At 41.1% G+C, this 115,227-nt stretch carries 79 protein-coding genes and 1 tRNA gene; 34 read left to right on the top strand and 46 right to left on the bottom strand.

From position 1 onward, the window contains the following. Positions 1-2 precede the first annotated feature (2 nt). The 3 genes from LV85_RS12430 (at position 3) to LV85_RS22475 (ending at position 835) form a co-directional block, all read left to right on the top strand. Positions 3-76, top strand: a tRNA-Ile gene (locus LV85_RS12430). Positions 77-118: 42 nt separating this feature from the next. Beyond that, entirely contained in the window at positions 119-421 is a 303-nt protein-coding gene (locus LV85_RS22470; protein WP_111319879.1) for a GIY-YIG nuclease family protein, read from the top strand. Positions 422-532: 111 nt separating this feature from the next. Beyond that, positions 533-835, top strand: coding sequence for a GIY-YIG nuclease family protein (locus tag LV85_RS22475; RefSeq protein ID WP_111319881.1), 303 nt, complete (start codon positions 533-535; stop codon positions 833-835). A gap of 184 nt (positions 836-1,019) precedes the next feature. Here the strand turns inward: LV85_RS22475 and LV85_RS12445 are convergent, their stop codons facing one another. From LV85_RS12445 to LV85_RS12465, 5 genes are all read right to left on the bottom strand, one after another. Next, positions 1,020-2,483 (bottom strand): nucleoside hydrolase-like domain-containing protein, encoded by a 1,464-nt coding sequence (locus LV85_RS12445; protein WP_245942285.1) that lies wholly within the window; start codon positions 2,481-2,483, stop codon positions 1,020-1,022. A 186-nt stretch (positions 2,484-2,669) separates the two neighbouring features. Then, a complete protein-coding gene (locus LV85_RS12450) occupies positions 2,670-4,058 on the bottom strand; it encodes a pectate lyase (protein ID WP_111319883.1) in 1,389 nt (462 codons plus the stop codon). 111 nt (positions 4,059-4,169) lie between these two features. Then, entirely contained in the window at positions 4,170-6,203 is a 2,034-nt protein-coding gene (locus tag LV85_RS12455; RefSeq protein WP_111320024.1) for an aceric acid hydrolase, read from the bottom strand. Between the two features lie 90 nt (positions 6,204-6,293). Next, on the bottom strand, positions 6,294-7,682 hold the full coding sequence (locus tag LV85_RS12460; protein WP_111319885.1) for a pectate lyase family protein: 1,389 nt from the start codon (positions 7,680-7,682) through the stop codon (positions 6,294-6,296). A gap of 45 nt (positions 7,683-7,727) precedes the next feature. Continuing rightward, a complete protein-coding gene (locus tag LV85_RS12465; RefSeq protein WP_111319887.1) occupies positions 7,728-9,023 on the bottom strand; it encodes a nucleoside hydrolase-like domain-containing protein in 1,296 nt (431 codons plus the stop codon). 323 nt (positions 9,024-9,346) lie between these two features. On the opposite strand from LV85_RS12465, the gene LV85_RS12470 reads away from it, so the two are divergent. From LV85_RS12470 to LV85_RS12560, 18 genes are all read left to right on the top strand, one after another. Further along, complete coding sequence (locus LV85_RS12470; RefSeq protein WP_111319889.1) at positions 9,347-12,364, top strand: SusC/RagA family TonB-linked outer membrane protein; 3,018 nt, start codon at positions 9,347-9,349, stop codon at positions 12,362-12,364. A gap of 21 nt (positions 12,365-12,385) precedes the next feature. Next, complete coding sequence (locus LV85_RS12475) at positions 12,386-14,023, top strand: RagB/SusD family nutrient uptake outer membrane protein (RefSeq protein ID WP_111319891.1); 1,638 nt, start codon at positions 12,386-12,388, stop codon at positions 14,021-14,023. 229 nt (positions 14,024-14,252) lie between these two features. Further along, positions 14,253-15,029 (top strand): DeoR/GlpR family DNA-binding transcription regulator, encoded by a 777-nt coding sequence (locus LV85_RS12480; RefSeq protein WP_111319893.1) that lies wholly within the window; start codon positions 14,253-14,255, stop codon positions 15,027-15,029. Between the two features lie 28 nt (positions 15,030-15,057). Further along, on the top strand, positions 15,058-16,473 hold the full coding sequence (locus LV85_RS12485; protein ID WP_111319895.1) for an L-fucose/L-arabinose isomerase family protein: 1,416 nt from the start codon (positions 15,058-15,060) through the stop codon (positions 16,471-16,473). 47 nt (positions 16,474-16,520) lie between these two features. Further along, on the top strand, positions 16,521-17,345 hold the full coding sequence (locus tag LV85_RS12490; protein WP_111319897.1) for a transketolase: 825 nt from the start codon (positions 16,521-16,523) through the stop codon (positions 17,343-17,345). A 6-nt stretch (positions 17,346-17,351) separates the two neighbouring features. Beyond that, positions 17,352-18,320 (top strand): transketolase family protein, encoded by a 969-nt coding sequence (locus tag LV85_RS12495; protein ID WP_111319899.1) that lies wholly within the window; start codon positions 17,352-17,354, stop codon positions 18,318-18,320. Positions 18,321-18,336: 16 nt separating this feature from the next. Further along, entirely contained in the window at positions 18,337-19,296 is a 960-nt protein-coding gene (locus LV85_RS12500) for a D-ribose ABC transporter substrate-binding protein (RefSeq protein ID WP_245942286.1), read from the top strand. After that, positions 19,265-19,912 (top strand): DUF2291 domain-containing protein, encoded by a 648-nt coding sequence (locus LV85_RS12505; protein WP_158531180.1) that lies wholly within the window; start codon positions 19,265-19,267, stop codon positions 19,910-19,912. The genes LV85_RS12500 and LV85_RS12505 overlap by 32 nt, the downstream gene beginning before the upstream one ends. A 1-nt stretch (position 19,913) precedes the next feature. Further along, positions 19,914-21,434 (top strand): sugar ABC transporter ATP-binding protein, encoded by a 1,521-nt coding sequence (locus LV85_RS12510; protein WP_111319903.1) that lies wholly within the window; start codon positions 19,914-19,916, stop codon positions 21,432-21,434. Next, the gene (locus tag LV85_RS12515; protein ID WP_111319905.1) at positions 21,431-22,405 is read left to right on the top strand and encodes an ABC transporter permease; all 975 of its coding nucleotides are present in this window, start codon (positions 21,431-21,433) and stop codon (positions 22,403-22,405) included. The genes LV85_RS12510 and LV85_RS12515 overlap by 4 nt, the downstream gene beginning before the upstream one ends. Before the next feature lie 51 nt (positions 22,406-22,456). Beyond that, positions 22,457-23,950 (top strand): FGGY family carbohydrate kinase, encoded by a 1,494-nt coding sequence (locus LV85_RS12520; RefSeq protein WP_111319907.1) that lies wholly within the window; start codon positions 22,457-22,459, stop codon positions 23,948-23,950. Positions 23,951-23,961: 11 nt separating this feature from the next. Further along, on the top strand, positions 23,962-25,389 hold the full coding sequence (locus tag LV85_RS12525; RefSeq protein WP_111319909.1) for a DUF1593 domain-containing protein: 1,428 nt from the start codon (positions 23,962-23,964) through the stop codon (positions 25,387-25,389). A gap of 41 nt (positions 25,390-25,430) precedes the next feature. Then, positions 25,431-26,876, top strand: coding sequence for a nucleoside hydrolase-like domain-containing protein (locus LV85_RS12530; protein WP_111319911.1), 1,446 nt, complete (start codon positions 25,431-25,433; stop codon positions 26,874-26,876). A gap of 95 nt (positions 26,877-26,971) precedes the next feature. After that, positions 26,972-28,450: an apiosidase-like domain-containing protein gene (locus LV85_RS12535; protein ID WP_111319913.1), complete on the top strand. Its 1,479-nt coding sequence runs from the start codon at positions 26,972-26,974 to the stop codon at positions 28,448-28,450. A 30-nt stretch (positions 28,451-28,480) separates the two neighbouring features. Beyond that, the gene (locus LV85_RS12540) at positions 28,481-29,911 is read left to right on the top strand and encodes a DUF1593 domain-containing protein (protein ID WP_111319915.1); all 1,431 of its coding nucleotides are present in this window, start codon (positions 28,481-28,483) and stop codon (positions 29,909-29,911) included. 115 nt (positions 29,912-30,026) lie between these two features. Next, a complete protein-coding gene (locus LV85_RS22245) occupies positions 30,027-32,285 on the top strand; it encodes a DUF1593 domain-containing protein (RefSeq protein WP_211318406.1) in 2,259 nt (752 codons plus the stop codon). A gap of 90 nt (positions 32,286-32,375) precedes the next feature. Further along, positions 32,376-33,935: a hypothetical protein gene (locus LV85_RS12555; protein ID WP_146260471.1), complete on the top strand. Its 1,560-nt coding sequence runs from the start codon at positions 32,376-32,378 to the stop codon at positions 33,933-33,935. A gap of 583 nt (positions 33,936-34,518) precedes the next feature. Further along, complete coding sequence (locus tag LV85_RS12560) at positions 34,519-37,257, top strand: outer membrane beta-barrel protein (protein ID WP_111319919.1); 2,739 nt, start codon at positions 34,519-34,521, stop codon at positions 37,255-37,257. Between the two features lie 57 nt (positions 37,258-37,314). Here LV85_RS12560 and LV85_RS12565 read toward each other — a convergent pair whose 3' ends face one another. Both LV85_RS12565 and LV85_RS12570 read right to left on the bottom strand, forming a co-directional pair. Further along, complete coding sequence (locus tag LV85_RS12565; RefSeq protein WP_111319921.1) at positions 37,315-38,001, bottom strand: response regulator transcription factor; 687 nt, start codon at positions 37,999-38,001, stop codon at positions 37,315-37,317. Further along, positions 38,001-39,338 (bottom strand): sensor histidine kinase, encoded by a 1,338-nt coding sequence (locus LV85_RS12570; RefSeq protein WP_111319923.1) that lies wholly within the window; start codon positions 39,336-39,338, stop codon positions 38,001-38,003. Before LV85_RS12570 ends, LV85_RS12565 begins: the two co-directional genes overlap by 1 nt. A gap of 224 nt (positions 39,339-39,562) precedes the next feature. Here LV85_RS12570 and LV85_RS12575 point away from each other — a divergent pair, with 224 nt between their 5' ends. Further along, the gene (locus LV85_RS12575; RefSeq protein WP_111319925.1) at positions 39,563-40,396 is read left to right on the top strand and encodes a helix-turn-helix domain-containing protein; all 834 of its coding nucleotides are present in this window, start codon (positions 39,563-39,565) and stop codon (positions 40,394-40,396) included. A 135-nt stretch (positions 40,397-40,531) separates the two neighbouring features. Here LV85_RS12575 and LV85_RS12580 read toward each other — a convergent pair whose 3' ends face one another. The 8 genes from LV85_RS12580 to LV85_RS12615 form a co-directional block, all read right to left on the bottom strand. Then, the gene (locus LV85_RS12580; protein ID WP_111319927.1) at positions 40,532-42,061 is read right to left on the bottom strand and encodes a SulP family inorganic anion transporter; all 1,530 of its coding nucleotides are present in this window, start codon (positions 42,059-42,061) and stop codon (positions 40,532-40,534) included. A gap of 321 nt (positions 42,062-42,382) precedes the next feature. Continuing rightward, entirely contained in the window at positions 42,383-46,420 is a 4,038-nt protein-coding gene (locus LV85_RS12585) for a hybrid sensor histidine kinase/response regulator transcription factor (protein ID WP_170125618.1), read from the bottom strand. A 90-nt stretch (positions 46,421-46,510) separates the two neighbouring features. Continuing rightward, complete coding sequence (locus tag LV85_RS12590) at positions 46,511-48,175, bottom strand: hypothetical protein (protein WP_111319929.1); 1,665 nt, start codon at positions 48,173-48,175, stop codon at positions 46,511-46,513. 95 nt (positions 48,176-48,270) lie between these two features. Continuing rightward, on the bottom strand, positions 48,271-50,613 hold the full coding sequence (locus LV85_RS12595) for a GH92 family glycosyl hydrolase (RefSeq protein ID WP_111319931.1): 2,343 nt from the start codon (positions 50,611-50,613) through the stop codon (positions 48,271-48,273). A 163-nt stretch (positions 50,614-50,776) separates the two neighbouring features. Beyond that, the gene (locus LV85_RS12600; RefSeq protein WP_111319933.1) at positions 50,777-52,618 is read right to left on the bottom strand and encodes a RagB/SusD family nutrient uptake outer membrane protein; all 1,842 of its coding nucleotides are present in this window, start codon (positions 52,616-52,618) and stop codon (positions 50,777-50,779) included. Positions 52,619-52,650: 32 nt separating this feature from the next. Beyond that, positions 52,651-55,638, bottom strand: a complete 2,988-nt coding sequence (locus tag LV85_RS12605) for a SusC/RagA family TonB-linked outer membrane protein (RefSeq protein WP_111319935.1) — start codon at positions 55,636-55,638, stop codon at positions 52,651-52,653. A gap of 610 nt (positions 55,639-56,248) precedes the next feature. Continuing rightward, the gene (locus tag LV85_RS12610) at positions 56,249-57,643 is read right to left on the bottom strand and encodes a 3-keto-disaccharide hydrolase (RefSeq protein WP_111319937.1); all 1,395 of its coding nucleotides are present in this window, start codon (positions 57,641-57,643) and stop codon (positions 56,249-56,251) included. Between the two features lie 183 nt (positions 57,644-57,826). Next, positions 57,827-58,837 carry a LacI family DNA-binding transcriptional regulator gene (locus LV85_RS12615; RefSeq protein WP_111320030.1) on the bottom strand — a complete coding sequence of 337 codons (1,011 nt, stop codon included), beginning with the start codon at positions 58,835-58,837 and terminating at the stop codon, positions 57,827-57,829. A 154-nt stretch (positions 58,838-58,991) separates the two neighbouring features. Between LV85_RS12615 and LV85_RS12620 the strand changes: the two genes are divergently transcribed. Genes LV85_RS12620 through LV85_RS12630 form a run of 3 tightly spaced genes read left to right on the top strand, consistent with a single transcriptional unit; the run spans position 58,992 to position 62,768 of the window. After that, on the top strand, positions 58,992-60,434 hold the full coding sequence (locus LV85_RS12620; protein ID WP_111319940.1) for a mannitol dehydrogenase family protein: 1,443 nt from the start codon (positions 58,992-58,994) through the stop codon (positions 60,432-60,434). Positions 60,435-60,458: 24 nt separating this feature from the next. After that, a complete protein-coding gene (locus tag LV85_RS12625; RefSeq protein ID WP_111319942.1) occupies positions 60,459-61,781 on the top strand; it encodes an MFS transporter in 1,323 nt (440 codons plus the stop codon). Between the two features lie 57 nt (positions 61,782-61,838). Further along, positions 61,839-62,768 (top strand): carbohydrate kinase family protein, encoded by a 930-nt coding sequence (locus tag LV85_RS12630; RefSeq protein ID WP_111319944.1) that lies wholly within the window; start codon positions 61,839-61,841, stop codon positions 62,766-62,768. A 576-nt stretch (positions 62,769-63,344) separates the two neighbouring features. Here the strand turns inward: LV85_RS12630 and LV85_RS12635 are convergent. The 11 genes from LV85_RS12635 to LV85_RS12685 form a co-directional block, all read right to left on the bottom strand. Next, positions 63,345-64,928: a sialate O-acetylesterase gene (locus LV85_RS12635; RefSeq protein WP_245942287.1), complete on the bottom strand. Its 1,584-nt coding sequence runs from the start codon at positions 64,926-64,928 to the stop codon at positions 63,345-63,347. Between the two features lie 86 nt (positions 64,929-65,014). After that, positions 65,015-66,694 (bottom strand): sulfatase, encoded by a 1,680-nt coding sequence (locus LV85_RS12640; RefSeq protein WP_245942288.1) that lies wholly within the window; start codon positions 66,692-66,694, stop codon positions 65,015-65,017. Between the two features lie 34 nt (positions 66,695-66,728). Beyond that, complete coding sequence (locus LV85_RS12645) at positions 66,729-68,354, bottom strand: sulfatase family protein (protein ID WP_211318407.1); 1,626 nt, start codon at positions 68,352-68,354, stop codon at positions 66,729-66,731. Positions 68,355-68,590: 236 nt separating this feature from the next. After that, positions 68,591-70,378, bottom strand: coding sequence for an arylsulfatase (locus LV85_RS12650; RefSeq protein WP_111319948.1), 1,788 nt, complete (start codon positions 70,376-70,378; stop codon positions 68,591-68,593). A 350-nt stretch (positions 70,379-70,728) separates the two neighbouring features. After that, on the bottom strand, positions 70,729-71,463 hold the full coding sequence (locus tag LV85_RS12655) for a hypothetical protein (protein ID WP_111319950.1): 735 nt from the start codon (positions 71,461-71,463) through the stop codon (positions 70,729-70,731). A 180-nt stretch (positions 71,464-71,643) separates the two neighbouring features. Then, positions 71,644-72,633: a nucleoside hydrolase gene (locus LV85_RS12660; protein WP_111319952.1), complete on the bottom strand. Its 990-nt coding sequence runs from the start codon at positions 72,631-72,633 to the stop codon at positions 71,644-71,646. 179 nt (positions 72,634-72,812) lie between these two features. Beyond that, on the bottom strand, positions 72,813-73,610 hold the full coding sequence (locus LV85_RS12665; protein ID WP_111319954.1) for an alpha/beta hydrolase: 798 nt from the start codon (positions 73,608-73,610) through the stop codon (positions 72,813-72,815). An 11-nt stretch (positions 73,611-73,621) separates the two neighbouring features. Continuing rightward, positions 73,622-74,740, bottom strand: coding sequence for a Zn-dependent alcohol dehydrogenase (locus LV85_RS12670; protein WP_111319956.1), 1,119 nt, complete (start codon positions 74,738-74,740; stop codon positions 73,622-73,624). A gap of 145 nt (positions 74,741-74,885) precedes the next feature. Next, positions 74,886-76,133, bottom strand: coding sequence for an NAD(P)/FAD-dependent oxidoreductase (locus LV85_RS12675; RefSeq protein WP_245942289.1), 1,248 nt, complete (start codon positions 76,131-76,133; stop codon positions 74,886-74,888). Positions 76,134-76,138: 5 nt separating this feature from the next. Then, positions 76,139-76,447, bottom strand: a complete 309-nt coding sequence (locus LV85_RS12680; protein WP_111319960.1) for a 2Fe-2S iron-sulfur cluster-binding protein — start codon at positions 76,445-76,447, stop codon at positions 76,139-76,141. A gap of 4 nt (positions 76,448-76,451) precedes the next feature. After that, positions 76,452-77,615 (bottom strand): cytochrome P450, encoded by a 1,164-nt coding sequence (locus tag LV85_RS12685; protein ID WP_111319962.1) that lies wholly within the window; start codon positions 77,613-77,615, stop codon positions 76,452-76,454. 172 nt (positions 77,616-77,787) lie between these two features. Here LV85_RS12685 and LV85_RS12690 point away from each other — a divergent pair, with 172 nt between their 5' ends. After that, complete coding sequence (locus LV85_RS12690) at positions 77,788-78,627, top strand: AraC family transcriptional regulator (RefSeq protein ID WP_111319964.1); 840 nt, start codon at positions 77,788-77,790, stop codon at positions 78,625-78,627. A gap of 22 nt (positions 78,628-78,649) precedes the next feature. Here the strand turns inward: LV85_RS12690 and LV85_RS12695 are convergent, their stop codons facing one another. Genes LV85_RS12695 through LV85_RS12710 form a run of 4 tightly spaced genes read right to left on the bottom strand, consistent with a single transcriptional unit; the run spans position 78,650 to position 85,858 of the window. Beyond that, positions 78,650-79,990, bottom strand: coding sequence for a c-type cytochrome domain-containing protein (locus LV85_RS12695; protein WP_158531181.1), 1,341 nt, complete (start codon positions 79,988-79,990; stop codon positions 78,650-78,652). Position 79,991: 1 nt separating this feature from the next. Then, entirely contained in the window at positions 79,992-81,104 is a 1,113-nt protein-coding gene (locus LV85_RS12700; RefSeq protein ID WP_211318408.1) for an NHL repeat-containing protein, read from the bottom strand. A 4-nt stretch (positions 81,105-81,108) separates the two neighbouring features. Beyond that, on the bottom strand, positions 81,109-82,590 hold the full coding sequence (locus LV85_RS12705; protein WP_111319968.1) for a DUF1501 domain-containing protein: 1,482 nt from the start codon (positions 82,588-82,590) through the stop codon (positions 81,109-81,111). A 4-nt stretch (positions 82,591-82,594) separates the two neighbouring features. Continuing rightward, positions 82,595-85,858, bottom strand: a complete 3,264-nt coding sequence (locus LV85_RS12710; protein WP_245942291.1) for a DUF1553 domain-containing protein — start codon at positions 85,856-85,858, stop codon at positions 82,595-82,597. Positions 85,859-86,012: 154 nt separating this feature from the next. Between LV85_RS12710 and LV85_RS12715 the strand changes: the two genes are divergently transcribed. Next, positions 86,013-87,644, top strand: coding sequence for a transcriptional regulator (locus LV85_RS12715; RefSeq protein ID WP_111319972.1), 1,632 nt, complete (start codon positions 86,013-86,015; stop codon positions 87,642-87,644). 51 nt (positions 87,645-87,695) lie between these two features. On the opposite strand, the gene LV85_RS12720 is transcribed toward LV85_RS12715, so the two are convergent. The 8 genes from LV85_RS12720 to LV85_RS12755 form a co-directional block, all read right to left on the bottom strand. Continuing rightward, positions 87,696-88,676, bottom strand: a complete 981-nt coding sequence (locus LV85_RS12720; protein WP_211318409.1) for a family 16 glycosylhydrolase — start codon at positions 88,674-88,676, stop codon at positions 87,696-87,698. 145 nt (positions 88,677-88,821) lie between these two features. Further along, positions 88,822-89,835, bottom strand: coding sequence for an L-rhamnose/proton symporter RhaT (locus LV85_RS12725; protein WP_111319976.1), 1,014 nt, complete (start codon positions 89,833-89,835; stop codon positions 88,822-88,824). A 36-nt stretch (positions 89,836-89,871) separates the two neighbouring features. Beyond that, a complete protein-coding gene (locus LV85_RS12730; protein ID WP_111319978.1) occupies positions 89,872-90,915 on the bottom strand; it encodes an aldose epimerase family protein in 1,044 nt (347 codons plus the stop codon). A 9-nt stretch (positions 90,916-90,924) separates the two neighbouring features. After that, the gene (locus LV85_RS12735; protein ID WP_111319980.1) at positions 90,925-92,019 is read right to left on the bottom strand and encodes a mandelate racemase/muconate lactonizing enzyme family protein; all 1,095 of its coding nucleotides are present in this window, start codon (positions 92,017-92,019) and stop codon (positions 90,925-90,927) included. Then, the gene (aldA, locus tag LV85_RS12740; RefSeq protein ID WP_111319982.1) at positions 92,016-93,473 is read right to left on the bottom strand and encodes an aldehyde dehydrogenase; all 1,458 of its coding nucleotides are present in this window, start codon (positions 93,471-93,473) and stop codon (positions 92,016-92,018) included. Before aldA ends, LV85_RS12735 begins: the two co-directional genes overlap by 4 nt. Positions 93,474-93,500: 27 nt before the next feature. After that, complete coding sequence (locus tag LV85_RS12745) at positions 93,501-94,271, bottom strand: SDR family NAD(P)-dependent oxidoreductase (protein WP_111319984.1); 771 nt, start codon at positions 94,269-94,271, stop codon at positions 93,501-93,503. Between the two features lie 25 nt (positions 94,272-94,296). After that, entirely contained in the window at positions 94,297-95,313 is a 1,017-nt protein-coding gene (locus LV85_RS12750; RefSeq protein ID WP_111319986.1) for a zinc-dependent alcohol dehydrogenase, read from the bottom strand. Positions 95,314-95,337: 24 nt separating this feature from the next. After that, positions 95,338-96,549, bottom strand: a complete 1,212-nt coding sequence (locus LV85_RS12755) for a glycoside hydrolase family 117 protein (protein ID WP_111319988.1) — start codon at positions 96,547-96,549, stop codon at positions 95,338-95,340. A 400-nt stretch (positions 96,550-96,949) separates the two neighbouring features. Between LV85_RS12755 and LV85_RS12760 the strand changes: the two genes are divergently transcribed. The 5 genes from LV85_RS12760 to LV85_RS12780 all read left to right on the top strand — a co-directional run bounded on the left by LV85_RS12760 (position 96,950) and on the right by LV85_RS12780 (position 106,566). Further along, complete coding sequence (locus LV85_RS12760; protein WP_111319990.1) at positions 96,950-98,620, top strand: hypothetical protein; 1,671 nt, start codon at positions 96,950-96,952, stop codon at positions 98,618-98,620. A 361-nt stretch (positions 98,621-98,981) separates the two neighbouring features. Beyond that, entirely contained in the window at positions 98,982-102,104 is a 3,123-nt protein-coding gene (locus LV85_RS12765; protein ID WP_111319992.1) for a SusC/RagA family TonB-linked outer membrane protein, read from the top strand. A gap of 18 nt (positions 102,105-102,122) precedes the next feature. Next, entirely contained in the window at positions 102,123-103,841 is a 1,719-nt protein-coding gene (locus LV85_RS12770; RefSeq protein ID WP_111319994.1) for a RagB/SusD family nutrient uptake outer membrane protein, read from the top strand. Between the two features lie 11 nt (positions 103,842-103,852). Next, positions 103,853-105,427, top strand: coding sequence for a hypothetical protein (locus LV85_RS12775; RefSeq protein WP_111319996.1), 1,575 nt, complete (start codon positions 103,853-103,855; stop codon positions 105,425-105,427). Positions 105,428-105,858: 431 nt separating this feature from the next. After that, on the top strand, positions 105,859-106,566 hold the full coding sequence (locus LV85_RS12780) for a TVP38/TMEM64 family protein (protein ID WP_111319998.1): 708 nt from the start codon (positions 105,859-105,861) through the stop codon (positions 106,564-106,566). A 45-nt stretch (positions 106,567-106,611) separates the two neighbouring features. Here the strand turns inward: LV85_RS12780 and LV85_RS12785 are convergent, their stop codons facing one another. The 3 genes from LV85_RS12785 to LV85_RS12795 all read right to left on the bottom strand — a co-directional run bounded on the left by LV85_RS12785 (position 106,612) and on the right by LV85_RS12795 (position 108,045). Continuing rightward, entirely contained in the window at positions 106,612-106,887 is a 276-nt protein-coding gene (locus LV85_RS12785) for a hypothetical protein (protein ID WP_146260473.1), read from the bottom strand. Between the two features lie 98 nt (positions 106,888-106,985). Next, positions 106,986-107,345 carry a hypothetical protein gene (locus LV85_RS12790; RefSeq protein WP_111320002.1) on the bottom strand — a complete coding sequence of 120 codons (360 nt, stop codon included), beginning with the start codon at positions 107,343-107,345 and terminating at the stop codon, positions 106,986-106,988. Positions 107,346-107,529: 184 nt separating this feature from the next. After that, on the bottom strand, positions 107,530-108,045 hold the full coding sequence (locus tag LV85_RS12795; protein WP_111320038.1) for a DUF421 domain-containing protein: 516 nt from the start codon (positions 108,043-108,045) through the stop codon (positions 107,530-107,532). Positions 108,046-108,056: 11 nt separating this feature from the next. Between LV85_RS12795 and LV85_RS12800 the strand changes: the two genes are divergently transcribed. After that, complete coding sequence (locus LV85_RS12800; RefSeq protein WP_394336122.1) at positions 108,057-108,131, top strand: hypothetical protein; 75 nt, start codon at positions 108,057-108,059, stop codon at positions 108,129-108,131. 54 nt (positions 108,132-108,185) lie between these two features. Here the strand turns inward: LV85_RS12800 and LV85_RS12805 are convergent, their stop codons facing one another. The 5 genes from LV85_RS12805 to LV85_RS12825 all read right to left on the bottom strand — a co-directional run bounded on the left by LV85_RS12805 (position 108,186) and on the right by LV85_RS12825 (position 111,930). Then, positions 108,186-108,395, bottom strand: coding sequence for a hypothetical protein (locus LV85_RS12805; RefSeq protein WP_211318410.1), 210 nt, complete (start codon positions 108,393-108,395; stop codon positions 108,186-108,188). A gap of 85 nt (positions 108,396-108,480) precedes the next feature. Continuing rightward, complete coding sequence (locus tag LV85_RS12810; protein ID WP_111320004.1) at positions 108,481-109,971, bottom strand: arylsulfatase; 1,491 nt, start codon at positions 109,969-109,971, stop codon at positions 108,481-108,483. Between the two features lie 69 nt (positions 109,972-110,040). Then, positions 110,041-110,463, bottom strand: coding sequence for a DUF3995 domain-containing protein (locus tag LV85_RS12815; RefSeq protein WP_245942293.1), 423 nt, complete (start codon positions 110,461-110,463; stop codon positions 110,041-110,043). 88 nt (positions 110,464-110,551) lie between these two features. Further along, positions 110,552-111,397 (bottom strand): hypothetical protein, encoded by an 846-nt coding sequence (locus tag LV85_RS12820; protein ID WP_111320006.1) that lies wholly within the window; start codon positions 111,395-111,397, stop codon positions 110,552-110,554. A 314-nt stretch (positions 111,398-111,711) separates the two neighbouring features. After that, positions 111,712-111,930: a hypothetical protein gene (locus LV85_RS12825; protein WP_111320008.1), complete on the bottom strand. Its 219-nt coding sequence runs from the start codon at positions 111,928-111,930 to the stop codon at positions 111,712-111,714. Between the two features lie 730 nt (positions 111,931-112,660). On the opposite strand from LV85_RS12825, the gene LV85_RS12835 reads away from it, so the two are divergent. Continuing rightward, positions 112,661-114,964, top strand: coding sequence for a glycoside hydrolase family 95 protein (locus LV85_RS12835; RefSeq protein ID WP_245942295.1), 2,304 nt, complete (start codon positions 112,661-112,663; stop codon positions 114,962-114,964). Positions 114,965-115,227: the final 263 nt, after the last annotated feature.

Genomic DNA, 115,227 nt, shown 5'->3' on the forward strand with positions numbered 1-115,227 from the left:
TCGGGCCTATAGCTCATTTGGTTAGAGCAACTGACTCATAATCAGTAGGTGCTTGGTTCGATTCCAAGTGGGCCCACAAGCCATTCGTTAATTCGGATGGCTTTTTTTATTTCTAAGGGTGGAAAAATTTTTCGTCTATATCCTACATTCCAATTCTCTGAATCGGTTTTATACTGGACTGACTTCTTTATCGGTCCTAGAAAGATTAGAAAACCATATCGCCAAAAAGTACAGTAAATTCAACTTCACTCAAAAAGCGAATGATTGGATTCTTTTCCATTCAATTGAGTGTGAATCTTTATCTCAAGCAAGAATGATAGAACTTCATATCAAAAAAATGAAATCAAAAATCTACATCCAGAATTTGAAGATATATCCAGAGATTTCTACCAAACTACTAATAAAGTATAATGTCAACTGACTCCTCCGAATACTTTCGGAGCAGTAGGTCCCTGCACCGATAGCTATCGGCAGATTCCAAGTGGGCCCACAAGCCATTCGTTAATTCGGATGGCTTTTTTTATTTTTAAGGGTGGAAAAATTTTTCGTCTATATCCTACATTCCAATTCTCTGAATCGGTTTTATACTGGACTGACTTCTTTATCGGTCCTAGAAAGATTAGAAAACAATATCGCCAAAAAGTACAGTATATTCAACTTCACTCAAAAAGCGAATGATTGGATACTTTTCCATTCAATTGAGTGTGAATCTTTATCTCAAGCAAGAATGATAGAACTACATATCAAAAAAATGAAATCAAAAATCTACATCCAGAATTTGAAGATATACCCAGAGATTTCTACCAAACTAAAAATAAAGTATAAAGTCAACTGACTCCTCCGAATACTTTCGGAGCAGTGGATCCCTGCACCGATAGCTATCGGCAGATCCCAGGTGGGCCCACCAGCCATTCGTTAATTCGGATGGCTTTTTTTATTTTCAAGGGTGGAAAAATTTTTCGTCTATATCCTGCATTTCAATGGATTAACCTGAATATTCAGGCAGTAGCTTTTCAGCTTTATTCTACCTCTATAATAATACGTTTATATCTGGTAAGACGCGGAGTCCCATTGTCCGTGACAGCTAGGATAATATGCATAGTTCCTGTCCCTGGACGCATAACACGGCTAGTTTTAACTTTGAGCCAAGCTTTCTGGTGATCAAAACCACTGATATCGTGTTTTACACCTGAGTCTGAACTTGACATCCCTCGAGTGCCTGGCTCTTCGTAGCAAAACCACTCATAGGAAAGTAAATCCCCATCTGGGTCAGTGGTACCGACAGCACTAAGATCTACTCGTTCTCCTGGCTTGGCCTTGATAAAAGCCGGATGATCAAGCTTCACTACCGGTGGATGATTGGCCTGATCATACGTCTTAATGGTCCAATCCATTCTTGCTGCAAAATCATTTTGGTAAGCCTCGCGCCATCGCCAAATTGTAGCATGATTTGTAGTGTGCCACTCTCCGTCATTTCCCAATACTTCATCTTGTACATTGGTCCAGATAGGACGGGTTTCAGGTTCAAAGAACCACTTCTCAGTTTTCGGGGTGTAAAGTTCATAGCGACCTCCCCATCCGCCCCAATTGGGATGATCAGGATTATTCAAACCATTATTTATAAGATACAGGAAAGAAGGGGTATCACCTTCCATCATGTATTCCCAATGAGGATATACCTTTCCCAAAGGACCTTTGCGACGTATATTTTTTTCAAGCCATTCATTGGTCACCAATTGAAAGTCTGCTCCATCAAAACGGCCATGAAATTTATCTCCGCCAATAGCTATCCAAGTGGCATGGTGATAAGCACCACCTCCATTAGTACCTGGTGTAACGATATAAAAAAGCTCAGGAAACTCTTTACGTATCCATGGCCCACTATCATCCTGATCAGAGATGGCATAAACTCGGAGTTTAGAAACAAATTTGGCTACCTCATCCTCTGAGCGTGTAGATCGCACTTTATAGAGTGCTTGAGCCAATACACTTGGCCCACCCCAAACAGTCACCCAAACAGGTCGTGGATCCTCTCGGTCTACCACCTTTATCAGCTGTTCAGACCCAGGTGAATCTTTCCCTTGACCAACGCCTTCCATGCCTCCAACAGGAATCCCTTGTGAAATGCAAGCCTTTAAAGAATTAGCTGTGGGAAATCCTGGCTCGTGAAGCTCCAAATTATCCCTTACTTCACCATAGGCGTCTACAATCTGATGAATACGCTCAGGATTGACCTTGTCCTTCACTTCAGAAGCAACGAGACCTTCAATATCAAGTTGATTGGAATAGGTCATCAACCTAACCATTGACATCTGATCATCTGGATCTCCACCGATATCTGTTAGAACAAATAACCTTGGCTTTTCCTGAGCTGAAACTGGGTTTAATCCACTTCCAAGTAAAAAAAATACTGGAATAAGTTTTAAACTAATGCTCTTAAGAAGTAATGTCAACATTCGATTGACTCCCCATCTATCTCTCATAGTTGTATAGTTATTATATGTATATCCGCTTTTCTATCAGTAAAGAGGGAAAAGCAATCTAGAATATGTTCAAATTTATAATTTGACATTTCGGTCTTGTGTCTTCGGTCTTCCGACCAGATAAGCAAAGAATCTAAGGCAACTGGCTTTATTGCGGATAATCACAATTTATTAATAATCAATCCTTTATAAAATAGAGTTTAGATACTTTTCCAACATAGTATAACCGTCTTCCCCTATCTTATTCCCATCACTAGCCTTATTGGGATCAAGGCCATTTTGTTTTTCCCAATCATCTGGCATGCCATCATGGTCAGTATCCACCGGAGCAGGTCCCGTTTTCAACTCTGGCCAGCCCCCTACATCCTCCTGTGTGTCAATGATTCCGGTATTTTTGGATTTATCTGCGACTTTATGGTCCTTTTTGTAAGTCGCGCCTTCAAAAGTAGCGTAGCCATTTCTAACTTCTTCTATAATTCGAAGGTCTACTACGTCGCGTTTTGGAAAAATAGCTCCTGCATTTTCTAGGACAGAATCGAAGGCTTCCTCAGCAGGCTGTTCATTGATAGGCATAGATGGCCAAGGCTCATCCAGCTTTAAACCCTCAAGATACGCGCTACCATCTTGAGGTTGCACACCACCCAGCCAGTTATTCTCTGAGATCCAAACATTCCCTTCTAAAGTGTTGTCTGAGATGTACCATTTCCCATAGTCCTCGGCTTTATTACGTGACCAAGGCGAGGCAAGTCGATGGGAAATCTGACCAGGTTCTGTAGCAGGCCCTGCTTTATAATAGTTTCCCACCATGTTGATGTTGGTGAAATTGAATTTCTCATTTCCAACTTGGTTCACTTCAGCACCATAGGTAGACTCATATCCCCAATTGTACACCACATTATTTCGATAATCAATGTTCCCTCCTCCAGATGCAAAGCGTGGATTTCGGTTGGAATGGTTGGCGATTAAATTATGATGGTATGTGCTGTAATTAGAACCCCAAATCCCTCCAAATCCATGGTTGCCTTTTTGATGATTGGAGTTATAGAGACTCTCAGAAATCACAGACCATTGAACCGTTACATTTTTTCCATGGTAAATGGACATCGTTTCATCAATGCTCCAGCTCGCTGATATATGATCTAATATAAGATTGGTGGTATATCTGCTGGAAATAGCATCGGTTTCCCCTCCCGATTCATTCCCAAGTCGAACCCTGATGTATCTAATAATAACTTCATCTGCATCGATCATCAGAGGATAATCCCTTAGGGTAATTCCATCTCCAGGAGCCGTTTGACCAGCTATCGTGATAAAAGGGTTTTTGATTCTCAAATCCTTTTCTAATTTGATAGTACCAGATACCCTGAAAACAACAGTTCTTGGACCTTCTGCTTCTACAGCCGCACGAAGGCTTCCTTCTCCAGAGTCATTTAGATTGACTACTTCGTAAACTGTACCTCCACGTCCTCCGACAGTGTATTTCCCATATCCTTCAGCGGTTGGAAATGCTAATTGTTGGGCAAAACTGCTCAATGCAATTAATGCCAATGCGATACTTAAAATAGTTCTTTTCATAATTTAATAAGTTAAAAGTTTCTTCATTTCAACGGTAAAATTGAGCAGCAAATCCGCGCATAGAGAATGAATTCACCCTATTACCCCAAAGAATTGTATCTCTAGATTATTTTACTTTATCAGAGGAATCCAGACAGACATTTCAGACTCCCCTCTATTCCCCCAAGAAAAATAGGGTACCAGTCTGATCTCAAACTCTTTAAGTTCAGTCTCGGAGTTAATAGGCCGGTAAAGCTCAGCCTCCCAGCTTTTTTCAGTCTCAAGCAGAGCTTTACCATCCAAAAATGCGATTTGGGCTCCATCGATGTCTTCCTTCACAGGAGTGAATAGTATATCTGAAGGGATTTTCACATCAAAAATCCTAGCGCCTTTAATATCAGGCGATTCGATACAATAAACTATAGGACCTCTCATAACAGCTACCTGATTCCTTGTCTCCTCTACCAATGGATTTGCTTCCATCAATCGCACAGGCATAGGAAGGTATAGTTCGATCACATCCCCTTTTTTCCAGTTTCTGCTTAGGCTCGCGTATGTTCCTGAAACGGCGTTGATTTCTATTTTTTCACCATTTACCTTAATTTCAGCATTTTCTGACCAAGCAGGGATTCGCATATCAATAGCAAATGGATTACCTGAAGATTTTTTAATTTCTAACTTAATCGAACCATCCCAGGGATAATCAGTCTCCTGATTCACTTCCAAATCAGTACCATCCAGCAATTTTGTCTTTAAACTATTGCTACCATACATATTCACTATAAGTCCCTTTTTGGACAATGCATAAGCATAATTCTGGGATTCTGCCACCGTCCTCACCACATTAGGAGGACAACAGTTTGACTTGGAAATATAGGGTTCCCTCTCCTTTGACCAGCGGAATTCAAAAGGCAAGTCATCGTCCACTCGAAGAGGATTGGTATAGTTAAAATTCGTACCACCTAGATCAGTTCCTGATAAGACGCTGTTGAACAAACTGAGCTCTAAGACATCTGCAAATCGACTGTCTCCAGTCACCAACAGCATCCTGTGGTTCCAAAGGACATTTCCAATATTGGCACAGGTTTCATTGTAAGCTGCAATATTCGGGAGCTGATAGGCTTGTCCATAGGCTTGATGCACCTGCTGAATGATCGGCTGATTGTAGGTGGTACCATTTGGCGAAACTCCATCGTATAAAGCTCCCGTTGCACCGGTGATATATAGCTTTTTACTCACCACATCTTGCCAGATACTTTCCAAAGCCATCATCAATGAATCCTCACCAGTCTCAGCATACAAATCCGCAACTCCTGCATATAAATAATTAGCACGTACCGCATGACCTACCGCATCGCGTTGTTGCCTGAATGGAATTCGGTCCTGATTATGGTCTGTACCATCAGCAATCATTCCTCGAATATCAATCATCTTCTCTGCCAGATCTAGGTAGCGCTGGTCTCGTGTGGTTCGATACATTTCAACCACTCCCATATAGTGAGAGGGACAGATGGCATTTTGAGCTTGCTCGGCAGAAGCATTTTCATGATATTCTACAAGAAAATCTGTCGCTTTTATCGCTATATCCAGAAAGTTAGTCTGACCAGTAGTCCGGTAATGCAAACTGGCAGCTGTCATCAGATGCCCCATATTGTAGGTCTCGAAATTCATCCTATCCTCAAACTCTACAGCATCTTCAGGATTGGTTCTTTGCTTAATCAACGTCGAGGTATGGAGATAGCCATCGCTTCGCTGAGCAGCAGCTATTACCGGAATAATACGCTCCAATTCCTCATAATACTTGGAATCACCCGTGGTGGCATAAACTGACACGAGCGCTTCCAGAGTTTTATAAAAATCCCCATCATGAAAAGGGGCTCCGCGGTATCTTCCTTCTTTGAGTCCAGCAGCTATTTCAAAATTGAGAAAGGCATGGCTCAAGGTGTCATTTTCATAGACATGAAGCATATTCATAGCCATGGTATCCCGGCTGACTTCCGCCCATCTCCCCCAAAATCCTCCCGTCCAGTGAACGGCATCCATATCTACTGAAACCTGCTGGGCAAAAGGGCTTTTTGAGGTATTCACCATACTTTTTTCCTGTGCATATACCTGCACGGAATTCATCAGCAGGAGGCAGCTGATAATTCCTAAATAGCTTTTCATTGGTAGTTTTTGGGTCATTGTTTCCTTGAGATTCAGATTCCTTGTGTTAGAAAGTCTGGTTATTTATATTAATCCAGATGATCTAAAGATTTACCTAATGGAATTCAGATAAATTTCCAACATGGTGTATCCTCCCTTGATCAAGTTTCGATCTGTAGCGTCAGCAGGATTCAATCCATTTGATTTTTCCCACTCGTCAGGCATACCATCGTGGTCAGCGTCTTTAGGGGCAGGTAAACTCTTCAATTCTGGCCAGCCACCCACATCGTTTTGAGAGTCTATAATTCCTGATTTTTTTGAGGTATCAGTCAATGTGATCCGCTTTCTATAAGTTCCGCCTTCATAGGTTGTAAACCCTCCTTTTGTCTCATTGACAATCCGGGTATCCACCGCATCCCGCTTAGGCAAGGTAGCCCCAGCATTTGCAAGTACTAAGTCGAATGCTTCTTCAGCGGACTGCTGATTGATAGGCATTGATTTCCAAGGTTTTTCAAGTCTGACATATTGAATATTTGATTTACCACCTTGAGGCTGCACCCCACCATCCCAATTGTCAGCCGTGACGCGATCACTCCCAATCATCACATTATCAGCAATATACCATTTACCAAAATCACTGACATCCTTACGCATGGATGGATTTGCCAACCTGTGTGAATTATCACCCGCCTGTGTCGCAGGCCCAGGCTTATAGTAGTTGGCGACCATATTGATGGTCGAAAAGGTAAATCGAGGATCCGTACCTTGTTTGTTTTCTCCACCATAGGTGCTGTTATACCCCCAGTTATAAACCACATTATTTCTATAATCAGTATATCCAGAACCTGAAGCCATTCTAGGATTTCGACTTCCATGATGCGCTAGCAAGTTATGGTGATAGCTCCCAAAGTTCGAGCCCCATATACCGCCGAAGCCATGCGCTCCTTTTACATGATTAGAGTCGTGCATGCTTTCGGAAATAATACTCCACTGTACCGTAATACTATCATTATGATAAATTGACATGGTTTCATCAACACTCCAGCTGGCCGAAATATGATCGAAAATAAGGTGCTTATTATATCTGCTGGAAACCGCATCAGTGTCATCACCTGATTCATTTCCCAGTCTAACTCTCAAATACCTTACAATCACATGATCTGCTTCGATTACCAGTGGATTTTTTTTGATGCAAATACCATCTCCGGGAGCTGTTTGACCAGCTATGGTGATATATGGATTCTTGATCCGTAGAGCACTTTCGAGTTCTATAGTTCCTGATACCCGAAATACAACAGTTCGAGGTTCCGATGCTTCCACAGCAGCTCGCAAGCTTCCCTCTCCACTATCATTTAGATTGGTAACTTCATACACTGCTCCTCCACGACCGCCTTTTGAGAACTTCCCATATCCTTCAGCTGTGGGGAATGCTAATTGTTGAGAAAATGCCGAAGTGATAGCAATAATGCTTATCACTACGACTAAATTGATTCTTTTCATAAAGAGGGGCTTATTGTTATTTCTTTGAATTTGAGTTAGGCACAATTACTTTTCAAGCCATTTCCATCTATCTGCCCAATCCAATAAAAACTCTTTCCTATGTTTTGAGATGGTTTTAGCTCCCTGTTGATCCTTTATAAAGAGAGCCGGATCTACCTTGTCACTATACCAATTACTTCCTAGCTGATAATCATCGGGCGAAGCCTTTCCTGGCCAAGGATCCGTACTTACATAACCGCCTTGCAAGCCATCTAATTCAGCAATTGCACTTCGGGTTTTGTAGGTTCCTTTTTCTGGTTTTTTGGAGCTATACTTTACACCATACATACCTTCCCCTAAGTAATAGCCTGGCCAGATTTGATTTTGTACTTCCAGTTCAAATACAATCGAATCTTCTGAAACACTCAATTCTGGGCCAGTAAATCTCCATTCGATAGTGCCATAAGCAGCTACTGTATCCTCCAAAGTACTTCCGTCTATAAAAATATTTCGTGAGCTGTGATCGATTTTCTCAAAACTACCTCCCCAACTTTCACCCATGGGATCATTTGGATCGCCGCTCATCAGGTAGGCTAGTGAGGGAGTATCCCCCATTTTAATCCTACCATCATAATACTTGATGAAATCCTTGCCCATAGCACCTCTGCCTTGGATGTAGTTGTCATAATAAGCATCACCTTTCACGTCTTTTGGAGAATCTTCATCCATAAACCAACCTCTATAAGTTGCATTTGCCTCAATCATCCACAAATCCGGATGATGCTCAGCGATATAAGAATAGGCATTGATGCTCCATTTTTTATTGGGCCCTCCTATCCAATAGACTCGAATATTGTCTTTAATCTCCGGCGCATCGTGGAGTGCCTGAGCGACATCCTCGATGCCTCCCCAGACAAGGACCCAAAGTGGTTGATCACTATCTTTTTTCGCGCATTGAATAATCCATTCTGATCCTTCTGTAGCTGTGGTAAATCCTTTGAAAGGTGCCGCATCTTTCTCGCCTTGCTTGGTAATATCCCGAAGTGATTTTGGGGAAGGCAGTTCTGGAGCTTGTTTTAGTAGTTGCTTATAATCCTTTTCGTATAGGTCAATAATATCCAAAAAGTCCTGTTTACTCCCATCACCGAAAGGAGAAGAAACTAATCCTTCGATTTCGAATTGGTCAGAGTACATCAATAAATGTATCATTGACTGAAAGTCATCTGGATCTGTCCCTCCTATATCTGAGCTAATCAGTACCCGAGGCTTAATTGCCTTGTTATCAGCTGCACCGCAGCTTAGAAAGGAACCAATTACTAGGTATCCTATCAAACTCAATCCAAAAACCCAAGTACTTTTCATATTGTATAACCTTCTTTTTAAGAACCTCATCAATATATCACAAACATTTATCAATCAATGATATATCGTCCACATTCAGATTCAACTCTAGACTTGCAGCCCATCAAATGTATCAAAAAGAAAGTAAACGAAAAATAAAAAACAAATAATCGTAAATATTTTAGGCTAAATAGTTTGTTTATTTGTGCAAATTCATACTTTTATCCTACAAACCACTTGTTAATCCTTACTTTTAGCTTCTTTTGATTTCTTTTTATTAGGAAAAAGTAAACTATAAGTTCTACAAGTGTATTGAATCAACTTATTAACAAAACCCAGCTAACATGAAGAAAATTTCACACACTAAAACAAAGCCTCCGCGGGAACAAGCCAAATTATGGAGGTTTCTCTGGCTCTCCACCTTTTGTTTTGCCCTTATCAATTTCGAGATTTTGGCACAGAACACTCAGGTAATTGGAATTGTAAATGCCACAGATTATGACGGAGCCCTTCCTGGGGCGACTATTTTGGTCAAAGGGACTAACACCGGGACTATTACCAATATAGATGGTAAATATTCCATCTTTGTCCCAAGTGGAGCCATTTTAGTATTCAGCTCTATAGGTTACATCACACAAGAAATAGAAGTAGGAAACCAGACAACCATCAATGTCATGCTAGAACCTGACGTGACTAACATGGAAGAAGTGGTAGTGATCGGTTATGGTACGGTGAAGAAAAGAGATCTAACAGGTGCGGTCACCTCTCTTAAAAATGAAGATATCGTACAAGTCCCTGCCCAAAACCCACTGGAGTCTATTCAAGGTAAGGTAGCAGGGGTGGACATCACCAGAGGTAGCGGTTCATCTTCATCAGGTATTAATATCCGAATCAGAGGAAATAGATCTATTGGGGCGAGCAACAACCCATTATTTATAGTAGACGGAGTGCAGACTGGAAATATTGACAATATCAATCCAAATGATATTGAATCCATGGAATTTTTAAAGGACGCTTCTTCAACAGCAATCTATGGATGGCAAGGCGCAAATGGAATAGTTATTATTTCTACCAAAAAGGGTGCAGTAGGCAAGCCAAAAGTAACATTCAATTCTTACTATGGAATTTCCGAAGTCTCTAGATATCCATCAGTAATGAATGGAGATGAATATGTGGCTATCAAAAGAGAAGCAAATAGAACTACCGGAAAATGGAATTCTGTTTCCGACGACCCCCTAATTTTTAACACCCAAGAACTGGATGCCATTGCAAATGGTGATTGGATCGATTACCAGGATCTTCTATTCAGAAATGGTACTCAACAAAATTATAATATTGGTGTAAATGCAGGCAGCGACAAAACCAAAGTTTACACTTCAGTGGATTACTTTGGTGAAACTGGTATTTTAAAATTTGACGATGTTAAGCGCTATACCTTAAGGGCAAATGTTGATCATACATTCAATAGTTGGATCAAAGCAGGACTGCAATCTCAAATTGCTAATAGAGATGAAAGCTATCGCAGAGATCCGCTAAATATGGCGAATAAAATCATCCCTTTAGGAACAGTTTATGATGAAAATGGAGACTTTATAGTGTATCCCCTAGGCGGATCTTCAATAAGCCCATTAGCTGATGAGCAACCAGATATTTTTTCTAATACAGGCAAAATCACCAATGTGATAGCCAATGTCTATTTAGACCTGAAGCCTTTCAATGGATTTAGTTTCCGATCTAATTTCGGGACAAACATCAGTAACTCTAGAGTTGGCCTTTTTGAAGCATCTAATTCTATCAGTAGAAACGGAGGAACCAGCAGAGCGCAATACACCGCTTCGAACGGCCGCTTTTTCAATTGGGACAATGTGATCAATTATCAAAAAGAGATAAAAGATCACTCTTTTACTATAACAGCTTTGAGTAGTTATGTTCAAAATGAAGGAGACGATGTACTAGCTCAAGGCGAAAATCAATTACTCCCAGGTCAATTGTTTTATGGCCTTGGGAATGCCCCGGATAATATTGCTATCAACAGTGGGTATGCCAAATGGAACGTCTTGTCCTTTGCTGCAAGATTAAATTACAGCTTCAAAGGAAAATACCTTATCACCTTGACTGACAGAGCTGATGGAGCATCAAGATTGTCTGCAGGCAACAAATGGGCGTTTTTCCCTTCTGCAGCTTTTGCTTGGAGAGTAGTAGATGAAGGATTCATGCAAAACCTAGAAAGCATCAGTGAATTAAAGCTTCGTGCAAGCTATGGTGTGGCAGGAAATTCGGGCATACAACCATATGGAACACAGAGCTCATTGACTAGAATGCCAATGGCCTTTGGTGAGTCAAGTTTCCAAGGATTCACCTTTTCACCTCTATTAGGCAATCCAGATGCAGGATGGGAGCTATCTGCTACCACCAATTTCGGGATTGACTTAGGGCTTTGGAAAAACAGACTTAGCGCTACCATAGACATTTATAACACCCAAACTTCAGATTTACTTCTTCCTCGTGGTTTACCCCCTACCACAGGAGTGCAGCAAGTGTTTCAAAACATCGGTAAAACAAGAAACCATGGAATTGAATTAGGGATAAACACGGTGAATATAGAAAAAGCCGATTTCACTTGGGAGAGCACGCTGACTTTTACCAGAAATAGAGAAGAAATCGTATCTCTGGTAACCGATGGAGTGGATGACATAGGAAATGGATGGTTTGTAGGACAGCCTATTTCAGTATTTTATGACTATGAAAAACTTGGTATTTGGCAGACATCTGAAGCAGATGAAGCCCAATCCTACGGTCAAGTACCCGGAGACATTAAAGTAAAAGATCAAAATGGGGACAATAAAATAGATGCTGTTAATGATAGAATCGTCCTTGCTGGAAATAATAGACCTGATTGGTTTGGTGGTTTAAATAATAAGCTAACCTATAAAGCATTCGATTTCAGTGTGTATTTCTTTGCAAGATGGGGACAAACTATCAACCCAAATTTTCTCAGCAGGTATGACAGACAATCCAATCTAAGCAATAGCTCAAAGGCCATTGATTACTGGACCCCAGAAAATCCAACAAATGAATACCCTAGACCAAATGCAGGAGTATCAGGTTCATCAACACTCTATTGGAGTACAATAGGCTATGTAGATGGATCTTACATTAGGCTCAGAAACATTTCCTTAGGTTATACTTTGCCTGTAAAGGATAACTCATTCCTAAGCAATATGAGGATCTACTTCACCGGCACCAATTTGCTAACCTGGACTAAGAGTTCCAAACTAGATGAGTATGATCCCGAAAGAGGTGGCGGAGAAAGCTTCCCTATGTTAAAAAACTATGTTTTCGGAATTAACCTTGGTTTTTAACCCATTCAAAAGCTCTTAACAATGAAAAATACATCACTAATTACACTACTCATTTTATCGATGGCTATGCTCAGCACTTCTTGTGATGACATGCTCGATGAGTACAACCCAAGTGGATTAACTGCTGAGGCAGTTTACACTACACCTGAAGGCTTCGAATCACTAGTAAATGCCGCTTACTCTTATCAGAGATGGTGGTATGGCAAAGAGGAAGCTTATAATATGACAGAAATGGGAACAGATATTTGGATGAGTGCGGCTGGCGATGTTTGGCCGGATTTGACCACCTATACCAACCTGCAAGGCACCAATGCTCCAATTACAACACTTTGGACTCAACTTTATGCTGCAATCAACCTTACGAATGCAGGCATCAATAGAATCTCGGATGCTGGATTGACTCCAGCCTTACGAGTTCAAAGAGAAGCAGAACTCAGGTTCTTAAGAGCATTTTATTACTATCACATTGTAGAAACTTGGGGTGGAGTGCACTTCACCTTGGAAGAATCTCAAGGTATCATTACCACGGCCAACAAAACACCTGTGGACACATTTTACGCTCAAATTCTTGAAGACTTGGATTTTGCAGTGGCTAATCTCTCTCCTACTACTCCAGACTACGGAAGAGTTACCAAACCTGCAGCTATGTCTTTCTTAGCACGCATCTACTTAACACGCAAAATGTATAGCGAAGCAAGTGCTATGGCCGAATCAGTGATCAATGGCGGGTTTGGGTTTGAACTGGTGTCTAATTACGCAGACCTGTGGGACATGGGTAATAACCATAATAGCGAAATTGTCTATGCTGTTAATTACGCAGAAAACTTAACGCTAAATGATCTACGGAACACCTCTACCAATCCACTGGGTCATGGTCGAGGCAGTAACAACGGCCACTTGCACTTCTTGATGAAGTATGACAATCTACCAGGACTGACAAGAGCAATTGAGTATGGAAGACCATTTAATAGATATATGCCAACTCGCTCATTATTAGATTTGTATAGTGAATCAGATGCTAGATATGAAGGGTCATTTATGGAAGTATGGTATGCCAATTCCACTAACCTTCCTGATGGAATGAATATGGGAGACACGGCAGTAGTAGCCACTAGAAGTACTTTCTCAGGTAGCCAAGGTCATATTTACCAGGTATATAATAGAAATGATATATACAATGAAAATGGAACTGTGCGGGACAACCTTCGCTATCCTACTCTAACAAAACACATGGATAATACTAGATCTAGTGCAAATGAAGCACAAAGCTCAAGAGATGCCTATGTAATCCGCTTTGCGGAATTGTATTTAATTGCTGCAGAAGCTCAGATGTATCAAGGTAACCTTCAAGCAGCCGCTGATCATATCAATGTAATTAGAGAAAGAGCTGCTAAACCAGGTCAAGAAGACGCCATGAAAATCACTTCGGATCAAGTTACGCTTGATTTCATCTTAGATGAGCGTGCAAGAGAATTTGCAGGTGAGCAATTGAGATGGTTTGACCTGAAAAGAACAAACAAACTAGTAGATAGAGTGCCTGCCTTGAACCCAGATGTGAAATCTGTAGACCAACATCATATGATTCGTCCTATTCCGCAATCACAATTGGATGCTGTCACAAACCGGTCCGAGTTCACTCAAAATCCAGGATATCAATAATTATTGGCCTATAGGGTTAGAAGGGAGGGCTGTGTTAAATTTTACAGAATACCCTCCCCTCTTTTAATTCAAAAATTTCAACTACCCCAACTCAATAAATCCAGAATAATTGGCTCAATCAATTTAGAATAATTATAGGTTAGTAGGGATTTAGCGAAAGCAAACAAAAACAAAAGCATAAGTATTCGAAATAAGTTACTTTTGTTTTTAATCAAGAAACAAAAAATCTATGCTCCCCAAACAAAGAAAAGAAAAAATACTTGAGCTATTAAAAGAAGATGGTTCAGCTAAGGTGAATGATTTGGCACGCATCTTCAAAGTAACAGAAGTCACGATTCGACAAGACTTAGAAAAACTGGAAAAAAATGGTTTAGTAATAAGGGAACATGGCGGAGTACATTTAAAAGATGTCGAAGATAAGGTCCGAAACTTCTCATTGGTACACCAAGAGAACCTCAAAGAAAAAGAAATCATTGCAGAAAAATGCCTTGAATTCATCCAACCCGGTGACACCATCATTCTAGATTCTGGATCTACCACTACAGAGATCGCCAAAAAGATTGTAAACATCAAAGGGCTCACAGTTATCACCAACGCTCTGAATATTGCACTTATGCTAGGCGCTAATCCCAATATTGACATCATCATGACAGGGGGAGAATTCAAAGCACCTACGCTTTCATTGACAGGACAGAAGGCTGCGGATTTCTTCAAAGGTCTAAACGTCCAAAAACTCTTTCTTGCAACAGCCGGGATTTCTTTAAAATCAGGACTTACCTATCCTAGTCTTAGTGATCTGGTTGTGAAAAAAGCAATGATTGATGCAGCAGACACCACCTACTTGGTAGCAGACTCTTCCAAAATAGGCAAAAGTGCCTTTGCTAGCTTGGGTGCTCTGTCTTTGATAGATTATATCATCACAGATGAGGGGGTAGAAAACAAACATAAGGAAGTCTTTAAGGAACACGATATCCAATTGATCATCGCAGAAGACACAACTAAATAAAACGCAGAAAACAGCTATAGCACAAGGAATGAAAAAGCAAAACATAACTTTAGGGATAATCATCGGAAACAGAGATTTTTTTCCGGACAAACTGGTATCAGAAGCACGGATAGAAGTTCTTAAAATGCTGGGTGAACAGGGAATTAGAGCCATTATTCTGGATGAGACAGCCACTAAATTGGGTGGAGTAGAAACCTATACCGATGCAAGAAAATGTGCAGACCTATTCAAGAAACATAAAGATGATATAGCTGGAGTTTTGGTCGTCCTTCCAAATTTCGGAGATGAAAGAGGCATAGCTGACACGCTCCACCTAGCCGACCTGAAAGTACCTGTACTGATACAAGGCTACCCTGATGAACTCAATAAGCTTAATGTAGCAAATCGCCGAGATTCTTGGTGTGGCAAGATTTCCGTTTGTAACAACCTCTATCAATACGGCATCAAATACTCAATCACTACCAAACACGTAGTCCACCCTACAGACCCTTCGTTTTTGGCAGATCTAAAGCAATTTTTGGGTGTATGCCGTGTAGTGAAAGGAATGAAAAATGTGCGTATCGGTGCAATTGGAGCAAGACCAACTGCCTTTAATACCGTACGATACAGCGAAAAAATCCTGCAAAAAAATGGCATCTCTGTAGTTACCTGCGACCTGTCTGAGATCCTAGGATATGCAAATAAATTGGACAAATCTGATCAGCGCGTAAAGGACCATTTGGAGAAAATCCACAACTACGCGTCCACAGGAAAAACTCCTAGCGAGTCTCTGATCCAAATGGCCAAGCTTGATGTAGTATTGAATGATTTCATGACCGAAAATCAACTTGATGCAAATGCCATTCAGTGTTGGACTTCTTTGCAGCAAAATTTTGGATGTAATGTCTGCACCAGCTCCAGCATGTTCAGCGAGGGAATGATCCCTAGCGCCTGCGAAGTGGATGTCACAGGAACGCTCAGTATGTATGCCATGCAATTGGCTTCAGGCTCCCCGAGTGCATTAGTGGATTGGAACAATAACTACGCTGATGATGATGAAAAATGTGTGCTTTTCCACTGTGGAAACTGGGCAAAATCATTTCTGCCAGACATTGAAATCAGCAATGCTCCCATCCTAGGAACAACTGTGGGAGTAGAAAACACCTACGGAGCTTTGGATGGACGTACTCCTGCTTCCCCATTGACTTTCGGTAGAATCAGCACGGACGATACCCGAGGAATCATGAAAGCCTATGTCGGAGATGGTCAATTGACGGATGATGAATTGAAAACATTCGGAAACCGAGCAGTAGCCAAAATCCCTAATCTTCAAGGTTTGATGAAACACATCTGCAAAAATGGCTTTGAGCATCATGTAGTTATGAATGCATCACATACATCCGAAGCACTTAAGGAAGCATTTGAAAATTACATGGGATGGGAAGTTTACCATCACGAAGGATAAAACACATTAGATCAACTAACCTAATTGTTGAAAAAAATCACTTAAAGATGACAGATAAAGAATTGAAACTGAAGTCTGTATTTCTGAGAAAAAACCTTCTCAAATACATTTATAAAGCAAAGGCGGGACATACGGGAGGAAGCCTTTCATGTGTGGACATTCTCAATGTACTCTATAACAGAGTGCTTAATGTAGATCCAAGCAATTTCAAAAACCCTAACCGTGATCGCTATATCCAAAGTAAAGGACATTGTGTAGAAGCCCTTTTTGTGACCTTGTCGGATCGCGGTTTTTTTCCAGAATCTGATCTGGAAACTCTATGTCAATACCAATCCCACTACATCGGGCATCCCACCAAAAAGGTGAATGGTGTAGAGCAAAATACCGGTGCACTGGGACATGGTCTTCCTATCTGCGTGGGAGAAGCTATTGCAGCGAAACTGGATAAAAAAGAGCATAGAATATTTACGCTTCTAGGAGATGGGGAATTGCCTGAAGGCTCAAACTGGGAAGCATTTCTATCCGCTTCTCATTACAAGCTGGATAATTTATATGCCATTCTGGACAACAACAAGCAGCAAATTACTGGGTCCAATCAAGAAGTAATGAACACAGATTCCCTACGGGATAAATTGGAAGCTTTTGGCTGGTCGGTCCGGGAAGTAGATGGACATAATCTCGCCGATCTGGATGAGGCTTTGAATAATGGGCCTTTCGAAGCTGGTAAGCCCAATTTTATAATTGCCCATACCATTAAAGGTAAAGGAATCAGCTACATGGAACGTGTACTAAAATGGCACCATGGTGTACCAAGCCCAGAGCAGTACGACTTGGCATTATCAGAATTAGACGCGACTGAAGCATTAATCTAGCAAATCATGGAATTAGATAAAATCGTAGAGAAAGACCTGAAAATGGGAAGCGCAAATCAGGAGATTTTCGCTAAAACTTTGGAATCATTGGCTGCCACAGATAAATCGATCATCGTGGTGACAAGTGACTCTCGAGGTTCAGGAAAACTTGTACCCTTCGGTCAAAAATTCCCGGAGCAGATTGTAGAAGTTGGGATAGCAGAACAAAATCTCGTTGGAGTAGCCGCGGGCTTAGCATCTGCAGGAAAGAAATCATTTGCCATTTCTCCGGCTTGCTTTCTTACTGCACGGGCTTTGGAACAGATCAAAAACGACGTAGCCTATTCCGACAACCCAGTCAAACTGGTAGGAATCAGTGCTGGAGTAAGTTACGGGGCACTTGGAACTACTCACCATAGTCTTCATGACTTTGCCGTGCTTCGAGCGATCAATAATATGATCATTGTCGCACCGGCAGACAATTTCGAAACTGAACAAGCTGTGCTATTGGCAGCGAAGCTAGAGCAACCGATTTATCTCCGATTTGGTAAAAAACCCATGCCTTTTCTATCTGAAGAAAACCAAGAGTTTGAATTTGGAAAAGGAAGAATAATAAGGAAAGGAAATAATCTCACCATCATCGCAAACGGTGAGACGGTCTATCCTGCTTGGCAGGCTGCAAAAGCTTTAGAAGAAAAGCATGGAGTCTCTGCCAAAGTAATAAGTATGCATACGATCAAACCACTTGACACAGCACTATTGGATGAATTGGCTGCTGAAGGCAAACCGATTATCACGGTGGAAGAGCAGATGGTAAACGGAGGTTTGGGCGAAGCCTGCGCTTCCTACCTTTTCCAAAAAGGAGCCAGAAACCGATTCCATATCATCGGAATACCAGATGAATACACCGTAACAGGTTCACAGGGAGAAATCTTCAATCACTACGGCATATCCCGAGATGGTATTTTGGCGCAGGCCGAAACACTTCTGAAATAACAACAACCCACCCAAAATGACCTATTTCAAACCCATAAAAATTCTATGCCTGCTCCTCTTCACCGCTATATTATTCAGCTGCCAAAAGCAGAAGTCTGAAAAGCAGGGTCAGCCTAAAAAAGTGGCCGTAATCGTATCCTCACTCAATAACCCATGGTTTGTAGTGCTGGCAGAGACTGCTGCCAACCATGCCATAGAGCTAGGATTTGAGGCTACTATTTTTGATTCCCAAAATAATACCGCACTGGAGACAGATCACTTTGAAAATGCCATCTCTTCAGGCTACGACGCTATACTTTTCAATCCCACAGATGCGGATGGCTCGATCGCAAATGTGAGGATAGCCAAAAAGGCTGAAATCCCTGTATTCTGCATGGATCGTGAGATCAACGCTACGGACGCAGCAACCAGTCAAATCCTCTCAGACAGCTATGCGGGATGCGTAGCTATAGGCAAATACTTCGTGGAGAAGCTGAATAAAAGTGGAAAGTATGTAGAAATCTTAGGCTTGGTCGGAGACAATAATACCTGGAGTCGCTCCAAAGGGTTTCACTCTGTAGTCGATAACTATCCTGAGCTGCAGATGGTCGCTCAGCAAAATGCTGACTTTGACAGAAACAAAGCCATGGAAGTAATGGAATCTATTTTACAGGTACATCCAGATATCAAGGGAGTCTTTTGTGGCAATGACGGCATGGCCATGGGAGCTTACCAGGCTTTGGTGGCTGCAGGAAAAGCAGAGCAAGTCATGGTTTTTGGCTTTGACGGAGCAAGCGATGTGATCACCTCCATCGAGCAGAAAAAAATCCTAGCTACCGGAATGCAATTCCCAAAGCTAATCGCTAGAACAGCCGCCAACTACGCATTGGAGTACTTCAATGGCAAACGGGATTTCGCACAAAAAGTCCCTGTGACTGTAGAAATGGTCAATCAAGAAAATGTACATGATTACGAAGCCTACGGAAGTGATGAATAATAAAGCTATAAAATATGGCATTGGAGTAGTTGCATTAGCTCTTGTGGGTTACAATTCAATCTATATCCAGCCCCTAGACCAAAAACTGGCAGAAAATCAGCAAACGGTTTTCAATGCGAAGGCCTATGTGGATGGCATCTGGAATCAGGATCTCGCAAAGGCTTACCAAGATTGCACTGATATTTTGCAACTAATAGACAGTTTCAATCAGGACGTTAACAGCACATTTGAGAAAAATAGTCATGCCTTAGGTATTGGCAATATTGGCTATTTCCGCGTGAAAGGAGAAGGCATAGTCATCGCTGTAAATGAAAACAATGTGCTGCTTCAAGTAGGCAGTTCTAGAATAGAAATTGAAACGGAATTCATTTTTGGAAATGCCCTCCGTGATGCTTCAGGATTGGTCAAAATCAACGATTACGAAGACACTGCGGATTTCAACAGCATCTCTGAGGCAATGAATGACAGGATTCGCCAAGAAGTAATACCAAGCTTTAGATCCAAAGTGAAAGAGGGAGATTCAGTGAAGTTTGAAGGAGCTATAGAACTCAACAAAGTTCATTTGAATCTAGATCAACTTGAGGTTATTCCATTTACTCTCCAAATCTCCTCATAGCATGACGGCACTACTGGAAGTAAAAGAAATAACCAAAAAGTTCTCTGGAGTTACTGCCCTCAGTAATGTCAATCTCCGTCTAGAAGGAGGAAAAGTAACCGCATTAATCGGTGAAAACGGCGCAGGAAAATCTACCCTCTTGAAAATCATGTCAGGTATTTACACTGATTTTGAGGGACAAATCCTCTTTAAAGGTCAAGAAATTAAATTCTCCAAACCTAAGGACGCACAGGAAATGGGAATTGGAATTATTCACCAAGAGTTAAATCTGATTCCTTACCTGACAGTAGCTCAAAACATTTTTTTGGGAAGAGAATTAGTCAATGCATTTGGCTTTTTGGATCGGGAGAAAATGATCAACAAGACCAAAGCTTTATTAAGCAGACTCAAACTGGAAGTAGAACCTACAGCCTTGGTAGGCACTTTGAAAGTTGGCCAACAGCAAATCGTAGAAATCGCCAAAGCCCTGCTCACAGAATCTGAGGTAGTTTTTATGGATGAGCCTACTTCAGCCATCGGGGAAAGCGAAGTGGAAGTCCTCTTCGAAATCATCAATAAACTAAAAGCAGAGGGTAAAGCCATTGTCTATATCTCGCACAAACTGGATGAGCTTTTTGCCTTAGCAGATGATTTTGTAGTGCTACGGGATGGGAAAGTGGTCGGTCAAGGTGGAGTATCAGAAATATCCCGTGCGCAACTCATCAATATGATGGCAGGGCGTGAAGTGAAAGTGGTCAAAAAACCCACCAAAAACTGTACAGAAGAGAAAGTCTTAGAAGTCAAAAACCTTGGTTTACTCAATCCTGAAAATCCCCAACGTCCTTTACTAAAAGATATTAGTTTCGATTTATGCAAAGGTGAAGTCCTGGGAGTATATGGATTGATGGGAGCAGGAAGAACAGAGCTTTGCGAAAGTCTCTTTGGGCTGAACCACCGCAAATTGACAGGCTCTATCCTACTCAATGGCCAGAAAACAGGCTTCAAAAGTCCCATTGAAGCAATAGATGCGGGTATGGCTCTGGTACCTGAAGACCGCAAAAAAGATGGAATTGTAGCAGGAATGTCGGTTTCAAAAAACCTAAGCCTTACCGTGATCGAGAAGGTCAGCAAATTCGGCTTTCTGAGCGATGTGTTACATACCAAACTCTATGACAAACATGTCGCTTCCCTGAAAATCAAAGTTCACAACGAGGATCAAGCAATCAAAAATCTGAGTGGCGGAAATCAGCAAAAAGTAATACTAGGAAAGTGGATAGAGCGAAATCCCACCGTGCTCATGCTGGACGAACCTACGCGTGGAATAGATATAAATGCCAAAAATGAAATCTATGAGCTTATCGCTCGACTAAGCGCCTCTGGTATTTCCATTCTGGTTATTTCTTCTGAAATCCCCGAAATACTGGCTATTTCAGACAGAATATTAGTCATGTCTGAAGGCGAAATCACCGCCGAGTTTTCGAGTGAAGAAGCCACCGAAACTAACATAATGAATGCCTGCATCCCTGAAAACATGAATCAATGATCTCTTTGAAGAAAAACTTTAACATAGCCCAGTTTCAGTCCCTTATCGCATTATTCGTCTTATGCTTGGCTTTGGCATTGCTGACAGACAATTTCATGACTACGGACAATTTTTGGAATGTCATGCGCCAAATCTCTGTGAACGTATGCATCTCAGTGGGAATGACTCTGGTTGTTTTAACTGCCGGGATTGACCTTTCTGTAGGTTCTATCTTGGCATTTTGCGGAGCAGTGACGGCAGGTTTATTGAAAAATGGACTCAGCATACCCTCATTAAACCTGTTTATTGGATTCACTGTATTAGGCGCAATAGTAGCCGGATTTTTAATCGGCGGAGGCTTAGGATTTGTTAATGGATATGCCGTCACCAAATTCAAAGTTCCTCCTTTTGTCGCTACGCTGGCCATGCTTACCATGGCCCGGGGATTCACCATGCTCTGGACAAAAGGCCATCCCATCACAGGCCTGGGAGATAGTTTCGGTTTCTTAGGCACGGGATGGTTCTTAGGAATACCTATGCCAGTATGGATCTCAGGTCTAGTGGTAATCACAGCAGTTATTCTTACGAGCAAAACCCGATTTGGAAGATACATCTACGCCATAGGAGGAAATGAAAATGCTTCCCGCCTCTCTGGAATCCCGATTAACAAAGTTAAAATCTGGGTGTATTCCATTGCTGGATTGCTTGCAGCCGTTGGTGGGGTGCTGGTAACAGCTCGACTGGATTCCGCCCAGCCAAATGCCGGAATAAGTTATGAATTGGATGCAATTGCCGCAGTGGTGATCGGTGGTACTTCACTTTCCGGGGGTAGAGGAACAATCTGGGGAACAGTCCTCGGCGCAATCATTATAGGAGTGCTGAACAATGGTTTGATTCTCATGAATGTCTCTCCTTTTTGGCAGCAGGTAATCAAAGGGATGGTGATCCTACTAGCTGTCATTATCGACAAATCGAATCAAAAGAGTGAGTAATCTTCCATATAGGCCAGATTATGAAACGATTTAACAACAGAAATTAGAAACATGTCTTTCATATTAGCAATAGATCAAGGAACCAGCAGTACCAAAACCATCATCTTCGATGAGCAGGGGAATGCTGTGCACAAGGAGACAGAACTACTCAAAACCCACTACTTAGAAGGAAACCGTGTGGAGCAAGATCCTGAGGAGATTTACCAAAACATATTAACCTCTGTTGGTAAATGTCTGGGCGGCTTTGTGTCCAAAAAAGGAGATTTGAGCAAAATTAAAGCCTGTGGTATTTCCAATCAGCGGGAGACTTTTGTGCTGTGGGACAAAACAGGAAAACCACTCTATAATGCCATTGTATGGCAGTGCAAGCGTTCTGTAGCTATCTGTGAAAGATTGGAAAAAGAAGGTTTGGGACCAAAAATCAACGAGAAAACCGGATTGATCATTGACCCTTATTTTTCGGGAACCAAAGTAATCTGGCTCTATGAAAATGAGACGAAAATCAAAGAAGCAATCGATCAGGGAGAAGCATATTTTGGAACGATTGACACTTGGTTGCTTTACAAGTTGACCAAAGGTCAATCTTACCTGACTGATTATACAAATGCATCCAGAACATTATTTTTCAATCTGAAAGAGCTTTGTTGGGATCAGGAGCTATTGTCAGATTTCGGTTTATCCAAACTGAATTTACCAGAATTAAAGCCCTCCTCTGTTCATTTTGGTACCACCAATTTGGAAGGCCTATTGGATCATCAAATCAGCATTTCGGCGATGATTGGGGACTCCCATGCGGCGGCATTTGGGGAAGGTTGTTTTGAACCAGGCAGTGCCAAAGCCACGCTGGGAACGGGTAGTTCAATTCTGATGAATATTGGAAAGAACCCGAAAACTTCTCAGAATGGAATGGTCACTACTATTTGTTGGAGCACAGAAAATCGAGTGGATTATGCGCTGGAGGGAATAATAGTCTCTGCCGGTGCCACGATAGAATGGATCAAAAATCAACTGGGTCTCTTTGAAAACGCATCAGATCTGGAGCAAATATGCCTTTCACTTTCCGACAATGGAGGCGTCTATATTGTGCCGGCCTTCTCGGGATTGGGAGCACCTCATTGGGACATGAATCGCAAAGCAACCATTGAAGGATTGTCTTTCGAATCATCGAAAAACCATGTAATCCGCGCAGCTGTGGAATCTGTTCCTTACCAGATCAAAGATGTGATCGTCGCCATGGAAGCCGATTCCGGGACGCCACTTACAGAGCTAAAAATAGATGGAGGGATCACTTCAAACAAGTTTGTGGTACAGTTCCTAGCTGACATTCTTGAGCGCAAAGTAACCAACATAGCGATTGCCGATGTATCTGCTTTGGGTGCCGCCTATTTGGCAGGCCTGAACTCCAAAGTCTATAAAAGTATAGATCAACTCAAATCTTTTAACCAAAACTCCATCAGCACTTTACCTGGAGAAAACTCTGTGAAAGTAGCTGGATATTATGAGGGTTGGAAAAAAGTAATTGGCAATAAAAAGACCCAAACCTAACCTGACCCTTCATGACAAATCTACCCAAAACACCTTTTCTACTTATTGCCTTACTCCTACTTGGTTTTTCTGAGGGAATGGCTCAAAAAAAGAAATCCGAGAAAACTCGAATTTTGGTCACCAGTGATGGAGAAATAGATGATCAATGTTCTATAGTGCGTTTCCTGCTTTATGTAAACGAATGGGATGTAGAAGGAATAATCACCTCGAGTTCCCAATATCACTGGCAAGGGCACAAATGGCCTGGTGATGATTGGATTGATCCTTATTTGGATGCCTACGCCAAAGATTATCCAAATCTGGTCAAGCATGATCCGGATTTTCCGAGCCCAGAATTTTTACGCGAAAGAACGCTCTTAGGCAACGTGAAAACCGAAGGTGAAATGACTGAAGTCACACCCGGTTCAGAGCTTATAGTAAAGGTTTTGTTGGATGAAACAGATGATCGTCCTATTTGGATTCAAGCTTGGGGCGGGACAAATACAATAGCCAGAGCTTTGAAAACCATCGAAGAAAGCTATCCTGACAAAATGGAATATGTTGCCAATAAGATGCGTCTGTATTTGATCTGGGAGCAGGATGTGACTTATCAGGAATACATTCGTCCGAATTGGGGGAAATATAATATTCCGACCATCATCGCGGATCAGTTTGAGGCGATTGCCTATCGATGGGCTCAGGTGCAACCTCCAGAAATGCTACCCTATTTTGAAGGTCCATGGATGAAAGCCAATATTCTTGAAAATCACGGTGCTTTAGCTGCACTTTATCCCGCTATGGAAAACGGTGATTTCCGCTCTGAAGGGGATTCCCCAGCTTTTTTACATACCATTCCTACAGGCTTGAGAAGTTTGGAATCACCAATGTATGGAGGTTGGGGAGGGAGATTTGTAAAGGTCCGTGACAATACCTGGTTGGATTCAGTGCCTGTCTCTGGCTATGAGTATCCAGAAGGCAGATGGTACGGAAGCAATGGTTGGGGAAGAACAAGTTTACGTGAAGGTTCCAAGTCTACTGCGGAACAGCGCAGCACTTATTTCAAACCTATGTGGCGCTGGTCTGATGCGATGCAGAATGACTTTGCCGCTCGGGCAGACTGGAGCGTAAAGTCCTACACTGACGCAAATCATCCTCCATTCGTCCACACCAAAAGCAAGCTGAATCAGAGTGCCAAACCTGGTGACACTATCAAACTAAGTGTAGCTGGCAGCAAAGATCCAGACGGAGATAAACTCAGCTACCATTGGTATGTTCATACTGAGCCCAGCACTCTCGCAAATGCTGGCGAACAGGTAAAATTGACAGGCGCTGATCAAGCACAATCTTCTTTTAAAGTACCTCAAGGAACTGGAACCATTCATTTAATCTGTGCAGTGACTGATAACGGTAGTCCAGCACTGACGCGATATACCCGTGTGATAGTAACAGTGAAACCTTAAAAGTCAAATTGAAATCAACTTCAATGTGAAACAAAACAGCCATGAACCTACTTAACCATTTCCCTAAATCCATACTAATAGCTATTCTAATTAGCAGTTTAGGTTCTGATCTCATTGCTCAGGAAAAGACAGTAAAACCACGAGTCATCGTAACGAGTGATGGGGAAATAGATGATGAATGCTCTTTGGTTCGGTTTCTTCTATATGCCAATGAATGGGATATTGAGGGAATCATAACTTCAAGTTCCCAGTACCACTGGCATGGCCACAGATGGGCTGGAGATGACTGGGCTGTCCCCTACTTGGATGCTTACGCCAAGGTGCAGCCCAATTTACTCAAGCATGACAAAGATTATCCCACAGCAGAATTTCTCAGATCTAGAACCTTTCTAGGCAATGTAGAGACAGAAGGTGAAATGGAAAAAATCACAGACGGCTCTCAGCATATTGTAAAAGTATTGTTGGATGAATCTGACGCAAGACCAATCTGGATACAGGCTTGGGGTGGGACAAATACTATTGCTCGAGCATTGAAAACTATAGAGGAAGATCATCCCGAAAAAATGGATGCCGTAGCTAGTAAAATCCGATTCTATTTCATCTGGGAACAAGACGATACTTTTCAGAAATACATTCGTCCAGTCTGGGGGAAATACAATATCCCAACAATCATCTCAGATCAGTTTATTGCCATTTTCTATCATTGGAAAAAGTATTTGCCAGAAGCTGAGCAGAAATACCTTGCTGCAGATTGGATGAATGAAAATATCCTGGAAGCACATGGCCCACTTTTGTCAATGTACCCTGCCCATGAAGAAGGTGACAAGGGATTTGACAAGGGAGATTTTAGATCTGAAGGAGATTCTCCAGCTTTTTTACACGCGATACCTACAGGCTTGCGCAGCATGGAATCTCCAGACTATGGAGGCTGGGGAGGTAGATATGTGAAAGTCCGAGAAAATACTTGGCTAGACCCGGTGTTGGACTCCTCTTATACTTATCCTGAAGGCAGATGGTATGGAAACTCAGCTTGGGGAAGAGAACGACTCAAAGAAGAAATTCCCAACGATCAAGAACTCACAGACTATCTCGAACCACTCTGGCGCTGGACTGCTGCTATGCAAAATGATTTTGCAGCACGTGCAGACTGGACTATCAAGTCCTATGATGAAGCCAATCATGAGCCGATCGTTAAACTGGCTCACGAGGAAGACCTGCTACTAAAACCAGGATCAAATGTAAAACTTAGCGCAGCGGGATCATACGACCCAGACGGAGATAACCTTAGCTACAGCTGGTGGCAGTATCAAGATCCAGGAACTTACACAGGAGAGGTTTCTATAAATCAGTCAAAAGAGCAAAACGCAAACTTAACAGTACCAAAAGATGCCAAACCTGGGCAAACAATACATGTGATCTGTGAAGTCACGGACAATGGAAGCCCAGCTTTGACTAGGTATAGACGAGTGATTATTACAATAAAATGATATAGGAGGCTAACAGAGCAAAGTGATTCAAAATTAAAGCAAGTCCGACGCAGAATTAATTACCTTTTTAACTAATACCTCTAATCTAAATAACCATGAAAAAACAGATAATTTTTACGCTAGTCCTACTTCTATCTTCGGTAAATATTTTTGCCCAAGCACCATGGGATAGCCATGGCAAACTCCAGGTTGCTTCAAACGGGCACTACATAGAACACAAAGACGGCACACCATTTCTTTGGATAGGCGATACGGGGTGGGGTTTGTTTCAGCAACTTACCCGAGAAGAAGTAGATCAATACTTGGACAATCGGCAGGAGACGGGCTTCAATGTCATCCAATCTGTGGCGTTCTGGTATCCTCACGGAGGTGGGTTAAAAAATGGCCCCCATAATGCTGCAAATGCTTACGGTCATCGTCCATTCACCGGTGGAGAAGACAACCCCAACACTGCGAAACCGCTAGTTGAGTCTGGGGGATCTCCTGACGCACCAAACGATTATTGGGATCATGTAGACTATATCATCGAGGGGATCAAAAAAAGAAATATGTATGTAGCCCTCCTCCCAAACTGGGGACGAGCCTATATCACAGATCAATTTAGTGGTGCTCATCAAGAGTTTACAGCGCAGGAGGCTAAAGAATACGGTGTTTTTTTAGGAAAAAGATATAAGACAGAACCTCACATACTGTGGGTTCTGGGTGGAGATGCGAAAGGAAAATATTTTGCAGTTTCAGATACGATCTCAGAAAAAAATGTGGACAGACGTTCCATTTTCCGGGCAATGGCAGAAGGGATAGCCAATGGGGTCACTGGCAAAACAGTTCAATGGAACAAAGCTGATCAAGCATGGAAGGACGTTTTTTTCACTTATCACCCTGATGGGGATCCTAGTGACAACTCATCCACTTGGTTTCATGAAGATGCTTGGATCACAGCCAATGGGGTGGAAGTATGGACACAGGTCAATGAAGTATATCCAACTATGGCAAGAGAATACAATCTGGACAATCCTAAGAAGCCAAGTCTATTCCTGGAGGGTTCCTACGAATTTGGAGCTTACGGTCAAGAGTGCGGATATATTACTCCTCTACGTTTGCGTCGACAAGTATACCATACATTTTTTGCTGGAGGAGCTGGTCACACTTATGGAGCAGGCCCTATTTGGGCAATGCGCGGTACTCAAGGGAACTACAATTGTGGCTTTACCTGGGAACAAGCTTTGAATTTCCCTGGAGCAGTTCAGTTTGCGCAGCTGGCAAAAAACTTACTTATCGAAAATAATTGGTCTGAATGGATTCCTGACCAAAGCATCCTCCAAGGAACTGAAAGTGACAACGAAAGCCTAAAAGCAGCGGTCAGACTCTCTTCCGGTAAGAAAATTCTGGTCTATTTCTCTGACAATTCAGAGGCAACAGTCAAAAACATCCTGGATAAAGACGCCGAAGCAAATTGGTTTGATCCGATGGAAGGGCGTGAAAGTACGGCTGAATCATTCCAAACTGGTGAATCTCGAATAATCACGCCACCAACAGGTTGGGAGGACGCAATCCTCATTCTAACATCAAACTAAGCCTCATCAAAGCATCAAACCCATCAAATAATGAAGAAGTATTTTAGATATTGGACGATTTTAGTCGGAATCCTACTCCACGGACAAGTCGATCTATTTGCCCAAAGCAGCACAGAAAAAGAACGAATCATCGTCCTGACAGATATCGAAAATGAACCAGACGATGCGATGTCCTTGGTCCGCTTTCTCACCTACTCCAATCAATGGGATGTAGAAGGACTTGTGGCCACTACTTCCATTCATCAACGGGATACTATAGCAACCTGGAGAATATTTGAAATCCTGGATGCATACGGCAAAGTGCGAGACAACTTAGAAAAACATGAGCAAGGCTACCCTACCGCTGAATACCTCAAAACAATCGTGAAAGAAGGGATTCCAAAGTATGGTATGGAAGCTGTAGGCGAAGGAATGGACTCGGAAGGTTCAGAGCTGATCATTAGTACAGTAGATAAAGAGGATGAGCGGCCTGTTTGGGTTCTTGTATGGGGCGGGCCAAATTGTCTTGCCCAAGCACTATGGAAAATCAAAGAAACCAGAAGTTCTGAAGACCTAGCAAAATTCGTATCGAAACTGCGGGTCTACACGATATCCGACCAAGACAATAGTGGCCATTGGCTTAGAAAGACCTTCCCAAACCTGTTTTATATAGCCAGCCCTGGGGTACACGAATTGGGAGGATACCATTTTGCAACTTGGTCTGGCATCAGCGGAGATAAGTTCCACGGAAGATTTGCCGGAGGAAATTTTGAAATTGTCGACAACCCTTGGCTTGACGAGCATATTCGAAATAAAGGACCATTAGGAAAAGAATATCCTCATATGGAATTCCTCATGGAGGGAGATTCTCCAAGTTTTATGCACTTGATCCATACCGGCATGGAAAATCCTGAGCGACCAGACTACGGAAACTGGGGAGGTCGCTATGAATTTTACCTACCAAAAACAGAGAGTTGGTTTTCGGAACCGGAAACACGTGCACTTTGGACAGATACCATGGACGAAGTATATGGTGCAGATGGGAATTGGCATACGACGAATAAAGCAACAATTTGGCGCTGGAGAGAGGCTTACCAAAATGATTTCGAAGCTAGAATGGACTGGACAATCAAGGAATACAAGGATGCAAATCATCCACCAGTAGTCAAACTCAAAACTCCAGAATTCATATTGGCAAAAGTTGGAGATAGAATCGAGCTAAGTGCCGATGAGAGCAGCGATCCTGATGGTGACGGTTTAAACTACCACTGGTTTTTCTATGGAGAACCTGGAGAGTACACGCTAGCGAGCGGGCGAACTGCTACTCCCTTAAAAATTGAAAATGCAGATACGGCAAATGCGTTCTTCATAGTTCCTAAGCCTGGAAAATTTGGAGAAATGCACCTTATTCTGGCAGTGACTGACCAAGGGTCCCCTGCCCTAACACGATACAAAAGGATAATTGTAAAAGTACAGCCTTAGTTGAGTATCAGATAAAATTAAACCTATTGAGATTGATCAGCAGTGAGACTTGTACAGGACAAGTACACCATTGTCGACTTGAAGTCAATAAACAGTTAACCCAAACCTATTTTACATGAAGCCTAACCAATTGATTTACTGTGTAACGACAGTTGCACTACTTTTTTGCTCTCCCTATACAACTAGGGCGGATCAACAGAAAAATGAAAGTAATTCATACAAACCTAGAATAATCAATACCACCGACCTTGGAGCTGATCCAGATGACGAGCAATCTTTAGTTCGTCAGCTGGTCGCTTCAAATGAATTTGACATTGAAGGGCTAATTGTAGCGACAGGATGCTGGAAGAAAACCCAGGACAATACAGCTATGTTAGATGTGATTTTGGATGCCTACGAAGAAGCTTATCCAAACCTGTCTGTTCATGCTGCTGAGTTCCCTACACCTGAATACCTTAAATCCATCGCTGTAATGGGACAAGATGGCTATGGTATGAGCGACGTGGGTACAGGAAAGGACAGCCCAGGATCTGAACTCATCATAGCAGCAGCAGACAAGGATGATCCTAGACCTCTTTGGGTAATGGGATGGGGCGGAATGAATAACATTGCTCAAGCTATCTGGAAGGTTCGAGAAACACGTAGCCCAGCAGAATTGAAGAAGTTTTTGTCAAAGCTAAGATTGTATGATGTCTTAGGACAAGACGATGCTGGTGCTTGGATTGCCAAAAACTTCCCGGATGTATTCTATATTCGAGCAACTGGAGTCTATGGATGGCAGCCTTCTAAGGAACATTTTGCTGAAAATATCCAAAGCCATGGCCCACTAGGCAGCGTCTATCCAGATACTAAATGGGCAACAGAAGGAGACACGCCTGCATTTATGCATGTCTATCCCAATGGGCTCAATGACCCAGAGCAGATTGATCAAGGTGGCTGGGGAGGTCGTTTCAGTTTCACCAAAAAAGCTGGGATTCGAAGTATGTCAGAAGTTCCTAAAATTCAGGAAGACGGAGAAACACAATATGACCCTTACTTGATGTATGGAAATACAGATGAAAAAGCCGAAGCCATCAAAAAATGGAACAAAGGATATAACAATGATTTTGCGGCACGGATGGACTGGAGTATTAGCAGCAAATATGAAGATGCTAACCACCATCCCACAGCCATACTCAATGGAGATAAATCTCGAAAGGTGCTGAGGATGTCCGCTTCTTCAGGAGAAAAAATCACATTGAGTGCTGAAGGCTCGAGTGATCCTGACGGAGATGCTTTGACCTATAATTGGTCTTATTATGACGAACCAAGTTCTTATAATGGTACTGTAGAAATTCACACTAGCACTTCATCCCAAGCGACCGTCCAGATACCTAAGGATGCTGCGGGAAAAACAATTCATGTGATCCTGGAGGTCTATGACGACGGGGAGCCTAATTTATATGTCTACAGAAGGATGATAATCGAGGTAACAGGTTCGGCTACTGCTGAAATCCTAGAACCGCTTGCAGGTAGTCCTTATACTCCTTTTCCAGAGTCGGTGGTGGTGACTAAAGTTCGCCATTTCGACAACATGTGTTGGAAAATCGCCGCAGCAGGTGGCACTTGGTATTTTGAAAATGGTGAGACCGATGGTAAAACAGGTTTTAGTAGTGCTTTTGACCAGGCAGGAAACGACTGGATAGGCAATGATGCCGATCGAGGATACAACAAGTCCTCCAATATAGGTGGTAAACATGAATACCGGGGCTGGCCAAATTTCGGCGAGGGAAACTTTAATCATCCACAGCGTAAAAGCAACTCCAACTCTTGGTGGGTGGATAAAAATGGAAAGCAAATAGCTTTTGAAGACAGCCTTTCTGGTGATCACCTGATTATGAGAAGCTCCAATCCTTCCTATGAACTGGAGTACCATTTTTTTCCATCTCATGCAACAATCAAGATCATCAGAGCTGATGACAAGTATGCATTTCTGTTTGAAGGACCAGTTGGGGGAGAACAAGAAACGTCGGTCGACAAAGACTATTACGTATTAAAAGATGGCATACACCGAGAGATCAAATCAGGTGGTCTAGGTTACTTAGAGCCTGAATTTGGAAATAAATTCCCCTCTCCATTTTTCTACCTAGCAGACAGCGATCCAAAGGACAAGCAAGTATTCTATGCCGGTGTTCGTGACGTAGGACCAATTACGGCAGGTGATGAAGGATGGAGACAGGGAGAAAATATGGTGATTTTCAGTTTTGGAAGAGATGAGGACAAGCGTGCATACACCGGCACTGAGGCTATATGTGTATTTGGGTTTGCTGAAAAAACGGAACACAAGGAAATCAGCAGTTTTATCGAGTCAAAAATTAAATCTCCTTTCAAATAGGTATCATAAATCCGCTCTGGAAATTGATTAAAAATGTACTCTTACAAATAGTATCCAGCCTAATAAACTAGTACCATTAACAACAAACCTATGAAATCAACCCAGACTATGAAGGCTAACTTCTTTGTTATCCTTCTCACATCATTGATTTTGATTGCCCCCGTCAGAAATGCGCAGGCAGAAAAACTAAAGCAAGAAGAATTGATACTGACTGACTGGTTGAGGAATTATATTCCTTCTCAATACCCAGGAGTCGAAATAATTGACAACAAAGATTGGTATCAGGCAGTGATTCCTGCCATTGATGTAACTATCAGTTGGGCATTTTTACCGCAGGAGCAGTTGAAACTGAAAGGTGTTACTGGCCACTACGAAGGAAAGGCGCTTTACATTTCCGAACCTAAGAATGACGATTGGACTACTGTCCCAACTATGGAATTAACTGAAGGAGCGGGTTACTTTATCCCAGGCTATACAGAAGCTACCATGGGAGACCTCGAAGTAGCCAAACTATCTGTTCTTCAATTTAGAGGTACAGGTGCCAGAAGATTTGTTGAAAGGATGCAGAAAGATTGGTTGTTTGAAAATACTCCAGAATACGAATCATCAATGACTAGATGGTTAAAAGACTACACACAATCAGAATTTCCTCAAAATAATTTCCTGCAGCACCACGGTTGGTATCATGTAGAAATACCAGAGTATGACATCAAATTAAGTTGGGGACAAATGCTCCAGGATCACATGGATCTGGGTGTTAGTGAGGGCCTTAATGAGAACCAGACCATATTTATAGCCAAAGAGGATAAAACTGATTGGGTAAAGAATACTTCCATTCAATATTATAAGGGCGTTGGTTACTATGTTCCTAATTACAAGTCTGCGAGCATGGGCAAATTTGATGTAGGACGACTGGCAGTTATCCATTTTAACGGAGGTAACACGCGTCCTTTTGTAGAGAAAATGCAAGAAGTCTACGTAAAAACGCCTGACAAATCAGAGTTGAACTTCGCTCTTTGGCTAGTGGACTATGTGAAGGCAAAACACCCAAACAATCCTATCACCTATCATGGAGCTTGGTATCAAAGCGTATTTCCTAATGATGAACTGACGGTAACCTGGGGCTCTATGTCCAATTCTCAAATGGAGTTGAAAGAACTTCACGGACTTTTTAAAGGCAAATCTATATTCATAGAACAACCTAAAAGCCAAGGCTGGGAGTCCATTCCCAATGTTAACTTTATTAGCGGAGTGGGATATAGTATACCCAGCTATGATGAAGCCACGATGGGACACTTTGAGGTGGGCCTAGTAGCGGTGATTCAATACAGTGGTGGAAAATCTGATGATTTCACTAAAAAGATGGCAGAGGCTTGGCGGGCAAAAAAGGTCGCAGATATACCAAATCTACCATTCAGACAGTGGCTCTATGAATATATCCCTACTCAATATGCCAATGCTAAAATGATTGATCACAAGTACTGGTTGCAAGGCCATATAGGTGGAGGTCTCGTGGCTAGCTGGGCACTTTTTGATCAAGAAAATGTAACACTCAAGTACGTTGAAGATCACAATTTGACAGAAGGGAAAACCATTTTCATAGAGAAAAGAGGTGAAAATGAATGGGTGAAAAACCCAAAGGTAATCTAATACGACAATGCAGGCTACTTAATCTCAGGATATAATTCGGCTACGATGAGCAGCTGGAATGTACAAGATTGCAATATAATCCAGTTTGATGGTGAGCCTGGAGAATTCACTGCACATATGGCCAGAGCTTGGGGAAAGATTAAGTAATCCTATTCAAAACAACAGGTTTTGCATAGGGTGATAAGCTGTTTGCGGCAACTATGAAATTTACAAATAGAAGAGATACTATTATCCCCAATGATTCCAGTATCCAATATTTCTTTGCTCACCCGCCGAAAGACCTAAGGCAGGTGACCGAAGTGGCCTAAAATCTAGAGTTTAGCATATTTAAAAATGCTTTATCAACCTAACACCATTTATAATTAACATTTTCACTAGTATTTACAGAAGTTTGAGCTAGTCACATCTTTTGAAGCTTAAGTCTTAAATGGTGATCATATCAATTGATTGCTAGACTTTTAACTCAAAAAACTCTGAATTAACATATGCTTAACTCATTTAACCCTTTCGTAAGGGTATTTAACTTTTAGCTTTCCCAACTGTAGTTAAAAAAGTAAGTCATTTGGATATATAAACTGTCCCTATGAAACCGCTACGTTATTTACTTTTCCAGTTCGCATTTCTTTTAGCCATAATATCAAATGCGCAATCAATAAAAGGGAAAATTCTAGATAAGAATGAGAACTTTTACTTGCAAGGAGTATCTATTGTAATTTTAAACAATTCTGATTCTTCAATGGTACAGGGCACAATCACTGATCTAAATGGGAGTTTCGAAATTAAGAATCTAAAAACTGGAGATTACAGGATGGAAGCCATATATATTGGCTATCAGACAGTTACAAAATCAATTTCATTACAAAACAGCGATTTAGATCTAGGTAATATTGAAATAGCTGAAGCACTGACAGATCTGAATGAGGTAACGGTTTCTGCCAGAAGATCACTGGGATCTCAAAAAGGAGATACCACCCAATTTAATGCAAATGCATTCAAGACATTAAAAGATGCAAGTTCTCAGCGACTCCTTGAAAAAATACCAGGGATTAACATGATGGATGGTGTACTACAGGCTCAGGGTGAAACCATCGTCCAAATATATGTAGATGGAAAGCCATTTTTTGGAACAGACGTAAAAGCTGCCTTACAGAATCTCCCTGCAGAAGCTGTGGAAAGCATACAGATATACGATAAGCTAAGTGATAAAGCATCCTTTAGTGGCTTTGACGATGGGGAGCGAGAGAAAACTATTAACATCATCACAAACCCAGCTTTTAGAACAGGGCAGTTTGGTAAAATCACCACGGGATATGGCAGCAATGATAGATACTTAGCTGGCATGAGCTTGAATGCCTTCCAAAATGATCAGAGATTAACTATCACTGGCCTAAGTAATAATGTAAATGCTGTTGACTATTCTGGGGAAGTCAATAGCATGGGAGATACAAAACCGCAGAATGGAATCATCAAGTATAACTCTATAGGCCTAAACTATAGTGATATGATCTTTGACAAATTGCAGTTAAATACCAGCTATCAATACCTGGACCGAACAAACAAAGAATACGCTACTTTGGTCAGAGATTATCTTCTGGATAATGGAGGAGACCAGCGTTATGCGGAAGAAAGTTCAAATGTCCGACGCAATAGAGAGCATGCATTTGATTTGAGGTTAAACTACAATATCAATAGCAACAATCAATTCCTGGTAGTTTCCAAGGTTTCTGCTGAAACAGACGTAGAAGGATCTAGCTTTAAAGGAATGACCGAGCAGCAAGGAGAATTAGTAAATCAATCCACCAATACCAATTCTGCAATTAGTAATAATCTTGATTTTACAAACTCTATTTATTACAACAAAAGATTTAATAAAGCAGGCAGAACCGCCACTATAGGTATTAAATCAGGAACTCATATCGATGAAGAAAAAGGATTACGAGAAGCTGAAAACATTTATTATAATCCCGAGGAGCAAGTAGAAAACCTGAATCAAAGTAGGCTAAAAAGCAGAAAAGGTCTTTCTTGGGAAGCTGATTTTTCATACACCGAGCCTTTAGGAAACCAAGGAAGGTTAAAATTTGAATATGAAATCGGCAATAGAATTGAAGATTCTGATCAGAGACTTTCCAATCTAGATTTGGATGAAAACTCAGGAGATTTTATTGCTGCATTAGATACTGCCCTAAGCAATGTATTTAACAGTACTTATTTGGCTCAGGAATCAGAGCTAGGATATCAGTATTCTGACGATAAATTCAAACTTCAAGCTGAAATAGGTTATGAAACAGCCACCTTGAAAAACAGTCAGCACTTTCCTAGAGAAGACTATTTGGAACGAACCTTTCAAAACTTCCGACCTACCTTAAGAATAGATTATAAATTCAAACCTAGCCAAATTTTAGAAATTGATTATGACACCAGGACTGATGCTCCTTCAGTATCTGAACTGCAGAATGTAATTAACAATTCTAACCCACTTCAATTAAGGAGCGGCAATCCTAACCTAGTACAATCCTACTCAAATCGATTTAGAATTAGATACAAAAGCACAAATTCTGACACGGATCATTCTTTTGTAGCCTACGTCCAATCAAATTTTGATAATAACAGAATTTCAACCAGTTCATTTATAGCTGAGGAGAGAATAGATCTTGGCGATAGTATTTTTCTGGAAAAAGGTGCCCAGTTAACTAGACCTGTTAACTTGAATGGTTATTGGAGAGTAAAATCCTACTTCAATTATGGTCTGCCGATAGACGTAATTAGATCAAATGTGAGCCTAAACGGAGGAGTTGAATTTTCACACAGTCCAGGAATGGTAAATGAAGTCATAAACTTTACAAATTCGACTAGATTCAGAGCTGGTGTGTCCAGTAGTAGCAATATCAGCGATAGATTGGATTTTAACATTTCTACCAATGGCTCTTATAACCTAGTTAGTAATAGCTTAAGGCCGAATCTCAATAACAACTACTTTAATCTTAACACGAGAGTTAATTACAACTGGATTTTTGGAAATGGTTTTGTTTATAGAATGGAACTCAACCATCAATTGAACACAGGATTGACAAAAGGTATTGGTAAAAGCTTTATGCTGCTGAACATGAGTGTAGGCAAAAAAGTATTTAAAAACGAGAGAGGTGAGGTAAGCCTGAATGCATTTGATCTACTCAATCAAAATACCAACGTCAGAAGAAATGTCAACGAACTTTATATTGAGGACAAGCAGAGCAATGTATTGAATCGATATTTTATGCTAACGTTCAGTTATAACCTGCGTCATTTCTCTCTGGGAGCATCCAGTTCGGACTTTAAGAATTAATCAGGAGCAAGGCACTGGAGATAACTATGTGCAATTAGGCAAATGTATTAAAACGATTTACTCAGCTTTATCCTCCAAAATATATCCTTTGCCATGAATATTGATGATGCTAATAGCTGGGTCTAACTGTAAGTGCTTGCGTAGTTTGGCCATGTGCACATCCATGCTTCTGCGGTTGAAGTAATCAACCTTACCCCATAATTCCTGCAACACAATTTTTCTATCCAGCAATTGATTTTTCTTCTCACTGAGAAGGCGAAGTAAGTCGGCTTCTTTTTCGGTAAGGATGATTGTTTCATTCAGGTTACATAACCTTCGGCTATTCCAATCAAATTTTAATTGACCTATGAGATAACTATTTGTTTGATTTGGTGCGGTAGAAACTCTTCGTAATACAGCCTTGATGCGAGCTATTAATTCCTCTTCATCCACTGGCTTTACAATGTAATCATCAGCCCCTTTTTGAAAGGCCTGAAGCTTGTCTATTTTCATAGATCTTGCCGTTAGAAAAATCAATGGTATAGCAGGATTAATTTTTTTGATTTCATCCGCTAAAGTAAAACCATCCATGATAGGCATCATTACGTCGATCAGGCAAAGATCAAATGGCTGGTCAGCGAAGGTCTCTTTTCCTTGAGCACCATCTGTTCGCCATGTAACGGCAAATTGATGCATTTCCAGGTACGTTTTTAAAGCGTAGCCTAAAGTTTGATCATCTTCAACTAGTAATATTCTTGGGTCCATTACGGTTTATTATTGATTTCCAAAACAGGGAATTTCAGAATAACAGTCGTTCCCTCGCCTAGGCTACTTTCCATTTTTATCTCACCATCATGCAAGTCAACCATCATTTTCACATAACTTAAACCAAGTCCAAAACCTTTGATTTTATGCAGGTTACCATGACTTACTCTATAAAATTTGTCAAAAACATAAGGGAGATTGTCAGGCTCTATGCCGATTCCATGGTCCTTTATCTCCACAAACAAATGATTTCCTTTGTTGTAGGTTTTCACTAGCACTTCAGGCGCAGAATCAGAGTACTTAATCGCATTGTCCAGCAAATTATCCAAGATATTGCTCAAATGCATTTCATCCCCATATAGTAGGGATTCATTTGCTTCCAGCATGCAATTCAATACTCCATGGTTGGATTCAAATAGAATTTTATAGACCTCCGCCTTTCTAGTAATGATTTGATGAAAATCTATCTTCTCAAAATTTAATCCCGGATTTCCACTTTCTAAAACAGTAAGTTCCAATACTTTTTCCACCTTATTTTTAAGAAGGTGATTTTCGTTTTCCAATAACTGTAAATGATAATCCAGTTCATCTTCAGATAGACTTTTTCTGTTTTCCTTGATGATTTTATGGATTATAGAAGAGGCAAAAATTGGTGTTTTAAGCTCATGCGTAAGGTTATTGATGAAATCGTTTTTCAGTTGTGAAATCAATTTCTGACGTTTCAGAACAAGAAAAGTACTGAAGAAGCTACCTAACAAAATCAACACGAAAAACGCTGTAATAACTAGCGTAGGCAAGATACTGTAAGTGATAAAAAGAGATTCGTTATGAAATGAAAATCCAAACTTAAAATTAGCCTTGCCAAATTCCTTGCGAATTTGATCCCCTGGAGTAAATGAAAAATGCTGAAAATCAGGCTGAAGTAAAGTTTTCGAAGAACTCAAAGCGATCGTATCTTTATGTCTTTGATAGAAGGCGAACTCATAATCCAGATAACCTATTTCATGCTGAGTAAGCAGGCTGTCCGTAATATCCCTTATAACCAATAGAGTGAAATTTTCAAGGGAATCTCGCTTAGCTTTAGGGTGAACCCTGTCTCCTATTAAGTCTATAACCTGATCGCTTAACTGATCGTCTTCCTTTAAAATATCTTCAAAGTCACCTAGAACTTTATCAATTTTTTTGTCAAAAAATTTAGTTTGAACATCAATATCTAATTTAATTAAGCTATTCTGAACAACAAGAAGTCCAACTAGCGCCATTGCAATAAGGATGGTGATCACATAAAGGTGATCCCTGACGAAGTCCAGCCACTTACTTAACATTTGCTTGATCATTATGCTAGTTAGCTTGTAATCTGAAACATAGATATAGAATTAACCTTTCCTTAACATTTTTAACCTTTGGTTTAGAAGTAAAAGGCAGCATATGAAAGTGTTTCTCTCTATTACTACCCCTTCTCAGCCATACAGTTTGTCCTAGGTACAAATTATTTCTAAATATATTCTCGAATTAGTGAGTAAACCACCTATATTTCCCATTAAACCTATCGAATTCCAAGATGGAAAACAGCTTTGATAAAAATGGGGATGAATTAAAATCATATGGATTGACTTGTGAGAAATGGACTCCGAGTCTGATGCGCAAGCCCGATCGGCATAATGAGATTGAAATCAACTATTTTCCAGAAAGAGGAATCACCTATTTATTTCAAGGGAAAAAGACAATTATTCCAGCCAAAAAACTAACCATTTTTTGGGGGTTGGTACCACATCAGATTATCGGCTGCGACGGAAATGCACCTTATTATGTATGCACTGTCCCCTTCTCGTTATTTTTAGAATGGAAATTCCCGCAGTCTTTTGTAGATAGATTGTTCAAGGGCGAGGTGCTTTTCGAAGTATCTGAGAGCAATTGGCAATATGACGAGTACCTATTCAACAATTGGCTTAATGATATCAATAGTAATAAGTCTGCAGATGTCGCACTACTAGAAATTCGTGCGAGGTTGGGCAGAATGGCTATTGGAAACCTGTCTTTTGAACGGAAAGACCCTTCTTCAGTTCATTCTACTGAAATCAGTCAGGTGGAGAAAATTGCCATCTTCATTGCACAAAATTACTACAAGCCAATAAAGGTATCCGATATCGGTAAGGCCGTTGAACTGCACCCAGACCACGCCAACGCAATTTTCAAGAAAACTTTCGGCAGTACCTTAAGTGAATATATCACTGAAGAAAGAATCTCTCACGCTCAAAGGATGTTAGTATCCACAGATAGAAGCATCACAGATATCGTTTTTGATTGCGGATTCAATTCCATCAGCCGATTTAATGCTGCATTCTTGAAGATCAATGAATGCACCCCAAGAGAGTTTAGAAAGCGGTACCAGTAAAATTCGAAGTAATTAATTTAAGATTGACTCCAAAAATTACTGATACCTACTAAAAAACTATAGGACTCTAATAGCTCCGTTTTGAACGGAACTAATGTGGATGTAGCGAATATTTCTTAATAGAATTCAGCTAGTTTAAAGCTTATCAACCACCACTTTATAATGTGGATCTTCCATGACATTGATATCAATAATCTTATCAGCATTTTGCAACAGCTGCTGGCAATCATTGCTCAAATGTCTTAGATGGATTTTTTTACCAACCTTGTGATAACGCTCCGTAAGCTTATTTAAGGCTTCAATGGCAGACATATCTACAATTCTACTTTCTTTGAAATCAATTATCACTTCATTTGGATCATCCAACACATCAAACTTCTCATTGAAAGCAGTCACCGAGCCGAAAAATAGTGGCCCATATATTTCGTAATGCTTCACTCCTGCTGTATCAACAGATTTTCTAGCTCTAATACGCTTGGCATTATCCCATGCGAAAACCAAAGCGGAGATAATAACGCCTACAATTACGGCCAGAGCCAAATTGTGTAGAAAAACCGTCACTAAAGTTACCACAAGCATTACGAAAATATCTGATTTTGGCATCTTGTTGAAGGTTTTCAAACTAGCCCATTCAAAAGTCCCTACTGCCACCATTATCATCAGACCGGTCAAGGCAGCCATTGGTAATTGCTCGATCAATCCAGCCCCAAACATCACGAAAACAAGCAGTGCTACTGAGGCCACTATACCAGACAATCTGGCTCTGGCTCCATTCGAAATGTTAATAAGACTTTGTCCCAACATGGCACATCCTCCCATTCCAGAAAACAACCCTGAAAGAATATTAGCTGCACCTTGCGCTACAGCTTCCTTGTTTCCTCTTCCTCTGGTTTCGGTGATTTCATCAATGATATTTAGTGTCAACAAGCTCTCTATCAAACCAACTCCAGCCATTATGGCGGCATAAGGGAAAATTAGCGTTAATGTTTCAATAGTCAAGGGTACCATCGGTATGTGAAACGGAGGAAATCCACCTTGAATTGAAGCAATGTCGCCTACCGTTTTGGTGTCGACACCTAGACCAACTACAATTCCAAAAACAGTTAAAATCGCTACCAGTGAAGCGGGAATAGCCTTAGTAAGTTTTGGTAGGCCCCAAATAATCAGCATAGTTAAGCCAACCAAACCTAGCAAAATGTATAAGGATTGGCCTGTTAACCAACTGCCATTGGAGTCTTTAAATTGATCCAATTGAGACATAAAGATGATGATAGCAAGTCCATTCACAAAACCAAAAATCACCGGATGAGGAACCAGGCGCATTAATTTACCTAGCTTAAATACCCCAGCTAAAATTTGGATAAGACCTGCAAGAACTACCGTAGCAAATACATACTCAGGGCCGTGCGATATTGCCAATGCAACAATAACAACTGCTACAGCGCCTGTAGCTCCAGAAATCATTCCTGGCCTGCCGCCCAAGATGGAAGTAACTAAACCCATCACAAACGCGGCATAAAGACCTGTCAAGGGAGATAATCCAGCGATTAATGCAAAGGCAACGGCCTCAGGAATAAGTGCTAATGCTACTGTAAACCCTGATAATACTTCTGTTTTGTAATCTACTTTTTGATTAAAATCGAATAAGTTAAAATATTTTTTCATATAGCTTTTCACGCCAAAATGTGTTGAACATTTTGATCAATTGAATTTTAGAAATTGGATAAAAATTAATAGGAGAACTACCCTAGCAAAGGAGAGCTAGAGAAAAAGTACACTGTGCCTCAGGGTGGAGTTACCGCCGGCAAGTTAAAGTTATATGTAAGTGCTATACTTTTCATTTTTGAAAACGCGAATATAGTGTCTTCAAAATAAAATCACTAATAAAATATCGCTAGCCTAAGAAAAAACACTATTCAAATTACAAAGGATGTCTACCCAAAGTACTTGATGAATTGTAATTCCTGAATAAAACGCTTTAAAAATCTACTTAATCAATTTACTTGGTGCATATCCAAATTGCTCCTTAAAACGCCTGCTAAAATATAGAGGATCATTAAAGCCAACTGCATTAGCAACCTCAGAAACATTGTAGTTTTTGGTTTTTAATAAGGAAGCTGATTTTTTCAATCGTATTGTCCTTATAAACTCATTTGGGGACATACCCGTAAGCTCAGTGATTTTCCGATATAGTTTCGAAGAACTTAGACCTAATTCCGAACAAAGAACTGTTGATGTAAGATCTGAATCTGAGATGTGCTCCTCAATAATTTCTTTAATTTTTGAAATCAGATCAATATCTATCTGTGAATGTGCCAAACTGGTCACATCACTTTCTGTTTCTTCTGAAAAGCGTTGTTTTAGATCAAAACGAATTTTGATAATATTATCTATTCTCGATTTCAACAGGTATGGATCAAATGGTTTTACTACATACCCATCTATTCCAATTTTATAGCCTTTAATCCTATTTTCATTTTCGCTTAGTGCAGTCAGCAAAACAATCGCAGTATGAGAAATTTTCTCATCACTTTTAAGCGCATTTACAAATTCAAAACCATCCATAATGGGCATCATAACATCCACCACGCAAAGAACTGGCTTAATTTTATGACATAGCTCTAATCCTTCTTTTCCATTTTCAGCTCCATAGACTTGATAATATGGAGATAGGAAGTCGACGACATAATTGCGAAGGTCTGCACTATCGTCTATAACCAAAATAGAAGATTTTACATCTGTAGTTGAATTACGCGAATTATATGCTGCTTGAGGATAGAGAGATTTAGTAAATCCTAAACTAACGACCTCTTCTTTCACAACAGGTTTGCTAGAAATCTCATGGCTCTCGAATGCATCTTTTGAGATTGGTAATTCCACCGTGAAAATACTGCCTGAATTAGTAGAACTTTTAACGGAGACCTTGCCCCTATGAATCTCGACCAAAGATTTCACCAGGGCTAAGCCGATCCCAGTCCCTGTGGTACTCTCTTTGCTATTTGAGGCTTGATAAAACCTCGAAAATATCTTCTCCTGACTTTCTAGTGGGATACCTATACCATCATCACTAACCTCTATAATTAATGTTTGGGAGTCCTTACCTTTAACACCGACAAACAAATCTACATGCCCATGATTGTTAGTGAATTTCAATGCATTCGATAATATATTGTATAGTATTTTACTGTATTTATCGATATCTATCCAACACTCAATCTTCTCATCTTCTACGTTAAAGTTGAAATTAATATTTTTGGACTGTGCCAATTCCATAAAGGAATAGAATACGTTGTTTGTATAGGGCAGTATATCCAGTCTCATTACTTTCAACTTGATCTCTCCTGTTTCAGCACGCCTGAAATCGAGTATTTGATTAACCAACCTTAAAAGTTTGTTTGTGCTATGGTTGATTAGATTTGCCTTGTTTCTAACAAAATCGTTACTGGTTTCATGCTCTAAAATCTGCTTTACTGGCCCCTGTATTAACGATAGTGGGGTTCTTAATTCATGTGAGATATTGGTAAAAAACCTCAGCTTTTCATTATTTAGTTTTTCATCCCGTTCCCGCTTGACTTTTTCAGTTAACAACTCCTGTCGTAATTTGATACGGACTTTGATTTGCCTTCTTGTAAAGAATACGATTAGTCCCAGTACGAACACGGTCAATACTATCCCTTCGGAACTTGCCCAAAACGGAGGTAGGATCTTGATACTGTATGACGAGACATCACTCCATTTACCGTCACTATTACTTGCTCTAATTTGGAAATTATAAGTACCCCAAGGCAAATTGGTATATTGAACAAGCCTTGAATTACTATTGGTTTCAATCCAATCTTGATCAAATCCTTCCAGCATGTATTCGAATTTATTTAACCGCTGATTAGTATAAGAGGCTGTTGAAAATTGAATTGAAAAATTTCGATTTCCGTAGGTTAAAGTAGCATTTCTCGAATAATTCAAGTCCTTCAAAAAGGGGACCTGTCCATTCAATTTCACTCCTGGTAAAACCAATTCGTTATTCACCTTAAACTCTGTAATGATAGGTTTGGGCGACCATTCATTTTCTTTTATGGTCTTAGGCGAAAAGTAGATTATCCCGTTTTTCCCACCTAAATAAATATTTGAATTATTTAAATTGTAAAAACCACTTGAACTAAATATATCAAGCCTGTTGCCACTATTCACATTATATATGGTAGCTTGATTTTTATCAACATCATACCTGGATATTTTATTATTGTTCAAATTCAGCCATAAATATCCATTTATATCTTCAACAATATCTGTCACCCAAATCCCATCTAATTCTTTGGATTCTGACTTTGGTTTAAAGTCGATGATGGTTGGATCGTAAATAGCAAGACCTTTTCGGGTAGCAGCCCAAATCAATCCTCGGGAATCAATCAGGATATCACTTACATTTTCGTGCGGAAGGCCTTCGCTCAAGTTCGTACTCTCGCTATAAACTGTGGTATCCTGCTTATTCACGTCATATTTCACCACCCCTGTTTCAGTTGCAAACCAAATATTATCATCCCTGTCAACTGCAACCTTATTAACATCAAAATTTGGCAAAATGTGAATTGCTGGTTCTAAAGTTTGCTTGTCCAAAAGAATTGCTCCTTCACCAAATGAGCATACAATTAATTCTCCCTTATATTCCAAAATATTAAAAATGGGAGAGTTTTTAAAACCTACATCTACTACGGAAGACAATTTTTTGTGATAGTCATAAACCAGCATTTTCCCATTCCATAATCCACAATAAAAAGTGATTCCATCGTAAGAATAAATACTTGCTATGTCATACTTTTCATTAAACAAGGGGACAAAATCCCCGTCCTTTGATATAAAAAGGCCATTATGCCTAGTTGCTACTACAGTTTCATCCAAATTAGTCTTTGCAAATCCCCTGATTCTTGGGGCTTGATTTTGGATATACTTCGAGATGTCCTTCTTGATTTTAAATTGATTTTCGTAAGGGTCATACTTATCAAGCCCCTCCTCTGTCCCAATCCAAAGCACACCTGATGGATCAAAATACAGGGCAGAAATCAGATTATCCACTAATGATTTATCTTCTGACAATACAGAAAAATACCACTGATAATCCCCCTTTTGAATATCTTCTAGGGCGTCACAAACTAATAGCCCACCAAGGGTGCCTACCCAATATTTGCCGTCGGGAGCTTGTGCTACTGACAAAAAATATGGTCCCAATTTGCCACTTATCTCCTCATCAGTAATTTGCAAATTCTCGAAACTTTCTAAGGTCAAATCATATTTATACAGCCCCATTCGTGTACCAACAAAAATATCCTCTTTTCCATCTTGATAGATAAAATACAAATAAGGGTTTACGGAGGTTGATCCACTTATTGGCAAGCTGAAATACTTGATTTCTGAAATCATCCCGGTGCTACCCAGCTTGATCTTTGCTACCCCGGCTGTATCATAGGAACCTACCCAAATGTTTCCACTTTTATCTTCAAAAATTTCCTTCACGTAATTAAAACCATCCAGCGGGACCTTGGTAAACGTGTTCTTATCAGGCTCAAACATATATAAGCCTGCATCTTTTGTGCCGACCCAAATCCGGCTAAAATTATCTACATAAACAGCGCGAACCTCCTCATCAGGCAGGCTATTTGGGTCATTCGCATCAGAAAAGTATGTCGAAAAAACTTGAGTTTCTAGGTCAAGATGGGATAAACCTTTTCGCGTCCCTATCCATAAGCTGTTTGTAGCACTATCAAGTTTTACAGCGGTGATATCATCATTTGGAATAGTATTCTTTCCTTCCTCATTGCTCAAATAGTTCTGAAATTGGAAACCATCAAAACGGTTCAATCCATTAAAAGTGCCTACCCAAAGAAAACCTTGATTATCTTGTACTATATGCCGGATAGAATTATGCGACAGGCCATCTTTATCATTATAATGCTGAAACTCTATACTCTGAGCAAAAGCACTAGCTGATGAAATTGCAACTAATAAAATTATAACTAAAAACCTCCTCATTATTCAACACCTGTATTTATCTGGCAATTTACTTCATACTCCTTGTACTTAAGTCATTCTTCCCATCAAGATTCTTTTTCTGCGACACTGTTACAAATCCCCTTCTATCAGCGGCCAGGAATCAAAATCCCTATTAAGTTTTTGACCATCTTCTGAAATCATCACCCACTGATCTTTTTTCGCACTAGCGTCATACTTTAGCAAGGCACCATCTGGAAATTGAAATTGATTTTTCAACAAGGCTGACTCAGGGTTTTCTTTTAACACTTTCTCAAAAATAGCAGTAGGTTCTACATCCTCAAACACAGCTATTATCCCTAAGCTATCACTGGAATATACAACTATGGACACATGATTAGCGCCTGTATAGAGCGACCAATTACCATTTTCTACTATTGCTTGCATATTCTTCGGAATTGATACTGGACCCGCAGCACAGGCAAAATTCTTATAAACACCAGTATTATTCCATTCCATAAAATCATCACCTGGACCTGAGATGTGGATCGTTTCGGATAAATGATCAGCACTATCTTTCAAAAAAAGGCAAATAGGTCTAGTCACAATTTCTGAAAACTTGCCCCTATTTACACCTCCAGAACTAATCAGAAAATGCTTTCCCGCACTACTGATTTCCGGGGAAGATTTGGGGCCATGACCCTGACGGACAAGATAACCACCCTGCTTATCAAATAACATTTTCACAAATCTATCCGAAGGACGATAAGGCATACTTGCTCCCATCATCGCGTGTATTCCGGCTACACCTACATTTTTGTCATAGTTCTCAATATCTGAATAACTCAACCAGGATTTTATAAAAGCGGAGTGATAATCTGTCGTGAGCTCCTGGATACCAGCTTTTTCGTACCTCCTACGCATCGGTGGAAAATGCTTCAAGTTCAGACTACTCAGGGCATAACTCCAGTTGATGTAATCCAATACATCCCTAGCCGTTTGGCTCACTTCTTTTGATGCAAAAGCTTCGAGGTTCAGTAAGGCTGTAATGGTGTAGGCTAAATATGGAATGGAATTAAATTCAACAAGGCCATTGGTTTTCATTTCTTCCATGAGGAATAAAAGCTTCTCTTCCATCCCAGTTTGGACATTGTCGTAGTAGTTATCCGAATTGCCATGAAGACTGATCCATCTGTTTTTCAGATACCGAGATCCTTCCGTCATGAGCATATGGTTTTCAGTTTCCATCACTAGTCCTAATGTTCTCGGGGCGGTATAACTGAATTTCCCACCATCTTCTGACAGGAGTGTTTCCAACAAATGCTGTTTGGTTTCGGGATAAAGAATAGCTGGTTCGTCTCCGAATTTCCAAAGGATGGTCGTAAGTATAGTGAGCGAAAAATCGTAATCCCCTTTGGGGTTCATAAACCAAGAAGAACCACAATTTCCCCACACAGTCATTTTTTGAAGTATTTCATTTACCTCTGAAATATTCTCTCTCAACATCAGTCTCGCTAATAGAATGCGGGTTGTATTTCCCTTGCCAAAAAGCACGTCATCCGTAATCGGCATTTTAGCAATGCTACGGTAAATGCTGTCCGCAAAAGCAGATTCCTTTTTCCATACTAGAGTCCTTTCGTAAGGAATAGCAATATTTCCCGGACTCATCTCAACATCACGATAGTTGATCGGGCCGAAAACCTGAGATTTAAGTTGCTTATTATTGAACAGGATCAATAATAGCAGTATGCCAACTGGCGTAATCAAAAGGTATCTCTTTATTTTTTTCTTCTGCATAATTCATTCATTTCACCCGGTTTGATTCGACCGCAATGAACTTTCACCCTCATTGATTCACCTTGTTGCTTATCCTTGACTTTAATCTACCTTATTTATTTTTGAGTTTTGATAGTATCTGAGTTAGGTGTAGAATTATTGCTTAATTGTAATTCCAGCTTGCCACCGCCAATGATCTGACTATGACGGATTATATATCCCTTAAGCGGCTGCTCATTTAATAAAACTGATTGTACATATACATTCTCTTTGCTGTTGTTATTCGCATCTATAGTGAATGCCGCACCCGAATAATAATCCGGATTCAATTGAATAGTGACTTTATCGAAAATAGGGCTACCTATGAGATACTCAGGATCTTCATTCACCCCACCATTCATTTGAAACAAGCCTATTTTCATCAATACGGATAAGCTTCCCATTAGCCCTTGATCTTCATCCCCGTTGTAGCCTGTAGATGGAGCCAAACCGCTAAATGTTTTTTCAACCACTTTGCGGGACCAATAGTGAGTTAGATCAGGTCTGCCTAGTTTGTGAAAAATGAACGCCGTCTGAATGGATGGCTGATTTCCATAATTAATTGGAATTCTTCTGTACTCTGGATGCTCTTCCAAGTCATGGGATGTACCTGCCGTGAAGCCCAGTTTTTCCGCTTCCTCAAATTGTGAATTCAACTTATCAACTGCTTTGGCAGATCCTCCCATCAATTCCGCCAATCCTTCCAAATTGTGTGGTACAAACCAAGTAGCCTGTGCACCGTTAGCCTCCACAAAACCCACCTTGTAAGCATAAGGATCATAGTTTTCAAACCATTTTCCATCCACATTTTTTGGACGCATCCAGCCTGTTGACTCATCGTAAACATTTTTGAAATTATCTGAGCGCTTTAAGAAATACTGGTAATCCTCCTCTTTGCCTAGCTTCTTAGCCAATTGAGCAAGAGTCCAATCCTGATAGGCGTACTCCAGCGTAAGACTTGCCCCATCTTGGTGTCCGGCAAATACTCCTTCCGGTATTGGATAAGGTACAAACCCATTTTCCATATAGTACTTCAATCCACCACCGAGATTTGTTTTATGCTCGTATCCTGCTTTTTCCATCATACCACCTGTCATGTGATTCTTTTTCAACCCCTGATACACATTTTCTAAATCCTCGGTAATCAAGCCTTCCTGAATTGCAGATACAATAAAAGGTGTACTGGAAGCCCCAGTCATCACATAGGTATAATTACCTCCAGATGGGCCTCGGGGAATCAAGCCTCCATCCTTATAATATTGCATAAGAGAGTAAACAAACTGTTTTTTGATCTCAGGATAAACCAAGCCCCAAAGTGTATTGATGGTCCACTGTGCTCCCCAAAAAGAATCAGAGTTGAATTGATTGAATTTTGGTTTGCCATTTTCGTCCAATGGCAACTGCCCAACTCTAAATTTTTCCCCTGTATTATCTGGATAAGCGCCGTTGAAATCACTGATAATTCTTCTACCCTGCAGTGCATGCCACAGATCTGTATAAAATCTTCTTTGATCCTGTTCTGAACCACCTTCTACTTTTATTCTCCCTAATAATTTATTCCACTCACTTTTTGATTCTGTTACCACCTGATCAAAGTCCCAATGCGGCAATTCTTTTTCAATATTTTGACTAGCATTTGCTATGGAAGTATATGACATTCCTACTTTCATAAGCACATCCTTGTCAGCCTTATCAAGATTAACGAGATAATTCCCTGTTTTCTCGTCTTGGATGACATCTGTTATCTCTGCATCGAGTAGTACCTTGAAAAATACTGTAACAGGTTTCGGCCTTCTGCTTGTTGAGCTGATTACCACTTTTCCGGAAAGCTCCCTATTATTAATTTTATTCAGCTCACCATCTTGGTTTTCACTTGGACCTAATAGGGTGTTAAGGTTAAACAAAATCGCCGCCTGATCATTGGCGGGAAAAGCATAGTGATGTAGGCCAACCCGTGTTGTGCTCGTAATGGCTGTTTTGATCTGATACCTATCAAGCTCTACATATTGATATCCTGGAGATATTTTTTCGGTTTCATGGCTGAATTTGGAATAAAAATCTTCAAATACAGTCTTTTCATTTTCAGCCGAAATAGTAACAGGCATCACTGATATACCAGCCATCTGCCAAGCGTGAATGTGGCTAAATCCCTTGATGGTATCTGTATTATATCTATATCCACTTCCCCAGGCTCCATCAATTTCTGTATCGGGACTGAGGTTCACCATGCCAAAAGGCCTGCTGGCTGAGGAAAAGAAAAACCATCTGGAGTTCTCCGTGTCAAGAGCGGGATAAACCATGTCTGTAAAGGACTTTTGGTCTGCTAATTTGTCCTCAGACTTCCCTTTTTCAGTACAAGAACTCAGTGTTCCTAGGATCAGACAAAATAAGATTAGTATATATATCTTTTTATTATGCATTATTTTCTTTTTAAACCGCGGCTACTGAAAATTTTCAATTTTGTTTAAATAGACCAGTGTGTTCTTGGGCCAGTATAAAAGGCAGACAAAAAATTCGTCTGCCTTTATAAATAAAAAACCCCTTACTATTTTAACTGTAATAATTATATTCTAAACACATCAGTTAGTATCCATCATTTTGAGAAATAGATGGAATTGACCTGTCTATCTCTTTCTGAGGTATAGGGCGTAGGTAATGCTGCGGTCCTAACTCGCCGAAAGCTGCAGTCCACGGATTCATTTTTGTGGTTCTTTCTATCAGCTTTTCAGTTCTTTTTAGATCAAACCAACGGCTATATTCTCCCATCAACTCTCTAGCGCGCTCATCCAAGATCATATCTATATCCAAATTTCCTTTGGCTCTGTAAGAAACTTCGTCCAAGGAAGTTAGGTTAGCTGGCTCCGCTGCACGCATAGGATCACTACCTGCATTAATGCCAAGTGCTCTATCAACTATCGTATTGTAATATACTTCGGCTCCACCAAGGATACCGTTGGATGCTCCTTTGAGAATAGCCTCTGAAGCTATCAAATATGCTTCAGCAGAACGGAATAGCGCTAGATTAAAAGTCCCTTGAGCTTCATCATATGGTAAACCTGGCTCCCAAAACTTCCACATGAGTGGCGTCATATCCTTGATATGATATGGTGTAAGATCATTTACGCCAATCTCATCCAGATTCAACACTGCGTAAGGTTTGCTTCCTCCCACGTCCATACCTTTTTCTGCATTGTTTACAGGTTTGTTCCATGGAGGAAAATACAACACCGTATCACCTTTTGCGATATTGATCTTATTTCCCGGATTGCTAAGATTTGGCACAAAATCAGTAACATCTGTCATGGCATACATTGCTTCTATGAAATTATGCTGGTATCGTGTATCCAACTGCGGATCAAATAGTCGAAACATAGCTGGAGTAGTTATGTGAGTATTTCTTCCTCCTTGGCGGTTGTAATGGCTGGTTCTCCCCAAAGAGCCAGGGATACTTTCAGCGTCCCCACCGAAAATCGAATGGTAATCATTACCTACCTGATACTCACTCGGCTCGTCATCATCACTTCCGTTTGTTAGTATATTATTACTATACTGAACTGAAAAGACTATTTCACCATTTTTATCATTTTGGTCAGCAAAGGTTTCCAGAAGCGGATTTTCAGCACGAAGTGGAAACAATTTGCGATACTCTGACTCAAGCGGATAAGCGGCTATGATCATGTCTGCATACATTACAGCTTTGTTAAAGTCATCTGCCGTACCACCCAGAGAATTATTAAAATTCCATCCTCTAGTCAGGTGAACTCTTGCCAAAAGAAACTGTGCAGCTCCTTTTGTGGCCCGGCCATACTCTGTATTACCGTGAGTCGGAAGTACAGCTTCTGCCTCTTCCAGATCCTTTATGATCTGATCATATACTTGTGCAGAAGGCACTTTAATCACTTCCCTACTTGCAGTAGTGGTTTCCTCTAATGGCATTGGAATATCACCCCATTGTTGTACAGCATAGAAATAGGCAAGTGATCTAAGAAATTTAGCCTCAGCTACTCTGATAGCTAACACCTCAGGATCTATTCCCTCTACATCTGCCTGTCTGGAGATCGCAGTATTTGTTCTGGCAATTTGCTTGTACAGCAAATCCCAAAGAGCAGTAGCTGAACCTAAATTAGGGTTAAAGCGAATATCATATGCATTTAAAGGGCTTCCCTGATTTCCTGACCCTACTTCATCCCAAGCGTTACTAGTAAAAATATCCGTACCCATCAAGACCAAATCACGTTCTTTGTGGATTTCTCTTAGCTTAGTATAGTTCGATCTGACTAGGTCCTCAAAACCCTGCGCAGTACTGTAATAATTATCAGTAGTCTGGTAGGACAATGGATCTTCTTTTAAGAAGTCATCGCAACTGGTTCCTAGCAGCGCAATAAGGATAAGAACTATAGTATGTTTTTTATTAAATAGCTTCATTTTTTTAATTTTTACTGTCCGAAATAAAATGATTAGAAAGAGACATTAACTCCAAACAAATAAGTGGCAGTAGGTAAGCCATCGTTGTAAGTGCTGGAATTAAATTCCGGATCCATTCCATCAAAATCATAGAAAACAAATGGATTGCTCACCTGTGCATACATTCTGAATTTGCTAAAACCGATTTTATCCAATGCCGTTCTAGGCAGGGTAAAACCGAAAGTAATGTCGGAGATTCTCACAAAACTTGCATCCTGATATTGGATTGGTGTTCTATAAGGATTTGGCACACCTGGCCCATAATATTCGTTGGAAGGATTGTCTACTGTCCAATAATTAAGGTTCAAAGCATTATATCTACCAGACCCTACTTCACCCATCGTTCCACTCAACATGCTATTTCTAAACATAGCTCCTTGGCTAGTGTAGATTAAGAAAGACAAATCAAAATTGCCATAGGTGAATTTATTTGTCATACCCATAGTCCAATCCGGCTGCTGCGAGCCTAGTACTCTCCTATCGTCTATACCATCATTTGAAGAAATAACACCATCACCATTTTGATCTACCACCTTCACTGATCCTGGTACCTGACTGTACTCAGCTGCTTGAGCTTCTTCACTTAATTGCCATATCCCGGCAAACTCATAATCATAAAGAGCTTGTAACGGTTGACCTACAAAAAGTCCTGTAGCGATATCAGCCTGTATTCCATCACTGCCAATTGAAACAACTTCGTTTACATTTCTGGCAAAGTTGATATTTGTAAACCACTTGAATTTTTGTGTCACAACGTTCACCGTGTTCAAGGTCAACTCAACACCTTTATTGGAAACCTCACCAATATTGGTAGTCACACTACTGAATCCGGAAGAGGTCGGAATTTGTTCGTTGTAAATCAAATCCACCGTATTTCTAAAATACAGTTCCAAAGCTCCTCCAATTCGGTTGTTAAGGAAGCCCATATTTAAACCGATGTTCAGTTCTTTACTTTTTTCCCAGCTTAGAGACTTATCAGCCAAGTTTTCTGGTGCAAAACCGAATGCAGGCGAGCCATCAAAATCATAAGGAGTTTTTACTAGTCTGGCCTGCGTACTGTAAGGAGTCACTGCACTGTTACCTACATAACCATAACTCACTCTAAGTTTCAAGTCGGAAATGGCACTTACATTTTTGATAAATTCCTCGTCACCCAATCTCCAGGCTACAGCGGCCGATGGGAAAAAATCCCATTTGTTGCCTTCACTTAGCTGAGAAGCTCCATCCCAACGACCGGTTAGTGTAAGTAGGTACTTGTCTTGGAAACCGTAGATTACCCTTCCCATGTAGGAAAGCAAAGATCTTTCGGTCAATCTTGTATCCAATTGTGTCGGTCTTCCTGTTCCAAAAGCATACCATAAAGAGTTATAAGGAATCTCATCCACCGAACTATCCAGTTCTTCAAATCTCTCCTGAAATGTACTTTGTACACCTGTCACAGTGAAATTATGATCACCTAACTGCTTTTTATAGGTGATGATATTATCTAAGGTAAAGTTGGAAATATCATCAGTTTGGTAGAATGCTCTAGGTAATCTTGTAGTTGCTCTATCCTTGGTCATAGTACCTCTGAACTGACCCCATCTTGAATTATTAATTCCAGCGGAAAAAGATGATCGGATAGAAAGGCCTTCGAAAGGAATTATTTCTAAATAAGCATTACCAAAGAACGAATTTGATCTGGTTTCATCCTGGAAGTTTTCAGGGTCAATTTCTATAAGTGGACTCAAAACCTGCTTATCATTGATTCCCATCCAAGCAGCATAACCATTCCATGAAAAATCCTGGTTTTCATCCGGATTGAGAATATCATCATACAATGCTACGCCGGTAGGACGTGCACGGTAGGCACTCCTCAAGGCTTCATTAGATCCTAGCTCTGTTTTTGAAACACTATAATTGGCAGTGAAACCAACATTCAGGAACTTAGTCAACTTACTATCCAAACTTCCTTTGATGTTGTATCGCTGGAATTTCGTGTTTTGTAAGGCTCCTCCTTCATTCAAGTATCCACCAGAAAAATGGTAGTTAGTATTATCACTTCCACCACCTACTGATAATGAATGATTTGTTTGAAGAGCCGTTTGGGAAATTTGATCAATCCAATTTGTACTGTTACCAGAATTTACCAAGTCTAACTCCGTCGAAGTGAAAGGTAACGATTGAGTGTAGCCATTCAACTGACGATCAGTCACACTAGCCTGATAAAATTCCTGTGCATTCATCAAATCAGGCAAGTGGGCAGGTGTCTTTACCCCTACATAACCATCATACGTTACCACTGGTTTACCTTTGGTTCCTCTTTTGGTAGAAATAATGATCACCCCATTTGCTCCTCTGGACCCGTAAATAGCTGTAGATGAAGCATCCTTTAGAATATCCATAGACTGGATATCTGCTGGGTTAAGTGCATTAATATCACCGCCCATTACCCCGTCAATTACGATGAGTGGCTCATTGCTATAATCAATTGAACTTAAGCCTCGAATATTAATATTGTACCCAGCTCCAGGTCGACTGTTCTGCTTAGTCACTATCACTCCAGCAGCTTGACCCTGAATGGCTTTGGCAGCCTGAACTGGGTTTGCTCGCACGATGTCATCTGACTCCACCGAGCCTATGGCTCCTGTCACATCTTTCTTTTCTACCTCACCGTAGCCGATGACGACTACTTCTTCCATGCCTGTAACATCGAACTCCAAAGCCAAATTAATCACGGTCTGGTTACCTACCGATATTTCTTGGGTGAGAAAGCCAATCGAGCTAAATACCAAAACTGCATCTGGGCCAGATACCTGCAAGGTATAGCGCCCATCTATATCAGTTACTGCCCCTCCTGTGGTCCCTTTAATAAGGATGTTTACTCCTGGAATTGGGAAATTTGAATCATCGGTCACAAGGCCCGATATTTTTGTCTGTGCATAGGACATAGTAAACATGCCTAGCAATAGAAGAATCATAATGGGTTTACGTTTTTTCATAAGTATGATTTTAGTTTTACAAACATTCCACCGTAGTGAACACCGTGAAATAAGAGTAATTGCAGCTCTTGAGAATGGATTTTTTGTTCAAAAACATGGATGGAAGCTGTCTATTATCAAAAAATCACATAAAACACATGGATCACAGCACTTTTAAGGCTCTTTCTATTGGAGAACAGTATTTTTTTAGAACTGAATGGAGAATAATTAGAGAAACTGAGAATCTATGAGCATTATCATAGTAAGTAAAACCCAGTAAGCTGATGCCAATTCATGACTATTCCTATCCATGAAGCGAACCCTGAGCTGGCTACTCATACCAAAAAGTATAGCTCGTACCAGTTTTTAAATGGTAAGAACTGGAGAATCACATCTTCCTAAGCCTATAACGGCTTGATTGTTTTAAAGGCAAGTAATTGCATCTAAGCATTTGCCGCAAAACTTAAGAGGATTAAGTTTAACCAAGGAACTCCAAAAAAAGCATATGATTGAGATATCTGGCTGTCCCGATAGCGGGGAGCGAAGATGCCTGCCCCTCCTCGAATTTACCAAATCCTATGATGCACTTGTTACTATACTGTTAGAAAAGCAGATATACTAAAAAAATAAGCTACCTACCTGTAGTACTAGCTAGAGGGCGAATTTTAATGTTTCTAAATGACACTAAATCACCATGATCCTGTAAGAGTATTTGCCCCCTGTCCAACTCACCAAAATCCTTCCATTTTACATACTTACTCTCAGCAACCAGCTTTCTATATTCCGAGCTTTTTCGTTCATATTCTAAAACTTTGACGCCATTAAGCCAATGCTCAACATGATTATTTATAGATTTAATAGATGCTGTATTCCACTCGCCAACTGGTTTAATAGGCTTGTCGGTATCCGCCTGAATCAAATCATATAGACAGGCTACAGTTCTACTTCCTTCATGAGATCCCAATTTAGCATCTGGGTGCAGCTCATCATCCAAAATCTGATATTCCAAACCGGTCGTAGCTCCTGGCCCCTTATTGATCTCGGTATCTACATAATATTTGATACCGCTATTGCCTCCAGGCGTTACCTTAAAGTCCAAAGACAGTTCAAAATCTCCATATAAAGTTTCTGTCACTATATCACCGCCAGCTCTGTCACTCGCATTTTCGCCTGCTAGAATAGACAAAACTCCATCTTCAATTACCCAGCCTTTTTCGGGAAAACCATCCATTTTTGCTCCTCTCCAGCCCTTGCCTGTTTTGCCATCCCATAGTAATTCCCATCCATTTTTGGCTTCATCGATGGTTAAATTATTCATAGTCAGAACTGGCTCCAATGGAGACTTAGTTGAATACTTGTCCAAACTATCGATAAGAATTCGAATATTCTTCCAAACTATGTTGGTTCCTTCTTTCTTGTCATCACCGATGCTATGCACTTGCAGCGCGATAAACCCAGTGGCAGTTTTATCATCAATAAGGAAAGCCGCCGGAACGCCATTGATCCATGTTTTGATAGTATCAGCTATGGCTTCAATTCTGTAATGGTTCCAATCATTCTGTTTGAAGGCTTTTTGTGCTTCAGGATTATCATCCAGAGTAACCAGCCATCCCCTTCTAGCTTCGTCAAATATTCCCGCACTCCAGGCTCTTTCTGAGGGATCAATTTCTATCTGGTAGCCATGTACCCTTCCGTTGCGATACTGCTCTAAACTATTGCTTCTGATTTGGATGCCCGAGTTCATCGAAGGATCAACCTTGTAATCCAGTTCCAAAATAAAATCACCGTACAGCTTATCAGTCCTCAAAAAAGTATTGCCCGTATTTCTCACCGTTGTCCCTACGATGGCTCCATCCTCCGCTTTATAGGTCGCCTCTCCTCCTACTATATGCCAGCCCTCCAGAGTTTCTCCATCAAATAATTCAATCCAGGGAGTTTGATCATTATTCTCCCCAACACAGGCAAGTAGACTTGCAGCAACCAAAAATGCACAAATAGTCTTTAGTCCCTTAATTTTAATCTTCATGTGATTGAATAATTTTTTGAAGTGGTGTAGTCTCACAAACTTAACATGTTCCCGACAAGCTCCTATGGATTATTTACTCAAAAACATGGTCATATCTGTAGAAAGACATAATTCAGTCGAGAATAAATCAAATACAACTTATAGTCCTCCTGAAACGAGATTGTTGTTAGAAATTTAGTATTTCTAAAAGCTAGAAGATGCACGTATTTTAAGTTCTGCTTCAACGACAACATCCCGGCTTTCAGCATTAAAATCTTTGATTTTCTCTAAAACCAAACGAGCTGCCTCCTCCCCCATTTGGACAAGCGGAGGCTCCACGCTACTCAATTGCGGATATACCATCGTAGCCAACTCGGTACCTGAAAAGCTTGTCACGGACACCTCTTCGGGAATCAGGATACCTGCTTCTAAGAGAAAATTCATTGCTCCAATAGCCAAGGTGTCTGTAAACGCAAAAATTGCATCAAACTCAACTTGCGTTTCTCTAAGGCTTTTTATGGCTTTTTTCCCGTCTTCAAAGCCTAAACCTCCAGCTTCAATAAGTAGACTTGGATCATAAATACCGTGTTTTTTCATTACCTCGATATAGCCTTTCGCTCTTTCTCCAGAACTCCTGAGAGTCGGCGGTCCCATGATATGAACGATTTTTTTTCTACCAGTAGCAACTAAGTGTTCTATCATGGCAGTTGCATACAAAGGATTGTCTAATCTCACCTTCGACACATTCAAACTATCATTAGGCATTCTGTCGAAAAAAATCAGCGGGATTCCTTGATCTAACAGCTGCTGGTAGATGTCAGAGTTTTTGGTTTCATCACATAGATTGATAATGATTCCATCCACATTGAACTCCTCCAAAAGCAAGAGATTCTCCCGTTCTCGCTGCGGATCCTCATCGCACTCAGTGATGATCACTCGATAGCCCAAAGGGTATAGAACTTCCTGGATCCCACGCAAAACTTTGGCGGAAAATGGAGTGACCATTTCGGGAACTACTAATCCTATATTCTTGGATTGACCATACTTCAAACTCGTTGCAGCAGAATTACGACGGTAGCCAAGTTCCTTTGCAGCTTCCAATACTTTCTTCTTTGTTTCCCAATGAATGTTCTTGTCGTTCAGCAAAGCTCTTGAGACTGTCGAGGTCGAGAGAAGCAGATGCTTTGCCAAATCTTTTACGGTTACCCTTTTCATAAAATTGCATTGGTAGTAACCAAAAATAATAAAAATTAACCCACTGGGAACGTTACCAAAATTTTGGTAGCGTTCCCAGCCCATTTTTTTGTACCAAAAAGTGCCAAGCAATAGTGTAATAGTATATGTTTGAACCAGTTAATAAACAATTAGCATGGTATTAGAAAACAATAAGTACACCCAAAATGATTGCACTTCTAGAATTTTACACATTGGAGTCGGCAACTTTCACAGAGCTCACCAAGCATTTTACACCCACTTACTTTTAAAAAATGGAGGCGCAAATAACTGGGCGATCTGTGGAGTGGGAATGTTGAAATCAGATGAAGTTTTATTCGAAAAGCTTCGAGCTCAGGACCTGAATTACACACTTACAGTCTGTGGCAGAACAGGCAAAAATGAGAAGCACCTGATCAGCTCTATCCAGGAGTTAATATTGGCTTTTCAGCAGCCAGAACTTGTACTTGCTAAAATAGCTGATCCAGCCACTAAGATTATTTCCTTGACCATCACCGAAGGCGGTTACAACTTGGACAAGTCCACGAACGAATTTATCCTGGACGATCCTCAAATTGCATTTGACCTTGCACATCCATCAACTCCCAAAACTGTATTTGGTTTCGTCGCTGAAGGTCTCCGCCAGAGAAGGGCAAGTGGATCTGGTGGAATCACCATACTTTCCTGTGACAACCTGCAGCACAATGGGAATACTGCCAAAGCAGCCTTTATGTCTTTTATTATTGCTCAAGATAAAGATCTTAGCCTTTGGGTAGAGAAAAATGTAAGCTTCCCAAACAGCATGGTTGATAGAATTACACCTGCTACTACAGCTGAGGATGTGGAACGACTAAACGAGGGAAGTGAATTCAGAGATGAGGCTCCAGTTTATTGTGAGGATTTTATCCAATGGGTTATTGAGGATGATTTCGTTGCAGGAAGACCCGCTTGGGAGACTGTAGGAGTACAGTTTACAGATGATGTTACAGCATTTGAGAACATGAAACTAAGCCTACTCAACGCTTCACATACCCTACTCTCCTATCCTTCTTTTCTTTTGGGTTATAGAAAAGTGGATGAGGCAATGGCAGATGAAGATATTGTGAGATTTGTACGCGAGTTTATGGACACTGATATTACGCCTAATGTTCCTGCCCCTGCCGGAATAGACTTGGAAGAATATAAGCAAACACTAATTGAACGCTTCGCCAATAAAGCAGTGAGTGATCAGCTAAGTAGACTATGCTTTGATGGACTGTCCAAGTTTCCGGTTTATATCATGCCCAACTTGGCCAAAATGATAGCCAACCAGCAAAATCTTAAACGTGTGGCATTTTTGATTGCTAACTACAGGCATTACCTCAAATATCAGGAAGACGATAAACAGGTATCATTCCAATTTGCTGAGCCATGGATAACTTCCGTTGACAAGGAGCTGATAGCAAGTGAAGACCCAATCAATTTCTTAGGGATATCTGCTTTCAAAAGCATACCGCTTACGACGCATAATGAATTTATAAGCCCGTACCTAGAGTATGTAGACAGCATTAAAAAGTTTGGGACCAGAGTGACTCTTCAGGCCATCCTATCTAATTGCTAGTCTTCATTCTTCTTTAACAACATCATGACAACAAAACCCCAAAATCGTCTACTTCCATTTATAATAGTAACCTTCATCTATTTCATAGTAGGTTTCCTAACTACTGTAAATGAACAGTTACAGGCTCCGCTCAAGTTTACATTTCTCTCCGAAGCTGGAAGTTTAAGAAACACATTAACAACCCTGATTTCCTTCTTCTTCTTTCTAGGATACCTCATCAATGGCACCATCGCCAGCAAATGGGTGAATAAGCATGGGTATAAAACGACCATATTAAGAGGCCTATTATTTATGATTTCCGGGCTTTTTATGTACTTCATCTCATCCTTTGTAGGCTATAGAATTCCTGAATTAGGAATTCATTTCGCAGATGTTTTCATTCCTTATGGCTTTATCATTTTTATCCTAGGATCTTACCTGATGGGTACTGCAGCAGCAATAATCCAAGTGGTAGTCAATCCCTATGTAGCTTCATACGAATTGCTAGGAACACTTCCTGTGCAGCGACTTAATATTACCACTGCAATCAACTCCATCGGAACTACAACAGCTCCATTTTTCGTAACTCTGGTGATGTTTAGTGGGATATCTATCCTTGATGTGCAAATAAGCCAGTTGCTACTTCCTATAAGCCTGTTGATACTTAGTGTACTGATAGTTACCCTGATTACCAAAAACCTTCACCTGCCGGATATTGCGAATACCCGAGCTGCAGATGGAGAAAAGCTTTCCAGAAAACTCTGGTCATTCCGACATTTTGCTTTGGGTGTGATGGCCATCTTTTTTTATGTAGGAACAGAAGTGGCTATCGGGGCTAATATCAACTTACATGCTTTTGAACTAGCTGACACTGGCCATCCCATGTCCTTTTTCGGCAAAACTGAAATCATTATTGGCGGGATGGATCTTGGCATTCATGCCTTGCTTTCTACACTTTACTGGGGTGGATTCTTTATCGGCAGGGGCATTTCCAGCTTTTTTAGCAATATTTCAGCAAGAACGCAACTCACCGTAACCACTTCTTTATCTACTATTTTGGCGATTATAGCCATGATTACTCAGAACTTATGGTTTTTGGGAGCTATCGGATTACTACATTCCACCATGTGGAGTTGTATTTTTTCCCTATCTATTAAGGGATTGAAAAAATACACCTCTAAAGCTTCAGGAGTCTTTATCTCGGCAGTTTTTGGGGGTGCTGTTTTCACTCTTCTACAGGGAGGATTAGCTGATGTATTTGGCTCTTGGAGATGGACTTGGTCTATCACTGTAGTCTGTGAATTGCTCATGCTATCCTATGCTTTGTTTGGTTCTAGAATTAGAGAAAAAGATATGATCGATGTCTAATCCAGAATGCCACTGAAAAGTCGTAAAACTCAATGCCCTCAATAAACCCTAAGTAAAATGAATACTAAGAAAATTAATGTAGCCTGTTTCGGAGAAGTCCTTTGGGACAAGTTTATGGATGGAAATAGACGAGCAGGCGGTGCACCTTTCAATGTGGCCTATCACCTCTCCAAAATGGAAATTGAAGCTTACATGATAAGCAGTGTGGGCAAGGATGCCTTAGGTATAGAATTGTTAGAAAAAATACAGAACTGGAAGATTCCCACAGAAGGAATACAGGAATCGACTCAGTACCCAACGAGTCAAGTGCTAGCGACTTTGGATGAAAACAATGAGGCACAGTATGAAATAGTAGATCAAGTGGCTTGGGATTATATAGAATCTCAGCCTAGTGACATAGTGAAAGTTGCAAACAGTGATGCACTGGTCTTTGGCACCTTAGCTGCAAGAAACGCTACCTCTCGGAACACCCTATTAGAATTAGTAGAGGCAAGTCCATATAATATATTTGATATTAACTTAAGACCTCCTCATTTTGATGTTGCGCTCATAAAGCAGCTCCTTCACCATACTAATCTGGCCAAATTCAATAAAGCCGAACTACGCTTAATCTTGGACTTTTTGGATAAATCTTACCAAAACGAAGTAGATAGCATTCGATTTATCCAGGATACTTTTGGGATCAAGGAAGTAATCGTATCGAAGGGTAGTAAAGGTGCAATATATGCCTATGAGGATGTCATCTACCACTATCCAACTATTCCTATTACAGTAAAAGATACCGTTGGAAGTGGTGACTCCTTCTTGGCAGGTTTTATCTCCAAAAGTCTAGAAAAAGGCAGTTCAGCCGAAGAGATCATGAGCAATGCTGTTTCCTTAGGTGCCTTTATTACATCTAAAGAAGGAGCCTGTCCTGATTATTCCTTGAGTGATTTCCTAGCATTTAGAGACCAACATAATGTAAAGCCAATCCCAGAACTTATTTAAATTCAGCATCAAAGGAATGTCAATAGGATCTAAAGTCGCCCTTGTAATTAGGGGCATATTGAAAAACAGGAATATCCAGCTATACCAAAGTTCACTTTTACTTATCCGTCTTCAGTGAAGCATCATACTTTTCCAGCTTGTTTTTAAGCTTATTGACCAGCTTAGGATTGTTCTCAGCCAAATTTTTGGTTTCGGAAATATCCTCACTTAGGTTATAAAGTTCTACGATGCTACTTTCTGGGCATTTGCAAAAAGTGGCAGGGCGACCAAAGCGAGGCCGATTCTCAATGCCCTGCCTAGTTGCTGTATCTTATTGTGATTCCAACGTTCCATTAAACTCATATAATTCTCACTTTACTGTACATATTGGATCCTACTCATCCTATTATTTTAATACTAATTCGTTTCAGTATATAATGAAACTATTCGTTGAGTCAATTTCCCAGTAAACCAAAAACTATTCCCCGAAAGTTACTCTTGCGAGTTTTCTAGGATTTTCATCTTCTGATAAAGCGTCCAAAAGTACAGGCAACTTTTCTTTTTAAACTAGCTTCAATCTTATAGACCTGCTCTATCCTAAGGTTCGAAGGTATCCGTTCTGAATGGGTAGGCTGGTAATTCTAATTCGTTGACCAAATTCACGGATGGCATGCCAGCAAATGCATAGCGTATGAACATAGGGGATGAAATATCCTCAGAACTTAGCACAACAGTCTCTCCTTCAAGTTTGGCTTCTGCCCTTTTCCATTCGCCTGACTTGTCTGCAAGCCAAAATCCCATTGGAGCTTTGCCATTAGATGTTTTCAAACCCTTTGCATTACTAAAGTGCACGATTAATTTTTTTCCTTTTACCTCCACATCCTGCAGCATTGGCCCCATTGCAACTCGATCTTGCCCTAAGGCAGTCACAGCTGCTAGCAAGGCCAAGCGCTGTCCCACTGGAAGTTTATCCGTAGGATGAATATTAGTCTTATCGCCTAGGTCTATGGTATTGGCAACAGCCGTCTTAGGCAAATCCAAGATCTGTAACTGTGACTCTCTCATCCAAGCCCAGGATTCTTCGGTCGGGTCTTCTGGATCAATTTCTGGAGTTTTCACCGTACCCTTTCCATAGCCAGGAAGCATCACCACAAGCAAATTCATTTCATCGTTTTGCCACTCCTTACGGTATCGCAGCATCCAGTCTTTGAGTATGCTTCCATACTCCTTCATTCCTGCTACCCGATGAAACCAATTTTCTTCAGTCACGGCTGGCACTCCTGACAAGTAGCGTGTATTCCGCTCGCCCTGATACCAAACCAAACCTCTGATTGCAAACGGGGCAAGTGGTTTGATCATGGCATTGTAAAGAATATTCGGCTGTCGTCTTAGGAAAATATCATCTTGATTTGACCACTTAGTTGGACTGGATAGTATTTGAGCGATCCTTTCCTGAGTAGCTTTGTCCGCATCAAATTCATCCATTATTTCTTTGAAATATGGAAGTTCGTCCCCCATATCCCGCGGCATCCAGGCCTCTATAGAAGAACTTCCCCAAGAAGAATGAATAATTCCCACAGGGATATCCGAAAGCTCTTCTAAGAAAAATGCAAAGCCAAAAGCCACAGCACTGGAAGGGGGTTTGGTACTCCATTCCCCGATAACATCTTCACTTTCATCAATAGAAACTGTACGCCCCACCTCAAAGCTTCTAATGTTTTCCATAAAAGGAATCAAGCCTTTGACCTCTGGAACAGCACCAGTAGAAAACTGCATATTGGACTGACCTGAGCAAATCCAGACCTCACCGACCAAAATATCTGAAAAGACTACTTTGGTTTTTCCTCTGATCAGCATTTCCCTGCCCTCCGTGGAGGTGGTCAATGGATCTAGTTTTACCATCCATTTACCAGTTTTATCAGCGATTGCTCCTTTGGTTTGTCCGGCAAAAGTGACTGTGATTTCTTCATTAGGCGAAGCCATACCCCAGACGGGCACAGCTTGTTCCCGCTGCAATACCATATGATCCGAAAAGATAGAAGCTGGTTTTAAGGCTTGTTGAGCAAAGGAAAAAGTAGTCGTGAAAACCAGTACGCTAAATACTAGTAATGCTTTCCTAAAACTGATTGACTTTCTTTGACCCAAAAAATCTGAAGATACACTGGTATTAACTGATCTCATTTCTGAGGCTAGCTTCGAATTCCCTTTGCTATTCATTCTTATTCAACTTGCTTTACAATTTTCCATAAATTCAAAAATACCGCGAATTAATCCCGGGTCACCATACTTCCCCACCATTTATTGTCGGGATCAAACTCATTTGATAACATTTCCATTCGTTGCTTTTCCAATGATGGCATTTTTTCAGTCAGCATTTTTCGAAGGAACTCTTTCTCCTTTTCCTCACTGTATTCCGGATCAGGACTAGGATATTTTGCTCCTACTTCCGTCAGATAATCAAATAATTCTTTATCCATTTCCCGCACTCTCTCAGGATATTCTGCTGCCAGATCTGTTGTTTCGCTTATATCTTCCGAGAAATTATACAATTCCTTTCTCCCATCTTCATAATAATGAATAAGCTTCCATTCAGCTCTTCGGATAATGGATGATGGCTCTCCTCCCTGATTACCGTAATGCGGAAAATGCCAAAATAGTGGACGCTCAGTTATCATTTCTCCCTTCATCAAAGGCAGAAGAGTAATACCATCGCTGTGCTCCTCAGGCAACAGCTCTCCTCCAGCCAAGTCCAGAAGTGTAGGATAAAAATCCATTCCAGATACAGGGAAATCGATTTGCTCGCCCGGTTTAGAAAGGCCTGGTATTTTAATAAAATATGGTTCTCTGATTCCACCTTCATACTGATACCCTTTACCCGCTCGAAGCGGCATGTTGCTCGTCGAGAAATTATCTCCAGCTGCCACTCCACCATTGTCTGAAGTAAAGACAACGATTGTGTTTTCATCAAGTCCCAAATCATCTAGGGCTATCAACACCTCACCTACTGCTTCATCCATTTGCTCTACCAAACCTGCATAGATAGGATTGTCCTGCACCTGGCGAATTGGCAGGTACTTGCCCATGCTATACCCCTGCTCAGCTATTCCGAGTTGGGTAGCTTTATCTCGGTATTTCTTCCATTTGTCCTGGCTGGTCTGAATCGGGGAATGCACAGCATAAAAGGACAAGAAGGCGAAGAAAGGTTTTCCAGTCTTCGCTGGGTTATTCTCCTTCATGAATTTCACCGTTTCATCTGCCAGCCGATGCGACAGATTTTCACCTGGAGTTCGATTCGGTAAGTTTGGATTGTTGTAAGGATCGAAATAACCGCCATTCGGTCCTCCTGAAGTCCAGCCACCTATATTTATATCAAAGCCATGATCTTCCGGCCAAGATCCCTTGTCCCCCAAATGCCATTTTCCCGCAAAAAAGGTTTTATAACCAACCTCCCGTAATGCTTCTGGCATAGTGATGTATTCGGCTGGCAAATTATGTGTGTAATCTGCGGGAAGGAGTTTGCTGAAGCGATTTCTGGATCGCCACTCTTCTCCTGAGGGAGAGCCAATGTGTACCGTAATATCATGTCTGGCAGGTGTCTTACCAGTCATAATGCTTGCCCGTGAAGGACTGCAAACAGGTGCTGCCGCATAGCCATTGGTAAAGACAGTTCCTTCTTGAGCTATCCTATCTATGTTAGGAGTTTCGTAAAATTTACTTCCAGTGTAGCTCAAGTCTGAATACCCCAGATCATCAACTAATATGAAAAGGATATTGGGTTTAGAACTTTTCTTTTCATCAGAATAGGACTTTAAAGACTCTTCGATCCGCTCAGTATCATTTTGTGTTGGCAACTTAGGCTCAGCATCAAAAGTTAGTTTTTCAGATTGGAAAAATAGTGCTACTGCAAAAATGGATAAAGAGCTTATTAGCCTATTCTGAATCATCATGTGTTTGTTTAGTAATTATTGAACTTCTTCAAAATCAGTCCAGACTCATCCAAGTTAACTGAGGCCAGTCCGACTTGACAAAATCCTGTGGAGCCCCAGGTGTAGAACGCCCATTGGAAATAATCTCTGTTATCTTGGAAGTAAGTTGCTTTACCAGCTCAGGATACTGATCAAAAAGATTTCTCGTCTCCCCTGGATCAGCTTCCATATTATAGAGCTCATAAATAGGTTCTCCAGGCTCTGTCTTTGCAAAAACAGGCTGCAATGATCCACCAGAACCTCTCAGCATATTCAACTTCCATTTCCCCTCTCGAATAGCAAAGTGACCTGTCACAGAATGATGAATAACCGCTCCTCTAAGCTCCAAATCAGCAGTTTCTCCCATCATCAACGGTAAAAGGTTATAACTGTCCTCGCCTGCATTTTCAGGAACTGTCGCTCCTACTATCGCTGCAATGGTTGCCAGATAGTCTGTTTGGCAAACTGCCACATCCACCTTACTTCCAGCCTTGATCTTAGCAGGCCAACGCATCAGAAATGGTACCCGATGTCCTCCTTCGTAAATGTCCCGTTTGCCCCCTTTGAAGTTAAGATTGCTGTAGTGGTCATACACTTTCTGATGGTAGGTATAATTGGTTTCTGCTCCATTGTCTGAAGAAAAAATCACTAAGGTGTTCTCCGCAATACCATTTGCATCCAAGGCATCTAGGATTTGCCCTACCCTATAATCCGTTTCTTGCATAAAATCCCCGTAGTTTCCACATTCACTGAGTCCTCTAAAATCTGGATGCGTGCTATGTGGCAAATGCGGACTAGTGAGCGGTAGGTATAGAAAAAATGGCTTTCCATGCTTTGCATCTACTGCAGCCTTATTGATGTAATCTACCGCATGAGAACTGAGGCTTTCCAGTACCAATTCATCATTAAAAGTTGGCGCTACCTCCACCCAGCCTCCTCCTTCACCTTTCTCAGACAAATAAGGAGGAGTCATCCTGTAATCATTTGGATTGACATTATCCCGAAAAGATCTGGGATCGGTGACTGCCTTTTTCTTTGTCCACAACACAGGTGGATCTAGTACCCGATCATTCTCCAAATAGGTTAAAACACCATAGTTCAAAGAAGCTGGTATTCCAAAGAAGTAATCGAAACCATGATCTATCGGACCGTCCTCAAAGGGAGCCGACCAGTCTCTGTCTTTACCTAAGCTCCCAACAAAGTCCATCTGCAAATGCCACTTGCCTATCATGGCGGTATTGTAGCCATTCTCCTGAAGTAGAGAAGCTATAGTCATTCTACCCTCTTCTATTAAACCTGGCCCATCTGCATTGAGTACTCCTTTTTTGAGATCCGTTCTCCAGCTATACCTTCCCGTGAGCAGAGAATATCTAGATGGCGTACAGACTGCATCACTGCTATGGCCATCAGTAAAAATCAGACCCTGATTTGCAATTTTATCCATATTCGGAGTCAGGAATTTTGCATCAGGATTCAAAGCCCCTACATCTCCATAACCTTGATCATCGGTATAAATGATGATGATATTAGGCTTTGAGACAGACTGCGAAAATCCCGGCTGCCAAAAAAGTAGAAGCCAAATTAAGGTAGTAAAAGCTATATACTTATTATCTGATTGAGACATCATTTTGTTGGTAATCACATTAAAGTAATATGTATATCCGAAATGACATCAATAGCCAAATAATTTAAACTTCACCTCGACATACATCGACAAGCTCAATACCGCCATCGGTGACTGGATTGAGTTTGTCTTAGAGGGATTATCATAAAAAGAATTGTTCCTATAAAGCTCCATTTAGTACACAAAGAATTATAGCACATAAGCCCTATTTGCCAATCCTTTCAGCAGCAATCCACTTTCTCTTTTCCAATGATTTATTTCAATTTTTCTATATAGACATAATAAGCTGGGTAAACTCGCTTGTCCGCATCTATAAGTTGGGCCTCCATATCATATTTGCCTGCAGATATCTTTCCGGTAAAAGTCACTTCTTCCTGACCTTCCACTATATCTTCTGATTTGGCCAGATTGGCAACATACAGATAGGCTTCCTTAAAGTCGTTCTTTACACTAGCAGGCTTGTCACTTTCTATCTCTATGGTTTTCTCCACTGAAGGGAAAGTAGCATTGATCGCTAAACCGCTTTCTCGAGGAAATCGCCGAAGTGTTATTGCATACTCCCCATCTTCTACAAATTCGATTTTCCAGCGACCAGTCACCTGAGCTGCAGTAATCACCCCATTCTGATGCCATGAACTTAGGTGCTTGCCTGTCAGTAAATCATGAGCAGAAATTCGGCTTGGGTTCTCTTTAGCAGAGCCAACTTTGATGTAGGCATAGCGCTCGTTTGGCCCCTCACTCATGATAGATTCCCACCATTTTTCATACCCAACAGCCAATTTCTCTGCCTCCAGTGGATGCTCTGCAATGACATTTTTGGATTGGATTTTGTCATTTTCCATATCATACAATTCTGTACCATTGACTAATCTCCAGCGATCATCCATCACTGAGTAATCCTTGTATTTATTCAGGTTTTGTAGTCGCTGTGTATCCACATATAGAATTCTATTTGGCCAAGGTGTATTTTGATTTGTAAGCAAAGGTTTCAGACTCGTTCCGTCTAGCGGTTTTACCGGATTGAAATCAAATCCAATTAAATCCACAAAGGTAGGTAACAAGTCATAATGTGCTACCAAGTTATCAATGTCCTTTCCTCCTGTCAACTGTCCATCAGGCCAGCGTATAAACAAAGGCACACGATGCCCTCCTTCATAGATACTCCCTTTTGCCCCTCTCAAACCACCATCAAAAACACTATTTCCTCCAGCTGTGCCATTATCCGTCGTAAAGATCAGGATGGTATTGTCGGTTAAATTCAGTTCATCCAACTTCTGCTGCAGTAACTTGAAGTTGTCGTCAATATTGGAGATCATACCATAAAAACGCTTGAAGCGATCAGGCAATTCTTCTTCACTTAGGTCTTTGTATAAATTGTAATATTCCTCAGGCACATTGAGCGGGCCATGGGGTGCATTGGTGGATATATAGGCAAAAAATGGTTTGTCCTTGTTTTCTTCAATAAAGTCCATCGCCTCCGAAAAGAACACATCAGTACAGTAACCTTCGTATTTTTCAAGCTCTCCATTGTGCCAATAGGTATCATCGAAATAATCGTTGTCCCAGTAATCAGGGCCTTGGGTGATTCCACCACCACCGTGTCGAACAACTTCATGAAAGCCTCTATCCTCAGGACGGAAAGGATAATTATCCCCCAAATGCCACTTGCCAAACATCCCGTTGGTGTAGCCATTTTGAGCAAAAATCTGCGGTAGAATCACCTCATCTTCAAACAATAAAGAACGTCCGCTGATCGTGTGAAATACATTAAGTCGGTTGGTATACCTACCGGTCATGATAGCACCTCTGGAAGGGGCACAAGTGGTAGACACATGGTAATTGGTAAACCTTATAGCATCCTCATGAAAAGCATCCAGATTGGGAGTTTTGATAATCTTATTACCCATTGCTCCCAAATCACCCATCCCCTGATCATCAGTAATCACAAAAATAACATTGGGCTTTTGTTGAGCCAAAACTTCAGTCTGAATCGTCATAGCCAATCCAATTAGAATGATTAGCGGTCTAAACAGTTTTTTCATTTGATCATATTCTGTGTGAATTAATAATGGCCGTCTTTTCAGGCCTCAATCGATTACTAATTACTAAGCTACCAAATGAGTATTAACAAAAAACAGAAAACTATATTTATATGCAAACAACTCCCCTTGAGAAATCTATTTAGGTCGCCTCATATTTGATTTAGAAAAAATTCGGTTTGTCTACAGGAAACCATTCCTTTTATATAGGATTTTCTTAAAAAATGGATTTGAAATCCTGTTTCTCACATTTGCACATGACTATTTCAGACTACCTAGATTAACTCCATTTGGAATCAATATTAAATCTTTGTCTGAAACAAAAATAGTATTAACATCACCGTTATTTTGCCTTAGTTCTTCCTGCAAATATTCTGCATAAGCTCCTCTATAGTTGGATTATAGCTATTTTGCCGAATTTCTACAGAAAATGTAACAGTATTGTTTCGCACGAAATTAGTCAGTGCACAAAAATCAACTAAGGAATCATTCGAATAAATTCTCACATCAGCAGAGTTCTTGAGCCCCTGCAAACCCTTCACGCTTGTCAGATTAATATTATTAGTGATTAAAAGTTGGTGGCATTCTTCCAAGTTTATCAAACCAGAGATACTGTTCAAGGAACGATTGTCAAAAATTGCTATTTGTTCACCCACGAGACGTAAGCTTGCTAGAGCATCAAAGGTTTCTAGTTTATCATTGTTTTCGATCCTTAAAGTTTTTTCTATTGAAATCAAATTCTCTAGGCCTTCCAAAGAAGCAAGTTGAATATTGTCCTCTATTTCCAAAAATTCAATTTCACTAATATGCTCCAACCCCTTCAGTGATTTCAAGCTTAGGTTATTACGAATAAAAATCCCATTGACTTTTTCCAGATTCTCCAAATATGCCAAATCTTCCACATCAGCTGTATAATTTATAATAAGATTGCCTCTTATCGTTTTGTAGGCCATAACCTCTGGATCTTGAAGATCAGAAAGGCTATTTATCTCCAAATCACCCTCTAAATAAGTAATCGGCTCATTTGAATCGTCTTTATTACAGGACAACATACAGATGGCAAGGACAAAATAAAGTAGTCTTTTCATTCAGTTTATGGCATTTGGATGGTGAATAAGAGCTCTGATTAAACAGCTCGGCGTAAGATTTCTTCCTTAACTGGAAATGCTAATCCAATATTATTAAAAAATAACTAATAGTCATTTCTATTTTGTCTAATTCCCTTGAATCACTGAGAAATAACAAGTCCAAGTTTCTAATTATGCTCCCTACTTCTTTTTCGGTTGATGCATCATCAGTTTATTGATTTCCTTTTCGATCTCCACCATGTTCTGTTTCCCTACCAACCGGAACTGGCCTTCACCAGCCTTATCCCAGGTATTGGATCCATCATCGGCTACGATCATTTTCCCTTGCTCCAGATAGAAGTACTTTTCATGACCTAGAGCAGCCACATAAACAGCCGTTTGATCCCAGCTCATACGGCCGTTCTTATCTTCATCGGCCATTGGGATTGCTATTGAGAATGCATCCTTGACAGGGCTATTCTTAATTTTCTTATTGGTGATCAAAGGTATTCCTGTATGAATCTGCTCTCCTATTTCAAAACCGCTATAAATAAGTGGCTTTGGCCAATTGGCGATAGCAAATTGAGAAGAAGGTGCATCTTGATTCACATTAAACTCTGATCCTTCAGGGAATTTCCCCGCCATACTTACGAGTTTCACGACTTTTTGCTTTACCAATTCCAATCCTGTCAGCGGAGAATATTCATCAGGAGCTGATTGAAGTAAGTTGGAAATATTCGTTAAAAAACCTACCGTAATGATCGTCACACTGCCGTCTTTCTGGTCAGCAAGCACTTTTCGATACAAAGCAACAGCATCAGGCGCATCCTTATTCTTTTGGATACGATGCGGGTACTTGGCTATAAGAGTATCAGTCCAGTGCTGCCAATCTTTCTGCTCAATTGCCTTAGCTTTTGGCACTCCAATAGGCACCTCTGGTCTTTCGAAGTAGGTGTTTAGCACGTTGAGTACGGCAGCTACTCCCTCGTACTTCGTGCTTGCGATTGTAGCTAAAATTTCTATTTCCCCCTGGTCTGCAAAAGAATGTAGCAAGGCTATAGCTCCGACATCATCGTAATCTGGCCCCATGTCTGTGTCAAAGATTACTTTGCTAGGCTGCTTGCTCTGCCCATAAGCGGAAAAAATCATAAATAAAAAGACAAGGAGTATAGGAATGGTTTTTAGGCTCATTTTAGATTTTGTTTATATAGCTATTCATGTGAATATAAGCATTTAGCCAAATCCCATTTACGAAAAAGATGAGGTGGGATTATTCTAGAAACTATCAGCTCAGTCGGATTTAATCAGGTACTATTTGAAATCTAATTGGAATGATTGAACTGACTAAATTTACTAACTGACTGGCATTTCTAGCTATTCTCATCAAAGAATTTAAGTGTGCTTTCCAGATGCTTTTGCCAGTATGCCCACTGATGCCCTCCATCAAATTCTTCATAGGAATGCTCCACTCCAAGTTCGGATAATTGCTCATGCAAAAGTCTATTCCCAGCAAGCAATTCATCTTCTTTTCCGCAATCAAAGCGAATGGCAGGTAGAGAATCTACATTTCTTTTGATCAAGTCTATTACATCATTTTCCGTATCTCGTAGCTTATAGGATTGGAGAAGTTCTTCCACAAATAAGGACATCTCCGAAAATTTGGTGATGGCACTATGCGCCGAGATAGCTTCAAATTTCTCAGGAAATTCTGCTCCTAGTTTCAAAGCGCCATATCCTCCCATGGAAAGCCCAGCTATACACAACTTTGATTTGTCGCTAGCTGAGGGAATATTCTCTCTCACTGCTTTTGGCACATCCGATACAATCCATTCAGCGAAATCTTGTTCTTCATGAGCAAGATATCCTGAACCATCTCCCCAAAGTCCGTCAGAAGGCATCGCTATAATGGCCGGTTTGATCTCTCCACTTTCCATTAGGCGCTTGGCGGTATTATGTGCTCCACCTTTCATAGCCCAAACCCATGCAGATCCATAGACTCCATGCAACAAAATGTAGATGGGAAGATCCGTTATATTGTCTATCACATTGGGCACATAGAGGCAGATATCTCCCCTACCTTTTAAATTTGGCGTCTTGACTGTCAAAAAACGAAGGCCTGAATGTTCAAACATCTCGTCCGATAATTCTATAGATCTAAAACTGCTCATAATTTATGGCTTTAGGGAAAAACGATTACTCCTTTGGCATTTACTCCAGCCAGCATATCATCAAACGCTTGTTGCAAATCATCCAAAGGATATTCCTTACTGATCATTTGATCTAATTTAAGCTGCCCATTTTTATACAATTGCATCAAAACAGGAAAGTCGATCTGAGGTCGGCACTTGCCATAGAGCGGATTGATATAAATTTTATCCCATTCAAAAAGCCTCATATCAATGGTAATCTCCTCTTCTATTCCACTCACCTGAACCGCCGTGCCTGCATTTCGGATCATGGCCAGAGGCGCAGCTCCCAAAGCAGGAATAGCTGTGCATTCAAAGGCATAATCAGCTCCTCTTCCACCTAATATCTCTTTGACTTTACCTGAAGCGATGATCAGTCCTACATCATCCTTTCCAGCCAAAATGACCTCAGTAGCTCCAAATATCTTTGCCATTTCCAATTTTGCTGGATTAATATCCACGGCGATAATCCTGCTTGCCCCGGCGATTTGGCAGGCATTGATTACATTCAAGCCAACTCCTCCACAGCCTAGGACTACCACAGAACTCCCAGCTTTGAGTTTGGCAGCATTTACCACAGACCCATAGCCAGTCATCACGCCACAGCTAATAATGCTGGCAGCAGAAAAATTCAGATTTGCCTCCTCTACTTTCACCACTGCAGACTCCTTCACCAAGGTATACTCACTTAAAGTACCCAAGTTGAAAGCTCGCTCTATAGGATTGCCCTCCCACTTGGTACTTCCTAAAGTGGCCTGACCAGGTGTATGTCCGTTTCCCCCGGCAACTACCGGAGAATTATTTTCGCAAATGTGCTGATTGCCTTCCTGACATTGAAAGCAATGCATGCATGGTGTAGCCCAATTCAGAATCACCTGATCACCGGGTTTTACGCTTGTCACCGTAGCTCCAACTTGCTCAACTACACCTGCTCCTTCATGCCCCATTACTATTGGTTTGCCCCAGCTTAGTGAGTCATAATCAGTATGGCAAAGTCCAGCAGCTTTCATTCTCACCAGTACTTCATCCGGTTCGGGATCAGAAATACTGACCTCACAAATGCTAAAAGTGCCATCTCCTTTGGCTACGGCTGATTTGGAAAGTTTTGACATAGTTTGTGTTTATTTTAAAACCACCGTGAACACTGTGGTCAAAAGGTTTTTTTACTTACTCCTTAAGTTTAAAGCTAAATAGAATATTAGCCTATCTAAGTTTGGGTAAGTTGAATTACTATTTATTTACCCTGATCCCGTAGTTCTATCTCCCAATAGATTTAAGTTCAATTTCAGGATTCTTCAGTTTTTCTTTGTCTAAAGGCTCTCCACTTTTGATGAATTTAGTACCCCAAACATAAGCTTTTGCTGAATTCACCGTGTCAACGGCCAGCAGCTCATTTCCCCGAAAGTACCAGTTGGAAAAAACCAGCTCTGATTCTTTTCGCAAAACTGCCTCATCATATCCAGCTGACAATCCAACTAGTTGCAGTTTTACTTCATATTGATCAGACCAAAACCAAGGAATGGCGTCATAGAAAACATCTTTACCACAGATTGCCCCAGCAGCGATTTTAGCCTGATCCACCGCATTCTGCACACATTCCAGTCTGAGATATCGCTTGTAATGAGGGTTGAAATGATCCGTACAATCACCGATCGCATAAATATTCGGATCGTTGGTACATGAAGTCTCATCAACTCGAATTCCATTTTCTATTTGTAATCCAGCAGCTGAGGCTAATTCTGAATTCACTTGAATACCTACCCCAAGTACCAGCATATCGGCAGGAAAGCTACTGCCATCCTCGCAAATTACCTGAACTTTCTCACCATCTTCTGCTATGGAAATCACCTGTTTATTGCAGTGGATGCTTACTCCATTTGCCGCATGAAGACTCTCAAAAAACGAAGACATCTCAGGCGCAGTAACACGTGCCAGCACTCTGCATTCCCGCTCCAGCACTGTGACTTTTGCTCCTAATTTCCTTAAGGAAGCAGCTGTCTCTAGCCCAATATACCCACCTCCGATGATGACTACTTCTTGACTTGGGATCTTAGAAATTTTAACCCGAATTCCGTTGACATCAGCGGCAGTTCGTAACGGATAAACATGTTTAGCTTCAGATAAACCCCTGATCGATGGGATCAACGCCCGAGCACCTGTGGCAAGAACCAGTTTATCGTAAGCTTGCCATGTACCAGTGTCCAACTGTACTTTTTGGGCTTTTCGATCTATTCTCAGCGCTCTGATTCCAAGGAGTAATTGTATGTTTTCCTTGCCATAGCTTTCAGGAGACTTCAGGAGATTTTGTCCCAATGCTTCTGAGCTATGGAGGTAAGTTTTGGAAAGAGGAGGACGATGATAAGGCAATTCTGAATCTGAGTCAATAATCAATATTTTCCCTTCCCAACCTTCTTTGCGCAACGCAAATGCACAATTCACCCCCCCATGACTAGCCCCGATTATCACACAGATCTGATTTTCCGCTAGGTTTTCTGACCGGCTCAAATCCCTCATTTGGCAACTCGCAAAACAACACCATCCAGCACCTCGCTAATCTGTAGTTGACAGGAAAGCCGACTGTACTGATCCGCATGATCATCCAATTCCAGCATATCCGTTTCGATTTCGCTCGCCTCACCGGTTTTTGTGACATCCTCAGGTGCCACGTGAACATGGCAAGTGGCACAGGAACACACACCTCCACAATCACCGTCGATCCCCTTTATTCCATTTTCCACGGCCAATGCCATCACAGAACCTGAAAACCCTTCCACAGTAATCCTTTGCTCATCGCTTGTTATAAAAGTAATCTTTGCCATTTCTTTATGGGGTTATTGCATTGAATTTCACACTGATTTTATGGTAGCCTACCTTACGTTGGAATCTGCCCCATTGCTCTATATTCTCTTTCAAATCAAGAATGTCTATTGATTCTATTTTCTCTGAAAGTTCCTTTAATAGAATTCTCAAAATCTGTCGGGCATGAGTAGCTCCAAGACAGTTATGATGACTGAAACCAAAACCCACATGAGGATTGATTTTTCGGTTCAGGACGATTTCATCCGGGTTTTCAAAAACATTTTCATCCCTATTGGCAGAGGCCCAGCAAAGGGAAACCCGACTATCTGCTTTCGCAGCATGCTCACAGACCTGCGTATCTTCGGTCACTACTCTGCCCATGTGGGTCAAAGGCGAAAAGTACCTGATCATTTCTTCCACTGCATTAGTAATGATTTCAGGCTCCTTTCTCAGCCTTTTCAGAGACTTAGGATGATCTGCAAAATAGGCAATTGCATTGGTGACGGCATTAATAACGGTATCCCGACCTCCGGCGAAAGTCAAAACCATCACCCCTTTTGCTTCTTCTTTGGTCAGCTTTCGCCCATCAAAATCTGACTGCATGAGTACCGAATACAAGTCATCGGATGGATTGGCGATCGCACGATCAAGTTCACGCTCTATATAATCATAAAGCACATTGGCTTTATCCGCATCCAAAGCTTCTCCTTCACTACGAAAAACGTGTGTCCCCCAGGATATCCAAGTTTCTGACTCTTTAAAAGGTGTATTGAGCAAAAGCGTCAGGGCACGGGACTGTAAGGGTAGCGCAAATTCATTGACCACTTCCAGGGATTCCTTAGCCAACATCTCTTCAATAATACTTGAAACCATCGTAGTCAAAGCTTCCTGATAACCCGCATTGTTAGGACGCTTAAACCATGCTTCTAGGACTGATCTGTATGCACCGTGTTTTGGAGGATCCACTTCAAATGGAATTTGCCGCGTATCACGAATATTCACTTCAGAAGGAACCACAATCCTTCCAGGAACCGCCTCCGAGGTAAAAGTCTTGTAATTATGTGCAGTCTTCCTGACATCTTTGTGGCGCAGCAACATGGTCACAGGGTCATTTTGGTCGTCTATGGTCTCATAGCCACATTTGGATCTTTGCGCTGCAAAAGGATCAGGTATTTCACTTTTTTTCATGGAGTTCGGTTTCTGCTTAGGGCATTGTTTCTTGGTTTACAATAATTGCCAAAAAACTATTCAGATAACTTCCCTATTTTCACCAATAAGTAATCTATTATGTCCTCTATCGATATTTTTGGATAAATTATTGATTAAATAGTAAACTTAACCATATTATAACTAAAAGCTATTGAAGCCAATTTTAGAACCCATACCCTTAGGAAATCAGAAATCTATCCTAGGTTTCTGTTTTGATAAAAAGGATTTTGAAACACCCTGGCATTTCCATCCTCAGCATGAACTGACCTACATTGAAGAAAGTGTAGGAACCAAATTTATTGGGGACTATGTAGGTGGATACCAGCCAGGAGAATTGGTTTTGTTGCGATCAAATCTTCCCCATTGCTGGAAGAACAATACCTCCCAGTCATCTAATTCCAAGTCATATGTAGTACAATGGAATTTGGGGATCTTTCCAGAAGTGCCAGAATTAGACTCAATTCATCAATTGTTAAAGACCGCCTCCAGAGGTTTGATTTTTGACAAAGAGCAGGTGAGGCACTTTATTCCCCTAATTAAAACCTTCCCGGATTTGTCAGGGCAAGAGCTATATATTCAACTTCTGGGCCTACTTTCAGCACTTAGTAAAGCATCCTATACCCCACTTTCAGCCGCGAGTTTTACAGATGATATTCCCAGCGAATACGGCACACGAATGGCCAAAATCCATGACTTTGTAGGAGAAAATTTTGGGAGGAAAATTTATCTGAAAGAATTAGCGGATTTAGTAAATCTCTCAGAGCAATCCTTTTCCAGATTTTTTACCAAGATGATGGGAAGGCCATTCTTTACCTTTCTGAATGAATATAGAATAAATCACGCAGCGAGGATGCTGGTGGACACAGAGGAACCCATAGCGCAAATCGCCTATGCCTGTGGCTACGATTCCCTTCCTTTTTTCCATAAGAAATTCAACGAATCCTACCAGATATCCCCTGCAAAGTATAGAAAGAGGTATTTCAAGAAATAGTGATACATTAACTACTTTTGATTTAACCTATAAACTCCACCTCACCCAATTGTTTGGCTGTGATTTTGGTTTGCCAGACATACACTGTTTTAAGCTGTTTGAATTGTTCAAAGCTCGGCAGACAAGCATCGGTCAATTCATTTCCATAGAGATTCACTACCTGAAGTTTTGGGAATTTGGCTAGGAGACTTACACTTTGGTCGCTAAGTTGATTTTTCTCCAATCTCAATTTTTCCAGATTCTTCATGGCTACCAAGTCACCTAGCTGTACATCCTCCAAACCAAGATTTGAAATATTTAGCCAGATGATGTTATCCTTTATTCCTTCCAGCTTTTTTAACATTTCGCTTAGGTTTTGATTAGCCAGCACACTCGGAGGAATACTGACATCATACCGATATGAGCCCGCCAAAAGCTCACGAATCACAATGCCTGTCTCCCTGATTTGAACCAAGGTCATAGAATCAACAGCTGTCAGAGCATAGGTAGATTCTTTCCCAGAATGGCTAGAGTCGATCAATCCTAAGTAAGTACCGGCTAAATTCTGAATGCTGTCATTTCCGTAGCTTATTAAAGGTTTGTCAAAGTCCTCGCCGGCTTGGATCCAAGCTTCAAGCAATCCGATTTCATCTGCAGTCAATTGGGATTTTCCCTTCGGTGGCATCATCTCCTCATCAGATTCTGGCAAGTGAATTCTCCGGATTAACTCACTGGTTTTTTCCGATGCAGTAAAGAACAATGATCCACTCTCCCCACCTTTTTTAATAGCAACAAGATTTTCAAGAGATAAACCACCTTTTAATTTATCGGTTCTATGGCAAGAAATGCATTTCTCCTGTAGAATGGGCTGAATCACATGGCCAAACAATACTACTTCATCCATACTTGCCGGCGGAGGTAACTGATTGGCTCTACTACCGATAATTGGCGCATATTCAGTAAGAAAATCACTACCATGTGTCAAACTACCTCCTATGTGTCCCGTGAAATTCAAGCCGCCAAACATAAGAATCATAAGTCCCGAAGCAATTGCAGAAGGCCATTTCCTCGTCAAATCTGAAGAAAAGACCAAATAAGAAATAGCAGCAAGTACAGTAGTGATGATTCCGCCCCACATATGCTGTGAAAGTAAAGCACCTTCATAGCCTCCACTGGTAGAAAGCAGATAACCTGCTACACACGCCATTGCCGCACTGAAGGTTCCCATCAACAAGCAAAAAGCTATTGCCTGATCAAAAGCCTGTTTTTTCTTCCATTTTTGAAAAACCCACATCAGGAATGCCATAATTAAAAACCCAATCGGCAGGTGGACAAGGATAGGGTGAAATCGCCCAAAGAAAATTGCTAAATCCTCCATATTCATATTACACACGTTGAAGTTTGATCGGTGGACTCCCATTGGCATTCCACTGACAGATGTATAAATTTTTATCCTCATCCACACAGACGTCATGTCCGTGATAAAAAGGCTTGTGCCCCAGTTGATAAGATGGTTGCAACTCTCCTGAAATATAGATGGGTTCTGTGCCACCGGGATTAGACACCACTATATCTCCATCTAAAACTGTCACAAAACCGGTATGCTCCTTCCAGTTAAATTTGCCGTCTTTAGGAGTTGACCAACATACTCCTGCATAGAGATTTTGCTCATCAAATACAGCACGGCAAACATACATATTTGGCACATTTACAGTTTTTTGATAGACCCCATCTAAGGAGAAGAATTTGAATGAGTTTTCTGTTCTGGAGGTACAAACCACCTTAGGATTAGCTGGATCCCGAACATCCAATGACACCCCGTGGGCATTGAAAATGTTGTAATTGCTATCCTCATTTTGATGCCCTCCCCAATGTCTGATATATTCACCAGCGCTATTATATTGAAGTATATAATCCATCCCGTAACCATCTGCTACATAGATATCTCCATTTTGAGGGTTCACTGCCACTTCGGTAGGTCGAAATATATCTCCTGATTTATAAATACCTATCGTTTGCGGATGTCCTATATCAAACAAAGTTCTCCCATCCAAGGTCGTCTTGGAGACCCGCCCATTATGGGCCACCATATCACTATTTTTGCCCATAAACCAACCCGAATCAGTAATAAAAAGAAATTCCTCTCCACCTTCATCGGAAATCGTAATACCATGCCCTCCGGGATGAGATGTACCCCAACAGTCCTGTAGTTTTCCTGATTTATCAAAAACCAATACATTGTTTTGAGGATGATCACCTATCATGATTAGCCTTCCTTTACTATCCCTTACCATTTCATGGCAGTTCAATATGGGGTATTTGATAGGATCCAACCTTGCCCAGTCCCGCACCATCCGATAGCGAAAATCTCCATGGCCCAGAATTTCGTCTTCTAATATTGGTTTAGAGATAATATTGAAGCTATGTAAAGGAGATACTGTAGAAATGCCTGAGATCATGGCTACTTTCTTCACAAAGTTTCTTCTAGAATCCAGCATAGTCTTAGGCAATTAAATCCTTGATAACGCTTCCTTCTACATCTGTGAGCCTAAATCTTCTCCCTTGATGCTTAAAAGTCAATTTCTCATGATCCACCCCCATGAGGTACATCAAGGTGGCATGAAAATCATGAACAGAAACAGGGTCTTTGGTAATGTTATAGCTGAAATCATCTGTCTCTCCATAGCTAAAGCCTGGCTTTACTCCAGCTCCTGCCATCCACATGGTAAAGCACCTAGGATGGTGATCTCTACCATAATCATCCGCAGTCAGTTTTCCCTGAGAATAAACTGTTCTTCCAAATTCTCCACCCCAAATCACCAGAGTATCCTCTAAGAGCCCTCGCTGTTTAAGATCTTTAATTAAGGCAGCCGTAGCTTGATCGGTGTTCTTACATTGATTTTTGATCCCACTAGGGAGATATGCATGCTGATCCCATCCCCTGTGATAAAGCTGAACGAATTTCACATCCTTTTCCAACAGCCTACGTGCCATCAGACAGTTGGCTGCATATGTACCAGAATCCCGACTATCTTCTCCATACATATCAAAAATATAGTCTGGCTCATCCGACATATCCGTCAGCTCAGGTACAGAACTCTGCATTCTATACGCCATTTCATATTGTGCAATCCGCGCGTTGATTTCCGGATCCCCATAAGAATCATATTGTGCAGAATTCAGCTCTTTCAGATAGGCAAGCATTCTTCCCCGGTCTGCCCCATCATAGTTTTCCGGGTTGTTTAAGAATAAAACCGGATCTACACCAGATCTGAATTGTACTCCCTGATGTTCAGTAGGCAAAAAACCATTCCCCCAAAGTCTGGCATAAAGTGGCTGACCGCCCGCATTCTTTGAATTAAGCACAATAAAGGATGGCAAATTTTGATTATCAGATCCCAGTCCATAACTCGCCCAAGAGCCAATAGACGGTCTTCCTGGCAACTGATGACCAGTCTGGAAAAAGGTAATTGCCGGATCATGGTTGATCTGCGGCGTATGCATGGATTTGATAAAGCATAAGTCATCGACCACCTCAGCGGTGTGAGGCATCAACTCACTGACCCAGGCTCGACTTTGTCCGTACTGATCAAATTTAAAAATAGATGGAGCGATAGGTAAAGAAGACTGGTTGGCACTCATTCCAGTGAGTCTTTGCTCCCCTTTTATAGATCCAGGGAGATCCTTGCCAAACATTTTAGCCAATTCGGGTTTGTAATCAAAAGTCTCGAACTGCGATGGACCTCCGCTTTGAAAGAGATAGACCACTCGCTTAGCTTTTGGGATAAAGTGTGGTAAACCAGGTAATCCGCCTATGCCATTGGGCAGCGGGGAAGCCATCATCTTATCTGCGCCCAATAGTGAACCCAGCGCTAAAGCACCAATACCTAGGGAGGTTTTGGTTAGAAATTCTCTCCGTCCTATATTTCTTTCAATGGATTGCAAATCTTTATTTGATGAGGTTATTTTATCGTAATGGCACATGGGCTTATCGTTTAGTAATTACTGCATCTGAATTCAAAATTGTACTGGCGACTACCGCATTGGCTGCAACCATAGAACCATCCAATGAATCGTCGATTCTATACTGTCCTGATTCCAACCAGCCTTTCGCTCTTGTTTTATTTGATCGAAATGCTTCATATTCTTCTTCCTGTACTTTTTCAAGAATGGCTAATTCATTTTCGCTGGGAAATCTCCCTGACAATCGCAGAAAAGCATCTTTAATCGCTTTTTCCTTATCACCGGAAAGCGTCATAATTTCGCCGATCTTCCTGCAGGCTTCTACATAGGTGGGATCATTTAAAAGGACCAGGGACTGAAGCGGGGTATTGGTTTTTTGCCTGCGAACGGTGCATTCATTGCGCTCTGGCTGATCAAACGTCGCCTGGGTGGGATTCGGGATGGTCTTTTTCCAGAAAGTGTACATACTTCTTCGATAGAGTTTCTCGCCCACATCAGGCACATATACCGTAGAATTCATCGACCATAGCCCTTCAGGCTGATAGGTTTTGACACTTTCTCCTCCTACTTTATCTACTAAAAGCTCACTGGCTACTAAGGCATTATCTCGGATCATTTCGCTACTCAGTCGATTTTTTGGTCCCCGTGCCAGTAGGATATTGTCTGGATCAAAATCTCGCATCTCAGGACTAGTAAAGGAAGACTGCTGGTAGGTAGCAGACATCACTATTTTCTTTTGCAAAGCCTTCACATCCCAGCCACTGTTCATAAATTCCAGAGCAAGCCAATCAAATAATTCTGGGTGACTTGGAAGCTCACCCTGATTGCCAAAATCCTCGCTGGTCCGCACAATACCTTTCCCAAAATAATTTTGCCAGTAGCGATTCACCGCTACTCGTGCAGTGAGGGGATGGTTGGGATCAAAAAACCATTCTGCCAATCCTAATCGGTTTTTCGGCAATTCCTCCGCCATCGGAAGAATCTCACTCGGGGTGTTTGGAAAAACCTCCTCTCCGTAGTTCTCATACAAACCACGTAAAAGAATGTAAGTTGAGCGGGATTCGGGCATATCTTTCATCACCATGACCTCTTTAACATTTTCTATACTATCTACATAGGCAGCCCGTGCTTTGGCTACAGCCACTAGAGCTTCGGAATAGGATTTGTCCCGAGCGATGTGGTATTCCTTTAAAAGGGTGCGTTCTTCAGAAGTCATCTTATCAGGAGATTTTGAAAGTATCCCTTCAACTGTTAAAGGATCTGCCAGGGCTTTCACTTCCAATCCCAGCAGCTGTCTATCATAGACCCTAAGTTCATCTACTTTTCCTCCCTTCAAGCCAAACCCTCTCCATCTGCCTCCAATACTCAATCCCGGTTCAATAGGCTTCGGATAAATTACATCTTCATAATTTTTGAAGATGATATCCTTGTACAGGTTATCGTGTTTTACCTGCATTTTCATCTCCTCTCCATTAAGGAAAAGTTTAACCCCGGATGCCTTACTTGAACCGTCGTAGGTAAGTGTCACATAATTCCAAGAGTCAGTAGGAAGTGATTCCAAGCTGATCTTCTCAATGGCATTTTCTGGCCAAGTATGAGCGAGCATGACCTCGAGTTTTTTGTCTCGATAGTACAGGTGATATCCTTTATATGCATGAAGAGCGGTTCCCATGTTTTTGTGAAAAATCACACCTTCTTTCAGCGAGTCAGGTACATTGATCCATAATCCTATACTGAAGGGTTCATTCCTTTTGTAGATCCCTACTGGCTTCAGATCCACCCATGCATCTCCGTCCAGATGTAAGGCTTGGGAATTTTTCCCCTTTACAAACTTTGGTCGATCAGGGTTGGCATACATCAAGTCCATCTTCCCTGATTCGCCTGATTTCCTGTTGGTCAAATTCCCATCGAATGAAAAATGAGCCGCGAGTCCTTGGTCAGCCTTAGGTATCTTTAAGGACTGATATGCTCCTGATTCCACCCATTTTTCTGCAGAGATTTGGGAATCTTCCTCCAGATTCTCGACCGCAGTCTCCTTTTGTGTTACTTCCTTCTTTAGGTAATCCAGAATCTTTTTTTGCTCCTCAGTAGGCAACATCAGCGTAGGAACAGGAATATCCATTGGGTCTCTGGAGATTTGCCCGGATTCGTTCACTTGGTTGAAAAAGCTATACAACTGGTAAAACTCCTTGTGGGATATAGGGTCGTATTTATGATCATGACATCGCGCACATCCCGCGGTGAGTGCCATGATTCCCTGACCTACCACCGATGTACGGTCAATCACCCCCTCAACACGGTATTCCTCCGGTACGATTCCATCTTCTGAATTTTGAGAATTTAATCGGTTAAAACCCGTAGCCAAAATCTGATCCTGAGTGGGATTGGGTAAAAGATCTCCTGCCAATTGAAACGTTATAAAATCCCTGTATGTAAGGTTTTCATTGAACGAGCGAATCACCCAATCTCTCCAGGGGCTCATATCCCGATAATCATCTACTTGGTAGCCATGAGTATCAGCAAATCTCGCCACGTCCATCCAGTCTGTAGCCATCTTTTCACCATAGTGTGGGGAAGCAAGTAATTTATCCACTTGCCTTTCGTAGGCATCAGAAGATTGGTCTGAAAGATAGGCCTTGACATCCTCAGGTGTGGGAGGCATTCCGGTAAGATCTAAGAAAAGCCTTCGAAGCATTAGCTCCTTATCAGCCGGTGGGGAAGGTTTTAAGCCTTCTTGATCCAACCTATTTAGCACAAAAAAGTCTATCTCATTTTTAGGCCATTTTTTGTCTGAAACCTTTGGGAGTTTTTGGGGCTCTGGCTTTACAAACGCCCAATGTGGCTTATACTCCGCTCCCTCTTCAATCCATCGAACTAGTATAGCCTTTTCTCGACTGCTGAGAGTAAGGTTAGATTCTGGTGGTGGCATAATTTCTCCCGCATCTTCAGACATGATGCGGTGAAACATCTCAGAATTTTTTAAATTTTTAGGTGTAATAGCAAAGTACCCTGGTGATTCTGGAAGTTCTTGGTACGCTGTCTCTGCACTGTGCAATTGTAGTCCTGCTTCAATCTTTCCTTTGTCTGGTCCATGACAGGCAAAGCACTTATCTGAGAGTATGGGTTTGACGTGAATATTAAAATCCAACTGCTCAGGCAAGTCATCGTAGGCTATAGCGATTTCCTCCGGTAAATCCGGTGAGCAGGAAATTAAGGCTAATAGCATCAGCAAACAGCTAAAGAAATGATAGATCTGTTTTTTTATCATGCTACTTTGGGTCTTTGTCATGTTTTAAAATTCTTAGCACAAGGTGTTTGTACTAAGCAGCAAAACATAATTTTCTATATAGACTTGATATAGACTGAAGGGAAAAATGGTATAATCAGTAGATCTAAAAATTACTTTAAAAAGCTTTTATGGGCATATTTGAGAAATTCTTTAAATGAAAAACCCAACATATCCATATAGACTCCTAGTGGGATTCGCTGCACTTCTGATCAGCTCGAGTTGCTTTGCCCAAGTGGATCAGCTGAGATTAAAAAATTCCGATGAGGAAGCTGTTTTTTTCGAAGACAGCCTTTTGCTTCATCAATCCGATCCGCAGATCAACGAACTACAGCAATCATATGCAGAAAGCCTCGCACAAGGAGATACCCTAGAAGCTATTACCGCGCTGAATTCACTTTCTCGCCTATATACCAATCGGGTTAATTATGCCAAATCCTATGATGGCTACTGGCAAGCTATGCTGCTGGCTGAACTTGTGGGTGCAGAAAAATCCAAAGCTAGCAGCTATAATGGCCTGGCAATTCTCTATAGCCTATACGAGCGAAAGGATGAAGCTCTGAAGTACTACTCACTAGCTCTGGACATTCACAAAAGACTAATCAATGCAGGTACGCTGGATAGTTTAAGTTTACGAGAGAGCTACTTCCCTTTGGCTGTTCACTATAAATATGAAGGACAATTTGCCCTGGCCAATGAATACTTGGACAGTTGTGAACTGATCAAAACTACAAATCTTGGTAATTCGCTTCTGACTCAGGCAGAGCGGGCTCACATTCAGGTCCTCGAAGGGGATTTTCACTCTGCAAGACAACTCTTTGACAATCTGGATGAAGGAATGAAAAAGCAGAATCCCGAATTCCTGATTATTTTTTATAACTACATAGCAGACATGCACTTTCTCTCAGGAGAGCTAAGTGCAAGTGAAAACAGTTATAGACAGGCTATAGCTGCTGCCTTCGAGTATCAAAGTCACCTCAACTACATTCCCGACATCTATGAGAAACTTGCTTCCGTTCTTTCCAAGTCAGGAAAAGCTGTGGAAGCGAACCACTACCTGAAGTTGGCTAATGACATCAACCGCTCGCTTTACAGTAGCCGAAGCCCAAATAATCGCTACCTCTTGGAAATAAAAGATGAGTTTAGACTACAACAGCAAAGAAATAAAGAAGCAGCTCAAGCCCAGGAACTTAAAAATCTACAACAAGAAAATGAGATTTCGCAGCTACAGAAAACCCTATTGGTTATTGGGATAGGGTTTATTATTTCCATTGGTTTCTTCTTCTTCAAGTATTGGCGCTCCAAGCATAAAGCCGAGAAAAGGCAAATTGAGAATCTACGGAAATTGGAGATTGAAAAAGCTCAAGAGATTGTCCAGATCAAAAACCAGGAACTGACAGGTTCAACTCTAAAAATTATCGCCAAAGATGAGCTTCTGAATGAGGTCAAGGAAAATTTGAGAACTCTAGAGTCTAAGCCAAACCCCAATGATATCAAAAAATTAATCCGTGCAATTGATTTCAATAAGGATCAAAGTTGGCTGGATTTCGAAAAGCGGTTTTTGGCACTGAATGAAAATTTCTATGAGAAAATCAGAACACTTCACCCGAACTTAAAACCCTATGATCTCAAAATTTGCGCGCTGATCAAACTGGATTTTAGTGGAAAAGAAATAGCCCGGTTACTGGGGATTTCTCCTGAAAGTGCCAACACTTCGCGCTACAGGCTCAGAAAAAAGCTGGAATTAAAAACAGAAGACAATCTGGCTGAATATATTCAGCGAATCTAAGTTTCTCTTTTATAGGTTTTGTTTACGAATCAACGCTATTTATTCTTCCTACTATTTTTCCACTGGCTTATACACCCTTATCCACTTCACTCTGAAGGTATGATCCTCTGTATTAGCCAATTCTGCATCAGTAGGCGTGTAAGTTTCTGACTGTAAACCCGATTCAGGACTCGATCTCCAGGTTTGATCCTCCACATTGATGATGATATCCATTTCCTTACTCAGCCCAGTTCGTGTATCCTTCGTGGTATTCCCCGGCTCTTCAGCATTTGTATAAAATTTGGGATCGATCATATCCTTGCCCGAAACGGTACGAACCAACTCCCCATCTATATAATATTCCAAATGCCAAGGATCTTTCCAGTACACTCCATAGCGGTGAAATTCTTCCCTCCAGATTTTGCCATCTCGATACCAGGAACCGGAATCCGTGGGCTGATAGTCCTGAAAAGGATCTCTTATAAATACATGATGGCTGAGGTGTATCCGCTCGGCAAACCAGCTGGTATTCTGCTGTGCACTTGCCGAGTAACTAGCTCCATAGGCTTCTACAATGTCTATTTCCTGAGTATCATCAGGGCTGAGAAGCCACACATCGGAGGCCAAAGTAGAATTCATCACTTTGGCATATGCTTCCACATATACAGGATAGGAAACCCGGACTTTGGATGTAATACAACCCAGCAAAATCTTATCGGAATCCGACTTGCGTGCAGCAATCATTTGCAACTGACCATCTTTCACTAAGGAATGATTTCTTCTCCACTCCGTCAGTCCGGGACCAGCCCACTGGTTATGGTAGAAATCATCCCATTTTTCCAGAAACTTCTCACTTTTTCCATCTGCTGAAGCTTCATACTCAAAGTCATCCGAAAGCTCCTGAAATTCCCATTTTTTGTTTTCACCGGCTTCTGCTGGAACAGGGATCTCCTTCCAATTCTGTTCAGTGTCTGGAATGTCAGGACTCTGAACAGGTTCGTCAACTTCCGGATCTACCATTGGATCTGAAGATTTCGAATCCGAGCAAGACATACAAGCTATAATTAATATATATGATACAAAAACTCTCATTTTCAATTATTTATAAATCATGAAATATACCTTAAAAACCTAGGCATTAATCATTGGGTAAAATCATAAATCGTATGACAAGACAATACTCATTCAAATCTTTCTACTAATTCCCCATGGCAATCACCACAATTCCTATCACCATGCAGGCTACACCTGCGTACAGCAATTTTTTAGCTTTTGGTGAAGCAGATATCCATTCTTTGGTGATAATCCCACTAAAAATTGCCGTCACCACGCATGCTGTGTTGTAAATAGCATAACCTACCGTATTGCCTGCTTCCCCAAGTTTGAAGGCAGCGAAAGCAAACAAGGCTGAGGCTGCATAGTGAAAAACTGCCATGAACAGGATGAGTAGAAAATTCTTACCGAAGGCTGGAGTTTTAAATGCTTTCCATGCCTTCTTTTTGGAAAGATGGTAACCGAAATAGGCTGTCATCACGATACCCCCACTTATGAAAATCGGAAACATGACTGCTACCGCAGTGACCCAATCGGCATTTCCATGCGATTGGCTCGCATCATGCAAATAAGGTCTGCCCACTGCATTGGCATAGCTAAAACCCGTAGCCAATAATCCACCCACTATGGCAATCAGTATGCCTGTTGCCATGGAACCCTTATTTCCAGCTGCCGAATCTTTATTATCAACTAGAGCTTCGTCTTTTTCACGAATGAGCCCCGCTTTTCCCTTGAGGACAATGCCTAAAAGCACTATCAGTATCCCCACTAGAATTAGGATCAAGGATTCCTGATCCGGTAAGCCATCTACTGCAAAGGGTATTAGCGAACCGATAAAAATCACGGTTCCAATGAAAATGGAAAAACCCAGCGAAAGCCCAATGTAGTTGATCGCTTTGCTCCACATCATCACGCCTATGCCCCAGAGGAAACTCGCAAGGCCCATTTTAATCCAGAGCTCTGAAGGCATTTCACTGAAAATCTCACTAAAGCCTTGAATCAGTACTACGGATGCGATCACAGGCACCACAAACATGGTGAGCAAAAAGAAAAGGCTCCAGGTATTTTCGTATTGGAACCCTTTGGTAAATTTTTCGGGTAAGGCATATACGCCTAGCATAATGCCAGCAGTAATCGCCAATAATATTCCTTCGGTCATTTTGGGTGTAGTTTTGGGTGAATATTAGGAATTGATCTATTTGAAAGAAAACTTGGTACAGCTCTTAAATTTCTCGTTGGGCTTAAGAAAAGTACCTGGTGAATTGGGCAGATTTGGGCCATTGGGAAAACGATGTGTTTCACAGCAAAAACCCCGGAATTTGCCATACGACAGGCCGTTTTCACGCTTTAATGAATCGCAGGTATATTTCCCAGTATAGAATAACATGCCCAATTCATCAGTAGCCACCTCCAGTCCTATACCGGTTTCGGCACAGGCAAATTCAGCCACCTTTTCCATTTTGAAAGCAGGCTTGTCAAAGACATAATAATGCTCAAATCCATCTCCTATGGTCTGTTGCACATCTCCGATGATTTTACTTTTACTTAGGTTATCAGGTTGATTTTCTAGGTCAATCACCGATCCAGTCACAGCTCCAGTTTCATCCATGACCAGTCTTCTGCCTGATTCAATTCGGGCTGTATGCCCTAGAATATTGGAAGAAAAACCCGAGAGATTAAAATAGGTATGGTTAGTCACTGCAAAAGGAGTTTCAGAATCCGTAATGGCTTCATAGCTGATAGTGAGTTCATTTTCCTCATTAAGTGAAAAGATCACCATTACCTCTACATTCCCAGGAAAACCCTCTTCCATGTCCTGACTTTGAAGTCTCATTTCTACGGCAGACAAGTTCGGCAGATCAAGAACATTAGCCTTCCAGACTTTCTTGTCGAAACCAATTTTTCCTCCATGGAGATTATTGTTTCCTGCATTGGCAGCGAGTTTATACTGCTTATCCTTTAGCTTGAATCTGGCATTTTTGATATGCGAGCAATATCTACCTACAGTACTTCCGAAGTAGGGGGAATTAGAAATATATTGATCTGAAAAATAGCTAGATAAGCTATCGAATCCACAAGATACTTCAAGCATCTCTCCCGAGCGATTGGGCACTCGGATAGAAGTGATCGTAGCTCCATAATTCATTATTTTCACCTGCATCCCAGATGAATTACTCAAGGTGTAGATAGAAATGGATTCGTCCTCAAGCCTACCAAAATCATTTACAATAGGTTTCATAGGCTATGCTTAAGAATTTAGAAAAGGACTCAATTTTTCCCAATCGAACACTACTCCAGTACCAGGAGTGTCAGGAGCAACTGCTCTGTAATTTTCGACCACTAGTGGCCGTTTCGTATATTCATCTATGGGGAAACTATGGACTTCCAACCAACCAGCATTGGGCTGTGCGGAAACCAAGCTAACGTGTAATTCCTGCATGCCATGTGAACAGGCGGGTACATTGTACTTTGCAGCTAACTTAGCAGCTTTGAGCCAACCAGTGATTCCTCCGCAATTCGAGGCATCAGGCTGTATAAAAGAAAGTTTTGCCTGCTCCATCGCGTACTCATACTCATGGATGGTATGGAGATTTTCCCCCATGGCAAGCGGAAACCCAGTTCTATCTACAATTTCAGCATAACCTAGGTAATCATCAGGAATAATAGGTTCTTCAAACCAAGTGATGTCATACTCTCTGAAGCCTTCAATAGCTTTGATAGCCTTCTCCACATCCATAGAGTAATTGGCATCCACCATAAAAGTAACATCAGGGCCAATAAACTTCCTCACCGAGCAAATTCGATTCAAATCTTCCTGGAGGTTTGGACGGCCAATTTTGATTTTCACGGCATTAAAGCCCCTTGCCAGGTAGCTTTCTATACTATGCAGCAGCTTTTCCAGCGGAAACTGAAGATCAATCCCTCCGCAGTAAGCTTTACAGGTATTGTCTACCCCACCTGCCATTTTCCATAGGGGCTGGTTTGCTTTCTTGCATTTGATATCCCAAAGTGCAATATCAATGGTGGAAATAGCAAAGGATGCAATTCCCCCACGTCCCACATAATGGATATGCCACTCCATGAAATCGTAGATTCCGTCTATATCACTCCCATCTTTTCCCACCAGTACTCCGGCGAAGTCATATTCAACCATTGCCTTAATGGCATGACCTCCTTTTCCTCCAGTATAAGTATATCCGGTACCCTCAGTGCCATCTTCCAGTGTAATGGTGGTAGTCACCAATTCAAAGTGGGTATGATCGCCATGCTTGGCATCATTTAAAACTTCCGGTAAAGGAACCTTGAAAAGCTTACAGTTTACTTCTTTAATTAAATTGCTCATAATCTGTTGTAGTTGACGTAGAAAGTCTTTTTCTCCAAATACTGCTCAAAGCCGTATTTCCCATCTTCTCCTCCACTTCCGGATAATTTGTACCCGTTATGAAACCCCTGGTGCTGCTCACCGTGGCCTCGGTTTACGTAGATTTCTCCGTATTCCAACTCTTCGTTACAGCGCATGATCAGGTTCATGTCGTTGGTAAAAACCATGGCTGCCAAACCATATTCACAATCATTCGCGTATGTGATGGCTTCCTCGAAGGTTTTGAATTTCATGACCGGAAGAATCGGCCCAAATGACTCTTCATGCATGATGGTCATGTCCTGAGTCACATTGGTCAGTACAGTTGGCTCGAACCAATAGCCCTTTTCAAATGCAGCACCAGCAGGTCGTTTTCCACCTGTGGCAATGGTAGCTCCTTCATCCAAACTGATTTGAACCAGTTTTTCCATGTGAGCCAGCTCAGCTTGATTAACCTTTGGACCCATATCCGTGTCTTCTAGCATGGGATCACCAACTTTGATAGCCTTAGTTTTGGCGATGAATTTTTCCATAAACTCATCATAAATATCCTCCTGCACATACATGCGCTCGTTGCAGGTACACACCTGACCACAGTTGTCAAATCGGGAATGAAGTGCGGAATCCACAGCAGCATCTATATCTGCATCTTTAAAGACAATAAAGGGAGCTTTACCACCTAATTCAAGTTGAACATGAGTCAGGTTCTTAGCTGCATTTCTGGCAATATCCTGACCTACAGGAGTTGAACCCGTCATTGTCACCATTTTGGTGATGGGACTCTCCACGAGTGCGGTCCCCATAGCCCGCCCTGGTCCAGTCAGAATATTGATAACTCCTTTCGGAATACCGACTTTGTTGGCAAGATTCCCAAGTTCCAGAGTAGCCAAAGGAGTTTCTGAAGTTGGCTTCATCACAATGGTATTCCCGGCGACTAAAGCAGGACCGAGTTTTCTTCCGGCCAAAGCCAGAGGAAAATTCCAGGCGGTAATTGCAACTACTACACCTCTAGGGATTTTCTGAATCCAGATTTGTTCCCCAGGATTGTCGGACGGGATGATATCCCCTTCTATTCTTCTAGCACCTTCGCAGGCATATTCTATAAAAGATGCGGTCACAGCTACTTCCCCTTTGGCTACTTTGAGAAGTTTGCCTTGTTCCTTTACCAGCAATTCTGCCAGGTAATCAGCATTTGTTCTGATTTCAGCAGCCAGCTTGTAAAGCAATTCTGCACGCTGGCGAGGGGGCATTTTTCCCCAGGATTTCTGAGCGGACTCAGCTGCTTCCAAAGCCTGAAGTCCCTCGTCCACAGTCCCATTTTGAACTTTGGCTACTACCTCTTCAGTACTAGGATTGATGATATCTATGGTCTCTCCTGATTCAGAAGTCACCCACTCACCATTTATAAATAATTGATACTCTTTGATTGAAGACATATTTTCTATAGGTTATTTTGGGTAAAACTATCTGCCCATCCAGCCGCCATCGACCAGCATAGTAGTGCCGTTCATATAGGATGCAGCCTCAGAGCAGAGAAAAACTGTAGGTCCGGCAAAATCCTCCGGCTTCCCCCATTTTCCTGCTGGAATTCTGGATAAAATCGAAGCGGATCTTTCCGGATCGTTTCTCAAAGCCTCCGTATTATCTGTATTGATATAGCCTGGTGCAATCGCATTTACATTCACTCCTTTTCCGGCCCATTCATTGGCAAAAGCCATGGTCATCTGACCAATCGCGCCTTTGGAAGCTGCATAACCAGGAACTGTAATTCCTCCCTGGAAAGTCAATAGAGAAGCAGTAAACACAATTTTACCAGTTCCTCTTTTCACCATTTCCTTCCCAAATTCACGGGTTAGGATGAATTGAGAATTTTGGTTTACCTCTATCACTTTATCCCACATCTCATCGGGATGCTCCGCAGCAGGAGTTCTGAGAATTGTTCCTGCATTGTTGATCAAAATATCTATGACCGGAAAATCCGCCTTTACCTTCTCTATGAATTGATAGACAGCTTTCCTATCAGAGAAATCACAGGCATATCCCTTAAATTCTCTTCCAAGAGATCTTATTTCCTTTTCGACAGCGCTTCCACTTTCTTCTAAAGTGGCACTGACTCCTATGATATTCGCACCGGCTTCTGCCAGACCGACTGCCATTGCTTTACCTATTCCTCGCTTGCATCCTGTGACCAAAGCAGTCTTCCCGTCTAATCTAAATGTGTCTAATACTCCCATTATTGCTGTTTTTTGTAGTAAAAATTTAAAGTTGGCAATCCATCAAAACCTTCAATCCCTCAGGATTCTTGTCTATGTTTTCGAAGACTTGTTGGATATTGCTAAGCGGTTGCACGTCTGTGATCATCTTTTCAAAAGGGAGCTCATTGGCTGTGATCAGTGCAATGGCTTTTTCATAATCCTCCTTTTCATAAACTCTAGCACCTATCAGCTTTAATTCCTTCCAGAAAAACTTGAATAAATCCACCGGTTTTTTCTGCCCATGAATAGCCACCATCACAATACGACCACGGATTCCAGCCAATTCTGTCATCACATCTAAGGCCGGCTGAACTCCAGCCACCTCAAAGACCACATCGGCAAGTCTCCCTTCTGTTTGCTCACGCACGTACTGCACTAGATCTATTTTGGTTGGGTTCACTGCCTTCAAGCCGAATTCACCAGCCATCTGTATGCGGGTTTCATTTACTTCGGAGATGATCACATTTGCTCCGGCTTCTTTGGCAACCATAGCTACCAAAAGCCCAATCGGACCGCCGCCAAGAACAACTGACGTTTCTCCTGCCACAAGACCAGACATGCGCACATCATGAACAGCCACTGAAAGAGGCTCGATCAAGGCTGCCAGCTTCAAATCCGTCTCTGGTCTTAGCTTGTGAAGTACGAAAGCCGGCACATTCCAATACTGCTGCATGGAGCCTGGGCTGTCGATTCCAATGAATTTCAAATTCTCACAGATGTGATTGAATCCTTTGTCGGAAGGTTTTACCAGGCGATCATCCAGTGGCCTAACCACCACTTTTTCTCCTTCAGTGAATCCTTCTACATCGGGACCTACCTCATCTATGACTCCCGACATCTCATGACCTATAGTCTGAGGAATGCTTACCCGCTTATCCATCATGCCATGGTAGATGTGAACGTCAGTGCCGCAGACGCCAGAATAGGCTACTTTGATGCGGACTTCTCCTGATTTTGGCGTGTCGATTTCCTTCTCAATCACAGTGAAGGATTGATTGCCATTGTAAACTGTTGCTTTCAAAATGTTTTTGGTTTTTAGGTTTGCTTATTCTCCTTTAGCCTTATGAGTGGTTTTTCTAGCTGAAGAGAACCTCATGATGCTTTGGTAATCATAGCTGTTATAAATGTGGGATAATCCCCATCGAAGGATTTCCGTAGGTTCCTTTTCCGAATCGGCTGTACGGTTCAGCCCGATTGCATGTGGCGCTCCTTGGATGGAGGACATTATCTCAAAGTTGATCCCGTCGGGGGCCCATTGGATCGTATTTTTCTCTGGACCGTCAGTAGTAATCAAAGAGGCTATACCTCCATTGTAAGGCCAGACACAGATTTCGTGACCGCTATTACTGATTGGATTAAATTCTGATTTGATGTAGGGTCCCTTCGGATTGTCAGCGATAGCTACGCCATGTCTAATCTGACGTCCTCCAAATGTGATCTCCTCTCCCATCTGTTCTCCTTTATAGTAGAGATAGAATTTTCCATTGTAAGGAATGATACATGGATCGTGAACCTTGTGACTATCGAAATCCCCTTTTTTCTCCACAGCAAAGCGGTCTTGCTCCTCGCCTTTCCAAATGCCATTGTCGGCAGGACTGAGAATTGGTTCTTCACTTTTGGTCCAAGGACCATTTGGTGAATCCGCCCAGGCTAATCCGATTTGATTTTTGACCCGAACCGTGTAAGGGGATTTGACAGTTTGATAAGTCAGGTAATACTTATCCTCATGCTTCATGATTTCCACCGTGAACACTGATCTATCATCGTAAGCACCCGGTTCACCGCGTCCCACAGCCATACCTTCCTCTTTCCAGGTCCAGCCATCCTCGGAAGTAGCATACCAGATATCACACCTGTCCCAAGGAAAGACTTTGTTTTTATCTATGTCTCCTGCAAAGCCATCTGTAGGTCCAACACTTTTACTATACCAGACATAGTATTTGCCATTTTCAAAAATCATCGCACTTGGATCACGACGAACGACACCTTCTTCATAGGCAAGATCCCCTTTGAGAGGCTGAAGACCGGAAAATTCTATAAACCATTCATTACCGATATTCGGCCACTTTAATGCGCGCTTAGAAGCAGTACTTAGGTGATCAGCATTCGTGATACCTAGTTTGTCCAGTTGCTCTGGACTTATAGTGGCCTCTTGATCTGCAGAAATAGCATCTTTATTTCCATCTTGATTTGAAGGTGAGCAGGACTGCAATAATGCGATTCCTATGCAAGAGTAGCTTAACAAATTTTTAAACATATATAATATTCATTTTGGGTTATACTTATTAACAGACTTATATGTAAAGGGTACTAAATACTATAAAAAGACGAATCCATAAGCTCAGAATATGAAAGCTAGCTCTGCAAAATTGTGAGTCTTAATTATTGAGAAAGAAATCAAAATCATCTCTTAAAGCTGCCTTTCTGCAAATCTTACTTTTTGTGTTTCGCTTTGAACAAATATGCCATTAGAAAAGAATAATCCTCCAAAAACCACCTAGACAAAAACTGAACAAGGCGATAAAAAGTCTGAAAAAACAAAAATTTAATCTCGACGATCGATAAATTGTCCTTACAAAATTTATCGCACCATAATCGGTTTAGATTATTTTGTAAAAAACATCAATTACACCCAAAATTCGCCTAATAATACGAAAATGAGCTCCAATCATTTCGAAATTCCGCAGCTTTACTCCCAATGCATCAAATGCATTTTTACAAGATTTTGTCTGATTTGCTTCATACTTATAGGAGTAGGCATCTTGACATGCCAATCAACACTTGCACAGGACAACTATACAAGCCTAGAAAATGTACTACGAAAAAATGAACTGAAATACGTCAATACTGACAGCTCGATTTTAGTCCTGAAAACAAAAATCGAGCAATTTCGAGAAGAAAGAGACACCATAAATTTGATTAAATCTCTCAATGAATTATCCAGTATTCATGCCCACTTATTAGATTATGGTAATTCATACGACGGCTATTGGGAGGCCTTGCTTTTGGCAGAGGAGATTAATAATGAAATGCTCAAAGCCAAAATTTATCAGGAGTTGGGCTGGCTCTATAGCTTTTATCATAGGGATGAGGAAGCATTAAAATATTTCAATTTGGGTTTATCTATTAATAAGGAGTTGTACGCACAAAAAACTATAGATGTATCCTATATAATAAGTGACTATTTCTCTTTGATTAATTTTTATAGAGTAAATGGAAATTATGAACAGGCAGCCCGATACGTGGACAGTTGCTTCCAACTAAAGGATCAAACCACCAATTCCCTACTGTATGTCACTGCCGAAGACGGGTATCTTGACGGCATGAACGGGAATTACCAAAGCGCTCTAGCCAAATTAGATGAGGCCCTGGATTATTTCGAAAAAAACGACCGATCCTATCTCATCGTCATCCACACGCTTATAGGAAAGGTTTACCTCAAAAAAGGAGACCTTGCAAAAGGTGCGGAGCATTTCAATGAATCTCTTCGTCTGTCGGAAGTATTTCAAAGTCATTCCAATTACAAGCTTATGTCTCATGAAGCATTGGCATCTTTATATTCTCAGACCCGCAATTTCCAGGATGCCTTTCAGCACTCACGGGAAGTAAACAGTATAAATGCGGAGATTTTTGGCCCGAATAGTAAGAATAACAAACACTTATTTGCAATCAACGATCAGTACAGGTTGCAAAAGGAAAAGGAAAAAGAGTTGATCAAGGAGCAGCACATAGCCAATCTGGAGAATGAAGAACGCTTAAATGTTTTGAAACTATGGCTCTTGGGAGTTGTTTTATGCTCACTGGTAATCTATGGTTTGCTGTTGGTGAAGAATATCCGAAGAAAGCATAAGTTGGAGAAAAAGGCTCTGGCAGAAAGGCGGGCGTTGGAACTTCAGAAAACTAATGAGATTCTGGAGTTGAAGAACAAGGAACTTACCACCACCGCTTTACAACTGATAGAAAAAGATGAATTCATCGATAAACTAAAAAACAATCTGTCTGATGATAAGGGTCTGGTGGATGTGAACAGTTTGAAAAAGATGATCAAATCCGTCCAAGGCTCGCCTGGAAGTAACTGGAAGGAATTTGAAGCTCGCTTTACTGCCATCAATCAAAGCTTCTACGAAAACCTGCAAAAGAAATATCCAGAGCTTACACAGACAGACCTGAAAATTTGTGCCTTGGTAAAGCTTAATTTCAGCAGCAAGGAAATGGCTTCACTCCTGGGTATCTCCATAGAAAGCGTACATACCTCTAGATATAGACTTCGAAAGAAATTCAATATAGACAGGAATGAAAATCTCGGTGAGTTTATTGCTAAATTCTAAAAAGGGTGGCAGCTACTAGACAAAATAATTAGCTAAACCTACTCTAAATACACTTATGAAATCCATAAGTATTCCACACCAAGCAAAATTGCTTGGTGTTTTTTTGTGCCGTTTCAATTGTGCAAGCTTTTGCTTCAAATTGAGGTGAAAAAATATGCCCGTCAAGTGCTGTATAGTCAAAAATGGCTTCGCAATCGATATTTTAATCGATTTGTCCAGTTTTAATCGAGTTTGAAAAATGGATTGTAAGGTTTAGGATCTCTACATTGACCGAGGTTTTAAGATCCAAAAAGTCATTTGTGAAAGCAAAGTCCGCTAGATCCTACTTCCAAAAACAAATAACCTAAACTCAAAAGACCGTATGAAACAACAACTCTACTACTGGAGGAAAACCCTCCCTTTGACACTTATACTGTTGTGTTTATGGATACCAATTGTATCTGCCCAACAAGAAATAAGAGGAAAGATCCTAGACGATCTTGGTTCACCCCTACCTGGTGCTTCTATTATATTGAAAGGAACCACCACTGGTACTATATCAGACATAGAAGGTAACTATAGTATTCAGGCGAATGAAGGTGATATTATAGTATATACTTTCATTGGTTTTAATTCAGTAGAGAAAACTGTAGGCACTACATCTGAAATCAATGTACAGATGATGCCGGACACACAGAGTCTTGACGAAGTAGTAGTGGTAGGCTACGGTACCCAATCAAAAAAGGAAATAACCGGCGCTGTTGGCCAAGTTAAGGCTGACGTCATCAGCAAGGCTCCTGTCTCCGATGTGGGGGAAGCTATCCAAGGTCAGGTTGCTGGTGTAAACGTACAGGCTGCAAGTGGAAGACCTGGCCAAGCGGCCAATATTCAAATCCGAGGTGTGGGTTCTTTAATGGGAGCACTAGAACCTCTGTATGTGGTGGACGGGGTTCCCTATCAAAGTAATCCAAACATTTCCCCTGATCAGATCGAGTCTCTTGATATCCTTAAAGACGGTGCAGCTGCTTCTGTATATGGAACCCGTGCCTCTAATGGGGTAATTCTTATCACCACCAAAAGAGGTAAAAAAGGAAATATTGTAGTTGATCTAAACGCTTATGCAGGTGTACAGAACATCACCTCCGGTACGCCTCTGATGAATTCCCAGCAGCAGATGTATGCTGAAGAAGTGAAACTGGAAGCATTAGGAAGAGATCCCCTCATTTTCTTTTTCAATCCAGATGCCTTGGATTACGACACAGATTTCGTGGGCGATGTGCAAAACAATAATGCGCTGATCCAGAACTATGGATTAGGTGTTTCCGGTGGAACTGAAGACCTATCACTAAACTTCAACACCAATTACTTTAGTCAGGATGGTGTACTGATCAATTCGGGCTTTGATAGACTAAGTAACAGATTGACTGCACAGTTCAATAAAGGCAAGTTTAAGGCCTTTGTGAGTTTGGGTTATACTGAAGAAAACACCTCTCAAGAGCCTTGGTCACTCTATGAATACAGCATCGCACAGAGACCTTGGCTTGCCCCGCTCAATTCCCTGAAAACTGTAGGAGAAAACAATGTGCAAATCCCAGTGGACAATGCTATCCTTTATAGCTACTTGTCAAAGGAGTTGGAAAATGTGGATGATCGCAAGGTAACCACCTCTAATATAGCATTGAACCTAGAGTATGAGATTTTCAAAGGTTTCAAATACAAATTGAATCTTGGAAGTAACTCCTGGAATTATAGAAGAAATTTCTTTAGACCGCAGTATTTGGTGACCAATAGGGATGGTTCTTATAACCCAACCGCATCCCGTGAAGATGCCTTATTGAATGAGGACTATACCTTCACTCAAAGGAATGTGTTGGAAAACATTTTGTCCTACGACACGGAGTTTGGAAAGCATAAGATCAACTTAACCGCTGTGGCTTCCTATGAAAAATTCACCTCCAAGCAGATAGGAACAGGGATCATTGGTCTGCTGAGCAATAAGACGCCTGTGCTGGGCGCTGGACAGCAAGCCACGAAACCTACCAGTTTTGATTATGTCAACTCCTTGAGTGGTTTGATGGGAAGAGTGCAGTACAATTATGATGAGCGCTACCTGATCTCGGGTAGTTATAGACGGGATGGTTCTTCCAATTTTGGCCAAAGCAATGTGTACGGTGATTTCTATGGCGTTTCTGCCGGTTGGAATATTTCCGAAGAACAGTTTTTCCAGAATGGAAATCTGGATTTCATAGACAATCTAAAGATAAGAGGAAGCTATGCTCAGGTAGGAAATCAAAGCATCCCTCCTTATACCTACGCAAGTCAGATCGAAAGCGGTGTCAATTACCTTTTTGGGTCTTCCGAAGATCTTTACAATGGCGCTATCCAGAGAAGGTATTCCAATCCTAATGTAAAATGGGAATCCAGCATTTCCACCAATTTAGGTCTTGATCTCTCCATGTTTTCAAATAGATTAAACTTCACGGCAGATATCTACAAAAATGACAAGCAGGACATGCTGTTGCCTCGTGCTACTCCTCCTTCAGCAGGCGCATACCACCCAGGAGCTACAGGCACCTTCAGTCCAATAATTGTAAATGCAGGTAATATGACCAATAAGGGAATCGAACTTTCCCTTTCCTACAGAACAGAATATGCTTCTGGATTCAAATGGAATCTTGCTTCTACTTTCACGAAGAACGTGAATGAAATCACTGATTTAGAAGGAATAGAGAGAGGATATGGCAATGGACAGCCTTCTTCCTCTTTGGGGCCAAACGTAGATTACACCACCTTCTTTGCGGTAGGCTATCAGGCAGGAGCATTCTTCCTGGTGCAGCATGATGGAGTGATCAAAACTCAGGAAGATCTCGTTGAATACAAAAAAATTGACCCGAGTGCCCAGATCGGCGATATGAAGTACAAAGATCAATTGACTGAAGACACGAATGGCGATGGAATTCCAGATGCCGGAAACGGTGTAATTGACGAAAATGACCGTGTGTATTCCGGTTCAGGTCAGGATAAATTCAATATTGGCCTAAGCGGAAATTTCGAGTACAAAGGATTTGATCTGTACGTTCAGAATTACTTTTCCTACGGAGCTAAACTTTACAACGGCTCTAGATATTACGCTTACACTCAAGGCAGACACACGGATCAGTATTACATGTGGACTCCACAAAATCCTGATGCGGACATTCCTACTGACCGCGGCGATGGTTATCACAACAATGTGCGCGCTCGCTCTGACTTCTTTTTGGAAGACGGTACTTATTTCCGAATCAGAAATATCACGCTGGGCTATACCATTCCTTTGACAGCCACTAGTAAGATCGGAGTGAACAGAGCGCGAATTTACGGGACAGCTATGAATCCCTTCACCTTCACTGGATACACCGGATATGATCCTGAAGTTGGCGGAAACGGCATCAGCACCAGAGGTGTGGACCAGGGAAATTATCCTGTATCAAGAAGATTCATTTTCGGCGTTCAGATTCAATTCTAATTCTTAAAAAGCATAACAATGAAACTCAAAATATATAAACGAACACTTGCCTCAGCTTCCCTATGCGCGATGCTGTTGACTGGATGTGGCCAGGATTTTCTGGAAGAAACCAATCCAAACGCAATAACTACAGATACTTTCTGGGAAACTTCCTCTCAGTTCCAAAGTGCATTGGCTACCGTTTACGGAGCTTCACAATTCCAGGCGATTTCGGGAGGTGGACTAGTGAATGAAATGATCCTGGGAGATATAGGAGGAACTGAAGCTTGGTATAGACCAACTGCCTACAGAAATCTCACCTACAATGATGCCAGCGATCAGGTGACTGATAAATGGAATCAGCTTTACATCGGAATATTCCGTGCCAATCAAGTCATCAATCAAATTCAGGAAGCTGATCCTAGCCTCTTTCTAGCGAATGAAAAGGAAATCATTGAAGCTGAAGCTAGATTCCTTCGGGCTTTCTTTTACTTCCAATTGGCAACTACCTATGGCCAAGCTGTTATCCGAACCACAGTTCCTGTATCAGATGCTGATTTCAACACGCCACCGAGTCCTAAGGAGGAAATATTTACTACGGTAGTTATGCCGGATTTGGAATTTGCCAAAACTCATCTTCCAAAAACCTGGGATGATAAAAACAAAGGAAGAGTGACTTGGGGTTCTGCGGCTTCATTGAATGGAAAGACATTACTTTTCCAGGAAAACTGGTCTGCAGCAGCAGCTGAATTCAAAAGCGTTATAGATTCTAAAATTTATAGCCTTACACCAAAAGTAAGAGATAACTACAGTGAAGAGAATGAATTCAACGAGGAGTCAATTTTCGAAGTAGCCTACAACGCCGATATCAATCCTGGAGCAAATGGAGCTGTGGTAGATGATGATCCAAGTCGAACGGGGGCTGAGGCCACCAATATTGCAACCCAACTTGGCCAGTTGAATTTTGCAGCTTACAACACGCTATTGCCAAGCTATTACCTACATGAATTGTATGTAAACGATGCGATCGATCCGAGTAATTCTATCAATAAAGGCAATCAACAATCTGTGCGAATGACTGCTTCAATAGTTCCAATTGACGGAGAGGGACTCTATTATCAATTACCAATCGGTACACGTAATGGTTGGGTCTTTGGTCAAAGTGCATATATCAAGAAATTCACAAACTGGTACCACCTACCAAATGAAGATGGAAACTCCAGATCTGGCATCAATTTCAGACATATCCGTCTAGCCGATGTGTATCTAATGTATGCTGAAGCTTTGCTTAATTCCGGTGGATCTATAGATGAGGCGATAGATTACATTGACATGGTAAGAGCACGTGCAGGAGTCCTCACTATCAAGCAGTATTTAGCCCAAAATGGTAACACCTTCCCACAATTGCATATAAGCAAGCAGGTACATGGCACTCAGCCGATGGTGGCTCCCACAGCCGAAAACATTATGACTCATATCCGAAGAGTGGAGCGTCCTCTTGAATTGGCTTTCGAAGGTCATAGATGGAAAGATCTGGTAAGATGGGGAATCGTGAAAGTAGTGTTTGATGAGCTTCGTCAGGATGAGATATGGAGAACAGAGAATCAGGCGGCGATTTTAAACGAACCACCAATTTACATAGCAGAGCGGATCAGACCGGACTTCTTGCTTTCCTCTGCCAACTACTCACCTACAGTTCACAACTATTTCCCTATTCCTGCTCAGGAACTACAAACCAATGATCAGATAGGAAATTAATCCCGACTCCCATGAAAAAATATATCAATATCATAAAAACATTGGTTGCAGTACTCCTACTGCAATCCTGCGAAGATCCTTATGAAGGGATCAACCTTAATGAACCAAGCAATCAGGTGATTTATACTTCAGAAATGGATTTTGAAAATACTGTTCAGATCGATGGGGAATTAGATTTTGGCGATGTTTCTGCCGGAGTAGTATCGAGACTTTGGACTTTCCCGGAAGGCGCTGTAGACATAGAAGATTCTGATAACGATGTCACCTCCACTGAAGCTACTGTGAAAACCACCTTCAAAATGCTGGGTGAGCATGAAGTAAAACTTCATCAGGTATTCAAAGACAATGCTTATGTAGGCCTCGAGCAGCGAGGAAAAGAGCTGGACACTACTATTATTGTTAAAGTTATTCCAGAGATAGCAATAAACATTTCAGCCAATATCCTCAATAATGACGGCACCTTGGGCGAAGCATTGAACCTTCAAGACAATGCCCAAAATGAAGTTATGGCAGGGACTTTTATCCGCTATATCGTGAAGTCAGAAGGTGAGCCTGCTGTATATCGCTGGAACCTAGATGGTGGAGATCCTCCCTTCTCTGAGGAGCTGGTTGATACGCTTGACGTGAGGTATAAGAAGGTCGGAGAATTTGACTTTGGTTTAATCGCATCGCGCGCCAGACCTAGCGGAGAATTTGTCGTTGCGGTAGAAAATGTACTGAAAATCATTCCTTCTACTGAACCAGTTACCCTGGATGGTGCTCAGGAAAAAAATGGCGGAATAGCCTTGAATTTCAGTAGAGAAATGAACGGAGCCAGCCTTGATCCTGCTGATTTCACTGTAAGCATCATGAACAATGACACTCCAATCTCAGCCACTGTTGCTACCGCATCAGTAGATCCAATTGAAGGGAATTTTGTGATTTTGACTCTAGACAATCAGTCTATTTTCAATGATGATCAGGTCACCGTTTCCTACACTCAGGGAGAAATGGCTACTGCCGATGGAGTAATGGCAGATGATTTCGAAGATGAACCAGTATTATTTATTGGCAAAAACATCCTAAAAGACACCGCTTTCGATTACAGCTTCGAAACTTCCACCAGTGCTAATTGGCCTTACCAATGGTGGGGTGCACCTTGGGACATGTATAAATTGAATATCAGCACTACCAAATCATTTGATGGTAAAAAGAGTGCTTACGTGACCTTAGAGCCTAATGGCGGAATGATCATAGGTCATACTGATAATGACAATGTCCCTATCACTTTCCCGGTGGAGCAAGGAAAAACCTATGAAATCGGGGTTTGGGTTTACATGGAAGATCTAGGTAAAAGTGATCCAAGCGCCAATCCACCTGATCTAAGATTTTACTGGAACCCTAACACCAACTGGGGAGTAGGTGCCAATCCGGAATTCTCAGCAGATTTTGAAATCGGAAAATGGGTATACAGCTCCATGTTGGTAGAGTTCCAAGCTACAGGTGACTACAATTTGAATATTCGTGGTGCAAATGACGGCAACAGCCAAACCTTAAAATTCTATATGGATAACATTTCCATATCGGAGGCAAAATTAAGACAATAATAGATAGATGGGTTTTAAGTAAGGATATGGGCGAATGCTGTTATGGCTTCGCCCTTATTTTTTATTCTTGAACATAAAACAACCTTATACTTCCGGCTAAAAACTATGTTGGAGGAATGAAAACTCATGATGATCATTTTTAGTGGTAAGTCACCCCCTTTCATATACTTCATCAATTACAAAACAATTTTTAAGTGACTCGTTGGCGAAACATAAAAAATTAAGCAAATGAATATAGATATATAATTATTCTTTTTGACGCACACCTAATAACTCAATAAAAAGCTTTTCAAGTTTGATGAAATAGTAAACAGAAACATTACAAACACGAAACAACAACTCTACTAATCATTTATTAAAAGTCTTACACCTTTGAAAGGCGCATAAAATTTGTGCTTTAAATCAAAGAACCGTGAATTTTAATAGTCAATATGAAAGAATCAAAGTTTCCTGTTAGCAAAAAAAGTAGAACTCCACTTTACCTTTCCATCCTTCTAATTTCGGTATTGGTGGTTTGTTACTTTACCATCCCTCCTGTCAACCATTTTCTCACTGAAGCATGGAATGTACTTACCAGTGATGATGAAGCTCAAATTGAAACTTGGGTGGAAGGCTTTGGATGGTTTGGACCTTTCTTGATCATTGTGGCTATGGTGCTTCAAATGTTCCTACTGATAATCCCATCAATTTTACTGATGATTGCAGCAATTTTTGCTTATGGCCCCATTTGGGGTGCTATAATAAGTCTGATTGCTGTTGGTCTTGCCTCCACAGTTGGCTATGTAATCGGAAGGCTTGTCGGTAGTACTTTTGTCACTCGTCTTTTGGGTGAAAAGACACTCAAAAAGGTCAGTTCTTTTATAGAAAGTTATGGTTTTTGGGCAGTGATAATTACACGGATTAATCCTTTTCTATCCAATGATGCTATAAGCTTTGTCACAGGAATTTTGAAAATGAATTACTGGAAATTTTTAGCTGCTACTTTAGCAGGTATAACTCCACTTATATTGTTGATTGCTATTACTGGAAAAAACACCAATACTCTCAAATCCGGTTTGCTTTGGGGATCCATTGCCTGCTTGGTGATTTTTGCAGGACATATTTTCTGGGATAAGAGAAAAGAAAGGAAACATAATTAATCAATTTCCTGATCACAAATTCGTTTATCAACCAAAATTAGAGGATTAATCAGTAGAATCAACTACGCGTAAGTACACATGCTGCCCATCTATCCTGTCGATAACCATCAAATTTTTTACTAAGATGGTCTTGGCTCTTTCCCATTGAGCTGCCTCTGAGATGAGGTTTTCATAGTCTATATCTAAAATCTGCCCTACTTTAGGCATTTTGAACATTAAAGGGCATTCAAAAGAAACTTCAGGCTCAGTTGGGATATGGATAATTATTTTTGCCACTACATCATCCTCATTAGTATTCATGTTATGCACGTCGTCAGTCATAGTCTGATGATATTAAAGGGTTGCCATATGAAATTATATAAGATTGTCTGAGTACACTTCCATGGAAGTGTTAAATCCAAACTATAAATCACTCTTCACTAAATAGGATCTGTTTGTGGAAATTCGCCCTCTTTTTTAGGCGGCAAGCCATCACCTTTTCTTGGGAAATACGGGTCTTCTTCAATCTCTTTCGGAGGTTCTTCAACTGGTACTTCCTGCTCATCAGGCAAAAACTCTTCCTCTTCGGGCACATTCTTGTTCGGATTAATCTCGTCACCATCTGGCAAAGGGAAATCTTCAGAAAGATTATTCGGTTTGTCCTCCTTTTTTTCAGTCTCAGTCATTGAAACAGGAACATTATTTTTAGAAATGAACGCAAGAAAACTGACAGGATCAATATAGAACTGTACAAATCTTCCTAGTGACTGTATGTGTGGAATTGAAATTGAATTTACCATGATTTTAGTAGTTGGTTAATAGTGATCTTGATACAATACTTGTGCAAAATCAAACATAACAGCCCAAAACGCATACAGGTAACATTCCTGATAGTTGATTGGACGAAATAACCCCAGATAGTTTTTCCATAGAGGGAATTTCCTACCACATTTCGAGAAGGCCATGCAGCGAATACTTTCCGTATCAGTGCAAATTAATTGTACTATTAATTCCCTTTTCCTTATTAGTAAGAACTGAAATATCGCCGGTACTTTCTAAAATCACGAGATAGACCTCATCTATGTTTGTGTAGCCTTTAAGTCTACATTCATTGTAGACCTCCTCCTGAGTTAAGCGTTGCTTTTTCATTTCTTCTTCTAAAAACTTTCCCTTGTAAAAGACAATGGCAGGCTTACTTGTCACCAAAGTTCTAAACCCTTTGATATGAACGGACAGGTAAGTGAAGATAAACTGCATTATAATAAATAGTGAAATGGCTAACGAACCATCGATTAATGTGATGTTTTTATTTAGCGCTATCGAGGCCAGACAGGAGCCTAAAGCAATGGTAACAACGAAGTCAAATGCATTCATTTTCGATAAGGTTCTTTTTCCAGAAATTCGCAAAAGAAATACCATAGCTAGATACCCCAAAACTGTTAATACTCCAGTTCTTATAGTGCTATCCCAGTTTTCAACAGCCCTCAGAAGTTGCTCCATCTTACCTTTTCTTGGCATCAGATCAGTCAAGCTATATGACAGGGCAGATTCTTCATCCCAATGGTGGGGAAATCATCAATACTTAATATTCTTCCAGAAATCACATTCAAACCAACTCCACCACAGCCCAGGACTACCACCTAACTACCTATATTGAGTCTGGCAGAATTTACCACAGAGCCATAGCCAGGCATTACGCCACAGCTAATAATGCTGGCAGCAGAAAAATTCAAGGAAGGTTCAGATATTTTTACTACCGCGGATTCCTTGACCAAGGTATATTCATTAAGCGTCCCAAGATTGAAAGAACGCTCAATAGGATTGCCTTCCCAGTAAGCCTCAGTTCGCAAATGCTAAAAGTGCCATCTCCTTTGGCAACGGCTGATTTTGAGAGTATTGACATGAATTTTCATTATAAATTATTGGCAAAAGAATTTATTTAACCGATGAGTGGGCAAATGGCCAATTCGAATCTTCGGTTCGACTACGATCCATGATTTCAAGCATTTCCATCAATACCTTAGGATATTCATTAGCTAGATTACTGGTTTCTCCAGGATCCTTGGATAAGTCAAAAAGCAAAACTTCTGACCCCTCACTAAAAACATTTAGTCTAATAGCCTTCCAGTTGCCTTTTCTTACTGCCTGTTTGCCATTTTGCTCATGAAATTCCCAATACAAACTAGCATGGTTTTTTTGAGAGTTTTCCCCCAGTAGTGTCGGCAAAAAGCTAATTCCATCTATTCCCTCAGGAATAGCTACTCCTGTCACATCAGCAAGTGTTGGTAGTACATCCCAGAAAGTCGATACCTGAACAGTCTCAGTTCCAGCAGTTATTTTTCCAGGCCATCTCGCCAGCATAGGCACCCGTATTCCACCTTCATATAGATCTCTTTTATATCCTTTGAATTGCCCATTGCTATTAAAGAAATCCGGGTCTGCTCCCCCTTCCTTATGCGGACCGTTGTCCGACGTGAAAATCACTAAGGTATTTTCAGCCAATCCTAAGTCGTCTAGTTTATCCAATATCTCTCCTACCTGATCGTCCAAAAGCTTGATCATTGCTGCAAAAGCAGCTCTTGGCATTGGTTGAGACCCATAAGCCCCCATTTTATAACGCGGATTTTCGGGGTCATCAACACCTCTATATGCAGGCTCAGGCTCAAACACACTGATATACATAGAATCCGGATTAGTTTTCTCAAGAAATAGCTGCATATATTCTGCTGGAGCAACAAGCTCTGCATGTGGGATTATTGAAGGAACAAAAAGAAAAAATGGACTATCCTTATGTCTGTCAATGAAATCCAATGTTTTTTGATGAATAAGATCGGGAGCATACAAACCTTCTAGAGTGTCGCGGTTTTCCACCAACTCTACCAGCTTGTCGTTGTCGTAGAGTTCTCTTGGAAAATAATTATGGGCAATGGTCTGGCTGTTATATCCAAAAAATTCATCAAAGCCTTGATTGAGTGGTGCTCCAGTACTACCAGGGTAACCTAGCCCCCACTTGCCAAAAGCTCCCGTGACATAACCATTCTCTTTCAACAATTTCGGAATGGTGATTGCCTCCAGCGACAAAGGAAATTGTCCCCCATTTATACCCTTATTTCCTCGAACTTCTATATGACCCGTATGTAAGCCTGTCATCAGCGCGGCTCTTGAAGGAGCACAAACAGTCGATCCAGCATAATGTTGAGTGAAAAGCATGCCCTCTTTAGCTAACCTGTCAATGTTTGGCGTTTCAAATTTCTCTTGACCATAAGCACTCAAATCTCCATAGCCTAGGTCATCTGCCACAATGTATATAATGTTGGGTTTGCTAGAAACAATACTTTGCCCCTGTCCTTCGAATGTCTGAGAAAACAAGACAAAAAATAGAAATACGAAATAGATGACTTTCAAATGGCAAGCTGTACCCTTCATTTCCTTTTTTTTTATTCTAATGAACCTACAATCCCTTCTTTTCAAAAGCTATATAGAACTTGCAATTATTCATTTAAAGAGTTGGGCAAGAACTCCCAGTAGTCCTATCAGTAGACATAAGGGAGAAAATAATTTTCTGTCCAGCTGGGCGAATTCTGTGTTTTTAACTCGTTTGAAAAACCCGATATACCTAAACTCTCCTATTGCTCTCAAAAGGAAAATAACTGGGATAATCCAACCCACATAGTTTAGTATCCATTCTGGAAGGTGAAAAGCAAAAAGGCCTGTTTTAAAAACATAGAACATTCCAAAAGCTGTCAATCCTAAGCCCACAATAGCACTATCTAATCTTTTGGGATTCAAAACTCTTTCGCCTCGTTCATCAGTAGGTAAGGATTCTTTGAACCCAAACTCTCCACCGAATACCCAATTGAAGTGAATCAAAGCGAGTACAATCAGGATAAGGCTTAATAGAACTGATAAAATCATCATTTTACTTTGGACCAATTATATGAGGAGTGCTAGTTTCAACAGCATTCATTGTCCTTTTCTATAAGCCCCAACAGAATATCCCTGAGTCTTACTGCCCATATTCATCAAAGAATTGGGGTGCATCTTTTATGTTTTGAATGCCAAAAATCCAGCAAACTTCACTCAAATCTGAGAAATCCAATCCGCCACTGGCTACTGCCTCATTATTGTAACGTCCGTCTTTTCCATTGTATGCTAAGCCAATTTCAACCGCCATTTCCCATATTCCAAGAAGTTTAGGATCCTTGATCTCGCTCTCCCAAGCTGTATATTCAGGAATGCGGAAACCTGGAGAACCATTACCCACAGCATTTCCATCTGGGATTTTTTGGTAATCTGTTGTTGCTTGCACAAATTTCAAGCTTTCGGGAGAAGTAACTTTCTCATTCCAATCACTATGCTGAACCACATGAACACGCGTTGAAACATCTATTTTGGGCAATTCTGCTTGAATCGCTTTCACCAGTTTGGCTGTAAAATCAGATTGCCCAGCTTCTGCTATCCATATATCTCCATTCTTGTTTAAGGTCTTTTTCACCTTTTTCATCACCTGCTCAAGTGCCTTATTTGAATTTGCATCTGCATCAGACCAGTTGTCTTCAAAGGCAAGTTGGAAAAGATCATTGGGCGGAACATACAAGCCTTCCTGAATCCCATAAGTACCCGCAACGGCATGATAATTCACCTTTTCAAATTTGGAATGGGACATCAACGTGATCAAAGCTGCAGCAGTGTGAATATCATCCACGTCTGTTTTGCAGTCAAAATTCACAAGAAGCAAATCTTTCTTGATATTAAACTCGGCCGCTAAAACTAGCTCCGCTTTTATAGTGAAACTTTCAAAGCAGACAAACAAAGCTGTGATTGCTGCAAAAATTAGAGGTTTTGACTTCATTCTATTTTAGTTGTAAGGTGATTCATTCCTTAGCCAAATACATTTTGGCTGAACATAAACACAAATTAGGGATTCGTGAATTGCATTCAAGGCTGCTTATTAAAAAAATTTCAGAAGTAAGAAGTACAATGCTATGTTTTATAAAGTAATCCAATAACACTTCAAGTGGTCTGATACAGTATTCCAGAAGATTCACTAGATAATACTCCAGTCGAGTCGAAATGACAAAACATTTCTTCTTTGTAGTAAAGTATGAACATACAAGATTCAGCGGTGGTGTTTCGACCTCATTTGGACAAAGGAGCTAAGATTAATTAAAAGGGCTCCTTACCTGTACTGCCAGAATTCAACTTGGAACCACTTCTTAGGATAAGGTAGCCACCAGCAACGCCGAGCGCTATTCTTAGTGCTAAATTTTTGTTTGCAATGGCAAGTGAGAGTACATAGGTGCCCGCAAGCAAGGAGGTAAGTCCTTCAGAATAATTAGAGACTTGCAAAAATCTGTTTGCGATACTTGTATGCTGATCTTTCATAGCTGTGGGGTTTTAGTTGACTTTAAAATCACAAAGTACATGCTAGATTATAATATAGTCAAATCAGGACTTCCAAGTCCTAAAAGCTTCCTGCTTCTTGATTCAAACGGGAATAAATTACTCAATTTGCGCAGGCAATCGAAAAAAGTCTCCATTTATTGCTTTTCATTTTTTTGATAAATGGAGCTGCTTTTACAGCATTTTTTTTCTTTGAATCTGATAAACGACTTGAATCCAAGCCTATTTTTCAACAAAGTCTCAGGTAAAAACCACTAGTTTTAGAAAATAATAAGCAGGTTTCTGAAGGCACAATCTCAACATCTCCTCCCCACTTTTATATCACTTTGTTTCCTAAATGAGCTATTCTTAGATTGGTTGTACATAAGAAAGAAATCTATAGAACCTCCCCTTTTTCCAAGATTGACAATGTCCTTTTCACTAAACCCCAAAACCCGCTTTATACTACCTCTCTGCATTAGCATGAGCTTTTTATCAATTGCTACATTTGGGCAGAAAATCATGTCTCGATCGCAGACAACAACTACAATTTTGAACTAGGACCAAATCAAATTCAAGTCAAAGGAATGACGAAGAAAAATATTAAAATTGACGAGATTCAAGCTCCCAAAGTGGAGTTTGCACCAATAAATTAGAATGAGAACTATGTCAATTGGCTGACATTTAAAGCTAATTAATCCAAAATAGCGATTTCAAAATATTTCCTAAAACCATGAAGAACAAGACCCTAAGAATTAGTCTAATGCTAGTACTGCTGGCGTTTAGCCTACCGAGTTTGGCACAGGTAAAAAATAGAGCAACTATACCTTATGACTTATCATTTGATTACTTACCTCAAACATGGGATGAGGGCCTGCCGCTAGGAAATGGTCATATAGGTGCTCTGATCTGGGAAAAAGACAGTAAGCTGAGACTTTCCATGGATCATGTGAATTTGTGGGATTTGCGTCCCATGGAGAATTTGGAGGGAGAAGAATGGAAATTCTCTTGGGTAGTAGAGCAGTGGAAAAACAAGGAATACCAACGTGTTCAGAACTTATTCGACGTCCCCTATGATGCCTCGCCTGCACCTTCCAAAATCCCTGGGGCAGCGATAGAATTTGCAACACAAGCGTTCGGAAAAGTCCTCAATAGTAACCTAAACTTGAATTCTGGTATTGCAGAAGTGACATGGGATTCAGGAGTGAAGTTGAAAACTTTTGTTCACGCAACACAAAATGCTGGCTTTTTCAAGTTTGAAGGCCTAGATCAAAATAAGTTTATTCCTGAAATCAGCATACCTGCTTATGCACTAGATAAAACATCAGAATCGGCAAATTCATTAACTGGCCAGGATTTGAGAAGACTAAAATATGATTTGGGGGATGTTACAAAGACAGATTCTTCTATAGTTTATGTGCAGCAAGGCTGGGCTGAATCCAGTTATCAGGTTTCTATCCGCTGGAAAAGTGAAGGAACTCAGCTGGTCGGTGTTTGGAGTATCTCTGTGATCAATGAAGAAGTTAGCAGTGATTACATTGCCTCTGAATTGACCAGCAAAAGCTTAGCCCCGGGATATGATAATTCCCTCAGTAGCCACTTGGACTGGTGGAAAAACTATTGGTCCAAATCTAGTATTTCTATTCCAGACAGCATTTTGGAGCGCCAATGGTATTTGGAGCAATATAAGTTTGGCGCAGCCGCACGAGCTGATGCCCCTCCTATTTCCTTACAAGCTGTTTGGACTGCAGACAATGGCAAACTACCACCTTGGAAGGGTGATTTCCACCATGATCTCAATACCCAGCTGAGTTATTGGCCAGCTTACTCTGGCAATCACTTGGATCTTTCTATTGGTTATGTTGACTGGCTATGGCAATACAAGGATACCTTCAAGGCCTATACAAAAGCCTACTTTGGAACGAATGGATTGAATGTGCCCGGAGTCACTACACTGACTGGTGAACCTATGGGTGGCTGGATCCAATATTCATTTGGACCAACTGTTTCGGGTTGGTTGGCTCAGCATTTCTACCTGCAATGGAGGTATTCCATGGATAGAGAGTTTTTAGAAAATCGAGCTTATCCTTGGTTCGCCGAAGTGGCCACCTACCTCAATGAAGTTTCAATTAGAGATGAAAATGGTAACAAAAAACTACCTGCCAGTTCATCACCGGAATTGCATAACAATAGTCCAGAGGCTTGGTTTGATGCGACCACAAACTTTGATTTGGCCATCATTCGATACGTCTATACCAAGGCGGCTGAATTAGCTAGAGAATTAGGAAACATAGAGGAAGCTGAATCTTGGGAGCAGCAGTTAGCCGAATGGCCAAATTATGCTGTGGATCCAGAATCTGGCCTAATGATAGCACCAGGAATACCTTTTGACGCATCACATAGACACTTTTCTCATTTGATGGGAATTCATCCTCTGAGCCTGATCAACTGGTCTGATGGAGCAGAATCACAAGAAATAATCCGCAATACGGTCGCTAATTTGAAGGTGTTGGGAAGCAAAGCTTGGGTTGGATATTCTTTCAGCTGGCTAGGAAATCTTCAAGCCAGAATGCTAGATGGAAATGGTGCTGCCGAAACCTTGAGGTTGTTTGCCGAGAACTTCTGCCTTCCTAATAGTTTCCATGTCAATGGAGACCAATCAGGCAAAGGTTACTCCGATTTCACCTATAGGCCTTTCACACTTGAAGGAAATTTTGCCTTTGCAGCCGGAGTTCAAGAAATGCTTATCCAAAGTCATGAGGGATTTATCCGCTTGTTTCCTGCCATTCCTGAAAATTGGGAAACAGCATCCTTCGACAAATTCTTAGCCGAAGGAGCTTTTGAACTCAGTGCTACTAAGAATGGTAATACGGTGAATGTATCAATCAGCTCACGCCAAGCAGGCCCCCTTAAGATTCTCAATCCTTTCCCATCAATCGTTCTTGCTAATGGAGATCCATTGGAACAAGGTGCATTTTATGAGAAATTGATGGAAAAGGGTGAGCGTTTAGAATTAGAATTTCGGGTGGTTGATTAATGGAATGGCTGGATTATTTGGCGTAGTTGCTGTCACATTGAGCGAAATCGAAATGTTGTTTTAAGAGATTGAAAACCTGAATACTAATTTTTACCTCTGGCTGTCCAGGAGTAAATAAATCATTAGCGAAAAAGCGTCAATTCCTGGTGCCATGTTAAAAATGCTTTCTTACTATATATCATTTATTCATAAAGGCACATTTTGTGAATCACTATTCAAAACATTACTTTCCTAGGGAAATCACAGCCTTCTCTGATATTGCT

Source organism: Algoriphagus chordae, assembly GCF_003254055.1.
Classification (GTDB): domain Bacteria; phylum Bacteroidota; class Bacteroidia; order Cytophagales; family Cyclobacteriaceae; genus Algoriphagus; species Algoriphagus chordae.

Excerpts from the sequence above, each read along its gene's own strand:
- LV85_RS12445 (WP_245942285.1), bottom strand. The coding sequence starts at position 2,483 with ATGAGAGATAGATGGGGAGTCAATCGAATGTTGACATTACTTCTTAAG.
- LV85_RS12450 (WP_111319883.1), bottom strand. The coding sequence starts at position 4,058 with ATGAAAAGAACTATTTTAAGTATCGCATTGGCATTAATTGCATTGAGC.
- LV85_RS12455 (WP_111320024.1), bottom strand. The coding sequence starts at position 6,203 with ATGAAAAGCTATTTAGGAATTATCAGCTGCCTCCTGCTGATGAATTCC.
- LV85_RS12460 (WP_111319885.1), bottom strand. The coding sequence starts at position 7,682 with ATGAAAAGAATCAATTTAGTCGTAGTGATAAGCATTATTGCTATCACT.
- LV85_RS12465 (WP_111319887.1), bottom strand. The coding sequence starts at position 9,023 with ATGAAAAGTACTTGGGTTTTTGGATTGAGTTTGATAGGATACCTAGTA.
- LV85_RS12470 (WP_111319889.1), top strand. The coding sequence starts at position 9,347 with ATGAAGAAAATTTCACACACTAAAACAAAGCCTCCGCGGGAACAAGCC.
- LV85_RS12475 (WP_111319891.1), top strand. The coding sequence starts at position 12,386 with ATGAAAAATACATCACTAATTACACTACTCATTTTATCGATGGCTATG.
- LV85_RS12480 (WP_111319893.1), top strand. The coding sequence starts at position 14,253 with ATGCTCCCCAAACAAAGAAAAGAAAAAATACTTGAGCTATTAAAAGAA.
- LV85_RS12485 (WP_111319895.1), top strand. The coding sequence starts at position 15,058 with ATGAAAAAGCAAAACATAACTTTAGGGATAATCATCGGAAACAGAGAT.
- LV85_RS12490 (WP_111319897.1), top strand. The coding sequence starts at position 16,521 with ATGACAGATAAAGAATTGAAACTGAAGTCTGTATTTCTGAGAAAAAAC.
- LV85_RS12495 (WP_111319899.1), top strand. The coding sequence starts at position 17,352 with ATGGAATTAGATAAAATCGTAGAGAAAGACCTGAAAATGGGAAGCGCA.
- LV85_RS12500 (WP_245942286.1), top strand. The coding sequence starts at position 18,337 with ATGACCTATTTCAAACCCATAAAAATTCTATGCCTGCTCCTCTTCACC.
- LV85_RS12505 (WP_158531180.1), top strand. The coding sequence starts at position 19,265 with ATGATTACGAAGCCTACGGAAGTGATGAATAATAAAGCTATAAAATAT.
- LV85_RS12510 (WP_111319903.1), top strand. The coding sequence starts at position 19,914 with ATGACGGCACTACTGGAAGTAAAAGAAATAACCAAAAAGTTCTCTGGA.
- LV85_RS12515 (WP_111319905.1), top strand. The coding sequence starts at position 21,431 with ATGATCTCTTTGAAGAAAAACTTTAACATAGCCCAGTTTCAGTCCCTT.
- LV85_RS12520 (WP_111319907.1), top strand. The coding sequence starts at position 22,457 with ATGTCTTTCATATTAGCAATAGATCAAGGAACCAGCAGTACCAAAACC.
- LV85_RS12525 (WP_111319909.1), top strand. The coding sequence starts at position 23,962 with ATGACAAATCTACCCAAAACACCTTTTCTACTTATTGCCTTACTCCTA.
- LV85_RS12530 (WP_111319911.1), top strand. The coding sequence starts at position 25,431 with ATGAACCTACTTAACCATTTCCCTAAATCCATACTAATAGCTATTCTA.
- LV85_RS12535 (WP_111319913.1), top strand. The coding sequence starts at position 26,972 with ATGAAAAAACAGATAATTTTTACGCTAGTCCTACTTCTATCTTCGGTA.
- LV85_RS12540 (WP_111319915.1), top strand. The coding sequence starts at position 28,481 with ATGAAGAAGTATTTTAGATATTGGACGATTTTAGTCGGAATCCTACTC.
- LV85_RS22245 (WP_211318406.1), top strand. The coding sequence starts at position 30,027 with ATGAAGCCTAACCAATTGATTTACTGTGTAACGACAGTTGCACTACTT.
- LV85_RS12555 (WP_146260471.1), top strand. The coding sequence starts at position 32,376 with ATGAAATCAACCCAGACTATGAAGGCTAACTTCTTTGTTATCCTTCTC.
- LV85_RS12560 (WP_111319919.1), top strand. The coding sequence starts at position 34,519 with ATGAAACCGCTACGTTATTTACTTTTCCAGTTCGCATTTCTTTTAGCC.
- LV85_RS12565 (WP_111319921.1), bottom strand. The coding sequence starts at position 38,001 with ATGGACCCAAGAATATTACTAGTTGAAGATGATCAAACTTTAGGCTAC.
- LV85_RS12570 (WP_111319923.1), bottom strand. The coding sequence starts at position 39,338 with ATGATCAAGCAAATGTTAAGTAAGTGGCTGGACTTCGTCAGGGATCAC.
- LV85_RS12575 (WP_111319925.1), top strand. The coding sequence starts at position 39,563 with ATGGAAAACAGCTTTGATAAAAATGGGGATGAATTAAAATCATATGGA.
- LV85_RS12580 (WP_111319927.1), bottom strand. The coding sequence starts at position 42,061 with ATGAAAAAATATTTTAACTTATTCGATTTTAATCAAAAAGTAGATTAC.
- LV85_RS12585 (WP_170125618.1), bottom strand. The coding sequence starts at position 46,420 with ATGAGGAGGTTTTTAGTTATAATTTTATTAGTTGCAATTTCATCAGCT.
- LV85_RS12590 (WP_111319929.1), bottom strand. The coding sequence starts at position 48,175 with ATGCAGAAGAAAAAAATAAAGAGATACCTTTTGATTACGCCAGTTGGC.
- LV85_RS12595 (WP_111319931.1), bottom strand. The coding sequence starts at position 50,613 with ATGCATAATAAAAAGATATATATACTAATCTTATTTTGTCTGATCCTA.
- LV85_RS12600 (WP_111319933.1), bottom strand. The coding sequence starts at position 52,618 with ATGAAGCTATTTAATAAAAAACATACTATAGTTCTTATCCTTATTGCG.
- LV85_RS12605 (WP_111319935.1), bottom strand. The coding sequence starts at position 55,638 with ATGAAAAAACGTAAACCCATTATGATTCTTCTATTGCTAGGCATGTTT.
- LV85_RS12610 (WP_111319937.1), bottom strand. The coding sequence starts at position 57,643 with ATGAAGATTAAAATTAAGGGACTAAAGACTATTTGTGCATTTTTGGTT.
- LV85_RS12615 (WP_111320030.1), bottom strand. The coding sequence starts at position 58,837 with ATGAAAAGGGTAACCGTAAAAGATTTGGCAAAGCATCTGCTTCTCTCG.
- LV85_RS12620 (WP_111319940.1), top strand. The coding sequence starts at position 58,992 with ATGGTATTAGAAAACAATAAGTACACCCAAAATGATTGCACTTCTAGA.
- LV85_RS12625 (WP_111319942.1), top strand. The coding sequence starts at position 60,459 with ATGACAACAAAACCCCAAAATCGTCTACTTCCATTTATAATAGTAACC.
- LV85_RS12630 (WP_111319944.1), top strand. The coding sequence starts at position 61,839 with ATGAATACTAAGAAAATTAATGTAGCCTGTTTCGGAGAAGTCCTTTGG.
- LV85_RS12635 (WP_245942287.1), bottom strand. The coding sequence starts at position 64,928 with ATGAGATCAGTTAATACCAGTGTATCTTCAGATTTTTTGGGTCAAAGA.
- LV85_RS12640 (WP_245942288.1), bottom strand. The coding sequence starts at position 66,694 with ATGATGATTCAGAATAGGCTAATAAGCTCTTTATCCATTTTTGCAGTA.
- LV85_RS12650 (WP_111319948.1), bottom strand. The coding sequence starts at position 70,378 with ATGAAAAAACTGTTTAGACCGCTAATCATTCTAATTGGATTGGCTATG.
- LV85_RS12655 (WP_111319950.1), bottom strand. The coding sequence starts at position 71,463 with ATGAAAAGACTACTTTATTTTGTCCTTGCCATCTGTATGTTGTCCTGT.
- LV85_RS12660 (WP_111319952.1), bottom strand. The coding sequence starts at position 72,633 with ATGAGCCTAAAAACCATTCCTATACTCCTTGTCTTTTTATTTATGATT.
- LV85_RS12665 (WP_111319954.1), bottom strand. The coding sequence starts at position 73,610 with ATGAGCAGTTTTAGATCTATAGAATTATCGGACGAGATGTTTGAACAT.
- LV85_RS12670 (WP_111319956.1), bottom strand. The coding sequence starts at position 74,740 with ATGTCAAAACTTTCCAAATCAGCCGTAGCCAAAGGAGATGGCACTTTT.
- LV85_RS12680 (WP_111319960.1), bottom strand. The coding sequence starts at position 76,447 with ATGGCAAAGATTACTTTTATAACAAGCGATGAGCAAAGGATTACTGTG.
- LV85_RS12685 (WP_111319962.1), bottom strand. The coding sequence starts at position 77,615 with ATGAAAAAAAGTGAAATACCTGATCCTTTTGCAGCGCAAAGATCCAAA.
- LV85_RS12695 (WP_158531181.1), bottom strand. The coding sequence starts at position 79,990 with ATGAATATGGAGGATTTAGCAATTTTCTTTGGGCGATTTCACCCTATC.
- LV85_RS12700 (WP_211318408.1), bottom strand. The coding sequence starts at position 81,104 with ATGCTGGATTCTAGAAGAAACTTTGTGAAGAAAGTAGCCATGATCTCA.
- LV85_RS12705 (WP_111319968.1), bottom strand. The coding sequence starts at position 82,590 with ATGTGCCATTACGATAAAATAACCTCATCAAATAAAGATTTGCAATCC.
- LV85_RS12710 (WP_245942291.1), bottom strand. The coding sequence starts at position 85,858 with ATGACAAAGACCCAAAGTAGCATGATAAAAAAACAGATCTATCATTTC.
- LV85_RS12715 (WP_111319972.1), top strand. The coding sequence starts at position 86,013 with ATGAAAAACCCAACATATCCATATAGACTCCTAGTGGGATTCGCTGCA.
- LV85_RS12720 (WP_211318409.1), bottom strand. The coding sequence starts at position 88,676 with ATGTCTTGCTCGGATTCGAAATCTTCAGATCCAATGGTAGATCCGGAA.
- LV85_RS12725 (WP_111319976.1), bottom strand. The coding sequence starts at position 89,835 with ATGACCGAAGGAATATTATTGGCGATTACTGCTGGCATTATGCTAGGC.
- LV85_RS12730 (WP_111319978.1), bottom strand. The coding sequence starts at position 90,915 with ATGAAACCTATTGTAAATGATTTTGGTAGGCTTGAGGACGAATCCATT.
- LV85_RS12735 (WP_111319980.1), bottom strand. The coding sequence starts at position 92,019 with ATGAGCAATTTAATTAAAGAAGTAAACTGTAAGCTTTTCAAGGTTCCT.
- aldA (WP_111319982.1), bottom strand. The coding sequence starts at position 93,473 with ATGTCTTCAATCAAAGAGTATCAATTATTTATAAATGGTGAGTGGGTG.
- LV85_RS12745 (WP_111319984.1), bottom strand. The coding sequence starts at position 94,271 with ATGGGAGTATTAGACACATTTAGATTAGACGGGAAGACTGCTTTGGTC.
- LV85_RS12755 (WP_111319988.1), bottom strand. The coding sequence starts at position 96,549 with ATGTTTAAAAATTTGTTAAGCTACTCTTGCATAGGAATCGCATTATTG.
- LV85_RS12760 (WP_111319990.1), top strand. The coding sequence starts at position 96,950 with ATGAGCTCCAATCATTTCGAAATTCCGCAGCTTTACTCCCAATGCATC.
- LV85_RS12765 (WP_111319992.1), top strand. The coding sequence starts at position 98,982 with ATGAAACAACAACTCTACTACTGGAGGAAAACCCTCCCTTTGACACTT.
- LV85_RS12770 (WP_111319994.1), top strand. The coding sequence starts at position 102,123 with ATGAAACTCAAAATATATAAACGAACACTTGCCTCAGCTTCCCTATGC.
- LV85_RS12775 (WP_111319996.1), top strand. The coding sequence starts at position 103,853 with ATGAAAAAATATATCAATATCATAAAAACATTGGTTGCAGTACTCCTA.
- LV85_RS12780 (WP_111319998.1), top strand. The coding sequence starts at position 105,859 with ATGAAAGAATCAAAGTTTCCTGTTAGCAAAAAAAGTAGAACTCCACTT.
- LV85_RS12785 (WP_146260473.1), bottom strand. The coding sequence starts at position 106,887 with ATGACTGACGACGTGCATAACATGAATACTAATGAGGATGATGTAGTG.
- LV85_RS12790 (WP_111320002.1), bottom strand. The coding sequence starts at position 107,345 with ATGGTAAATTCAATTTCAATTCCACACATACAGTCACTAGGAAGATTT.
- LV85_RS12795 (WP_111320038.1), bottom strand. The coding sequence starts at position 108,045 with ATGGAGCAACTTCTGAGGGCTGTTGAAAACTGGGATAGCACTATAAGA.
- LV85_RS12810 (WP_111320004.1), bottom strand. The coding sequence starts at position 109,971 with ATGAAGGGTACAGCTTGCCATTTGAAAGTCATCTATTTCGTATTTCTA.
- LV85_RS12815 (WP_245942293.1), bottom strand. The coding sequence starts at position 110,463 with ATGATGATTTTATCAGTTCTATTAAGCCTTATCCTGATTGTACTCGCT.
- LV85_RS12820 (WP_111320006.1), bottom strand. The coding sequence starts at position 111,397 with ATGAAGTCAAAACCTCTAATTTTTGCAGCAATCACAGCTTTGTTTGTC.
- LV85_RS12825 (WP_111320008.1), bottom strand. The coding sequence starts at position 111,930 with ATGAAAGATCAGCATACAAGTATCGCAAACAGATTTTTGCAAGTCTCT.
- LV85_RS12835 (WP_245942295.1), top strand. The coding sequence starts at position 112,661 with ATGAAGAACAAGACCCTAAGAATTAGTCTAATGCTAGTACTGCTGGCG.